The following is a 109,918-nucleotide window of genomic DNA, read 5'->3' as shown; positions in this document are numbered from 1 at the left end:
GAGCCGTCGTCGTTGGGCATCGAGAAGTGGTGGTTGCCGGGCTTGCGGAGTATCTGGGCCCGGACCGACTCGTCGGAAACGGCCGCGAGTTCCTCGCGGGACCGACCCCCGACCCGGCCGGCGAACGACGGGGCCGCGGGGTCGCTCACGTCGACGATCCACGTCCCGGCGTCCCACTGGGCGAGGTAGGCCCGTCCGTCGCCGACCCACACGTCGTGGACCGTCCGGAGGTTCGAGGGGGTCTCGGTCCACGCCGACTCGTGGCCGGGGATCGACCACCGTCCGATCTCGGTCGGGTCGTCGCCGCTCACGTCGACCATCACGAGGGGGTTGTCGGCGTTGTCGTTGCCGGTCAGGTAGGCGACCCCGTCCCGGAGAAAGCAGTTGTGGATCGGGTAGTCGGTCTCGAAGAAGGCGACTCGCTCGGGGTCGGTCGGCTCGCTCACGTCGTAGATCAGCACGCCCCGAAGCACGTCGCCGGGGATCGGATCGGCGGGCCCGGCGACGATCAGCCGGTCGCCCTCGACCTTCGCGTCTTGGAGCCCCCGGAGCGGGCCGGTCTCGCGGTCGGCGAGCAGTTCCCGGCGCTCCGCGACGACCTGCGGGTCGTCCGGGCGCGCCACGTCTACGACCGCGAACCCGTCCATCGCGGCGACGTAGACGTACTCGTCGTCCGGACCCGGGACCGCTTCGGCCGCGTTCGCTACCGAGACGCTCCCGTACGGCCGGTACGGGCCGGGGTGGCCCGAGGCGGTGCCGACCGCCGACAGACCGAGCGTCCCGACGATGCCCCCCAGAAATTCGCGCCGTCGCATGCGTCTACCGACGCGACACAGCGGGATAAAAGGGGCGGAGGCCGGCCGTCCTCACGCGACCCGCGAGCGGTCGCCCGTCCCGCCGGTCAGCGCGCTGGCGATGGCGCCTTTCAACACCACGTCGTCGCCGAGGTTCGTCAGTTGGACGTCCGGGACGTTGTTGAACACCGTCTCCCGGAGGCGCTCGCGGAGCGGGTCCACGACGAGTTCCTCGTTGTTGAGCGCGACCGCGCCCCCGACGTAGACGACCAGCGGAGCGTACGCCTGCACGATGTTCGTCACCCCGAGGGTGTTCCAGTGGGCGACCTGCTCGACGACGTGGTCGGCGAACGCGTCCTGACCCGCGTACTCGAACACGTCCGCCGCCGAGAAGTCGGCGGCGTCGATCGGGAGGGCGGTGTCCAGTCCCGGGTCGTCCTCGGCCAGCATCGTCGCGTACTCGGGGATGTTGTTGCCCGAGCAGTACGCCTCCCAGTGGCCGTCGTGGCCGCACCCGCAGGTCCGCCGTCCCCGGGGGTCGACGACCATGTGGCCGACCTCGCCCGCGTTGCCGTCCCACCCCGACAGCACCTCGCCGTCGACACAGACCCCGGCGCCGATGCCCGACGAGATGGTGAGATACACCATGTCGTCAGGATTGCGGTCGCTGTAGAAGCGCTCGCCGATGACCCCCGCCACGGTGTCGTTGTGGAGGTACACCCGGTCGGAGTCGACGAGCTGGCCGATCGGTCCGGAAAGCGGGATCCGGCCGACGGCGTCGGGGAGGTTCGCGGGGCCGTCGACGATCCCCTCCGCGAGGTCGAGCGGCCCGATGCTACCGATCCCGACGGCCTCGATCTCGTCGGGGTCGACGCCGACGGCCCCGCAGGCCTCCCGGAGACACGACAGCACCGCCTCGGTGACCGCGATGCCGGTCGGCCCCCTCGGCGTGTCCGCGCGGTGAACGCTCACCACCGCCCCGTCCCCGTCGGCGACTGCCGCCCTGACGTTCGTCGCACCGAGGTCAACGCCCGCGTAGTACGCCATTCACGCCGGGAAGACGTGACGGCCGCACTTAACAACAATCATTTACTCGGCATCGAGTATGCGATTCCCTCACACCGTCGGGTCGCCGGACGGGCGATTCGAGCAGACGCCAGACCTATGGCCTCGCGCATGTTAGTAAGTGTCATGGATCGCGACCCCGACAGACCCGGCGGCGACCTCTCGGAGTCGGAGATCGAGGCGCTCCACGAGGTCGAACTCGGCCTCGAGTGGCTCCACCGCGCCCACGGCAGTCTCGTCGAATTCCACCACGCGACGGGCCACGCGATGGACCACCTCGCCGACGCGGAGGCGACGTTGCGCGCGAGCGGCTACGACGAACTGGCCGACCGGCTCCGCGAGGAGTTGCTCCCGACCGGCGTGTTCAATCAGACGTGGTCGTACGACGTGGTCGAGACGTTTCAGGACGGCTGTCTCGCGGACGTGACCGCGTTCGAGTCCGACGTCCGCGAGACGGTCTCGGACGGCCGGCGCCACGTCGCCGAGCGCCGCCAGGAGCGCGAGTGGAAGGGCCGACGCGACTAATCCGACCGGACGAACGTGACCGGACACGGCGAGGACAGCATCACGGTCTGGGCGACCGAGCCGAAGACGGCCTTCCCCGTCGGCGATCTGGTGCGACCGCCCACGACCACGCGGTCGGCGTCGACCTCGCTGGCGAGGTCCGCGATGGTCTCGCCGTGAGAGCCGACCGCGCCCCGAACCCGATACGTGATGCCGGCGTCGGCGAGCCGGTCGGTTAGCTCGCGGATCGTGGCGTGGCGCGCGGCCACCTCGTCCGGGCTGATCTCGCCCATCGGATCGTAGTCGAGTCGCGCGACGACCTCGTCGTACTCCTCGTCGGTGAACACATGGGCAAGGATCACCGTCGCGCCCGTCGGTTCGGCCACCTCGGCGACGGCGTCCGCCAGCGTCTCGGTGCGGTCGGCGTCGCCGGGTCCGACCGCGAGCAGTATCGTTTCCAGCGTCATACGCCCTCCTCCGCGGCCCGACCAATTAAGGGTGTGGGACGGTTTACTCGCCGGCGAGTAGTACAGTCGGCCCTCGACCCTGAGCCGGTTCCCGCACACCGATATGGATCGAGCCCCAACCGACGGCCATGCTACGACCTGACCTGTCGGGACGGACCGCGCTGGTGACCGGGAGCGCGACGGGCGTCGGCCGCGAACTGGTGCTCGCGCTCGCCGGCCGGGGCGCCTCGACCGCGGTCCACTATCGGACGAGCGACGAGGCCGCGGCGGCGACCGCCGAGACGGCCCGCGAGCGGGGCGCGCCCGACGCGACCACCGTGCAGGCCGACGTGGCCGATCCCGACGATGTCGAGGCGATGTTCGAGGCGGTCGAGGCGGACCTCGGGACGGTCGACGTGCTCGTCAACAACGTTGGCCCGTTCGCGCCCGACCACTGGGAGGACCTCTCCTACGAGGAGTGGAACACCGTCCTGCAGGCGAACGTCAACGGCACGTATCTGTGCTGTAAACGCGCGCTCCCCGGGATGCGCGACCAGTCGTGGGGCCGGATCGTGAACGTCGGCTACGCGAGCGCCGAGAAGGGGCTGATGTCGCCGAAGAACGCGCCGTACTTCATCGCCAAGCAGGGCGTGTTGATGTTCACCCGGATGCTGGCGGCCGACACCCGGGACGACGGGATCACCGCGAACGCGGTGTCGCCGTACGTCGTCGAGAACTCCGACGAGTTCCCCGACGACCTCCCCCGCGGGCGACCCGCGAGCTTCGAGGACATCGCGCAGGCCGTCCTCTTTTTCCTCGACGAGGACAGCGGCTACATCAGCGGCGAGAACGTCGAGGTCGACGGCGGGTGGCTACCGGAATCGGTGTGAGTCGCGGTCGCTCGGGGCCGCTACCGGTCCGGCGTCCATCCCGATCGGCCCTGCTCCAGTCGGATCGCCTCGTCGATGAGCGTCTCCTGCTCGCGGACCACGTCGGTCATCGTGAGGACGCCGACCACGTCGAGACCTTCGACCGCCGGGAGCTTCTTCACGTCCTCGGCCCGCATCCGCCTGACCGCCGTCCGGACGGTCGCGTCCGGCGAGATCGTGACGACGCCGTCGCTCCCGGCCTTCGTTACCGAGATCTCGCCGAACGGCCGCTCGAAGCGATAGCCCGCCTTGAGCGCGTCGGTCTCGGTCACGATTCCGGCGGGATCGCCGTCCCGGGTGACGACGGCGCTCCCCACGCCCTCCCGAAGCATCACGCCCACCGCGCGCCGGAGCGGCGCGTCGGCCGGGACCGTCACCACGTCGGTCGTCATCGCGTCGCGAACGAGCATACTCCCCCGTGTCGGGGGCGCCGGATGTACGTTTGGGTCGCGGCGTGGGTCGGGACAGAGAGCCGGCGCCGCCGGACGCTTCCCGAACAACTAAGCCCCCGCGAGGACCCTCACCCGACAACGGATGAGCCACACGACGGACGAACTCGCCGGGGTGGTCGACCTCTTCGGCGCGCTGACCGCCGACGAACTCCGGGAGGCGCTCTCGGAACTCGCGTTCAAGCGGGGCGAGTCGGTCGACGACGAGGCGCTGACCGCCGAGATCGAGCGCGCGCTCGCCGACTACCACCTCGTCGAGATCGACCGCGACGGCGACCGCCTGCTGGTCGCCGGCCCGGCCGCCTTCCCCGCGGTGCCAGAACACGGTCCGGACCTGCCCCACATCATGGACGTGCCCGACCGCGACCTCGACCGCGAGGCGGTCGGCGAGGCGGTCGCCGACCGACTCCGCGAGGAGAGCCGGACGGTCGCCGCGGCGGGCGAGACCGACCGCGCCGAGCGACTCCTCGACGTGAGCTACGACCTCGAAGCGTGGGCGCCGGTCGGGGTCGCCGACGTGCGCGAGACGCTGGATCGGGCCTTCGAGTCGCCCGGCACCGACTGCGCCGAACGCACGAATTAAGGCCGGCGAGTCCGAGGTTCCGGATATGGAACTGGGCCGCGTGACCGAGTACGTCCCGCGAGCGGTCACCGACGAGGAGCGCAACGCGGCGGTGTTAGCGCCGGTCGCGGTCCGCGACGGCGAGCCCCACCTCGTGTTCACCAAGCGCGCGGACCACCTCGGCGAACACGCCGGCCAGATGAGCTTCCCCGGCGGCGGTCGCGAGCCCAGCGACGAGGATCTGCTGGCGACCGCGCTCCGGGAGGCCGACGAGGAGATCGGACTCGGGCCCGACGAGGCCGACGTCGTGGGGCGACTCGACGACATCCGGACGACCACCCGGTACGCGGTCTCGCCGTTCGTCGCGCGGGTGCCCGACCGACAGTACACCCCCGACGAGCGCGAGGTCGCCGAGATCGCGGTCCTGCCGGTCTCGGGGCTGGTCGATCCCGACAACTACGAGAACGAGCGCCGCGAGCACCCCCAGTACGGCGAGGCGATCGTCCACTTCTTCCGGGTCGACGGCTACACCGTCTGGGGCGCGACCGCCCGGATCCTCGTCCAGTTGCTGGAGCTTGCGACCGACTGGCGCGCGCCCGAGACGATCGACCGAGTGCTCGACCCCGACGCCGACGTCGGGCGGCGCTGACACCGCCGGGCCGGTAAGAACCGACAGTGCCGACACGCTTTTGAGTCCTCCCGGGGTACGGTGGGGTACATGGTCGCACAGACGATGGATCGCGTTCCGCACGAGTCGTAGAGTTCTCACTGTTACTGGCGGTGGTCGCGCGTGCTGACTACTGGCGAGTCCGTCGCGACGACCGGGCTCGACGCCGTCGCGCTCAAGCCCGCCGAGTGCGACGTCTCGCGCGCGCTCGACCTCCCGTTCGAGAGAGTGACGATAGATTACGAGGGCCGCGAGCACCGCCCGAGCGAGGAGACGCTCGCGGCCCTCGCCAGCGAAAAGACGGTCCGGCTCACCACGCCGGTCCGGGCCGCGGGGTACGATCCCCTCGGCGACGACGCCCTCTACGGAGCCATCCCCGAGGGCGTCAAACGGGTCGCGGTCGCGGGTCACGCCGCCTACCTCACCGACGAGGAGCGATCGAAGGCGGTCGCGCCCCGGCTCGGGGCGGCTGTCGAGCGCGCACCCGACGCGTGGGTCGGCACCGAGGGCGTCGAGCGCGTGGCGCTCGCGACCGGGGCGACGCAGTTCGAGCTCCTGTCGCGGTCGACCGAGCGCGACCTCCGGGCACTCCGGGCAGGGGGCTTCGACGGCGAGGTCGCGGTGTACGTCCCGACGGTCCTCACCGACGACGACGATGCGGTGCTCGACGCCGTCGGCGCGTACGCGGCCCGGCGCGGGCCGGTCGCGAGCGCGCTTCCCGAGGGCGCCGCGACCGACCACACGGCGTCGGGACGGGCCCGCGAGGTCCTCACGGCGGCGACCCGCGACTACGCGCTGGTCGGCACCCCGACGGCGGTCGGCGAGCAGGTCGCCGCGCTGAAGGAGGCCGGCGCCGACCTCGTGGTCGGCTACCCCGCCCGCGGCGTCGAGGCGTTGGTCTCCTGACGCTGGCGGGGGTTTCCGAACACGGATGGGGCCCGAGCCCGTACCCCGCCCTATGCCCACCTTCGTCGCGGAGATCCAGTCGGTCGGCGACCCCGCCGACTTCCGACGGCGCATCGCCGAACGCATCGAGACGGTCGGCGACGCGGTCGCGGTCCTCGAAGACTGGACCGAGTCCAGCCGCGAGACCAGGACCGAACTCGCCTCGAAGTACGACACCGCCAAGTCGCTCGCCAGAGACGAGGTCGCCGAGGACGGCGACGGGGAAGACGACGCCGCCGACCTCCCGGCCGAGGACCTTCTCACCCACCCTGCGGTCTCGGACGGAACCAAGCGGCGCCTCCGGGAGTACAGCACGAAGCTCTACGTGTTCCTCGACGAGGAGCGCTCTTACGAGGGTGCTCGCGAGGAGCTTTTGACCGCCCTCGACGCCGAACTCGGCCTCTATCGGCGCCTGCTGGAAGCGGTCGGCGCGGACGAGACGGTCCGGGACGGCCAGGCGGCGATCGCCCGGTTCGCCCGCGAGACGGCGCCGGGCTCGCCGACCCAGACCGCGACCGAACTCCTGCTCGAATCGGCGGTCGACGATCGGCCCGACTAGGGCCGAGCGCCGGCGCGGGTCGGTACCCCTTTGGCGGTCGGTTTCGAACGCGGTCGTATGCGACTCGCACGACTGCTGACGCCGGACGGACCGGTGAGTGGGACCTACGACGACGGCGTCGTCCGCGCCGACGACGGCACCTACGAGGTCGGAACTGACGGCCGGCTCCTGCCGCCCTGCGAGCCCTCTGCGGTGTACTGCGTCGGGCGCAACTACGCCGAGACGCTCGATCAGATGGAGTACGAGCGCCCCGAGGAGCCCGACTTCTTCGTGAAGCCGCCCGCCTCGCTGGTCGGGCACGGCAGACCGATCCCGTACCCCGAGTTCACCGACGAGCTGACCTACGCCGGCGAGCTCGCGGCGGTCATCGGCGAGCGGTGTCGGGCGGTCGCCCCCGAGTCGGTGCCCGAGGTGGTCCGGGGGTACACCGTGATGAACGACGTCGACGCCCTCGACCAGCAGGGCCGGACCGCCCGGAAGGCCTTCGACGCCTCGGGGCCGCTCGGCCCGTGGATCGAGACGGACATCGACCCGACGGACGTCGACATGCGGACCGACGTGGGCGGCGAGCGCCGACAGGAGGCCAACACAGAGCTGATGCTGTTCGACCCCTACGAGATCGTCTCGTACCTCTCACGGCGGTTCACCTTCCGGCCCGGCGACGTGGTCGCGTTCGGGAGCCCGGCCAACCCCGGGCTGGTCGAGCCCGGCGAGACCGTCGAGATCACCTACGAGGGCGTCGGGACGCTCCGGAACCGCGTGGTCGCCCCGGAGTGAGACCGGCCCCACTCACACTGACCGACGCCGTCCGATCGGGCGTTCGGCCTCGAGAGCCGATTTTCCGGCGGGCGTACGCCTAAGTGCCCGCACTTCGTCGGCTCGACCATGCGCCGAGTCCGAGACACAGACCGAGCACCGAGCGCGACCGCCGTCTCGCCCCGGAGGCGACCATGAGAGTCGCAGTCGTCGGCGGCGGCGCCGTCGGCACGACCGCCGCCTACGACCTCGCCGACCGCGGCGCGTCCGTGGTCCTCTACGAGAAGGGAGAGATCGGCGGCGCGTCGACCGGCCGGGCCGCGGGCGTCCTCTACGACGCGTTCGCCGCGCCCGAGGACGCCCGCGTCGGCGACCGTGCGATCGAGCGCTTTCGGGCGTTCTCCGGCGAGGGCGAGTTCGAGTTCCGCGAGACGCCGTACGTCTTGCTCGCCCGCGAGGGCGACCGGAAGCGCGCCGATGCGATCCGCGAGCAGGTGCCCCGGATGCGCGAGGCCGACCGCGAGGTGGCGTTCGCCGACCCCGACGAGCTCCGCGACCGGTTCCCGGCGGTCGAGTGGGACGACGTGGGCGTCGCGGCCGTCGCGGAGAACGCCGGCTGTACCCTGCCGGGAGCGTACGCCGACCTGCTGGCCGAGAAGGCCCGCGAGGCGGGCGCGGAGATCCGGACACACACCGCCGCCCGGCTCGACCCCGACGGCCCGAGCGTCGAGACCGACGCGGGGTCGGCGTCGTTCGACGCGGTGGTGGTCGCGGCGGGCGCCCACACCAAGCGACTGCTCGCGGCGGCCGGGATTTCGGTCCCGCTCAAGCCCTACCGGGTGCAGGCGCTCACCGCGGGCTTCGACGACGAAAAGGGCTCGCTCCCCATGGTCTACGACGCCACCGAGGGGTACTACCTCCGGCCCCATCCCGACGGACTGCTCTCCGGGGACGGCACCGAGGAGGTCGAGAGCGACCCCGACGAGTGGAAGCGAGACGCCGACGAGGCGTTCGTGGACGCGACCCGCGAGCGACTCGACCACCGCGTCGGCGACTTCGGGCCGGTCGAAGACGCGTGGGCCGGCCTCTGCGTGGCGACGCCCGACCGCGACCCGCTCGTCGGCGAACTCCGCGACGGGGTGTTCGTCGCGGCCGGCTGGCAGGGCCACGGGTTCATGCGAGCCCCGGCGCTCGGGGAGGCGGCCGCCGAGGCTGTCCTCGGCGACAGCCCGGTCCCGGAGTTCGATCCGACGCGGTTCGACGGCGACGAAGCGTTCGAGATCGTCGAGGGGATGGCGGTCGACTGACCCGCCCGGTCAGGCTTCGACCGACTCGGTGGGCGAATCGTCGGACGACGCCTCGCGCTTCGGGACTTGGACCTTGAGCGTCCCGCTCTCGGCCAGCGTCGCGGTCGCGGCCTCGGCGTCGACGACGGCGTCTGCGGGGAGTTCGGCCTCGCCGTCGAGCGAGAGCCCGCGACCCGGGAACACCATCTCGAACCCCTCGTGGAACTCCCGGAAGCGGTCGATGCGCACGAGGACCGAGCCGTCGGCGTACCGGACCTGCACGTCGCTACCGGTCGCGCCCGGCGCGTCGAACACGACGAGGTAGGCGTCGTCGCTCTCGAGCAGGTCGACCGGGAGGGGTTTGGACTCGTGGATCTTGCTCGCGCCGCGGCCGACCCGGCGGAGGACGGCGCCGCCGACCGACCGACCGAGTTCCCGGACGTTCATAGCTCGATTTCGTCGAGCGAGTCGGTCTGGGCGCAGTACGGACACTGGAAGTCGGAGACGCCGGTCTCCTCGGGCATGTCGTAGGTGTAGTGCAGTTCGAACATGTCGAGTTCGCAGTCCTCGTTCGTGCACTTCACTTCGAGGGTGGCAGGCATACGCTGAACCTAACGCCTGCGCGACTATAAACACGCGGGCTTCGGCGAGTCCACGCTGCTCTCGGCCGGCTCCGGCCCCGGGGCCGGTCCGCGGTCGGGACGCCCGTCGGGCCCGGCGCCCCGAGCGTGTAGTCACTGTTTTACCCGTCGGCGGGCAATGTGACTACATGACCGACCTCGCGGACCTCGACGTGACGCTCGTGGACGGGTACGTCGACGAACCCGCCCACTTCGGCGTCCCGCCGTACATCTCGACGTACCCCCGATACACCGCCGGGGCGATCGTGGACGCGGGCGTCCCCGAGGCCAACGTCACCTACCACACCATCGACGAACTCCGCGACGACAGCGCGCGGTGGCGCGACGTGGAGGACGCCGACCTGTTCGTCTACCTCGGGGGCATGACCGTCCCAGGCAAGTACGTCGGGGGCACGCCCGCCGAACCCGACGAGGTGCGAAAGCTGGCGTGGACCGCCGACGGGACCAGCCTGATGGGCGGTCCCGTCAAGTTCGGCGTCGGCGACGAGAACGCCGGCGGCACCGAGACCGAGCGCGACGACCTCGACTTCGACTTCGTGGCGAAAGGCGACGTGGAGGCCGCCGCCTACGACCTGCTCGACAGCGGGTTCGAGGGGTTCAACAACCGGATGCGCGACAACGAGGAGATCGACCGGTGGGCCGCGAAGGGGGCGTTCGTGATCGAACACCACCCCAACCACCCCGAGTACCTCATCGCCGAGATGGAGACCTCCCGGGGGTGTCCCTACCGGTGTTCGTTCTGCACCGAACCCCTGTACGGCAACCCCTCGTTCCGGCGGCCCGAGTCGGTCGTCGCGGAGGTCGAGACCCTCTACGACCGCGGGGCGCGCCACTTCCGGCTCGGCCGGCAGGCCGACATCCTCGCGTACGGCGGCGACGGCGAGAAGCCCAACCCCGACGCCCTCCGCGAGCTCTACGGCGGCATCCGGTCGGTCGCCCCCGACCTCGAAACCCTCCACCTCGACAACATGAACCCCATCACCGTGGTGGAGTGGCCCGAACTGGCCCGGGAGGGCATCAGGGTGATCGCCGAGCACAACACGCCGGGCGACACCGCGGCGTTCGGCCTCGAATCGGCCGACCCCCTCGTTCAGGAGGAGAACAACCTCAACGTCACCGCCGAGGAGTGTTTCCGGGCGGTGGAGATCGTCAACGAGGAAGCGGGGTGGCGGCCCGGAGAGGACCCCGAGAACGCTCCGACGCACGGCGAGGACGCCGCGAACCGCCTCCCGAAGCTCCTGCCCGGCATCAACCTCCTCCACGGGCTGAAAGGCGAGCGCCGCGAGACGTTCGAGCACAACAAGGCGTTTCTCGAACGGGTGTACGACGCCGGCCTGATGCTCCGGCGTGTCAACATCCGGCAGGTGATGGCGTTCGACGGCACCGAGATGAGCGACGTGGGCGCGGACATCGCCAAGGACCACAAGAAGCTGTTCAAGCAGTACAAGACCGAGGTCCGCGAGGAGATCGACAACCCGATGCTCCGTCGGCTCGCGCCGGCGGGGACCGTCCTGCCCGACGTCCACCTCGAATACCACCGCGACGGCCGGACGTTCGGTCGACAGCTCGGCACCTACCCCCTGCTCGTGGGCATCCCGGGCGAGCGCGAACTCGGCCGGACGATCGACGTGGCGGTCGTCGACCACGGCTACCGGTCGGTGACGGGCGTGCCGTATCCGCTCGATCTCAACAGCGCGACGATGGACGAACTCACCGCGATCCCCGGACTCGGCACTCAGCGGGCGGGCAACGTCATCGTGAACCGGCCGTACGAGTCGCCGACCGAGCTCTCGGCGGACGTGAGCGTGAATCTCGACTCGTTCGCGACCGCGGAGAACCCGGAAGGCGCGGACTGACTACCCGACTCGCGCGACGATCTTTCTGGCGACGATGCCTGTCGAGACCGAACAGCCGACGTACCACGCGAGCCACACCTGGAGCGGGCCGACGATCGTCGCGGTCCACGCGACGTGTCCCACGACGGGGAGCGCGAGCGCGGCGGGCGCGACGGCGGCGCTCGGCGCCAGAAACACCCACCGCAGGTAGAGGAACGCCGGCACCGAGACGAGCATGCTCCAGACCATCGGCCGGAACTGAGTCTTCATCTGGGCCAGCCAGTCGCCCATCAGCTCTTGCTGTTCGGCGCGCAGTTCCTCGACGGCGTCGTCGTCACCGCGGTCCCGGGCGTTCTCGACGCGGTCGCGGATCTCGGTCATCCGATCGCGAAGCTCCGCCATCCGCTCTTGGTTCCGGAGCTTCGCGTTGAGTAGCGCCGACGACAGCCCCGCGGTGCCCGCAAGCAGGAAGACGAGCACCGAGAAGGGGACGAACGACGCCGCCGGCGCGAGCGCCGCCTGCATCCCGGCGCCGACGGCGGTCCCGATCGGATCCACGAAGTACCCAGACAGCATGACGAGCGCGCCGACCCCGGCGAGCTTGTCGCGTGCGGTCCACCCCGTCGATTCGGTTGCCATACCAACAGGTTCCGGGCGAAGCGTTATCAATGCTTTCCCGCCACGGGGGCGTCGGCCCGTCGGGACCAGATCGGCCGCGACGGCGTCCCACGCGTCGTTTCGGTGTCGGCGACGAGTCCGACCGGGCCGACCGCGAGCGAAGGTCGGCGGTGGCTCTCCGACGGGCGTCCCAAAGAAAACCCCGGGACGCGCTCGCGGCTCCGATCGCGAGCGAGCCCTAGAACTCTTCTTCGATGATCTCGCCGACCGCGAAGTTCGACTTGACTTCGGTGATCTCGACTTTCACGCGCTCGCCGATCTCGGCGTCGGGGACGATGATGACGTACCCGCGCTCGACGCGGGCGATGCCGTCGCCCTGCTTGCCGATGTCTTCGACCTCGACGTAGCGAATTTCGCCCTCCTCGACGGGGGGTTGCGGTTCCGACGACGTGGAAGTGCCGGAGCTTTCGCTCTTCGAACTCGACTCGGCGCTCGACGACTCGGAGTCGTCCGCGATGAGTGCGACCCGATAGGTCTCGCCCGGCTCGACCGAGCCGGTTTCGATCTCGCGACGCGGCACCTCTACGACGTACTTGTCGTCCTCGATAGTGACATCAGCACTGAACAGACACAGGAGTTTGTCAGAGATCTCCAAGGTTATATGCCTCCGTTCGGACGCAAGGGAGTAGGCCATAAAGAACTTTACCACCGAACTTTCAAATCCCCGAGAGTATCTCGCCGAACGAGCGCCGCCGGGCGGCCCAGCCGCGGCCAGCGAGCGCCTGTCGGCAGTTCCGCGACCCGGCGCGACTCGCGGCCGGACTGTCAGATGCCGGAGTTGAACGGCGATCGGCGATCGCTCTCAGCCGTCGTAGGTCGAGCCGTCCGGTCGTTTGGCGCCCTCCGAGTCGTGGACGACCACGCCCCCGTCGGGGTCGATCGGCTCGTAGGCGTCCCGGACGCCGATCGCCTCCCGTAGCTCCCGGACCGCTCGGGCCTTGAGCGCCGCCGCGAGCTCCTCGGCGTCCTCGCGGGAGATCTCCCGGCCCAGCCCCTCACACTCGTGGGCCCGTACCGCTCCGGCCTCGTCGTCCCCGGTCGCGTCCGTCCGGTCGCCCAGCGCGACACTGTCGACCGGTTCGCCCATCGGTTGGCTCGTCCCCCCGAGCGCGACCGAGAAGGGGTAGGTCTCGCAGATGAGCGGGCGGTCGGCGTGGACCGAACACGCCCCGGTGCCGTCCTCGCTCTCCTCGTAGAACGTGCAGTCGCCGCAGGCGTCGGTCTGGAGCGCCCACTCGAACGTCTCGCCCGCGCCGTCCTCGACGCCGTACGGCATGGGACGGGCGACGTCTCGCCACTCGCGGGGAGCGTCCGGGAGATCGTTCGAGCCGTCGGGGTCCCGACTCGGGGCGTCCTGAAGCGCCCGCACCTCGTCGGGGAAGACGGTCGCGGTGTGGGGATCGTCGGCCTCGGACTTACAGCACGCGCCACACCGCGTACACTCGAACCCGATCGTCTCGATGGCGTCGGCCAGTTCGGCGACCTCGAGCCCGCGGGCGCGTTCGAGTTCGGCTTCGAGACTCTCCACGCCTCACACTTGGGCCCCGCGACCAAAAGCCGTGCTATCGCGGCGCCGCCCGCCGCCCGTCCCAGCGGACCGCTCGCTCGACGGCGAGCTTTTCGAGGTGGGCCGCGACGGTCCGGCGGGCGGCCTCCCGGACGTCCGAGACGTCTTTCTCGTAGGCGGCGTCGGTGACCGCATCGAGCGTGCACGCGCCGCCTCTGACCGCGGCCAGCACCTTCGACTCGCGGTCGAGGCGGTGGGCGAGCAGTCGCTCGATCCTCGCCCGCGGGTCGTCGATCGCGGGACCGTGGCCCGGGTGGAGTCGGCCGGGGTCCCGGGCGTAGAGTCGGCGGAGCGACGCGAGGTACGCCCGGAGGTCGCCCTCGTCGGCGCCGACCAGCACGCTCCCCTCGGCGACGACGAGATCGCCGGCGAGGACGGCCTCGCCCGCGACGAGCGCGACGTGGTCGGGCGCGTGGCCCGGCGTCTCCATCACCGTCGCGGGGCCGACCCCGGTCCCCTCACGGAACGTCCGGTCGGGCGCGACGCCCGTCGCACGCTCGAAGCGCGACTCGCGGCCCGCCCGCGCCCAGACGGTCGCCTCGCAGGTCTCGGCGTAGTGTGCGACCTCGTCGACGTGGTCGGGATGGGCGTGGGTGACGAGGACGTGGTCGACCTCCCGCCCGTCGACCGCGCGGTCGAGGGCGTCGGTCCTGCCGGCGGGGTCGACCAGCACCGCCGGCTCGCGGCCGACGAGGTAGGCGTTGGTGACACCGTGTGGCGACAGCGTCTCGGTCGGAACCGGAACGCGCTCGACGTTCACGTCCCGAGCGAGGGGCCGCACAGAGAAAAGCGTGGGCGTTACCGATCGAGGAAGTACACCTGCTTGCGCGCGTCCTGGAAGCTGTACCGCGAGTCGACGAGACTCTCTTCTTCGAGCCGATTCAGCGCGTACCGGACCGTCCGGTCGGGCAACAGCGATTCCTCGGCGAGCTGGCCCTGCGAGAGCGGCGAGTCCGTTTCGAGGACCTTCGCTACCAGTTTCGCGCTCGGGGGGAGGTCGCGGAGGCGCTCGCGGTACTCGTCTGCGGACTGTTCTGCGACCGGGGGCTCGTCCGTGGTCGTGCTCATACAGACACGACTCCCTGAACCCCTAGTAAATGTTGTCTATATGGCCGACTGTATTCTTTAAACACCTAATACACGCATCGGCGTCCGCGACGTTCGTTCCGGCGCTATCGGCGCCACCAAAAACTACGTGGCCGGAACCCCGAGAGCCGATATGGAGGAGATTCCCGACGCGTTCTCGGACCTGTTCGAGCGCGAGACGTTCGCGAGCTTCGCCACGCTGATGCCGGACGGGACGCCGCAGGTGACGCCGGTCTGGATCGACGAGGACGACGGCCACCTGCTCGTCAACACCGCGCGCGGCCGCCGGAAAGAGCGCAACGTCGAGCGCGACCCCGAGGTGGGCGTCTGCGTGCTGGACCCCGACGACCCGTATCGGTACGTCTCGGTCCGTGGCGAAGTCGTCGCGGTGACCGAGGACGGCGCAGGCGACCACATCGACGCCCTCGCCCGACGGTACATGGACGTCGAAGAGTACCCCCACCACGGCGAGGAGTCGGGGCCGCGAGTGATCGTCCGGATTCGCCCCGACCGCGTCGTCGCGAACGGGGAGTAATCGCCGACGGCCGCCGCGAGCGCCCCGTTCGGGACGTCTCCGATCGGGCCCCGGTGTCGGCGTCGGGAGTGGTCGGCGTCGAGACGTATCCCTACCGTTTTAGTCCCCCGGTGGACTACGGGAAGACGAGAAGCGTGAAAGGAGAGGAGTGGTACCAGGCCGACGAGGTCGCCGAGGAGTACGAGGAGAAGCGATTCTCTCGGGGTGGGCGACTCATCGACCGCCGTGAGAAGCAGGCCGTTCTGGACGCGATCGGGCCGGTCGACGACCAGAACGTCCTCGAGATCGCGTGCGGCACCGGACGATTTACCGTCATGCTCGCCGAGCGGGGCGCCGACATCGTCGGACTCGACATCTCGGCGGCGATGCTCCAGCAGGGCCGCCAGAAGGCCCGCGACGCCGGCGTCGCCGACCACCTCGAGTTCATGCGCGGGGACGCCGCGCGCCTCCCGTTCCCCGACGACCACTTCGATACGGTGTTCGCGATGCGGTTTTTCCACCTCGCGGACACCCCCGCCGCCTTCCTCTCGGAGATGTGCCGGGTCGCCGCCGACAGGGTGGTCTTCGACACGTTCAACGGGACGAGCACCCGAAGCATCTACAACTGGTTGCTCCCGATGGGGTCGCGGCTCTACGCCCGCTCGGAGGTCGAGAAGCTCCTCGAGGGCGCGAACCTCGAACTGGTGAACGCCGAGCACGACTGGATCCTCCCCTACGGATTCTACCGGAAGATTCCGGGGTCGATCGCCGACCCCATCCGCGACGCCGACACGACGATCGGCGACCTCCCGTTCGCGGACCGGTTCGCGTCGGTCTCCTATTGGACCGCTCGCGTTCGGTGACCCGCGATCCCGCGGTCCCGCGATCCCGCGATCCCGCGGTCCCGCGGTCGGTGTACCATTCTCTGGCCGGACGCGGTTCGGTCGGGACGACCCCGCGACGAAGGCCGAACCGTTTTTAAACTTCCGTCGGGACGTTGCGTGATATGAAGCTATCCGTGGTGGTTCCGACGCTCAACGGGCGCGAGCGCCTCGCGGTGTGCCTCGACGCGCTGGCGCTCCACGCCCCCGACGCCGAGGTCATCGTCGCCAACGGGCCCTCGGCCGACGGAACCACCGGGATGGTCCGGGAGCGCGAGGACGTCGACGTGCTCGTGGAGGTCGCAGACAGGAAGCTGAACGTCGCTCGGAACGCGGGCATCGCGGAGGCGACCGGCGACGCGATCGCGGTGATCGGGCAGGACACGATCGTCGAGGCGACGTGGGCCGACGCGGTCCGGGAGGCGCTGGCCGACGCCGCGGTCGTCACCGGCCCGGTCCACCGCGCGGTGCGGGCGGGGATGACGACCGAGTCCGTCGAGCGCCGCACGATCCGGGGCCGGGAGGTCACCTACTTCGACGGGGGCAACGTCGCGTTCACCCGGGAGGCGATCGAGGCCGTCGATGGGTTCGACGAGTATCTGGCGACCGGCGGCGCCCGCGACTGCGCCCACCGGCTGGCGGGCGCCGACTACGAAGTCGTCTGGTCGCCGACCGCCTGCGTGACCCGCGAGGACGAGGAAGACGACCGAGACGACCGCGACTGGGGCTGGAAGTACCGCGCGCTCGCCTACCGCCTGGTCAAGAACTACGGCCCCCGTCCGGGAATCTTCGGGCGGACCGGCCGCGACGCGGCCGCCGACGCGATCGAGAGCGCCGCCGACGTGGTCCGGGGCGACGGTGCGCCGTCGACGTGGTTCGGCAACGGCAAGCGCGTGCTCGTCAACGCGGCCATCGGCTCGAAGGACGGGTTCGTCGCCCGACTCCGGGACCGCACCGAGACCCACAACCCCTACGGGTTCTCCTCGCGGGCCGATCGGGCGGTCGAGCGCTACGACTGGCGCGAGTCGGATCGATCGGACGCCTCGACGGTCGCGTCCGACGCGTCCGGGCGGTGACGCGGTCGGGACCGACCCGACCGCGCAGTCGGCCTTTTGAGTGACGGTTCGGGCGGTCGAGACGCTCTCGGACGGCCTCGAACGCCGGTATTCGGCCCACACCCCGGCGGCGTTTCGGGGTCTCTCGAAGCGACTGCGCGGGGTGAAACGGTCGAAACGAACCGAAGATTTAAGTGACGAAACGAATGGGAACGAACCGCGAAGTTAAGTCCGCACTCGGGGAAAATACGATCGAATGGCGCTCGCAAATATAGATGCACACGAGCGAATCGACCGGTCCTATCGGCTTCTCGCCGACGTCCGCCGGCGACGCGTCCTCTACGCGCTGGAGGCGAACGACGAGATCACCGTCGACCGCCTCGCGGAGCGACTCGCCCGGTCGGGGGTCGCCGAGAGCACCGAACGGGCGGCCGCGTCGCTCGTACACACTCACCTCCCGAAACTCGCCGACGCCGGCGTGATCGAGTACGAACGCGAGGCGGGCCTCGTCGCGGCCGACGACGGCGTCGCCGTGCTCGAACCGTTTCTGGACCGACCCCGCGAGATCGAACCCGACGTAGAGCAGTGGTCGGTCGCCGACCACGCCTCCAGAGAAGTCTCGTAGTCACTCGCTCTCGGGCGAGAGGCCGTCGATGACTCGCGAGGGGTTCTTGTCGAACACTTTCCGCATCGCGTCTTCGGGCACGTCGAGGGTGAGTATCTCCATCACCGCCACGTTGGGGTGGGCCGACGGCGCACCGCTCCCGAACAGGACCCGATCGGGGTGTTCCATCACCGCCCGCTCCAGCAGGTCCCGGTAGCGGACGTAGCTGGTGTCGAGATACCACTCGTCGTGGTGTTCGAGCATGTCGATGGCCTCGGTCATGAGTTCGCGGTTCAGCGGGTGGCCGCCGAAGTGTGCGAGCACGAGCGGGAACGACCGCGAGAGGAGCGTGTCCGCGACCGCACCGGGCGTGAACCCCTCGCCGGCGTGGACGAGGACCGGAAGGTCGACCGCCTCGAGCCGGTCGAGGGTCTCCTCGTCCGGGAGGCCGTCGGCGACGGGGTCGAGCTTGAACCCGTGAAACCTGTCGTCGTAGGCGTACTGCTCGACGTCCTCCGGCGAGGTGTGGTGTTCTTTCCGGCGCGCGGTCAGGTTTCGAAGCCGCGAGGAGGCCGTCTCACCGGGGTCTCGCGGTCCGTTGATCCGGGCGAAGGTGAGAAACGGTCGCTCGACGCTCCGGCGAGCCACCGCGTTGTTCGCGCTCACGTACCCGCCGTCGGGGCGCTCGCCCGGGAACACGACCGACCGCACCACGCCGGCCTGGTGCATCTCTCGTTCGAGTCGGTCGGGGCTGATGGCCCGTCCGAGCGTCTGCACGCCGCCCGCGTCCGCGTTCAGGCGGGCGTGAACGTCCACCACCCGAAACCGGTGCTCCAGCTCCAGCATCGAGTGAGAGTTGGGAGCTACGCTATTTTTCAGTGTCGGTTGCGCCGGACACGGAGAGAACGGATCGGCGATCCGGACCCGGCGGGGGCCTCGTAGCCGAGAACGGAAAAATCGAGTCGTCGCCGTCCCGGGAGTCGCCGGGATCGGCGGTTACTCGAGGTCGAAGCGGTCGAGGTGCATCACTTTGCTCCACGCGTCGACGAAGTCGCGGACGAACTTCTCCTCGCCGTCCTCGCTACCGTAGACCTGCGAGATGGCTCGAAGCCGGGAGTTCGACCCGAAGATGAGGTCGACGCGACTGCCCTTCCACTTGAGCTCGCCCGTCTCGCGGTCGTAGCCCTCGTACACCTCTTTGGAGTCCGAGACCTGTTCCCACTCGGTGCTCATGTCGAGCAGGTTCTCGAAGAAGTCGTTGGTCAGCGTGCCCGGCCGGTCGGTGAAGACGCCGAGCTCGGACTGCTGGTAGTTCGCGTTCAGCGCGCGCATCCCGCCGACCAGCACCGTCATCTCGGTCGCCGTCAGGTCGAGGAGGTCGGCCTTGTCGACCAGCAGGTCCTCGGCGGGGCCGTCGTACTGGCCGCCGAAGTAGTTACGGAACCCGTCGACTTTCGGCTTGAGCGCCTCGAACGATTCGACGTCCGTCTGGTCCTCGGTGGCGTCGACGCGACCGGGCTCGAACGGGACCTCGACGTCGTAGCCGGCCTCGGCGGCCGCCTGCTCGACGGCCGCACAGCCGCCCAGCACGATGAGGTCGGCGAGCGAGACCCGCGTATCGTCGGTTCGCGAGTCGTTGAACGCCGCCTGAATCTCTTCGAGCGTCTCCAGTACGGTCGCGAGCTGTTCGGGCTCGTTGACTTCCCAGCTCTTCTGGGGTTCGAGCCGGATGCGCGCGCCGTTGGCGCCGCCGCGCTTGTCGCTCTCGCGGTACGTCGACGCCGCCGCCCACGCGGTCTTGACCAGCTGGGGGACCGACAGCTCGGAGTCGAGGAGGTCGGCTTTGAGCTCGTCGATCTCCTCGTCGCCGATCACGTCGTAGTCGGCGTCGGGGAGCGGGTCCTGCCACAGCATCTCCTCGTCGGGCACCTCGGGACCGAGGAACCGCTCGGGCGGGCCCATGTCGCGGTGGGTGAGCTTGTACCAGGCCTTCGCGAAGTTGATGCCGAACTCCATCGGGTTGTCCTGGAAGCGCTCGATGATCTCCCGGTAGTCCGGGTCGCGCTTCAGCGCGATGTCCGTCGTGAGCATCATCGGCGTCACCGTCTCGCCGTCCTCGTGGGCCGCGGGCACCGAGTCCTGAATCTCCTCGTCGACCGGCACCCACTGCCAGGCGCCGCCCGGCCCCTTCTGGGCCGCCCACTCGTAGTCGAGCAGGTTGTCGAGGTAGCCCGTGTCCCACTGGGTGGGCGCCTGCGTCCAGGGGCCCTCGATGCCGCTGGTGATGGTGTCTTGGCCCTTACCCGAGCCGTAGTCGCTCTCCCAGCCGAGGCCCTGGGCCTCGATCGGGGCGGCCTCGGGCTCCGGGCCGACGTGCTCGTCGGGGTCGGCGGCGCCGTGGACCTTTCCGAACGTGTGGCCGCCCGCGATGAGTGCGACCGTCTCCTCGTCGTTCATCGCCATCCGGCTGAACGACTCCCGGATGTTCTCCGCCGACGCCTCCGGGTCGGGGTTACCGTCCGGCCCCTCGGGGTTCACGTAGATGAGGCCCATCACGGTCGCGCCCAGCCCCTCGTGGAGCTTGCCCTCCTCGTCGAAGCGCTCGGAGGCCTCCCACTCGTCTTCGGGCCCCCAGTCGACCGCCTGATCGGACTTGAACGCGTCCTCGCGGCCGCCGGCGAAGCCGACCGTCCGGGCGCCCATCGACTCGATGGCGACGTTCCCGGCCAGAATGATCAGGTCGGCCCACGAGAGCTCGCGGCCGTACTTCTGTTTGACCGGCTCGAGGAGTCGCCGCGCCTTGTCGAGGTTCGCGTTGTCGGGCCAGCTGTTGAGCGGGGCGAGCCGCTGGGCGCCCTCGGAGGCGCCGCCGCGACCGTCGGAGGTCCGGTACGTACCGGCGCTGTGCCACGCCATCCGGATGAAAAGCGGTCCGTAGTGGCCGTAGTCGGCGGGCCACCAGTCCTGGGACGTCGTCATCACGTCCTCGATGTCCGCCTTCACCTCTTCGAGGTCGAGGTTCTGGAACGCCTCGGCGTAGTCGAAGTCCTCGTCGTGGGGGCCCAGATCGCGGTCGTTCTGGTCGAGGATGTCGAGGTCCAGCCGGTCTGGCCACCAGTCTTTGTTCCGCACCATTACAGATCGCCCTCCGCAGTCTCGTCGGTCGCCGTCAGGTCGTCCGAACGAGCCTCGCCGCGCTCGCGGTTCGCATTATCTGCTGACATTTGTAGGTTTCACTCGTTCCAAAAAGAGAACCGCGACTACAAAAAAGTAGGTGATTTCGGGTAGTCTCGGTTGCCTTAGGGAAAAATTTCTTTTGGATACCTGAAATGCGGGGCGACCGGCGGCGGTCCTCGGCCTCGGGGACGGCGACCGAAACGGGTCCTCCGAGCGATCGTGTCGGCATGTCACACACTGGTCCGTCGGATTATCGGTCACAGTGTACCCGCCGGTCCGACAGCGGCGTCGCTGGTGGCGCTTGATCCGCTCGCCGAAGAAGACCGCCGGTCGGGCGCTACGCCACGCGCTCGAACCGGTGGAGGACGACCTCGCTGTCGTCGTCCCACTCGAAGTTGTCGTGGGCGCGATCGAGTATCTCGCGGTACTGATCCAGATCCCGCATTCCCTCGGCGTGGGCGTCCTCGTCGGTCAGGTCGCCGAGTCGGCGCTCGCGGACCGCGACGACTTCGAACGCCTCGCCGTCGATCTCGAACCGGTCGCCCTCGTCGGCGTACTGGTCGCCCCGGTGTATTTGGGTCACCTCGCCGTCCAGCGCGCCCTGTCGCATCCGCTCGTTCGGCAGGATCGTGTCCGGATCTACCATACCGGGTTCGAGGGACGCCACCGGCAAAGCTGTTGGGTCGGACTACTTCGTCGCGATCCAGCCGCCGACTGCGCCGGCGAGCGCGCTCTCGACGCCCATCACGACCGCGACGAACAGCGCGAACAGGAAGACGCTCCCGCCGAGTATCGGCCCGAGCGGGCCGAGCCCCACCGCGCCGACCGCGCTGACGAGCGCGCCGAGGATCACCGCGAGGACGATTCCGCCGATCGAGCCGGCGAGCAGGCCGTGCCACGCGCCCCTCGCCCAGCCGCCGCCCGCGAGCACGCCCGCGACGAGGCCGCCGAACAGTCCCGCCGCGAGCTGGCCGACGCCCGGGAACAGCGCGCCGATCCCGCCGACTACCAGTTCGACGAGGAAACCGACCGCGACCGCGTACCAGTTTGTCATCTCGACCGTCGGTAGGTCCCGAAGCGAGATAAGGCTACTTGGGCTACTCGAAGGTCACGCCCACGTCGTGCATCCCCTCGTTCTCCATCGCGATGTTGATCAGAAGCGGCGTCAGGCTCTCGACCTCGGCGGCGTTGGCCGCCGGCCCGGCCGACAGCGCTCGGAGTCCTTCGATCTGGTCGGCGAGGGTCCCGACCGTCTCGACGGCGTCCTCGTCGTCGCCCACCACGAGCGTGTCCAGATCGAGTTCGACGTCGAGGTTCGCGAGCCGGTCGGCCGAGAGATTGTGGAACGCCCCCACCACGGGCACGCCTTCGGGCGCGGTCTCGGCGACCAGTTCGGTGACCGAGCCGACTCCGGGCGGCTTGTAGTGAAAGCCCGACTCGTCGCGGTCCATCCCGACCGCGGGGCTCACCAGCGCGTCGGCGTCCCCGATCCGGTCGGCGACCGCCTCGACCGTGTCCCGGACGTGATAGGCCGGCACCGCAAGCACCACCACGTCGGCGCGGTCGGCCGCCATCTCGTTGGCGAACCCCTTCACCTCGCGGTCGACGCCGCGGCTGTCGAGTTCCGTCACGTACTCGTCGGCCTTCTGGCGGGCCCGACCCGCGTCCCGAGACCCGATCAGGATCTCGTGGTCGGTGTCCTGAGCCCACCGCAACGCGAGGGCCTGTCCGATGTCGCCGGTCCCGCCGAGGAGTGCGATTCGCATACCGGCTGTTCGGGCCGGGGACGGATTAAGTATTCCTCACCGCGGCGAGCGTTCCGACGCCGGCTCGGTCGGTCCGCGGGGACGGATACCACCTGTGTTCTCCGGGAACGACTCGTCGCCGGGCGATCGCTATTCGAGCAGGTCGGGCAGGTCGTTGACCGAATCGACGACCGCCTCGGCGCCCGCCTCCTCGTACTTCCGGCGGCCCGCCTCGCCGGTGAGGCCGCCGGTCAGCACGCCCACGCCGTAGTAGTCCCGGTCGGGGTCGGCCTCGGCGGCGTTGCGCGCCGTCTTCACGTCGTCGAGGGTGTCGCCGACGAACACGACCGTCTCGACGCCGCCGGACTCTCCCCGGTCGCTCGAAGCGCTCGCGGCGTCGGCCTCGAAGCGCTCGGCCAGCGTCACGAGGGCGTGCGGGTGGGGTTTGCCCCGCTCCCAGTCGTCCATGGTGAACCGTCGGTCGTCGGGCACGTCGAGGTTCGCCCGGCGCTGGGCGATGTCGGCCTCGTCGGCGGGTCGGCCCGTGACGATCCCGAGCGGGTAGTCGGCCAGCGCGTCGAGGGTCGCCCGTTCGAGGATCACCGGCTCGTCGTGGATGAATCCCGGCGCGTCGATGTCGGGCTCCTCGCCCTCGATGTCGGCGTACAGCTCAGCGCCGAGGTAGAGCTGTTGGAACACCGCCCGGAGCGCGTCGGTGTCCCAGTCGGCGCGAGCGCGCTCGCGGGCCGCCGACGGGAGGGCGTCGTCGACGACCGCCTCGGCGGCCGCGAGTCCGCCGCCGCGCGCTTCGATCCGGTCGGTGTACGCCTCGACGTCCATCGCCAGCCCCTCCCGACTCGCGAGGACGTAGAGGGCCGCGGCGTAGGTGAGTTCCCAGTCGTTGTTGAACCCGCCCGCGTCCTTGAACGCCTGCACGTCGGCCTTCTCGACGGTGTCGCCGTGGACGCGCTCGATCGACTCCACGATCGCTCGCCGGTAGGAGTCGGCCACGTCTACGACCACGCCGTCGATGTCCAGTACGACCGCGTCTACCTGCATGCGTGGCGGTTGTGAGCCGTCGGTCAAGGTTCTTCCGACGCCGGACGGGGGCTACTGGTCCGCGACCCACTCGCGGGCTTCGTCTAGACTGTCCGTCAGAAACGGTTCGTACGGCGCGTCGGTCATATTCTCGTTGAGTCCTTCCATCTCCATCTTGGAGATGACGCTGTCGGAGTGGACCTGGGCGCTGTATTGAACGCCCGCGTCGACCATCTTTGGAATCCACTCCTCCTCTAACCACTCCTTGTCTTCTTCGTCGTGGGCCTGAACGTTGCTCGTGTCGACGACTAGCTTCGAAGCACCTTTCGCTTCGATCGCGTCGAGGAGCGCACTACAACCCTGACGGAACGCCTCGCCCGACGTGTACCCAGTCCATGTGTGAATTACGGCGCCGATGTCGCTGTCCCACTCGATCGTGAAGTCGGCCTCGTCTTCGTACACCTTTTGTGGCATAATTGGGTTTGTGAAAAGTTATCATAAAAATCTACGCACCCGGTGATCAATTCTAATAATCGGTCCCTCAATCATCGATTTTGTGCCGTATATTAATATCCGGGACTGTGATCGAAAGGCCTCGCCTCGGACGATCGGTAGCTGTCACGCAATTCGGCCCGCCGGACCGCGTGGGGCCTTGAACGCCGACCGGGGAACCGTCGGAGTCAGTAGTAAACCCGTGCACTCACTCGCCGGACTCGCGGGCGCCTTTCACCTGTGCGACGTGGCTAAACGTGACCAGTCCGAGCCCGCCGACGAGGTTCCCCGCCGTGACGACCGCGGTCGTCGCCGCCAGCGCCCCGAGTCCCACCTCCGCGCCCAGAAAGACGCCGAACAGGACGTGGAGCACGGTCACGATGACGTGGTCGAAGGGGCCGAGGGTCAACAGCACCCCGACGACGTACGCGAGCGCCATCCGACTCCCGACGGTGTCGACCGCCGAGAGCAGAAACGAGAGCAGGGCGACGAGCATCCCGCCGGTGAGCGCCTTCACGAACTCGGCGGCGGCCGTCCGGTGGACGATCTCGGCGCCCGTCGTTCGCAGGACCGCCGGCGCGCCCGACGGGAGCGCGCCCTCGACCGAGAGGAGATAGACGAACGGCGCGCCGCCGACGAGGTTGAACACGAAGGTGAGCGTCCACAGTCGGACGAGCGGGCCGGCCTGCCACGAGTCGGCCCGGTCGGCCACGTACGCGGTCGGGTCGAAGAAGTTCTCGCTGAACAGCTCGGTCCGGCCGACGACCAGAAACACGACGCCGACGCCGAACGCCAGCGCCCCCGCGACCTTCGCGGCCTCGCCGATCGCGGGCTCGACCGCGGCCTCTACGATCCCGAGCGCGACCATCCCGAACACGACGGTGAACCCCGCGATGAAGCTCGTCGAGATCAGTTCGAGCGCCGACTGGTCGAGTCGGCGCTCGCCCTCTTCGACCGCCCGGTCGAAAATCTCCGACGGGTCTGGTGGGACGGACACGACAGTACGGGCGTCGGACGGGCTGAAAAGCGTTGTAGCCGGGTGCGCCGCACCGGCGTCGGCGACTACCCGAAGTAGTCGGCCAGCCGGTCGGCGGCCTCCTCGACGCGCGGGCTCACCAGCGCGAACCGGAGCCAGTCGGACCGCGACTCGCCGAACGCCTCGCCGGGCATCCCGGCGACGCCGGCGCCGTCGATGAGCGCCTCGACGTTCTCGATCGTGCCGGGGAACTCGGGGAACCGCGCCATCACGTAGAACGCGCCGTCGGGACTGGAGTAGTCGGCGCCGGCCGCGTCGAGCGCGTCGGTGAACGTCTCGACGCGCTCTTTGAGGAGCTTGCGGTTGGCCTCGTAGTAGGCCGGGTCGGTGTTCCGGAGCGCCGCCAGGACCGCGTACTGGCCCGGCCGTGTCGTGGCGACGTTGGTCAGCATGTGACGGGTCTTGGCAACGTCGACGAGCGACTCGGGGAAGACGGCGTATCCGACCCGAAAGCCCGTGATGGCGAACGTCTTCGAGTAGGAGTTGGTGACAACGCGGTGGTCCGAATCGAACGCCAGCGCCGAGGTGAACTCCCCGGAGAAGTCGAAGTGGTCGTACACCTCGTCGCTGATCAGCAACGCGTCGTTGGCCTCGGCGATCGCCACCAGTTCGGCCATCGTGTCCTCGTCGTACACCGCGCCGGTCGGGTTGTTCGGCGTGTTGACGACGATGGCGGCCGTCTCCTCGCTGGCGGCCTCGCGCACGGCCGCGGGGTCGAGGGTGCCGTCCTCGGCGACCGGAACGTACCGGGCGCTCGCGCCCAGCATCGTCGTCTTGCCGGGGTAGTAGGGGTAGACGGGGTCGGTGAGCAGGAACTCCGAGCCCCGCTCGCGCTCCAGGGCGCGGGCCATCGCGAGGTAGTTGGCCTCGCCGCCGCCGTTGGTCACGACGATCTGGGACTGGTCGACGTTCCGGCGCTGGGCGATCTCCTCTCGAAGCTCGAACAGCCCCTCGCTCGGCGGGTACTGGAAGTCGGCGCCCCCGAGGTCGGCGTACTCGTGGAGGCCCTCGCTTATCGCGTCGGGCGACCCCCAGTCGGGGTTGCCGCTCACCATGTCCACGACGTCGCGATCGGCCTCGGCCGCGTACTGCATCACGCGGAAGAACAGCGGCGTGTCGTACTCCATACAGGCTCCTCGGACGCCGAGCAAGTCTTTCTTTCGCTCGGTCCGGCTTGCCACTTCCGTAAGCGACTCCCCGCCGCCGTCCGATCTCCCGGTATGGCAACTGCCGACCCGCAAGTCGTTCGGGACTACTACGACCACGTAGACGAGGAAGACTACGAGGCGGTGTTCGCGCTGTTCGCCGACGACGTGACCTACGAGCGGCCCGGTCAGGCGTCGCTCGACGGGATCGAGGCGTTCCGGGAGTTCTACCTCGAAGACCGGCCCCTCGACGACGGGAGCCACGAGGTCCACGACCTCGCGGTCGACGGCGACACGGTCGCCGTCCGGGGCAGTTTCACCGGCGAACAGGACGGCGAGGCGGTGTCGTTCGGGTTCGCGGACTTCCACCGGTTCGACGGGGAGGGCCGGATCGCCGAGCGGTGGACCTACACCGACCGCGACGCGGTTTGAACCGCGACGTTTTTGGCGGGGTTCGAGCGCGCGAAGCGAGCGAGGACCCCGCCAAAACGTCGACGAAAAAGCCGACGGCTCGGTCGAAGGCCTCGCCGTTGGGGAACCGCCTCGCTTCGCTCGGCGGAGACGGCCGGCCCGATCCAGCCGCCGGCGCCGGCGACTGCCCCTTCGCGGGGACTTACGTACCCGGCCCTCTCAGCACGACTATGGTCGGCAAACTCGACCCCGACGACCTGGCGGCCTTCGTCCTCTCGCGGACGGGCGCGCCCGATGACGACGTGGAGATGGGCCCGGCGTACGGCGAGGACGCCGCCGCGATCCGGTTCGGCGACCGACTGCTGGTCGCCAGCTCCGACCCCCTCTCGCTGGCCCGCGAGCGCCTCGGAACGCTGGCGGTCAACGTCGCGTGCAACGACGTGGCCGCCTGCGGCGCGGACCCCCGGTGGCTCACGAACGTCGTCTTCCTCCCCGACGACGACCCCGAGACTCTCGACGTGCTCACCGACCAGATCGACGCCGAAGCCCGGGAGCTCGGCGTCTCGATCGTCGGCGGCCACTCAGAGTACGTCCCCGCGCTCGACCGGCCGATGGTGTCGATGACCGCGCTCGGGGCCGCCGACGCGTACGTCCCGACCGGCGGCGTCGACCCGGGCGATCGCGTCCTGCTGACCAAGGGCGCGGGGATCGAGGGGACCGCGATTCTCGCGACCGACTTCCGCGAGGCGACCGGCGCCGACGCGACGACGCTCCGGCGGGCCGAGGGCTTCTTCGAGGAGATCAGCGTCGTCCCCGAGGCCGCCGCCCTCCGGGGGACCGCCACCGCGATGCACGACCCGACCGAAGGCGGCCTGCTCGCCGGGGCCGTCGAGATGGCGACCGCCTCGGGCGTCCGGATCGACGTCGACCGCGACGCGGTGCCGGTCCGCGAGGAGACCGCCGCGCTCTGCGCGACGATGGACGTCGATCCCCTCCGGATCTTCGGCTCCGGGGCGCTGTTGGCCGCGGTCCCCGAGGAAGCGGTTGACGACGCGCTCGCGGCGCTCGACGACGCGGGCGTCGCGGCCAGCGAGATCGGCGTCGCGCGCGAAACTGACGCTCCGGGCGTCGACCTCGACGGCGAACGCGTCGGGAGCGTCCGCGACGACCTCTACGACCTCTGGGAGTAGCCGAACGGCGAACGTTTACTCGTAATAGAATAAATCTTTTACCGGCCGGGTTCCAACTGCTATCCATGCACGCTGTCGTCATCCGCCGCGGCGAAAGCGCCCCCGCGGTCGTCGAGAAGCCCCGTCCGAGCCCCTCGGCGGGCGAGGCGCTCGTCCGGACCCTGCGGGTGGGCGTCGACGGGACCGACCACGAGGTCATCGAGGGCCGCCACGGCGGGGTCCCCGAGGGCGAGGACCACCTCGTCCTCGGCCACGAGGCGGTCGGCGTCGTCGCCGACCCGAACGACACCGACTTCGAGGAGGGCGATATCGTCGTCCCGACGGTCCGACGGCCCCCGCCCGAGGGGTCGAACGAGTACTTCGAGCGCGGCGAACCCGACATGGCCCCGCCCGAGGCCTGCGTCGAGCGCGGTATCGACGGCGCTCACGGCTTCATGGCCGAGTACTTCGCGAGCCCGGCCGAGTACCTCGTCCCGATGCCCGACTCGTACGCCGAGTGGGGCTTTCTGATCGAGCCCATCAGCATCTCCGAGAAGGCGATCGCACACGCCGCGGCCTCGCGGTCGGCGTTCGACTGGACCCCCGAGTCGGGGCTGGTGCTCGGCAACGGGAGCCTCGGACTGCTCACCCTCGCCATGCTCGACCAGCGCGGGTACGACCGCATCTACTGTCTCGGCCGGCGCGACCGCCCCGACCCGACGATCGACGTCATCGAAGCGCTCGGCGGGACGTACGTCGACTCCCGGGAGACGCCGGTCTCGGAGATCCCGGCGGCCCACGAGCCGATGGACTTCGTCTACGAGGCGACGGGGTACGCGAAACACGCCTTCGAGTGCGTCCAAGCGCTCGCGTCCGGCGGGGTCGCGGCCCTGCTCGGGGTCCCCGAGCCGTGGCACTTCGAGGTCGACGGCGGGCGCCTCCACAAGGAGCTTGTGATGCACAACAAGGCGGTCGTCGGGAGCGTCAACTCCAACCGCGAGCAGTTCGCCGCCGCGGTCGAAACGCTCGCGGAGTTGCCCGAGTGGTTCCTCGAAGACCTCGTTACCGGCGTCTACGACCTCGACGAGTACGAGACTGCGTTCGAGGACCACGACGAAACGACAATAAAGACCGCCGTCCAATTCGATCAGATATGAAGAACATCGACGACCTCATCGAGAGCGCGGCGGAGCTGGCCCAGCAGGGGCTGTCGAAGGGCGAGATCGCCGACGAGCTCAACGTCTCGCGAGAGACCGCGAGCTGGCTGGTCGAGCGAAGCGGGGGCGCGGACGGCGCCCGGTCGGTGTCCGAGCCCGGCCCCGCCGCGGGCGGCGGCCCGCACGACATCCACGTCGACTGGTCGGCGCTGGGTCGGGACAGCGCCCGGCTCCACCACGCCGCGGCCGCGATGGCCGATCTGCTCGCCAAGCAGGGCGAGGAGATCGATCTCACCATCGGCGTCGAGAAGGCGGGCGCGCCGCTCGCCACGTCGGTCGCGCGCGAACTCGACACGGACCTCGGGACCTACGCGCCCCGCAAACATCAGTGGGAGGAGGGCGACATAGACGACCTCGGAGGCACCTTCTCCCGGAACTTCGCCCAGATCCGCGATCGGGAGTGTTACGTGGTCGACGACACCATCACCAGCGGCACGACGATGACCGAGACCGTCGAGGCGATCCGCCAGGAGGGCGGCGAGCCGGTGGCGTGCTGTGTCCTCGTCGACAAGCAGGGCGTCGACGAGATCGAGGGCGTGCCGGTCCACTCGCTCATCAACGTCGTCCGGGTGGGCAACGACGACTGACGTCGCAACTTCTTTCCACGCCGGGCACCTATCGGAGCGTATGACGTTCCAACCCGAGAGCGACCTGACCGACGAAGAGGTCCACGAGCGCGTCGACTCGGCGATCGCCGACAACGACGTGGTGCTGTTCATGAAGGGCAACGAGCTGATGCCCCAGTGTGGCTACTCCCAGAAGGCCCTGGAGCTCATCTCCGCCCACCGCGACGACTACGAGACCGTCGACGTGCTCGAGGCGCTCGACGCCTACCGGGCGGCCCTCGAAGACCACAGTGGGTGGGAGACGATCCCCCAGACGTTCGTCGACGGGGAGTTCGTCGGCGGGAGCGACGTGCTGGCCGAACTCGACGAGCGCGGCGAACTCGCGGCGGAGCTGTCGGCGTAAGTGTTTTTACGTGATCCAGAAACGGGACCAAAAGAGTAGCTCATATATGTTCGGACCACCTACATACCCGCGTACCGCGTTGTCAGCCGGGAACCTTCAGTACTACAAATGACGGGGCAAGTATATCGACTTCACTCGACGCTCGAACTGCCGCTAGAAACCGTATACGACTACTTCGAGGAGGACCCGGACCTCCCGCCCGAGATCGCGAGCGTCGACATCACGCGGCGCAAGAACACGCTGATCATCAGCGCCGTCGCGGACGACGAGACCATCAGCAAGTACACGCCGACCGCACAGCTCAAGGCCAGCATCTCCGAGACCCGCGTCTACACCGAGGAAGAACAGGAGCTTCGAAACGGGCCCCGATGGAACGACGACCTCGACGAAGACGAGGAAGATCAGGAACCGCTCGGCGAACTCATCGAGGTCGCGGCGTTCAAGGGCGACCGCGAGACCGTCCTCCAGAACACCGCGGTCCAGTACCCGATGTTCCTCGTGCTCTGTGACCTCGCGCGCCAGGCCGAGAAGGGCACCCTCACCGCGATCACCGAGGTCGACGGCGAACTTCAGGCGACCCGGATCGTCGACGGCGAGGACCGTCCGGCCTCCATCGAGGTCGTCGAAGGCCCCAACGCGAACTCCTCGGGCGACAGCGGCGTCAACTGGCGGGACAACGAGTTCATCTAAGACGACCTTTTATTGGGGGCGGCGCATGAACGCGCCGCCCTTGCAAAAGCTCGATCAAAAACCGGCGCTTCTCCCGCCGTTCGCTGCGCTCACTCCGGTCGTCGCTTGGTCCGCTCGCTCACTGCGTTCGCTCGCGGTAGAGCGGCTTCCGACAACTGCACCGCTCAGCACCCCGACCGCATTTGCAGTATCGCGACCGCACCATCAGCGCCGCGACTGCACCAACAGCGCCGCGACCGCACCATCAGCGCCGCGACCGCACGCGACCACCGCCGCGTTCTCGGGTGCGAACGGCGCCGAAAGCGTGTTCCGACGTCCCAACAGAGAGACCCTGAGATGCGAGTATACGGGGCCTGACGGGTCGGAGGCTCGGCCTGTCGTCGCGGAGAGCCGAAAAGCACTTTAGGCGCGTAATTAGATGTAATTACGAACGATGCCCGAAGACTTCCCCGACTACGTCGACGTAGACTACACCGACGGCGAAGGCGAGAACCCCGAGGACTACGCCTCGATGGAGCACAAGATCGAGAAGGCGATCGAAGTCACCCGCCAGGGGCTCGAACAGTACGAGAACCCCGCGGTGATGTGGACCGGCGGGAAAGACTCGACGCTGACGCTGTACTTCATCAAGGAAGTCGCCGAGAAGTACGGCTACGACACCCCGACCGCGGTGTTCATCGACCACTACCAGCACTTCGACGAGATCCACGACTTCGTCGAGAAGTGGGGCGACCGGTGGGACCTCGACGTCGTCTACGCCCGCAACGAGGACGTCGGCGAGTACGTCGAGGCCAACGACCTGACGCCGGGCGACGACATCCCGATCGACGCGCTCAACGAGCACAACCAACACCACGTCCGGGAGATCCTCGAGTACGAGGAAGACACCTTCCCGTTCTTGCTCGACACCTACGTGGGCAACCACCTGCTGAAGACCGTCGCGCTCAACGACGCCATCGAGGCCGAGGACATCGACGGCATCATCTCGGGCGTCCGGTGGGACGAACAGGAGGCCCGCGCCGACGAGACGTTCTTCAGCCCGCGCCACGACCCCGACATCTACCCGCCCCACGACCGCGTCCAGCCGATCCTCCAGTTCGACGAGCGGGCGGTCTGGGACACCTTCTGGCACTACGTCGTGCCGGACACCGTCGAGGAGTTCCCCGACGAAGGCTACGTCCCGCAGACCGACGACGACCTCCCCAACGGACTCACTCAGGACGACATCCCGGTCAGTCCGAAGTACTTCGCCGGCTTCCGGTCGCTGGGGAGCGAAGTCAGCACCGAGAAATCCGACGAGGAGCCCGCGTGGCTTCAGGACCTCGAAGACACGACCGAGCGGGCGGGCCGCGCCCAGGACAAAGAAGACCTGATGGAGCGCCTGCGCGATCTGGGCTACATGTAGAACCTTTTGCAGTGGTCGGCGCACAAACGCGCCTCCCTTGCAAAACGTTCATGAAAAACGCGTCGTCGCCCCCTCAATCACGCGCCAAGGCGCGTGATTTTGAGGGCTCCTCGGTCCGCTCGCTCGGGCTACGCCCTCGCTCGCGGCGGTTGTGAGACCGCGTCGAACGTCCAGAGCGGCTCCGATTTCTTCGTCCCGATACACGACGCCCTCCTTCTCGAAATTCGCTCCCGAGGAACCGGCCGAATCCGGCCAGCGTCGGGCGCGGCCACAGAAGCTGAGCTCGGGTCCGCTCGTCAGTGGGTCGCCCGGTACTCGCCGTGCTTGACCCCGACGAACAGCGCCACGAGGCCGAACGCCAGCATCGAGGGGGTCACCATCATCAACACGGTGCTCGTCGCCATGAATCCCATCCCGATGAGCGCCGCGGTCCCGACGGCGACGATCGCGAGCAGTACCCCGACGGTCGCGCCAAGCGTGAACTCCATACCCGGACGTGGGGACGACACCGCCAAAAACGTTGCTCTACGCCGACTTCGGCCGGACCACGTCGGCCAGAGTCACCAGCAGGCCGACCAGCCACCCGACCGGCACCGAGATGCCGAACCACATCGCGACGTAGTTGGCGCCTTCGAGCGTGAACTGCTCGCGCAGGAGGGTGTTGAGACCCCAGAGGTCGAGCGGGTTGTCGAGGATCCAGATCGCCAGCGTGTAGCTGTTGTCGAGCACGACCGACGAGAGGGTCGGCGAGTACAGCGCCGCCACCACCGGCGGCAGGAACAGCGCGCTCATCGCGAACGGGTATGCGAGCAGGACGGTGCTCGCCCGGCCGCCTCGGGTGCCGGTGAGGTACGCCAGCGCGGCCGCGACGGTCGCGATCCCGCCGGCGGCCCCGACCGCCAGAAAGCCGGTCGTCGAGAACCGGAGTCGGGCCAGCGCGGTCAGCCCGCTCCAGACCAGGATCGAGACCAGAATCACGCCGAGCGCGCCGAGCCGGGTCGCGGTGCCGTCGATCCGCCGGGTGTAGTACCGGACGGCGAACCCGACGAGAGCGAGGGGGTAGAGCGCCGCGACCACCGGCGCGCCGAGCGCGCTCCACGCCCGATACGCGATCTTGCCCGAGGTCGACGAGGGCTCCCACTTGCCGAGGACGCCGGTCTCGGTCCCTCGCTGGCGCGGGAAGAAAAGCGCCATCCAGCTCTCGTGCAGTCGCTTCAGGTCGTACCGTATCGCCCCCGCGAAGCCCGTGGTGGTTCCGCCGTGCATCTCCACCATTTCATACGAGATGGCCGATATGAAGTTTCGGGATTGGAGGCGGCGCGCGCGGGTCGTGAACGCCGCGGCGGACGGTCGACGGTGCCGATGCGCGGGAGCCACACCGGCCGGCGAACCACGAGGTCGGACGCGAACGCCGACGGTTCCAGTAGTCGCGGGGCGCAGTCGACGAGGTCTCGCTGTTTGCTGAGCCTGCGCGGGCGGGTCGCTAACAGAACCCCACGTCCCTGTCGAAATCATCTTCTTCAGATGCGTTCTCGTCCGAAACAGCTGGTCGCTGAAACGTACGAACTTATCCGAGTTCACCGATAAGACGTGCCGATAGACTACGATCCTGCATCGACCGCAACCGGATCAGAATATGTCACTGCTGAATATTTTAACGGTCCCGGAAATACGGAACAACAATGGAGCTTACAGAGGGATTCGATGCTACAGAACCGACACATAGACTCGTCACTCGGAATCTATCCGGTGTTACGGACTGGGACGATCTCGGCAGTGTGACAGTCGAGAACCGGGCGATTAGCGTTCTGATGGACTACGGAACCGTCGTCCATCTGGGGCTTGATCCAAACCACGCTCAATTTGAGACTGTACAACGGGAGCTCATGCAGGTCCCCGACTCGAAACGTATCTTTGTCGGTTCGGGGCACGAATTTCGAGCGTCGCTTCCCGAGGACCGACCGTTGATCGAGTCATTACTCGAAATCCCGGACGGTGATACTGATGGGTGGACGGACCGTCTGTTCTCCGTCGTCGAACTTGCAGTTCTGACCAACCACTCGTGGCTGTATCGCTCAGTGCCCCACGAGGCCCATATCCGAGAAATCAACGCGGGGGGCCAGGAGGAAGTGATTGAGAAACTGAACGAGACACTTGCTCAGGTGCGAGGTTCGGCTGTCGTTCCGTTCGGTGGGGTCGCCTCTTGGACTGCTGGCGGTACCACGTACGATCTGAAATGGGACTCACTCTATTGCTCCGATACCGAGAAGAGCGCGTCATACGATTTAGAACGATTGAAGCAGGTGATTGGACTGTTTTCTGCGGGTGTCCTCCGTCTCGATTGGAAGCCGGTATCCGAGGGGTCGTTACTCGGTCGAATGGTTTGGCGAGTCGTAGATTCAGAGAGCGCTACTCCACCAGCACGAGTCGAGATACCTACTGGTGAAGCCGGAGAACGGATACTGGATGCGTTCCGTCAGCTACGTGCGGAACTCGGATATGAATACGCTGTCGAGACGGCTTCGGATCAGCACCCCTGATCAGCCTAGAGTCGCTAATTGGTTCGTCTGTACCGACCGATCGAGGATACAAACCGATCACCTACTAAGCGGTCCAACAGAGCCAGACGCACCTATTCGAGATACGAATGCTGATACGAAGCCCCGTAGACGACAACGAACAGGACGAACCCGAGACCCCCGAAGAAGATCCGGCCCGAGACGTTTGTTGGCGTGATCAGGTGTCGCAGACGCACGTCGAAAAGGAGGCCGGCGACGACGGAGAACACGACGGACGCGACGAGGAGGCCTTTCCAGACTCGCCACGCCAGATCCCACAATCGGGAAAGAGAGTACGACCGGCGGGTGTAGAGCAGACCGACGAGCACGCTACACCCGAGAGCGATCGCAAGCCACCACCGCGGCCTCAGTACTGCGATGGCGCCGAGAAAGTACCAGAACAGTGGAACGGACACGACGAAAAAAGCCGCGAGCGAAGAGAGGAATCGATAGTTCTGGCGGTAGTCTGCCATTTCACTACACCATCCTCGGTGGAATCACGTCAGTTTGTCGTACGATCTACGAGCAGGCGAGATTCGGACAGAAAGGGCGGCGACTGCGCTACCCCCGGCGACGAATTCCCAAAACGACCACAAACGGCGTTGATTTACTGAATCCGCGGAAACGCAACGCGGCGTGCGAAAGCCGTCACCGGTCCGACCCTCCGGCTCAGTTCCAGGGACCGAAGTCGGGGTCGACCTGTCGCTCACGGGTGTCGATCGACTCGATCTTTGCGACGTCTTCGTCGTCGAGGTCCAGATCTCGGGCGCCCCAGTTGTCGAGGATGTGCTCCTCGCTGGTCGCCTTCGGGATCGCGGCGACGCCGTCGCGCTGGAGGAGCCACGCGAGGCTGACCTGCGCGGGCGAGGCGTCGTGCTTCTCGGCGATGTCCTGAATCTCGGGCACGTCGAACACCTCGCCGCGGGCCAGCGGCGAGTACGCCACGAGGTTCACGTCGTGTTCGCGGCCGTACTCGACCAGTTCGTCCTGCGGGAGCAGGGGGTGCATCTCGACCTGATTCGCGAATACGGGCGCGTCGAGGATCTCGCGGGCCTCGTCGAGGTGGCGCGGCTCGAAGTTCGAGACCCCGACGTTCTCGATCAGTCCCTCCTCGTAGAGCTGATCGAACGCCGAGAGGGTGCCCTCGGGGTCGTACTCGTTGGCGGGCCAGTGGACGTACAGCAGGTCGACGTAGTCGACCCCGAGCTTGTCGAGGCTCTCCTCGGCCGTCGAGAGCACGTCGTCGTGGGCGAGGTTGCTCGTCCAGATTTTGGTGGCGAGGAACACGTCCTCGCGGTCGACGTCGGCGGCGGCGATCCCCTCGCCGACCGACTCCTCGTTGTCGTAGGCCTGCGCCGTGTCGATGTGTCGGTACCCCGCTTCGAGCGCGGTCCGGACGCTCTCTGCACACTGGTCGCCCTCGGTGTTCTGCCACGTTCCGAGACCGAGTCGCGGCATCTCGTCTAACATCTCGTCGTCGGTGAGTTCAGTCGAAGCCATAGCGTCCCGGTTTTGGATCAGCCGGGGGAAAGTGGTTTCGACAACGGAAATCCGCGCCGTGAGCCGTCGGCGCCCGCTCGCAGAACCTGCCGGAACCGAAGGAAATATTTTTAACCCGGCTACCGTATGTGGCTCAATAGCAAGGTCAGAGCGATGATAGACACCACGCTGGACATCGAGCAGTACGACTGTCCCTTCATCGCCACCACCGACGAGCACGGCGTCGGCTTCTCGGCCATCCAGTGGGACTTCGACCGGGTCGAAGACCGACTCGAGACTCGGATGGTCGTCGAGGCCGACGACCGCGAGGCGCTCACGGCCGGACTCTCGGCGCTCCGGGACCGGGAGAACGTCCGCGAGTACGGGCTGTTGACCCGCCGGGGGAACGTCGCGCACATCCGCACCGTCATCGGCGAGACCGACGCGATGGCCGCGATCAGGGACAACGGCGGCTACATCACGGGGCCGTTCTACATCGAGGACGGTAGCGAGATCTGGCACGTCGGCTTCGACGACGTCGAGGCCGCCGACACCACCCTCTCGGAGCTCGAACGCGACAACGAGTTCGACGTGCTCGACCGCGAGAACACCGAGCTCCCCGAGATGCAGGACTTCGTCCAGAACGCGGGCGCGGCGATGACGCTCATCGAGGGGTGTCGGGACCTCTCGGACGTCGAGCGCCAGACCCTCGAGACCGCGGTCTCGGACGGCTACTTCGAGAGCCCCCGCGGGGCGACGCTGGGCCACCTCGCCGACGAGTTCGACGTCTCGAAGCCCGCGGTCTCGAAGAACCTCCGGCGGGGCCAACAGAAGATGATCCAGCGAGTCATCGAGGCGATGGACGAACTGGAGTGAGCCTACTCGTAGGTCAGCGTCATCCCGCCGTCGAAGCGCAGGTCCCCGCCGTTGAGGTGACTCGCGTGCCGGGAGAAGCCGAACGCGAACAGGTTCGCGACCTCCGCGGGCGTCATCATCTCGCCGGTCCGCGACTGGCCGAGCATCACGTCCTCGACGACCTCCCGAACCGAGACGCCCCGCTGGTCGGCGGTCTCCGGTATCTGGTCGGTCACGAGCGGCGTCTTGACGTAGCCCGTACTGACCGAGAACGACCGCACGTCGCCGTCGCCCTCGGCCGCGATCGACTGGGTGAGCCCCCGGAGTCCGAACTTCGCGACGTTGTACGCGACCTTGTCGGCGGTCGTGTAGTGGCCGTGGACCGACGCCATGTTGCCGACACAGCCGAACCCGCGCTCGCGCATCCGGGGCAGGCAGTGCTTGGCGAGTTCGACCGGCGCGCGCACCATCACGTCCTGCATCGCGTCGTAGACGTCCATCGGAAACTCCTCGATGGGATCGACGTGTTGCATCCCGGCGACGTTCGCGAGGAAGGCGACGGTTCCGTGGTCGGCGGCCGCCTCGACGATCTCGGGAACGTCTTCTCGGAGGTCGCCCGCGACCGTCTCGACCCGGCCCTCGACGCCGAGTTCCGCGGCCGTCTCGACGGTTCCGTCGAGCCCGGCCTCGTCGATGTCCGTGGCCACGACGGTGAGCCCGTTCGCGGCCATCGTGAGCGCGGTCGCCCGCCCGATGCCGGAGGCCGCGCCCGTCACCAGACAGACGTTCTCCGGGGCGAATCGGTCGTCCTCGAGCACGAGAAAGTCCTCGAGCGAGAGTTCCGGCACGTCGATGTGGTCGGCGTCGGACATACCTCCCTACGCGAACCGAATCAGTGAATAACCGCGGGTTAATTGATGAATGCGAGACAGTGCTTCACATGTTAACCCCGCAAACTTTGCCGGATAGAACGCCTCTGTTCGACTCGTCATGGTGGACGACAGCGTTTCACGGCGGCGATGGCTCACTGCACTCGGCGGGGCCGGTGTGGCCGGACTCGCCGGCTGTACGGGCGGCGAGGGCGAACAGGAGACGACGACCGACGGGACGACTACGGAAGGCGACTCAGGCATGACGGAAACGACGGCGACGACGACCGAACAGGCGACCGCGTCGGGCGCGGTCAAGATCGGGGTGCTCCAGCCGACCTCCAGCGACCTCCAGTACTACGGGAAACAGGCGCTGTGGGGATTCTACTCCGGGCTGGCGTACAAGGGCGACACCGACCCGATCGACAGCGCGAGCACGGGGACCTACACCACGTCGGTCGGCGACGTTGACTACGAACTCGTGGTACGGGACACCCAGTTCGCGGCCGATCGGGCCCAGTCGCTCGCGACCGATCTCGTCCAGAGCGAGGACGTAGACATGCTGTTCGGCTGTGCGTCGTCGGGGGCGGCCAACCGCGTCATCAACACGGTCGCGAAGCAGGCCCAGGTGCCGTACATGGTCGGGCCCGCGGCGTCGGCCGACGTGACCGCGAGCGGCGAGACCTGCGGCGACCTCGTCTTCCGCGCGAGCGAGAACACCGCGATGGACGCCCGGTCGGGCGGCAAGTACGTCGCCGAGGAGACCGACGTGAGCTCGGTGTACCTGTTCGGCGCCGACTACTCGTTCGGCCGGGCGGTCGTGAACAACTACGAGCAGGTCCTCCGCGAGGAGGGCGTCGAGATCCTCGACAAGAAGTTCGTCCCGCAGGGGTACTCCGAGTGGGAGGGACTGCTCGACAACGCCCAGGACGCTGGGGCGGAGGGCATCGTCGGCGGGTTCACCGTCGCGACGCTCCCGAAACTGTTCACCGCGTTTCTCAACGGCGATTACGACTACCGGGTGTTCGGCGGCCTCGCGACCCGGATCACCAATCAGGTCGTGGGCCAGACCCTCCAGAAGGCGCTCGGGGACCTGACCGCCGAGAAGATCGCCGACGCCAAACTCGGTCCGTTCACGACGCGGTACCACTGGAACCAGTACGAGAACGACATCAACGCCGAGTTCGTCGAGACCTACACCGACACCTACGGCGTGGTGCCGGACCTGTTCACGTCGGGGTGTTTCACCGCGGCGTCGGCCATCTCGCAGGCGGTCACCGAGAGCGGCTCGACCGAGGGCGCCGACATCGCTCAGGCCCTGCGCGGGATGACCGTCCGAGACACCCCGAAGGGCGAGGGCGGCTACACGTTCCAGGAGTACAACAATCAGGCCCGGTCGGCGATGACCGTGGCCGATCTCGTGCCGACGAGCGACGAGTGGGCCGACAACTGGGACGCGGCCGTGATGCCGAGCGAGCCCCTCTCGACTATCGGGAAGGACAAGACCACGATCCCCGCCGAGGGGAACCAAATGGGCTGTTCGCTGTAGGCATGCTGCGGACTGCCGGACTGACGAAGGAGTTCGGCGGCCTCACGGCCGTCGACGACGTCGATTTCGAACTCGAAGACGGCGAACTCTGCTCGCTCATCGGGCCGAACGGCGCGGGCAAGACGACGTTCTTCGACCTGCTGACGGGCGTACTGACCCCCACGCGGGGAACCATCGAGCTCCGAGCCGACGAGGGGTGGCGCGACGTGACCGACGCGACGCCCTACGAGGCCGCGAACCTCGGACTCCACCGGTCGTACCAGATCACCAACGTCTTCCCGACGAGCACGGTGCTGGAGAACGTCCGGATCGCGGCTCAGGCCGCCAGCGCCGACGGCGCGAAGCTCTGGCGCAACGTCGGGGCGTTCGACGCCCACATCGAGGAGGCCCGCGCCATCCTCGACCGGGTCGGGCTCGCCGACGAGGCCGAGGCGACCGCCGACAGCCTGAGCCACGGCGCGAAACGCCAGCTCGAAGTCGCCATCGCGCTCGCGGGCGACCCCGACGTGCTCTTGCTCGACGAACCGAACGCCGGCGTCTCCTCCGAGAGCGTCGACCGCATCATCGAGCTCATCGAGGACGTCGCGACCGACCACGCGGTCCTGCTGGTCGAGCACAACATGGACATCGTGATGAACGTCTCGGACCGCATCGTGGTCCTGAATCAGGGCGCGGTCATCGCCGACGGTCCCCCGGAAGACGTGCGGGGCGATCCCGCGGTCCAAGAGGCGTACCTCGGCGGCTACGAGGCCGGGAGTCTGCGCCGCGAGGCCGAAAGCGAAACCGCCGGGACCGACCCGGAGGAGGGGACGGCGTGAGCGCAGACGGACCCACCGACTGCTCGAAGGAGCTGATCGAATGACACTGCTCGAAGTCGAAGACGCCCACACCTACTACGGCGAGAGCCACATCCTCGAAGGCGTCTCGCTCGAAGTCGAGGAGGGCGAGGTCGTCGCGCTCGTCGGCCGGAACGGGGTGGGCAAGACCACGACGCTCCGAACCGTCCTCCAGCTCACCCCGCCCCGGCGCGGGACCGTCCGGCTCCGCGGCGAGGACGTGACCGGCCGGGAGACCCACGAGATCGCCGACCGCGGCGTCGGCTGGATCCCCGAGGAGCGACGCATCTTCGCACAGCTGTCGGTCGAAGAGAACGTCCGGGTCGCGGTCCCCGACGGGCGGGCGGTCGGCGCGGCGCTCGACCGCGCGTTCGAGACGTTCCCCGACCTCCGGGACCACCGGAGCCGGGACGCCGGCACCCTCTCGGGGGGCCAACAGCAGATGCTCGCGCTGGCCCGCGGGCTGGTCGGAGACAACGACCTGCTTCTGGTCGACGAGCCAAGCGAGGGGCTCGCGCCGCTGATCGTCGAGCGCGTCGCCGAGGCGCTGGCCGACGCGGCCGAGGACACCACCCTCCTGCTGGTCGAGCAGAACCTCCCGCTGGCGCTCGATCTGGCCGACCGCTTTTACCTGATCGACAACGGCTCGGTCGTCGACGAGGGGGACGCCGCCGAGACGTCCGCCGACGACGAGCGGCTCAGGAGGTATCTCTCGGCATGACGGGGGTCGCCGTCGGCGCGGTCGGGCTCGACTCGGCGCTCGCCGACCCCGTCGTGCTCGCGGGCTTCGTCGACGCGCTCGCGGAGTTCCTCCGGCCGCGCAACCTCGCGTCGGTGTTCGTCGACGGCCTCGCGAAGGCCGCGCTGTACGTGATGATCGCCGGCGGGCTCACTCTCATCTTCGGCCTGATGGGCGTCCTGAACTTCGCCCACGGCTCGATGACGATGATCGGGGCGTATCTGGGCGGCCTGCTGATGGTGTTGGCGGTCGGGCAGGCCACCGGCGACGCGGCGCGGCTCGCGCTGTTTTTCGTCGCGCTCGCGGTTACGTTCGCGGCCCTCGCCGGGCTCGGGGGCGCGATCGAGATCGGGCTTGTCAGGCGGCTCTACGACCGGCCGCCGGTGTACCAGATCCTCCTGACCTTTGGGGTCACGCTCGTGCTCGACGAACTCGTCCGCATCGTGGTGCTGTTCTACGGGATGCAGCCCACCAGCGACTGGCAGGCCGCGCTCGCGACCAAGCCCGGCGTCCTCGACTCGTCGGTCGATCTCGGACTCGTCTCGGTGCCGGGCCTCGACCTGTTCGAGATCGCGATCGGCGCGCTCACGGTCGCGGGACTGTGGGCGTTCCTCACGAAGACCCGGTACGGGCTGATGATCCGGGCCGGTAGCGAGGACGCCGAGATGACCGAGGCGCTCGGGATCGACGTCCGCCGGGTGTTCACGGTGGTGTTCGCGCTCGGCGCGGGCGTCGCCGGCGTCGCCGGCACCCTGCTGATGTGGGACGGCTCGTGGGCCGCCAGCGTCCCGCTCGCGGCCGACACGCTCCTGCCGGCGTTCGTCGTGGTCATCATCGGCGGGCTCGGCACCTTCCGGGGCACCGTGGTCGCCGCCCTCATCGTCGGGATGGCCGACGCCGTCACGACGTGGTGGTTCGTCAACGAGATCGAGTTCTCGGGACTGCCCGAGATCACCATCTTCCTCATCCTCGTGGTGATGTTGATCCTCCGGCCCCAGGGGCTGTTCGGCGTCGAGGAGGTGGGCGGCCATTAGCGCCGAAACCGCGGACGCCCCGCCCGAGACCGACTCGGAGACGGCGGCGTCGTGGCCCGTCCGGTACCTCCGCGAGCACCTCGCGCACCTCGCGGTGATCGGCGTCTTCGCGGCGTATCCGGGGCTCTACTCGGTGCTGGTGAACTCCCCGGTCGGCGCGGAGATGGAGACGGTCCTGCCGCAGGTCGAGACCATGGTCGCGGTGCTTTACTTCGGCCTGTTCGCGATGTCGTTCGACTTCATCAGCGGCTACACGGGGTATCTCTCGTTCGGGCACGCCGCCTTCTACGGCACCGGGGCGTACTTCGTCGTGCTCGCGGCCAACGGCAAGATACCCCTGCTCGGGCCGGACACGTCGTTTGTCGCCTTGCTCGTGATCGGCGGGCTGATCGCGGTCGGGCTCGCGATCCTCATCGGCGCGGTGTCGTTCCGGCTCACCGGCGTCTACTTCGCGATGATCACGCTCGGGTTCTCGCAGGTGCTGTACGTGCTGGTCCGCGACTGGGGGTATCTGGCGTCGAACCCCCGGGACGGCCCCGCGGTGCTCGGACGCACCGAGCCGTTCTCGATCGGCGTGCCGGGCGTCGACTCGCTGGACCTCGCGATCGGCCAACTCGCCGGCGAGAGCGTCGAGGGGCTGTTCGGCGTGCTCGAGTTCACCGCGACCGAGGTGTCGTACTACATGATCGGGCTCGTCGTGCTGGCGTCGTACTTCGCGATGCAACGAATCATCCACTCGCCGTTCGGCAAGGTGCTGATCGCGATCCGGGAAAACGAGGAGCGCGCCGAGGCCATCGGCTACAACACCTTCTGGTACAAGCTCGGAGCGTTCGCGGTCAGCGCCTTCTTCGCCGCGGTGGCGGGCGGCCTGCTCGCGGGGTTCCGGCGGTCGGTCTCGCCCGACGGCACCTTCTACTTCCTGGTGACCGGCGACGCGCTGTTGGCCTCCATCATCGGCGGGTTCGGCACGCTCGCCGGCCCGCTGTACGGCTGGCTGTTCGACGAGGGGGTCACCGAGTTCCTCTCGAAGCGCGGGGAGGGCGGCGGCCTGCTCCCTTACCTCCGGGACAACCTCGGGGAGGGACTGCTCTCGACCGAGGTGTTCGACGGCCTCACGGTCGGGGAGGCGATCAACACCTTCCTCAACGGCCACGCCGAACTGTACATCGGCGTGCTGTTCGTGCTGTTCGTCCTCTTCGTGCCCAGCGGACTCCTCGGCACCGTCCGCGACCGGGTCGGCGGTCCGGTCGGCGAAGCGATCGCCAGCCGGCTACGGGGTGAGCGATGACCGACCCCGCGCCGACGGTCGGGCTCACCGGCTACGGTACCTACGTCCCGGACGGCGTCGTCACCGGCGAGGAGATCGCCGCCGAGAGCGGCGTCCCCGAGGACGTGGTGGTCGAGAAGATGGGCGTCCGCGAGAAGCGGGTCTGTCCGCCCGACGCCGACCACGCGACCGACATGTGCGTCTCGGCCGCCGAGGCGGCGCTCGCGGACGCCGGCCTCGCGCCCGCGGACGTCGATATGGTGCTGTATCACGGGAGCGAGTACAAGGACTTCTACGTCTGGAGCGCCGCCGCCGACGTCGCCGAGCGACTCGGCGCCGACGAGGCGTTCGCGGTCGAGAGCTACGCGCTGTGTGCGGGCGCGCCGCTCGCGCTCCGACAGGCGAGGGCCCAACTGCGCGCCGACGCCCCCGAGACGGCGTTACTCGTGGCCGCGAGCCGCGAGGAGGACCTCGTCGACTACGCCAACGAGGACGCCTCGTTCATGTTCAACTTCGGGAGCGGGGCGTGCGCGATGGTGCTGGAGTCCGAGCCGGGCGAGCGCGCTCGCGCTACGCTCGGGGAGAGCGCCGCGATCACGGACGGCAGTTTCTCCGAGGACGTGGTAATGCCCGCGGGCGGCTCGCGGAACCCGCCGAGCACGGCGACGGTCGAGCAGGGACTGCACACGCTCGACGTGCCCGATCCCGACGGGATGAAAGAGCGCCTCGGGGCGGTGAGCCTCCCGAACTTCCTTCGGGTGGCCGACGACGCCCTCTCGCGGTCGGGCTACGACCGCTCGGACCTGGACTTCGTGGCGCTCACCCACATGAAGCGGTCGTTCCACGAGTTGCTGGTCGAGGAACTCGACGCGGCTGACTACTACCTCGACGAGTACGGCCACGTCCAGAGCGTCGATCAGGTGCTCGCGCTCGACGCGGCGCTCGACCGCGGCCTCGTCGAACCCGGGGACCTCGTCTGCTTTCTCGCGGCCGGGACCGGCTATACGTGGGCCGCGACGATTCTGGAGTGGCGCGGCGACGGTGCGTGATCGCGTCGATCGCCGCGACCGCTCGAAGCTCGCGATCCGTCGTCGCGCCGACCGCCGGGCGACCGCTTCCGAAACTGCTTTTCGACCGGCACGCACCCTACCGGTGTGAACGAGGAGAAGTTTCAGTTCTACGCGCTGTATCTCACGCGGTTCGCCAGCGGCTTCGGGTTCATCACGCTGGTGACCCTGCTCCCGACGTACGTGAACCTCTTCGACGCCTCGAACCTCGTCGTCGGGCTGTTCACGACGGCGTTCACGCTCGCCCAGACCGCGGCTGTCGTCCCGCTGGCGTGGGCGGGCGACCGCGGGGACAAGCGGCTGGTGCTGGCGGGCTGTCTCGGACTCGCGGCCGTGACCTACGTCGCGTTCGCGCTCGTCGGGTCGAGCCTCCAGTTCGTGGCCGCCCGGGCGCTTCAGGGCGTCGCGGTCACCGGCACCGGGCTGATGTCGCTCGCGCTGATCGGCGAACTCGCGCCCGCCGACGCCCGGGCGACCCACATCGGACGGGCAAACGCCGCCCGGTTCGGCGCGAGCATCCTCGGCAGTCTCGGGGCGGGGAGCCTCCACGGGCTGTACGGCTTCGAGGCGGTGTACGCCGTCCTCGTCGGCCTGCTCTTGCCCGCGCTGGTCGGGGTCTGGTGGTTCGTCGACAGCGACGGGACGACGATCGCCGGCAACCCCTTCGCCGGCCTCGCGTTCAACCGACGACTGCTCACTCTCACGAGCTTTCGTGCCCAGTACGCGGTCGCGGTCACGCTGGTCCGGACGTGGGTCCCCCTCTACGCCGGGCTGGAGGTCGCCCGCGGCGGGCTCGGGTACACGGAGACGGCGCTCGCGGTGAGCCTGCTCATCACCGCCGAGAAGGCCACCAACATGCTGTGTCAGCCCTACACGGGCCGGCTCTCCGATTGGGCGGGCCGGTCGCTGTTCGTGTTCGTCGGCGGCGGCCTCTACGGGCTGGTCGCGCTCGCGGTGCCGTTCACCCCCGCGATCGGCTCGTTCGTCGGCGCGCCCGAGACGTTCCCGGTCGTCGGAACGCTGTCGGCGGCGTTCCTGCCGCTTTTGACCTGTAACGCCCTGCTCGGTGTGGCCGACAGCCTCCGCGAGCCCGCGAGCATGGCGCTGTTCGCCGACGAGGGCACCGAGGACGGCTCGGTCGCCTCCAGCTTCGGCATCCGGGAGCTGGTCTGGCGGCCCGGGAGCGTGCTCGCGCCGATGCTCGGCGGCGCGCTCATGGGCGTCGGGATGCAGTGGGTGTTCTTCGTCGGCGCGGGGGCGGCCTTTAGCGGGATCCTCACGTTCTTCGGCATCCTCGCGCGCGATCACGGCGCTCGGGCGCTCACGCAGTGGTAAAGGCCGACCAAACAGTATTATTGGCCTTATGTGGCATTAATACGTCCTTAGTCATTCAGGGGTAGGCTCTTGTACGGCGTCCCGAATAGCACGCCCGTGACCCACGAGCACTCTACGCACACAGACGACCGCCGAGGCCTCGGTTCGCCCGACGACGCGCGCGCGAACTGCGGGGTCGGCGTCGTCGCGGACCTCCGCGGACGCGACCCGGGCGACGGCGACCACGAGGTCCTCGCCGACGGCCTCGCGCTCCTCGAACGCCTCGAACACCGCGGAACCACCGGCGCCGAGGAGAACACCGGCGACGGCGCCGGCGTGATGCTGGAGACGCCCCACGACTTCTTCGCCGAGGTGGTCCCGGACCTCCCCGCCCGCGGCGAGTACGCCGTCGGTTCGCTGTTCTTACCGACCGACGACGCGGCTCGGCGCGATCTTCGGGAGCGCATCGAGTCGGTGCTCGCCGACGACGGCCTCGACGTGTTCCACTGGCGGGCGGTTCCGACCGACGGCGCCGACCTCGGGGCAACCGCGCTCGACGCCGAGCCCGCGATCTGGCAGTGTTTCGTCCGGCCCGGGGGCGATCTCTCGGCCGACGCGTTCGACCGGCGACTCTACGTCGCCCGCAGGGCCCTGGAGAAGGCCGTCGAGACGCCCGAGGACCTCTACGTCTGCTCGCTCGACCGCGAGACGGTCGTCTACAAGGGACTGCTGAAAGGCGACCAGTTGGCGGGCTACTTCCCGGACCTGACCGACGACCGCGTCGGGACGCGGTTCGTACTGGTCCACGCCAGATTCTCGACCAACACGCTCGGGGCGTGGCACCTCGCCCATCCGTACCGGAACGTCGTCCACAACGGGGAGTTCAACACGATCCGGGGGAACGTCAACTGGATGCGGGCCCGCGAGACCGACCTCGACACCGACCGGTTCGACCCCGACCGCGTGACGCCCGTCGTCACCGACCCCGAGGGAAGCGACACGTCGATGGTCGACGACACCCTCGAACTCCTGTTGCAGGCGGGCCGAGACCTCCCGCACGCGCTCAGACTGCTGGTCCCCGAGGCGTGGCGCAAGGACGACCGGATGGCCGACGACCGCCGGGCGTTCTACGACTACCACGCCTCGCTGGTCGAGCCGTGGGACGGCCCCGCGCTCGTGGCCGGGGCCGACGGCGGCCGGATCGGCGCGGTGCTCGACCGCAACGGGCTCCGGCCCTGCCGGTACGACGTGACCGACGACGACCGGCTCGTGATGGCGAGCGAGGCCGGCGCGCTCGACCTGCCCGAGTCCGAGATCGTCGAGCGCGGCCGGCTCGAACCCGGCCAGCTGTTTCTGGCCGACGTGACCGCGGGCCGGATCGTCCCCGACGAGGAGGTGTTCGACGACCTCACCGAGCAACCGTACGGCGAGTGGGTCGACCGCGAGCAAGTCGAACTCGACGCGCCCGCCGATCCGACGCCCCGCGCCGGAGGGTCGGCGGGCGACGATCCGGCGGCGGCCGACGTCTCGCTCCGGGCCGCGCAGGCGGCCTTCGGCTACACGCGCGACGAGCTCGATCAGTTGCTCGAACCGATGGCGACCACCGGGAAAGACCCCGTCGGGTCGATGGGCGACGACACGTCGCTGTCGGTGCTCTCGGCGTTCGATCGCCCGCTGTTCTCGTACTTCAAACAGCTGTTCGCGCAGGTGTCGAACCCGCCGATCGACTACCTCCGGGAGGACTGTGTCACCAGCCTCGACACCCGGCTCGGCCGCCAGCGAAACCTCCTCGGGGAGACGCCGGCCCACGCCCGCCAGCTCCGGCTCGACTCGCCGGTGTTGACCGACGCCGAGACGGCCGGCCTGCGCGAGTGTGACCTCCCGAGCGAGACCGTCGACATCACCTACGCGCCCGACGTCGACCTCGAAGCCGCGGTCGAGCGCGTCCGGACCGACGCCCGCGAGGCGATCGAGTCGGGCGCCGAACTCGTGGTGCTGTCGGACCGCCGGGTCGGCGAGGACCGGCTCGCGGTGCCGAGCCTCCTCGCGACGGGGGCAGTCCACCACCACCTCGTCCGGAACGGCCTGCGCAACCACGCCGGCCTCGTCGTGGAGTCGGGCGACCCCCGGACGGTCCACCACCTCGCCTGCCTCGTCGGCTACGGCGCTGGCGCGGTCAACCCCTACCTCGCCTACCGGTCGATCGGCGACGTGGTGGCCGGCCCCGAGGGGGCCGACGAGGCCGACGCGGCCGACGCCTACGTCGGGGCCTTAGAGGACGGCCTCCAGAAGACGATGGCGAAGATGGGCATCTCGACGGTCGAGAGCTACCGCGGCGCCCAGATATTCGAGGCGGTCGGGCTCGATTCGGGCTTCGTCGCCGAGTACTTCGAGGGCACCGAGAACCGGACCGAGGGGATCGGGATCCCGGAGATCGAGGCCGACCTCCGCGAGCGCCACGAGGTCGCGTTCGGCGACGATCCCGACGTCGAGCGCCAGGGCGAGTTCGAGCACCGCTCGGGCGGGCGCCACCACCAGTGGAACCCCGAGACGGTCGGGACCCTCCAGCGGGCGGTCCGAGAGGGCGACTACGACACCTACCGGGAGTTCGCGGCCCAGACCAACGACCGGAGCGAGCGACTCCAGACGCTCCGGGGACTGCTCGAGTTCGACGCGCCGGATCGGGAGTCGATCCCGATCGAGGACGTCGAACCGGTCGAAGACATCGTCGAGCGCTTTTCGACCGCCGCGATGAGCCTCGGGTCGCTCTCGCCGGAGGCCCACGAGAACAACGCCGTCGCGATGAACCGGCTCGGCGGAAAGGCAAACACCGGCGAGGGCGGCGAGCCCCCCGAGCGGTTCGGCACCGAGCGGGAGTGTTCGGTCAAGCAGGTCGCGTCGGGCCGGTTCGGCGTGACCAGCGCGTACCTGGAGAGCGCCGACGAGCTCCAGATCAAGATGGCTCAGGGCTCGAAGCCCGGCGAAGGCGGTCACCTGCCGGGCGGCAAGGTCGACGAGACGATCGCCGGCGTCCGGTACGCCACGCCCGGCGTCGGGCTCATCTCGCCGCCGCCCCAGCACGACATCTACTCGATCGAGGACCTGAAACAGCTCGTCCACGACCTGAAGGTCGCGAACGAGGACGCCGACATCAACGTCAAGCTGGTCTCTGAGGCCGGTATCGGCACCATCGCGGCCGGCGTCGCGAAGGCCAACGCCGACGTGGTCCACATCTCGGGCCACTCGGGCGGCACCGGCGCGAGCCCCCGCACCTCGATCAAGCACGCCGGCCTGCCGTGGGAACTCGGGCTCGCGGAGGCGAACCAACTGCTCCGGGAGACCGGCCTGCGCTCGCGCATCCGGGTGAGCGTCGACGGCGGGCTCAAGACCGGCCGGGACGTGGCGGTCGCGGCGCTTCTGGGCGCCGAGGAGTACGTCTTCGGCACCGCGAGCCTCGTCACGTCGGGGTGCGTGATGGCCCGCCAGTGCCACGAGAACACCTGTCCGGTCGGGGTGGCGACCCAGCGTGAGGACCTCCGGGCACGGTTCCCCGGCGAGCCGGACCACGTCATCAACTACATGACGTTCATCGCCCGGGAGCTCAGGGCGGTCATGGCCGACCTCGGCTTCGAGACCGTCGAGGAGATGGTCGGCCGGGTCGACTGTCTCGACCAGCGGTCGGTCGACCACCCGAAGGCCCGCGGCCTCGACCTCTCGGCGGTGCTCGCCGAGCCGGCCGACCCCGGGCCGACCGACCCTCGACGCACCAAGACCCGCCCGCAGACCCACGAAATCGACGACCACCTCGACCGGGACCTGCTCGCGGCCGCCGGGAACGCGATCGAGCGGGGCGACCCGGTCGAGGTCGAGGCCTCGGTCACCAACGAGGACCGGGCGGTCGGCGCGATGCTGTCGGGTCGGGTCTCCGAGCGCCACGGCGAGGGTGGGCTCCCGGACGGCACGATCGCGTGCTCGCTCCGGGGGACCGCCGGCCAGAGCTTCGGCGCGTTCCTCCAGTCCGGGGTCGATCTCAGCCTCGTCGGCGCGGCCAACGACTACCTCGGCAAGGGGCTGTCGGGCGGTCGGATCGCGGTCACCACGCCCGCCGACGCCGGCTACGACCCCGCCGAGAACGTCGTCGTCGGCAACGTCGCTCTCTACGGCGCGACCGGCGGCGAGGTGTACGTCAACGGCGTCGCCGGCGAGCGGTTCGGCGTGCGCAACTCCGGCGCGAAGGCGGTCGTCGAGGGCGTCGGCGACCACGGCTGTGAGTACATGACCGGCGGCGTCGTCGCGGTGCTCGGCGAGACCGGCAAGAACTTCGCGGCGGGGATGAGCGGCGGGGTCGCCTACGTGTACGACGACGACGGCGCGTTCGCCGAGAGGGCCAACACGGGGATGGTCTCGCTCGACGAGTCGCTGTCGGCCCGCGACGAGGCGGTGTTGGGCCGCCTCCTCGAAAACCACGTCGCCTACACGGACAGCGATCGGGCGGCGGCGGTGCTCGCCGACTGGGACCGGGCGGTCTCGCGGTTCGTGAAAGTGATGCCCGAAGCCTACGAGCGGGCCGTCTCCGAGGAGGGCCGCGAGGACGTTCGGAACGCGCTCCCGCCCCGGGCCGACGACCGGGAGGGCGCGAGCCTCGTCGCCGGCGGGGCGGACTGAGAGTCGCCGCAAGCGGCCCGTCCGGACGACCGCCCGGGAAACTGCACCGCGCCGTTCGAAGTCGGCGAGAAAGAGCGACCTACAGGTAGGCGGCGTCCCACCGCGCGGGCTTTTTCTGGTTGCCACAGTCGTTGCACTTCAGCCGCTCCATCGAGTCCATCGCGTTGTCGAAACTCTCGCAGTTCGAGCAGAACCACCCGAACAGGTCCTGGGCGTCCTCGTCGCTGTACGCCGCGTAGAAGGGAGCCTTCGACCCCCGGTCGCTCTCGGCCCAGTTGACGTAGAGGGTCCGCCCGTCGTACTCCCGGGACTCGAACTTGGCCCGGCCCTCGTGGCCGTAGACGTTCTCGACGTAGGTCTCGCCGCCGATCTCGGTCTCGCGGCTGTTCACCGTCTCGAAGCCGTTTGCCTCGTAGAACGAACACCCCTGCTCGTTGTCCGCGAGGACGGCCGCGGAGATCTGCTCGGCGCCCCGCTCGGAGAGGGCGGCCTGCGTCTGTTTCAGCAGAGTGGTCCCGACGCCTTTGTCGCGGTTTCCGGGGTCGACGTGGAGCCAGAGGATGGTCGCGGTACCGTCCTCGGGCAACACGAGGCTCTGGGAGAAGCCGACCACCTCGTCGCCGGCGACCGCGAGGAGGTAACACATCCCCTCCTCGTCGAGTTCGGCCCCTAGCGCGTCGTCGTCGTACCACCGTTCGACCGCCTGTTCGACCGTCTCCTCGCCGAGTACGTCGTCGTAGGAGGCGTGAAGCGACTGCAACGCGACCTCGCGGATGCCCGCGACGTCGCTCGACTCCGCCTCGCGGATCTCGATGCCGTCCGAGTCGGCCTCTCTCTGTCCCATACCACCAACGTACGACGGTGTTCACAATAAGTGTTGTACCCGTCCGAAACAAACGCATAATCGTTCGCGGACGCGACTCCGATCAGCGAAAAACTGCACGAACGTCATCGGCGCTCCCGGTCGTCCGGGGCGTCCGCGACGACGGCCGTTCGACGCGTCCGGTAGGATTTTTGGGCGGGCGGGTCATCGTGGCGTATGGACACCGCACTCGTCATCGGCGGCACGCGGTTCGTCGGCCGCCATCTGGTCGAGCAACTGCGCGAGCACGACTACGACGTGACCATCTTCAACCGCGGAAACCACGACAACCCCTTCGCCGACGCGGCCGACGTCGACCGCGTTGAGGGCGACCGGACCAACGACTCCGCGCTCGAACTCGCGGCCGAGCGGGTCGACCCCGACGCCGTCTTCGACTGCGTCGCCTACAAGCCCCGCGAGGTCCGGGCCGCGACCGAGATATTCGCCGACGTCGACGCCTACGTCTACGTCTCCAGCGGCGACGCCTACGCCAGCGAGGAGATCCCCAAGCGCGAGGGCGAGACGGCGCTCCGGCCCTGCACGGCCGAGCAGGCGACCGACGACTCGGGCGACACCTACGGCAACCGGAAGGCCGAGGGCGACCGCGCGATCGCGGCCGCCGCCGACCGCGGGGTGAACGCCTACAGCGTCCGGCCCTGCATCGTCTACGGCCCCTACGACTACACCGAGCGCCTCGACTACTGGATCGATCGGGTGGCGAACTACGACCGCGTGGTGGTGCCCGGCGACGGCGACAACGTCTGGCATCGTGCGTACGCCCCGGACGTGGCGAGCGCGCTCCGGATCGTCGCCGAGGAGGGGACGCCCGGCGAGGCGTACAACGTCGGCGACCGGCGCGCCGTGACGATCGACGAGATGGTCGAACTGATCGCCGACGCGCTCTCCACCGACGTGGAGGTCGTCCACGCCGGCGACCGCGAACTGGCGGCCGCCGATCTCTCGGCCGAGGACTTCGTGCTCTATCGGGAGTACCCCCACCTCCTCGACACCGCCAAGCTCGCCGATCTCGGGTGGGAGTCGACGCCGCTCGACGAGGCGATGGCTCGAACGGTCGAAGAACACCTCGACAGCGACCGCGACGGCGCCGAGTGGGATCCGGGCCGGGAGGCCGAACGGCGAGTCCTCGGCGTGCTCGATACGCTCTGAGCGATCGAGAAGACGTTAACCCCGCCGTTCGACCGTTCGAAGGCCCGTGCTACCCGTTTCAGGTGGCTGATAACAATCACCCCCGAGAGCGACTGGTAGCTCATGGCACGCACGCGTCGCAACCGAGCCGGGTCCGGGGGTCGGCGATGATCCGCCACGCGCTCCGGGCGACGGTCCGGGCGTTCGGCGTCGTCGCCACGACCGCCGTCGAGGTCACCGCGCTGTCGGTGTGGCTCGGGCTCGTCGCCGACGCGTCCCCGCTGTCGATTCCGGCGGCCGTCGGCGTCGCCGCGCTCGGCGCCGGCCTGCTCGTGGCGGGGCTGGGCGCCCACGTCACCGTCAAGGGGTGGCGCCGCGAGGTGCCGGCCCCGCCCGTGGTGGCGCTCGCGCTCGCCGAGACGGCCCTGTGGGTCGGGTGGTTCGGCGCCGTCCGGCGAGTCGGCGACCCCGTCGGGGTCGCGTTGGTCGGGGTCGCGCTCGCGGTCGGACTCGCGCCGCGTCACGCGATCGCGGACAACCTCCTCCGGAGTCGCCGGCCGCTCTCGACGCTGGTCGGGCGGGTGCCGGCGGGCCTCGCGCTGGTCGAGGCCGCGGGCGCGACCGTCTGGGTGCTCGTCGTCACCGGGTGGGTCGTCGTCCCGGAGTGGGTCGTCACCGTCCCGACGGCGGGGTTCTCGGCCGGCGCCGTCGTGGGCGGGGGCGTGCTCGCCGGCGCGCTGTTCGTCCGGCACGCGCTCGCGGTGCGGTACGCGCTCCGGGCGAACCGCGACGTCGGGACCGCGGGCTGGCAGTCGTCGTGGGGGACGCCGCCGGAGTGAGTCGGTCGGCGAGCCGACCGCGCCTCCGCGGGCGCCGGACCGACCCCGCCGGAGAGGGCAAACTGTTTCACCCGCCGCGAGAGAACCGTAGGTATGTTCGACAAGTCGACGTGGATTCGGCTCCCGCGCAACGTGGTAGTCGGCCACGGCGTGCTCGACCAGACGGTCGAGGCGGTCTCGGAGCTCCACCTCCGGGGCCGGCCGCTGGTCGTCACCAGCCCGACGCCCCGCCGGGTCGCGGCCGACCGGGTCGCCGAGGAGTTCGCGGCGGCCGGCGACGACCCCGAGACCGTCGTGGTCGAGGACGCCAGCTTCGACGCGGTCCAGCGAGTGATCGAGGTCGCTCGCGAGGCCGACGTCGGCTACCTCGTCGGCGTCGGCGGCGGCAAGGCCATCGACATCGCCAAGATGGCGAGCCACGACCTCGAAACCGGCTTCGTCTCGGTGCCGACCGCCGCGAGCCACGACGGCATCGTCTCGGGCCGGGGTTCGGTTCCGGAGGGCGACACCCGCCACAGCGTCGCGGCCGCGCCGCCGCTGGCGGTCGTGGCCGACACCGAGATCCTGGCCGACGCGCCGTGGCGGCTCACCACCGCCGGCTGTGCCGACATCATCAGCAACTACACCGCGGTCAAAGACTGGCGGCTCGCCAACCGGCTCCAGGGCGTCGAGTACTCTCACTACGCCGCCGCGCTCGCCGAGATGACCGCCGAGATGCTGGTGGGCAACGCCGACACCATCAAGGAGGGCTTAGAGGAGTCGGCGTGGGCCGTCGTGAAGGCGCTCGTCTCCTCGGGGGTCGCGATGTCGATCGCCGACTCCTCGCGACCCGCCAGCGGCGCCGAGCACCTCTTTTCCCACCAGCTCGATCGCATGGTGCCCGACGCCGCGCTCCACGGCCATCAGGTCGGGGTCGGCACCATCGTCGCCGAGTACCTCCACGGCGGCGACTGGCGCGGGGTCCGGGAGGCGCTCGCGACCATCGGCGCGCCCACCACCGCCGCGGAGTTGAGCATCGACGACGCGACCGTGGTGGCGGCGCTCACCTCGGCCCACGAGATCCGGGACCGCTACACCATCCTCGGCAACGGGATGAGCGAGGCCGCCGCGGTCGAGGCCGCCGAGACCACGGGCGTCATCTAACGCTCGTCGTCGGCGATCCCGAGGAACGCCAGCGCGCCGCCAAGCAACGCGAGGTTCTTGACGAAGTGGGCCTGCTGTTGGTCGCGCTCTGCCTCGTCGTCGATCGTCCAGAAGTCGTGCATCAGCGGCGTGGTCGCCGCGAGGAACGTCGCGACCGCGCCGGCCGCCAGCCGCGGGAGCTTCCAGACCGCGAGCCCGGCGCCGCCGAACACCAGCGCGCCGCTGATCGCGGGCACCGCGGCCTCGGGCCGGGGCGCCCCCTCGCTGTCGGCGTACGCGATCATCCCGTCGAGGTCCCGGAAGTTGTCGAGCGCGGTGAGCGCGAGCGCCCCGCCGAACAGCAGGCGGGCCAGCCTGAACGCCGTCGATTTCGTCGGTCGTTCGGTCGCCGCGTCGTCGCTGTCTCGCTCGGTGGTTTTCAGTGACATCGGCGACGATACGCCGGTGGTCGACTTACGTCTGTTCGCCGCCTTTCGGCGCCGACGGGGCCGGGTCGGGTCGGCGGTTCGGGGTGGCGGTCGCTTCCGGAGCGATCAGTCGGCCCGCCATCGGTCGGTTAGCCGAAGCATATCTCCGAGCCACCGGCGTGGCGTTTCGGGTCTCCGGACGTAGGTGCCGCCTACCTCCTCTCGCGAAGGCGATGATTTCGCGCCTCGGATAATTGTAAGAATTGAGAACATATATTAAGATTGCCACGAGTGCTACGTGTGCGACCGGCCCCGCCTCGCCCGCCCTCCGTGACCACGATGAACACGGAACTCCTCGAACGAACCCAGTCTCAGGACGCGACCGACGAAGACAGCGATCGCGACCGCGACCGCGAGCTCTCCCGGGAGGTGGTCTTCGAGATGCTGAGCAACCAACGCCGCAGGTACGTCGTCGATTATCTCCTCGCACGCGAGGGCCTCGCGGAGTTGCGCGACCTCTCCCGGACGGTGGCGGCGCGGGAGAACGACAAGCGACCCGAGGCGGTGACCGCCGAGGAGCGCCGGCGGGCCTACAACGCGCTCCAGCAGGTCCACCTCCCGAAGATGAACGACGCCGGACTCGTCGAGTACGACGCCGACCGGAGCACGCTCGCCGCGACCGACGACCTCGAAGAGCTACAGGTGTATCTCGAAGTCGTCCCCGGCAACGAGATCCCGTGGAGCCAGTACTACGTTCTGCTGGGACTGCTCTGTGGGTCCGTGACGATCGCGGCGTGGGCCGGGACCCCGCCGTTCGGGAACCTGCCCGGCCTCGCCATCGCGGCCGGGGCGTCGCTGCTGGTGACGGTGTCGGGAGTCGCCCACGTCTATCACAACCGCGAGATGCGCCTCGGCGGGGGCGATCGGCCCCCGAGCGCGTGACCGGCGCGACCGGGCGGTGTCGCTCGCCTCTCAGACGTGCTCGTCGAGGAACTCCGCGACGGTGGTGTAGGCCTCGATCCGGTTCTGGAGTTTCGTAAAGCCGTGGCCCTCGTCGTCGAAGATCAGCTTCTCGACCGGGACGCTCTGATCGGCGGCCTCGGCCGCGATCTGTTCGGCCTCCTCGACCGGGACTCGGGGGTCGTTCGCGCCGTGGAGGACAAGCAGGGGCGCCTCGATGCGTTCGATGTTGTTGATCGGGCTGATCGACTCCAGCAGGTCGCGGTCCTCGTCGAGCGAGCCGTACTCGGCCTCCCGGTGTTCGCGGCGCCAGTCGCCGGTGTTCTCGAGGAAGGTGACGAAGTTCGCGATGCCGACGATGTCGACGCCCGCGGCCCACAGCTCCGGATACTCCGTGAGCGCCGCCAGCACCATGAAGCCGCCGTACGACCCGCCCATGGCGACGATCCGATCGGCGTCGATCTCCGGGCGGTTCCGGAGCCACTCGACGCCGGCCTCGACGTCCGCCACCGAGTCCATCCGCTTTTCGACGTCGTCGAGGTGGGTGTAGGTCGCGCCGTAGCCCGACGACCCCCGGACGTTGGGCTCGAAGTACGCGTACCCGCGGTTCAGGAAGTACTGCTTGACGGGGTGGAAGCTCGGGCGGCGCTGGCTCTCGGGGCCGCCGTGGATGTCGACGACGACCGGGATCTCGCCCGCCTCGGCGTCGCGGTCCGCGCCGTCGGGCACCGAGAAGAACGCCGGGATCTCCCTGTCGTCGAACGTCTCGTAGCGCACGAGTCGGGGGTCGACGAACGACTCTTTCGGGAGTCCCGCCGCGGCGGCGTCGGTCCAGCGTTCGGTGTCGCCGGTCTCGACGTCGACGACGTGGACGTTCGCGTTCTCGGCGCTCCCCGTGACGGCGACCGCGAACCGGTCGGCGTCGCCGTCGAACGCCACGCCGTAGTGGATTCCGCCGGGGAGGTCTGGCGCGGGGAACTCTCGGAACGACGTCTCGGCGGTGAGTTCGCCGACGGTCAGGTCGGTGTAGCCGTCGACGTTGCGGCCGTAGACGAACCGGCCGGTGTCGTCGTCGAGCGCGAACCGCTCGACGTTCCAGTCCCCGCCGTCCGCGACGAGGTCGAGGGCGCCGGTCTCGACGTCGAGGCGCGCGAGGTAGGTCGTGTCGGCGTCCCGGTCGGTCACCAGATAGAGCGCGTCCCCGTCGGGGCCCCACTCGACCTGCTGGTACCGGACGTCGCCGTCGTGGGGCGTGAGGTGATCGAGGTCGCCGGTGTCCAGATCGAGGACGTACACGTCGTAGTCGAAACTTGAGTGCATCTCGACCACCGCGAGCGCGTCGTCGTCGGGCCTCCACCCCGCGACCGAGAGCCAGCCGTCGCCCTCGTGGACGCGCTCGGCGTCGTCGCCGACCTCGTCGCGGCCCTGAACGTAGATGTCGAACGCCGACTCGTCGCGGCGGTTCGACGCGAACGCGAACTCCGAGCCGTCGGCGTTCCACCCGCCCCAGTAGTGGATCGCCTCGGGGGTGTCGGTCAGCGGCGTCACCGTCTCCGCGTCGCCGTCGAGCCGGAACAGCTGGGTGCGTTCGTCCCCGCCCTCGTCCATCCCGAAGACCAGTTCGTCGCGCTCGGGCGACCACGACGCGAAGCTGACCCGCTCGTCCTCGAAGGTGAGCTGGCGGGGCCACCCGGTCGGCTCGTCGAGTCCCCACACCTGCGGGACGCCCGTGGTGTCCATCAGCACAGAGAGGCGCTCGCCGTCGGGCCCGAAGGAGGGGCCCGATGCGGTCCGCACGTTGAGATACCGCTCGAAATCGTAGGTCGGCATGAGACACCGTATCGAGCCGACGGACAAAGCGCTTTGGACTCCGGCATCGGCGCGTCCGTCCGGGCGGTCCCCCCGAGTAGACTCGGCTTATACTCGCCGCGAACGGGTAACTACGGATGGAACTCGGGTAAGCCGAGATTCCGGCCCGTGACACCCTTACGCACGCTCCCGGCACGGGTCGACCCGGTCCGGCCCCGGCCGACGCGACGCCGACCGGAAACCGGTGGAGAACGCCGAGTTTCTACCGACGCGAGCCGACGCAATTTGATGTTACGTTTTTGAACAGTCTCGGGGAGTCCTAAACGGTCGAATCGGTTTATGAGGTCTTCTAACTTCCGTTTCTGCCGAGATTCGTATGGACTCTGGAACTACGCGCCGCGCTCGAAGCGACGCTCGTCTGTCCGGCACGGACGCCGACGGGGCCTCTCCCTCCCGGGACGAGGTGTTCGACGCCGTCAAGAACCTCCGGCGGCGATACGTCGTCTACTACCTCCAGCGATACGGGAGCCCGGTCGAACTCGGCGAACTGGCCGAACAGGTCGCGGCGTGGGAGAACGACACCACCGTCGGCGACGTGTCGCCAAGCGAGCGCAAGTCGGTGTACAGCGCGCTCCACCAGACTCACCTCCCGAAGCTTCAGGCGGCCGGCGTGGTCCACTACGACGCCGACCGGAGTCTCGTGACCACCCCCGACCACGCGGCCCGCCTCGACCTCCAGCTCGCGAGCGACCCGCACACGTCGGTGCCGTGGCACCGGGTCTATCTCTCGCTCGCGGTGCTGAGCCTGCTGGTGTTGGCCTCCGTCTGGCAGGGGGTGGCGCCGTTCGCGATGGTGTCGGCCGTCGAGGTCGCGCTGTTCGTCACCGCCGGGTTCGGTGCGATCGCCATCGGCCACACCTACGACCTGCGGCGCTGGCGCCGACGCGCCGACGGCGCCGCGCCGGACTTCATCCTCGAACTCGACGACTGACTGTCCCGAAGGGTTGGGTTTTTAATCGGGCGCTTCGTGGCGCTTCGTATGCGCGTCGCGTTCGTCTCGGAGACGACGGCCCACCACCGGGAGACCGGGGCGACTCGGCGGACCCGACGCACCGCCGAGGCGCTGGTCGAGCGCGGCCACGACGCGGTCGTCTGCTGTGCGAAGTGGTGGGACGGCGACCACGAGACCTTCGAACAGCGCGGCGTGACCTATCGCGCTGTCACCGACCGCCCCGCCCGCGACGCCCGACGATTCGCCGTCTCGCTCCCGGCCGCGCTCCGGGCGGCCGACCCCGACGTGATTCAGGTGTCGCCCGCCAGCCCCGGCCACGTCCTCGCGGCGAAGGCCGCGGGCGTCGCCGTCCGCGCGCCAGTGGTGGTCGACTGGTACGACTCGCCCGACCCCGGCGACAGCGAGGACCCGCTGTGGCGGCTCGCGGCCCGGCTCCCCGAACTCGTGTTGGCGCCGTCCGAGACGGTCCGGACGCGGATCCGCGAGTTGGGCGCCGACGGCGAGGCCGTCCGGGTGGTTCCGAACGCGATCGACCTCGACGAGATCCGGGCGGCCGAGCCCCGCGAAGTCGCCGACGTGGTCTACTCCCGACGGCTCGACGAGGACGCCAACCTGGAGAGCCTCCTGCTCGCGCTCGCGGAGCTCCGGGACCGAGACTGGTCGGCGGTCGTGATCGGCGACGGGCCCGAACGGGACGTCTACGAGCGACAGGTCCGGGACCTCCGGATCGAAGACCGGGTGTCGTTCGCGGGCGACCAGCCGCTCGAAAACCGGCTCGCGGCGTTCAAGGGCGCCCACGTCTACGCACAGACCGCCCGCCGGGAGTCGTTCCCGACCGACCTGCTCCGGGCGCTGGCTTGCGGCTGTGCGGGCGTCGTCGAGTACCACGTCGATTCGAGCGCCCACGAGCTCGTCGAGCAGGAAGACCGGGCGTTCCGGACGACCAGCGAGCAAGAGCTCACCGACGCGCTGGTCGCGGCCGCCGAGATGGAGCCGATGACCTACAACGAGAACTTCACCGAGTTCGACGAGAGCGCGGTCCTCGACAAGTACCTCGCCGCCTACGACGAGGCCGGCGAGCGGCTGAGCTGGGTCGAGCCCGCCGCGGTGGCCGGCGGCGTGCTGGTGGTCCTCGCGCTGGTCGCGCTCCTGATCGTCGCGCTGTGAGCCGACTGTCGGCCCGTCAGCTTCGGATTCGCTCCCAGCCCCGAAACGTCAACAGGAGTCCCGCCAGTCGCGAGCCGAGCGTCACCGTCGAGTCGGTCCGTCGCTTCCAGTCGGCGTCGCTACAGAAATCGCCGCCCGACGCGACGCAGTGGGTTCTCTCGCCGCCGTACTCCTTGTGGCCCGTTCGGTGCACGAAGTAGTACCCGCCGTCGAACTGGAGTAACTGATTCGTCCGGGCCAACAGCCGATAGGTCACGATCCGTCCCGACTCGACGGCCCTCCGTTCGCGGGGCCGGAGATCGCTCGTCGCCACCATTCGAAGCGGATCGGAGTCGGTCACCGGTTCGAGCGCCAACTGCGCCTCGCCGGCGCGGTCGACGGTCGTCGGGCGGAAGAATCGGTCGCCGAGGGCGACGAGCCTGAACTCCGCGTGGAAGTCGACGCCCGCGCTGGCGCCTCCGGGGACGGGTCCGTTCCGCTGGACGGCGCCAAACACACCGCACGTCCACCGATTCCAGTGGGCCTCGCAGGCGATTTCGTCGTCCACCGGGAGCGGTTCCTTTTCGGCGCCGTCGTCCACGCCGCGGAGTTCCAGCCCCGTTCCGCTCTCGTACTCGACCGAGACCGCGCTGTACTCGTACACCGCATCCGAGCCGAGGTGGACGCCGGGGACCAGCGGATTGAGGAGGAGCGCGAGTCCGGCGGCGAGGACGGCCACCGACACCCATTCGGACTCCATGCGTCTCCGTCAGGAGACCACGACTACCCTCAAGAAAGTGTGGGACCGTTTACTCCTCGAACCGTTCGGGGTCGTCGGCCGCCGCGACCGCCCGCACCGCCGCGACGTTCTCCTCGACGTCGTGGACCCGGACGATGTCGGCGCCGCGCTCGGCCGCGATCGCGGTCCCGGCCACCGTCGCCGCGGTCTTGTCCTCGCCCGCGTCGACGAGGTCGAACATCGACTTGTGCGAGTGGCCGATCAGCACCGGACACTCCAGGGCGTGAAACTCGTCGGTCCGCCCGAGGAGTTCGAAGCTCTCGGCGGCGGCCTTCCCGAAGCCCAGTCCGGGGTCGACGACGATCTGCTCGCGGTCGAGCCCCGCCTTCTCGGCGAGCAGGACGCGCTCTTCGAGTTCGTCGATCACGTCTTCGACCACGTCGTCGTAGTCGACGTCACGGCCGGGAACCACCGGCGCGTCGATGCTGTGCATCACGATCAGCGCCGCGTCGTGGTCCGCCGCCACGAACCGCATCTCGGGGTCTTCGAGCCCGGAGACGTCGTTCAGGATGTCGGCGCCGGCCTCGAGGGCGGCCTCGGCGACCGCCGCCTTCCGGGTGTCGATCGAGATCGCGGCGTCGAGGTCGGCGATGCGCTCGATCACGGGCACCACGCGGTCGATCTCGGTCTCGACCGGGACCTCGTCGGCGCCCGGTCGAGTCGACTCTCCGCCCACGTCGACGATGTCGACGCCCGCCGCGACCATCTCCTCGGCGCGGGCGACCGCGTCCTCGACCCGGTCGTACTCGCCGCCGTCGTGGAAGCTGTCGGGCGTGACGTTCAGGACGCCCATCACGGCGGTGCCGTCCGCCCACGGGTAGTCCGGATCGTCGGACTCGGTCTGGATGTCGAGCGCCGCCCGGAGGTCGTCGGCGAACACCGACAGGCCGTACGGCTGGCCGTCGAGCTTCCCGGCGAGTCGCTTGAACTGCGCGAGCGTCCCCATCAACACGACGTCGACGTTCTGGTCGCTCTGTTCGTTGAGCCCCGAGATGGCACACTCCCCGCCGAGGCTCAGCATCTCCTCTTTGAGGTAGCGGGCCTGTCGCTCCTGCACCCGGGTCTTGAGCACGCGGTGGACCGCTTTCCCGCGCATCCGCCAGACGCCGGGGTCGGTGACGTGGGCGTCTTCGAGGGTCTCGCGGGCGTCGTCGATGTCCCGGACGTGCTTGGGGATCTCGGCGCGGGTCCACCGCGAGCGGGCCTCCGCGACCGCGAACAGCGAGCCGGCGACCAGCACCATGTCGTCGTCGCCGGCCGCCGACAGCGCGTTCTCCAGCGCGCCCTCGACCGCGCTCCGGGTCAGGACCTCGCCGGCGCCCGCCGCCTCGAACACCCGACCGACGACCGCCTCCTCTTCGGCCCGGTCGAGGTTGGGCCGGCACGCGACCGCCCGGTCGGGCGTCGGGAGCGCCTCGGCCATCGCCCGGAGGTCCTTGTCGTGCATCGCGCCGAACACGAGGTGCAGATCGTCGTACTCGCCGTCGAACTCCGCGACGGTGTCGGCCAGCGCCTCGCAGGCCCCGGGGTTGTGCGCGCCGTCGAGCACCACGATCGGGTCCCGACCCATCACCTCGAACCGGCCGGGCCAGTCGGCCTTCCGGAGCCCGCGGGCCAGCTCGGTCTCGGTCACGTCTCCGACCTGTCTGGCGAGCGCGGCGGCGACGCCCGCGTTCCGGGCCTGATACTCGCCCAACAGCGGGATCGGGGTCTCGACCGACCAGTCCGGGCCGGCGAGCGCGACCTCCGCCTCGGTGTGGTTGGTCCGGCCCTCGTAGCTTGCCCGCACGTCGGCCTCGGCGTCGGGCCCGACCCGGACCACGTCGCCGGCCTGCATCCGGACCGCGTCGAAGGCCTCGCCGTCGGTGGCGGTCACCAGCGGCGCGTCGGCGGGCGCGACGTGGGCCTTGTCGTGGGCGATCTCCTCGATAGTCTCGCCGATGATGCCCGTGTGTTCGAGGGTGACGCTCGTGACCGCGCTCGCGACGGGGTCGACGACGCTGGTGGCGTCGTATTTCCCGCCGATCCCGACCTCCAGCACCGCGACGTCGACGTCCTCGCGTCCGAAGTGCCACAGCGCCAGCCCGGTCAGCACCTCGAAGAACGTCGGCGCGTCGCCGTCGGCCGCCCGGTCCTCGACGTACTCTCTGATCGACTCGACGTACGTCTCGACCGCCGCCTTCCGGACCTTTCGGCCGTTCACCCGGACGCGCTCGCGCACGTCGTCGAAGTGCGGGGAGGTGTACAGCCCCACGTCGAGGCCCGCCTCCCGGAGGACGCGCTCGGTCATCCGGGCGGTCGAGCCCTTCCCGTTCGACCCCGCGACCTGCACGTAGTCGACGCCCTCGTGGGGGTCCCCGAGGTGCGAGAGGAGGTCGGCCGTCGACTCCGTCCCCGGCTTGGGACGGAAGCGACGCACGTCGAACAGGAAGTTCGCCGCCTCGTGGTAGTTCATACCTGCGTGGACTCACGCCGTTCGCTTAGGCGTGTCGGAACTCGACCTACGACCGTTTCCAGCGGGCGGCCCGCGAGCGCGCCGCCCGTGCAAAACGTCGATGAAAACCACCGGGAGAGCGAAGCTCTCCCGAGCCTGCGTTCGCTCCGCTCACGCAGACGCGGCGCTCGCTCCGACGTTCGCTTCGCTCACTCCGGTCGTCGCTTGGTCCGCTCGCTCCTCGTGGTCCGAGACAGCGACGCTCTCTTCTCATCGCGAAAGGCGATGGCGTTCGACGACTTCGCTCGTCGCTCGCGGGACGACGACTCGATGCGAACCCGGAACGGCGCTCGGGCTACCGCTCGAACTCCCGTTCGAGTTCGCGGAGCTCGCGGTCGATTCGATCCTCGCTCATCGTCTCGTCTTCCAGCAGTTCCCGGAGCCGGCGCTCGTATTCGAGTTCGGTGATCTCGCCGTCGACGTACTCGCGTTTGAGCGCCTCGATCCGGTCCTCGGTGGTGGGCTCGAACCGGTCGGCGAGCCCGTACTCGCGGGCGTCCCCGGAGACGCGCTCGACCCCGCGGGCCACCCGGGCGAGTCGCTCGTCACGGGGGAGCGACGCCCGTCGGACGGCCGCGACCGAAGTCCCGATCAACAACAGGAACGAGAGCACGCCGACGAACCCGGCCGCGAGGAGGTACGGCGCGGCGGCGTCGAGCGCGACGAACACCAGCGGCGCGGTGCCGGTCGCTCCCGCGAGCGCCGAGGCGACCGCCAGCAGGCCGAACGCCGCGAGGCCGGCGATCGCGAACAGCGAGAGGGCAAAGGCCCCGAGGAGGAGCGAGACCCGTCGATCCATAGCCATCACCGTCGTTTGGGGCGGCGCGTACTTGAGTCCGTTCGTGCGATCGCCGCCCGCCGCCCGGAAGCCGTCGAGACTCCGTCGGCCGCGAGTCGATCGATCCCGTTCGCGAGGCGTCGAGCGCCCCGACCGGGACCGTCGCGTGACCGGTCACAGCGGGGCGGTTCAGTCGTGTCTGAAACACCGCGTCCCGGTGAACACCATCGCCATGTCGCGTTCGTTCGCGGCCTCGATCACGTCGTCGTCGTTGACCGACCCGCCCGGCTGGATCACGGCCTCGATGCCCGCCTCGGCGGCGGCCTCGATGGCGTCCGGGAACGGGAAGAAGGCGTCGCTCGCCATCACCGCGCCCTCGGCGGACTTGCCCTCGGCGTCGCTGTCGGCCTTCATCTTCGCGATCTCGACGGCGTCGACGCGGCTGACCTGTCCCGCGCCCACGCCGACCGTCTCGGTGCCGTCGGCGAACACGATCGCGTTGGACTTGACGTGCTTGATGGTCTGCCACGCGAACAGCAGGCTCTCGTACTGGTCGTCGGTCGGCTCGCGGTCGGTGACGACGTCGAGGTCGTCCCGGGTCGGCGCCTGCAGGTCGCGCTCCTGGACGAGTCGACCCCCGACGAGGTCCTTCTCGGTGGTCGGCTCGGTGACGTCGCCCAGTTCGCCGTCGGTCCCGCCCGCGCCGCTCGCGGAGACGTCGAGCACTCGGAGGTTGTCCTTCTCGAAGAGGACCGCTCGGGCGTCGTCGTCGTACCCGGGCGCGACCACGACCTCCTTGAACGAGTCGACGACCAGCTCGGCGGTGGCCCGATCGCAGGTGCGGTTCAGCGCGACGATGCCGCCGAACGCGCTCTTGGGGTCGGTCGCGAGCGCGCAGTCGTAGGCGTCGGCGAGCGTCTCGGCGGTGGCACACCCCGCGGGGTTGGTGTGTTTGATGACCGCGGCGGCCGGCCGGTCGAACTCCTTGACGAGGTTCAGGGCGGCGTCGGCGTCGTTGTAGTTGTTGTACCCCATGCCCTTGGCGCCCTCGTTGCGCTGGGGGGCGTCGACGACGCTGGCCTCCTCGCAGGTCGCGTCGGCGTACAGCGCGGCGTCCTGATGGGGATTCTCGCCGTATCGCAACTCGGCCGCGCGGTCGGCGGTTTCGACTCGCCGGGCGGGGAACTGCCCGCCGGCGTCGCCCTCGACTCGGACCTCGCCCGCCGCCTCGTCGACGGTCGCGCGACCCTCGGCGAACCACTTCACGGCGCGCGGGTAGGCCTTGAACTCGCCCTCGGAGAGGACCCGGTCTTTGAGCGACTCGCGGTCGTCGCCGTCGTAGATCGGAACCGGCTCCTGGGTCACGATCGGACCGGCGTCGACCTCGGACTCGACGACGTTCCCCTCGTCGTCGGTCGCGTCGGTGACGACGTGGACGGTACACCCCGTCACGGAGACCCCGGCGTCGAGCGCGTCGCCCCACGCGTCGGTCCCGGGGAACGACGGGAGCAGCGAGGGGTGGACGTTCAGCGTCGTCGGCGCCGCATCGAGGAAGGTGTCCGAGAGGATGCGCATGTAGCCGTCGAGACAGATCAGGTCCGCGCCGTGGCCGTCGAGCGCGTCGAGGACGCGGCGCTCGTGGTCCCGGCGCGACTCGTCGTCGCGGGGTTCCACGACCTCGGTCGGGATGTCGCGCTCGTCGGCGTCGGCCAGCACGGGCGCGTCCGCGTCGGTGGTCACCACGACGCCGATCTCGGCCCCGCCGGGCGCGAGGTCGTCGAGTCGGAGGAGGTTGCGACCGCGATTCCCGGCCAGTCCCGCGATTCGTGTCATACCCGAACGAGCGCCCGCCGCGGCAAAAGAATTTGCGGTTGCGAACCGACTAATATACATTAACGTGTATATCAATGGCCCATTTGTCGCCTTCCATCCCGACTACTGTGCACGAGCGTGCGTTCTGCGACCGATACGCTTTTTGCCCGCGCACGGCCACTCACTGTCATGAACTCCCTGTACGCCGTTTCGCCGCTCGACGGCCGGTACGCCGGTCGAACCGAACCCCTCCGCGAGTACGCCAGCGAGGCCGCGCTGATGCGGGCCCGCGTCCGGGTCGAGGTCGAGTACCTCCTCGCGCTGGCGGACCTCGACGCGACCCCGCTCGAACTCGACGCCGCGGACCGATCGGACCTCCGGGCCCTCTACGAGGGGTTCGACGAGGCCGACGCCGGGCTGATCAAGCGGATCGAGACCGAGGGGTACGGCGACTACGCCGCGACCAACCACGACGTGAAGGCCGTCGAGTACTTCGTGCGCGAGCACCTCCCCGAGGGGTCCGAGGCCGCCTCGTGGATCCACTTCGGGCTCACGAGCGAGGACGTGAACAACCTCGCTCACCGCCTGCTCGTCCGGGGCGCGGCCGACGACGTGCTCGTGCCACAACTCCACGCGGTCCGGGACGCGCTCGCGGACTTCGCCCGCGAGCACCGCGACGTGCCGATGCTCGCCCGGACCCACGGCCAGCCCGCCACGCCGACGACGTTCGGCAAGGAGATGGCGGTGTTCGCCTCGCGGCTCGGGCGAGCGATCGGCCGCGTGAAGGCCGCCACCGAGGAGCTAGAGGGCAAGCTCGCGGGCGCGTCGGGCACCTACGCCGCCCACGTCGCCGCCTACCCCGACGTCGACTGGCCCGGCTTCGCCCGGGAGTTCGTCGCCGGACTGGGCTTCGAGCAGGCGCCGCTGACCACGCAGGTCAACCCCTGCGACGATCTGGCGACGCTGTTCGACGCCCTTCGGGGCGCGAACAACGTCCTGCTCGACCTCGATCGGGACGCGTGGCGCTACGTCAGCGACCGTTACCTCGGCCAGGAGGCCGCCGCGGGCGAGACCGGCTCGTCGACGATGCCCCACAAGGTCAACCCGATCGACTTCGAGAACAGCGAGGGCAACCTCTCGAAGGCCAACTCGGATCTGGTCTTTCTGGGCGACTACGTGACCGAGTCGCGCCTCCAGCGGGACCTCTCGGACTCGACGGTCAAGCGGAACGTCGGCGCGGCGTTCGCCTACTGCCTGCTGGGGTATCTCAAGCTCCGGGACGGCCTCTCGAAGGTGGTCCCCAACGAGCAGGTGATGGCCGAGGAGCTCGGAGCCACCCCCGAGGTCATCGGCGAGGCCGTCCAGACCATCCTCCGGCGCGAGGGCCACGACGACGCCTACGAGCGCGTCAAAGCGCTGACCCGCGGCCGGCGCGTGACGCTGGAGGACTTCCGCGAGCTGTTCGAGGAGTTAGCCGTCGACGAGGACACCCGCGAGCAACTGCTCGCGCTGACGCCCGCCGGTTACACGGGCGTCGCGAGCGACATGGTCGACGCGCTCGACGCCGCCGACCGGTAGCTCACCCGAGCCAGCGGTCGAGCGCGAACAGCGACCCGATGAGCACGGAGACCCCGAGCAGGTACGGGCCGACCGTCGCCAGCGTCCCGGTGGTCGCGGCGCCGGCGACCGCCACCCCGACGAGTAGCGCCGCGGCGCCGAACCCCTTCGAGAGCGTCGTCGAGTCGGCCGCCATGTCCGGATGGGAGTGTCGACGGCTAATAAGTCCCGCCGGTCCTCAGCCGACCAGCGACGAGAGCGCCGTCTCGACCGCCTCGGCCGCTCGCTCGACCTCGCTCGCGCGGACGTACTCGCGGGGCGCGTGGGCGACCGCGCCCTCGTCGTCGGCCAGCGCGCCCGGTCCGAACACCACGGTCGGCGCCCGGTCGGCGAAGTAGGCGGCCTCGGTCGCCGCGCCGAACGGCCGGACCGCCCCGCCGCTGGCCGCGGCGAGCGCGCGTACGATCTCGGCGTCGGCGGGCGTCTCGAACGCCTCCAGAAACGGCATCTTCCACTCCGGAAGCGACACGTCGACGCCCGCGCCGTCGGGCGCGCGCTCGCGGAGGTGTGCCTCCAGCGCCGCCCGGAACCCCTCGGGGGTCTCGGGCGGGACGCTCCGGCGGTCGACCACGACCGAACACGTCGCCGGGACCTGATTCGCGGCCGAGCCCCCCTCGACGGTCGTCGGCGTCAGCGTGGGCGCCCCGAGCAGTTCGGTGGGATCGGGCGTCCCCTCGCGGTCGCCGAAGTCGTCGAACGACGAGAGCAGGTCGCCGGCCACCCGCACGGCGTTGACCCCCGATTCGGGCTCGGCGGCGTGGGCGCTCGCGCCCGCGACCTCGACGGTCGCCTGAAATCGGCCCTTCGCGGCGGTGCAGACGTCGAGTTCGGTCGGTTCGCCGACCACGAACGCGTCCGGGTCGGGATCGAACGAGAGCGCGCGGGCGCCCGCGGTCTCGGTCTCCTCGTCTGGCGTGACCGCGAGGGTCACCCGACCGCGCTCGGGGTCGGTCCGGAGGAAGGCCGCGAGCAGGGCGGCAAGCGGGCCCTTCGCGTCGCAGGCGCCCCGGCCCCGGATCACGTCGCCCGAGTCCCGGGCGTACTCGACGTGGGGCGGGACGGTGTCGATGTGGGTATTGAGGACGACGTGCGGGCCGGACTCGCCCGACTCGCGGACCGCGAGGGTGTTGCCCGCCTGGTCGACCCGGGGGACGACCCCGCCGGCTTCGAGGGTCTCGACCAGCAGGTCGCGCATCTCGGTCACGTCGTCGTGTGAGGGCGTCCGGACGGCGTCTTCGAGGAACGCGACGGGGTCGAAGCTCACGCCTCGCCCACCCGGCGCGGCTCCGGGGTCGTGGTGACCTCGCCGTCGAACTCCCGCTCGGTCGGGCCGGTGAGGGTCGCCCGGCCGTCCCGGAAGGTCACGTCGAGGCGGCCGCCCGGCGGGTGGACCGCGACCGAGGGGTCGGTCGTCCGGCCGAGGCGTCGGGCCGCCACCGCGATGGCGACCGCGCCCGTCCCGCACGAGCGGGTCTCGCCCTCGACGCCGCGCTCGAAGGTCCGTTGGTCGAACCCGCCGTCGGGCCGGGGCGCGGCGAGGTTGACGTTCGCGCCCTCCGGGAAGACGTCGGCGTGTCGGACCGCGGGCGCGACCGCGTCGAGGTCGACCGCGTCCACGTCGTCGACGAACGCCACGGCGTGGGGGACCCCGGTGTTGACCGCGGTGAGTTCGAGGCCTTCGATCTTCTCGGCGACGAGCGGGTCGTCCCGGGCGGCCGGGACCGCCGCGGGGTCGAAGGTGGGCTCGCCCATCTCGATGGTGACCGCGCCGTCGCTGATCTCGGCCCGGCGAGTGCCGGCCTGCGTGTCGAGCATGATCCGGTCGGCACCGGTCCGCTCGGCCGCCCACTTGGCGGCACACCGCGCCCCGTTGCCACACATCGCGGCGGTCGAGCCGTCGGGCTGGACCAGCGTCATCACCGCCCGGGGCGGCGAGAACTGGGGTTCCAGCGCCAGAAAGAGGACGCCGTCGGCCCCGACGCCCTCCGTCGACGCGGGGTCACAGACCGCCCGCGCGAACGCCGCCCTGTCGGGGACGTACTCGTCTGCGTCTACAATTACGAAATCGTTGCCGGTGCCGTGGTACTTCTGGTACGCGATGCTCATCTGTTGGTCTCCATCCTCGTCACGTCCGCCATCGTTTCGCGTCGCCGCGCCACCCGGGCCGAGTCGCCGTCGAGGACGACCGAGGCGGGGCGGGGACGGGAGTTGTACTGGCTCGCCATCTCGTAGCCGTAGGCGCCGGCGTTACCGATCGCGAGCAGGTCGCCGCGCTCGGGGGCCGCGAGGTCGTGGTCGCCGAAGGTATCGGCGCTCTCACAGACCGGGCCGGCGACCGTGACCGCCCGGTCGGGGCGGTCGGCGCCCGCGGCCGAGAGGTTCCGTATCGCGTGGTGAGCGTCGTAGATCGCGGGCCGGGCGAGGGTCGTCATCCCCGCGCCGACGCCGACGACCGTCGCGGTCGGCGCCTCCTTGACCGTGTTGACCGCGGTGAGCAACACCCCGGCGTCGGCGACGAGATACCGGCCGGGCTCGACCGTGAGGGTCGCCTCGACCGCACCGAGCGCCTCGCGGGTCGCCGCCGCGACCGAGTCGAGGTCGAGCGGTTGCTCGTCGGGGCGGTAGGGCACGCCGAAGCCCCCGCCGACGTCCACGAACTCCAGTCCGCCGACCTCGCGGGCGAGGTCGCCCATCCGGGCCACCAGTTCGCGGTGGGCCGAGAGGTCCTCGCCCGAGATGCCGCTCCCGGCGTGGGCGTGGAGCCCCACGACGTCGAAATCCGCGCGCGCCGACGCGACGAGTTCGGGGACGTCGTCGTAGGGCACGCCGAACTTAGCGTCGGCGCCGGTCGCCACCTTCTCGTGGTGGCCCGCCCCGACGCCCGGGTTCACCCGAACGCAGAGCCGGCCGTCGTAGCCGCGCTCGGCGAGCCGTTCGACGGTGTCGGGCGCGCCCGCCGTGATCGTGACGCCCGGATTCTCGGCGGCGAGGTCGACCGCCCGGTCGAGGTCCGCGTCCGGGGGGTTCACCGCGGTGTACTGGACGCGCTCGCCCGGCACGCCGGCGTCGAGCGCGCGCCGGAGTTCGCCGGGCGAGGCGCACTCGACGCCCGCGCCCTCCTCGGCGAGCGCCCGGAGCGCCGGCCGGACGGTGTTGGCCTTCGCGGCGTAGTGGACCTCGGCGTCGGGGAACGCGGCCGCCATCCGGCGATAGTTCCGCCGGACGCGGTCCAGATCGAGCACGTAGAGCGGGGTCCCGTGCTCGTCGGCCAGTTCCGCGAGCCGGTCGGCCGACCAGTCGGCGAGCCGTCGTACCGGTGGATCGTCACGTTCCATGGTCACTCCCTGAGCGCCTCCTCGCGCTCGACGCCGTCGAGCGTGGTTTCCTGTACGTCCGTTGCGACGACCGCCGGCTTGAAAGCTCCGCCGTCGAACAGGTCGTGGTCCCCGACCGACGACTCCACGAACCGGGTGAACGCCCGGCGCTCGGGCGGGAGTCGGCCGTACAGCACCTCCTCCTCGACGAGGTCGTACACCGGGATTCGGGGGGTCAGTAAGGTGTTCTCCCCGACGACCGAGTCCTCGCCGACGACGAACCCGGAGGTGACCCGACAGCCCGCGCCGAGCGAGACGCCGTCCTCGATCACGACCGGCGCGCTCTCGACCGGTTCGAGCACGCCGCCGATCAGCGTGTTCGCGCCGAGTTTCACGTCCGCGCCGATCTGGGCGCAGGACCCGACCGTGTCACAGGAGTCGATCAGCGTACCGTCGCCGACGGACGCCCCGATGTTGACGAAACTCGGGCTCATCATGATGCAGTCGGCGCCCAGATAGGCGCCCCGCCGGATCACGGTGCCGTCGGGGGTGTTGCGGGTCCCCCGGTCGGCGAGATCGTCGGTCGCCCGGAGGGGCAACACGTCGTGGTGGGTCACGCCGCCGTACTCGCGGCCCTCGGTCTCTCGGAGCCCGAAGTTCAGCAGGATGCCACGCTTGACCCACTCGTTTGCCTCCCAGTCGCCGCCGCACTTCTCTGCGGCCCGGACCTCGCCGGTTTCGAGCGCGGTCAGAAACGCGTTGAGGGTCTCGCGCTCGCTCCGGCCCGCGCTCGCGGCCGAGAGCTCGCCCGCGTCGTAGCGCTCCCAGAGGTCGCCGATCTCGGCATCGAGGCTCATCGGTCCCCCTCCACGACCTCGGCGAAGTCGTACCGGCCGGGCTCGCGGCCCGCGACCCACGCCGCGGCGTCGAGCGCGCCCTCGGCGAACACGCCCCGGTCTCCAGCGCGGTGGGTCAGCCGGAGTTCCTCGCCGTCGCCCGCGAGCAGGACCTCGTGCTCGCCGTCGACCGACCCCGCACGCCGGGCGTGGACCCCGATCTCGCCGTCCTCGCGGGGGGCCTCGCCCTCCCGGCCGTGGACGCGCTCGGCGGGGGCGGCCGACTCGCGGGCGTCGTCGATGGCGTCCACGATCGCGTTCGCGGTCCCGCTCGGGGCGTCGCGCTTGGCGTTGTGGTGGGTCTCGGTCACTTCGGCGTCGTAGCCCGGCAGGCCGGCGACCGCCGCCTCGACCGCCGACAGTAGCACCTGCACGCCCCGCCCGAAGTTCGACGCTCGCAAGACCGGGGCACGCTCGGCCGCGACTCGGAGCGCTCGCTCGCCCTCGGCGTCGAAGCCGGTGGTTCCGACCACGCTCGCGACGCCGGCGTCGGCGGCCGAATCGACGTACTCCAGACTGCTCGCGGGGACCGTGAAATCGACGAGCGCGTCGGGCGAGCGATCGGCGAGCAACTCGCGGAGATCGTCGGCGGGGTCGAGCGCGGTCCCGGCGATCGGGCCGTCGCCGGGATCGCGGGAGACGGCGAACGCGACTGACACGTCCTCGCGGGCGCTCGCGGCGTCCAGCACCGCCCGGCCCATCCGACCGGTCGCGCCCGTGACTGCGACATCGACACTCATGGGTGTACCTCACTCGGTTCGCCCTCTAATTCCCCGAGGATACCCGCAAGTTCTGCCCGATTACGATCCGAGAGGCGGGTCAGCGGCGACCGCACCGCGGCCGGGCCGTACCCCCGAATCTCCATCGCCTCCTTCACCGGGATGGGGTTGGTCTCGGCGAACAGCGCGCGGAACAGCGGCGCGAGCGCCTCGTGGTGGTGGCGCGCCCGCTCGAACTCGTCGTCGCGGGCGGCCGCGACCATCGCCGAGACCCGTTCGGGCTCGACGTTGGCGGCGACGCTGATGGTCCCGGTCGCACCGAGCGACAGCGTCGGGAGCGTGAGGAAGTCGTCGCCAGACAGGACCGAGAACGCCCGATCCCGGGTGCGCTCGATCACCTCGCCGATCCGCCCGAGGTCGCCGCTCGCGGCCTTGTAGCCCGCGACGTTCTCGTGGTCGGCCAGCGACTCGACGGTCTCGATCGGGACGGGTCGGCCGGTCCGGGACGGGACGTTGTAGACGATCTGGGGGACGTCGACCTCGTCGGCGATCGTTCGGTAGTGGCGCTCGATCCCCGCCGGCTCGGGCTTGTTGTAGTACGGCGAGATGAGCAACAGCGCGTCGGCGCCGGCGTCGACCGACCGCCGGGCGAGCTCGAGCGCCTCGCGGGTGGCGTTGCTCCCCGCACCCGCGACGACGGGCACGTCGACGGTGTCGGCGACGGTCGCCACCACCTCGACGTGCTCGTCGTGGGTGAGGGTCGCGCTCTCGCCGGTCGAGCCGACCGGGACGAGGCCGTCGACGCCGGCGGATTCGAGGCGTCGAGCGTCGGCTCGGAGCTGTTCGAAGTCGATGCTGTCGTCGGGGCCGAAGGGCGTCGTCATCGCGGGGTACACCCCGCTGAACGGATCTGTGGGTCGTGTCATCGTGGTGAGTCGGGCCGGTGTGCGCGCGGTGCGAGAACGAGAGTGGCCCGGGACGGGTCGCCACGCCGCCGCGGACCTGCTAGTACCGGCGTTTTGTGCCTGTCAGCCCGACGAACTCGACCGCCCCACCGGCGGCTGGCGAGCCGAACGTGCCAGCCGCGGCGGCGACGGATTCCATATCCGGCACGGCGGTCGCGCCGAACTTAACTCTTTTGACCCGCGAACCGACGGCTCCGGAGAGTCGGGGTTTTATCAACTCTCCGGACCAACGAAACGTGATGCTCGTTCTCGGAGACGCTCACGCCGACGACCCCGACAATCGGCGCGGGCTCTTTGCGGCCTACCGGGCGGCCGACGCGGACGTCGCCCTCCAACTCGGCGACCTGCTCTACTACGACCTGCCGATTCCGACCTACTTCATCGCCGGCAACAACGAGGACTTCGACGTCATCGACGCGCTCCGGAACGGCCGGGTCGACAGCGAACGGGTCACCAACGCCACCCTGCTCGCGGGCTCGACCGCGGACGTCGAGGGAGTGACGGTCGGCGGGCTCTCGGGCAACTACGCCCCGACCCAGTACGAACGCCCGCGGCCGAACCTCCTCGGCGAGCGCCGGCGCCACTTCGTGAGCGACGACGTCGAACAGGCAAAACAGCTCGGCGACGTGGACGTGCTCTTGCTCCACGAGGCGCCCCACGGCCTGCCGGTCACCGAAGACTACGAGGTCGGCTGTAACCACATCGACGAACTGGTCGACGAACTCGACCCCGACCTCTGTCTCGTCGGCCACCACCACGAGCACGCCGAGGGGACCCGCGGAGACACCCGCCTCGTCAGCCTCGCGCCCGCGTGGGAGAGCTACTACACCCTCGATCCCGACACGCTCGAACTGACCCGCCACGAGACCCCCTCGGCGTGACCGGCCGCGACGGGCGACTCGCGGGGACACTCGCTTCGTCAGCCTCGCGCCGGCGTGGGAGAGCTACTACACCCTCGATCCCGACACGCTCGAACTGACTCGGTACGATACTGCGAGCGAAGCGACCGAGAGAGTGAGGCAGGCTTTTGATCGAGCCGTTGCAAGGGCGGCGCTCTCGTGGGCCGCCCCACCCCGGTCGAGGGCTTACCCTTTTTATTACGGGGCGTTCCAACTGTGTCTATGACCGAGATCCATCCGAATCAACGGGTCGCCGTCCTCGCGGACGCACAGAACCTCTATCACACGGCCCAGAGCGTCTACAGTCGGAACATCGACTACTCCGCGCTGCTCGAAAAGTCCGTGCAGGGCCGCGAGCTCACCCGGGCGATCGCCTACGTGATTCAGGCCGACAGTCCGGACGAAGAGCGGTTCTTCGAGGCGCTCGAGGACATCGGGTTCGAGACCAAGATCAAGGAACTCAAGACGTTCGGCGACGGGTCGAAGAAGGCCGACTGGGACGTGGGGATGAGCCTCGACGCGGTGACGCTGGCCAACCACGTCGATTCGGTGATCCTCTGTACGGGCGACGGCGACTTCTCGCGGCTCTGCTCGCACCTCCGCCACGAGGGCGTCCGGACCGAAGTGACCAGCTTCGCCGAGTCGACGTCCGAAGAACTGCTTTCGGCCGCCGACGCATTCATCGACATGTCCGAGCGGCCCGAGACGTTCCTGCTCTAAACCGGGCGGCCGTCCTCGTCAGCGGTGCCCGAGAGGAGCGCGCCGCCCGCCATCAGGAGGACGGCGACCGACGAGAGCAGGTACGTCGTGGTGGTCTGTGTGGTCGAGATCGCGAAGACGATCGCGCCGGCCGCGAGGACGAGCGCCAGGCCGAGGTTCGCTTTCATTGTAGCCGCGAGTAATCGCTCCACGATTATAAATCTCGCCGTAACCGCCGGGAGAGAGCGTGATTAATCATTATATTGGTCTGGCATGTCCCGGTGTGTGATAGCAAACGACACACAATCGGATCGGCCGAGAGCCAAGGCTTTTCGCGGCCCGCCCCGAACTCGCGGCCAATGAGTTCGACCGAGGATCTCCCCTCGCTCCGGACGACCGCGGACTACCAGTTCGGGGCGGGCGCAGGCGCCGCGCTGTTTCCCGCCGAGGCCGACCTCGAAGTGCGACGCTCCTCGTCGGGGCGGCCCCAGCAGGTCGTCGCGACCGACGGCCGGATCGTCACCTACGGCACCGACGGCCGATTCACGCTGGGTCTCGCCGGCGGCCGACGGCTCCTCGACGCCCTTGAGGCGCCCGCGGGTCGGGTCGTCGTCGGCGACGAGAGCGAACCGTTCGTCCGCGAGGGCAAGAACGTCTTCGCGAAGTTCGTCTCGGCGGTCGATCCCGACGTCCGGCCCGGCGACGAGGTCGCGATCGTCCACGAGGCCGACGGCGACCTCCTCGGCGTGGGCCGGGCGGAGCTGTCGGCCGACGCGATGGCCGACTTCGACACCGGGATGGCCGTGATGGTCCGCGAGGGCGCGGTCGACGCCGAGTGAACCCGGCATTCCGGTCGCCCGACGCCGGCGCGGTCCAACACGCTTATCCTCCCGGCTTCCGACGGTTCGAGTATGTTCGGAGGAGGCGGCGGTGGGCTCGACCCCCGCAAGATGCAGCAGATGATGAAGCAGATGGGCATCGACGTGGACGAACTGGACGCCGAGGAGGTAATCATCCGCAAGTCCGACGGCGAGGAGCTGGTGTTCGAGAACCCGGACATCACCGTGATGGACGCCCGCGGACAGGAGACCTACCAGGTCGTCGGCGAGCCCGAGTCCCGCGAGGCGAGCGCCGGCGCAGTCGAGTCCGGCGACGCCGAGGAGACGGACGCCGCGTCGGGCGACATTCCTGACTCGGACGTCGAGCTCGTCGCCCAACGGACGGGCGCGAGCCAGGACGACGCCCGCGAGGCGCTCGAGGCGACCGACGGCGACCTCGCGGCCGCGGTCGAGCGCCTAGAGTGACCGTCCTGCTCGTCCACGGCGACCGGGAGTACCTCCGGGACCCGGGCGAGGAGCTCCAGACCGACCTCGGGGTCCTCGACGTGCCCGAAGACGTCGAGTCGGGCGACACGCTCGAGACCCATCTCGGCGAACCCTTCGAGGTGCGCGAGCTCCGCGGCCCGGACCTGTTCAACCACTTCGAGCGCACCGGCGCGCCGATGATGCCCCGCGACGTGGGGCTTGTCGTCGGCCACACGGGCGTCGCACACGGGGACCGCGTGCTCGACGCCGGCACCGGGACCGGCGTGCTGTCGGCGTTCCTCGCCCGGGCGGGCGCCGACGTGACGACGTTCGAGCGCGACCCGGAGTTCGCCGAGGTCGCGCGCGAGAACATGGTGCTTGCGGACGTCGCCGACTCGGTCGACGTGCGTGCGGGCGACGTTCTCGACCGGCTCGACGACCTCGGGAGGTTCGACGTGCTCACCCTCGACACCGCCGACGCCGACGAGGTCGTGGCCCGGGCGCCCGACCTGCTCGTCCGTGGCGGCTTCGTCGCGGTGTACTCGCCGTTCGTCGAGCAGACCCGCGAGGTCGTCGAGGCCGCCCGCGAGGCGGGGCTCGGCGAGATCCGGACCTTCGAGACGATCCAGCGCGAGATGGACTTCGACGACCGGGGCTCGCGACCCTCGACCGCCGGCGTCGGCCACACCGGCTACCTGACGTTCGCGCGCCGATAGCCCACGGGCGTAGGCCGGGCGAACGCGCGGTAGGCCGCCTATAACAAAGTCCGTCGCGGCCCTCGTTTTCGACACCTATCGCTTTCATGACGGGCACACAGCTACGGGTCGGCCTGTTGGTTCGAGGCTTCGACGTTCCGGCGTGGCAGGCGCGCGCGATCGAGGCGATGCTCGCCCGGACGGACGCGACAGTCACGCACCTGATCGTCCAGCGCGACTCGACCGGCGCCGGCGAGCGCGGACTCGCCGACGCGCTCCGGCGGGTCCGCGAGAACCCGACGTGGGCGCCGGTCAGCATCGCGCTCAGGCTCGGGAGGCTCCCCGAGCACTTCCGGCCGCGCTCGCTCTCCTCGATCGCGGGGCTGGGCGATCCCGAGGTCGTCGAGTGCGACCCGGAGCCGGCGTCGGACTTCGGCAACGTGTTGCCGCCGGCCGGCGTCGACGCGCTCGATGCCACCGACGTGGCGGTCCGGTTCGCGTTCGGCATCCTCAAAGGCGACGCGCTCGACGCGCCCGACCGGGGCGTGTTGAGCTTCCACCACGGCGATCTCAGGGAATATCGCGGCCAACCCTGCGGGTTCTGGGAGTTCCTCAACGGCGAGGACGCGGCGGGCGTCACGCTCCAGCGGCTCACCGAGACCCTCGACGGGGGCGAGATGGTGGCCTACGAGCCGGTCGACATCCGCGACGCCCGGACGTGGCCGGAGGTCCGACGCCGACTGTTCGACGTCTCCGACGACGTGCTGGTCTCGGGCATCGAGCGCGTCGCGGCGGGCGCCGACCCCCACTCGCCCGAGGAGGTCGGCGATCTCTACACCATCCCCGAGGGCGAGGACGTGCTCAAGTACGTCCTGAAAGAGGGGCGAGGACGGGTCGCGAACGCGGTCGAGTGAGGCGTCGCTCGGCCCGCGAATTAAAGGTCGCGCGCTCGGCTGATCTTCGACCGTCGCACTCCGAAATCACCGCGAGCGACCGGAGGGAGCGAGCGGACCGAGGAACCCCCGAAGGGGGTGACGACGTGTTTTTGATCGAGCGTTTGCAAGCGAGCGCCGCTCGGGGCCCGAGCGCAGCAAAAGGTCGTCGCTAATTATCGTCCTCGCGCCACTTGTGCTCGCACTCGGTGCAGATGAAAAAGCGCGTCTCGCTCTCGTCGGCCGCCCGGATCTGTTGCATGTACCACCGGGCGCGATCGTGGCCACACTCCGGGCAGTGGGCCTCGGTGGTCGGCAGTGCGCTGTTCTCGCCGCCGGACTCGATGACCTCGCTGATCTCTTGGTCTTCGGTCACGACGTAGTTGGCCTCGGGGTCTTTCGGCGTCTTGTTGCCACAGCTCCCACAGACCCACAGTTCGTCCTCGGCTTTCATCATCGAACCGCACTCGTCACAGAACTCCATTCTTGGTCCGGCGTAGCGGGCGCGGTAAGTTAAGCGACCTGCTTTACCCCTCGCGCTCCGACTGGTAGGGCGCGCCGACCGTTTTCGGGGGTACGGTGTCGTCGCGTTCGTCGCGAACCCGGCGTTGAGTCCGGGGTCCGAGACGGTCGCGAACCAAACGGGTTTTAAGCCCCGCGACGTAAACTCGCGGTAAGGTAGATATCTATGCAGATGCCACGACGCTTCAATACGTACTGCCCCCACTGCAAAGCCCACGAAGAACACGAGGTCCAGAAGGTCCGGACGGGTCGCTCGACCGGCATGAAGTGGGACCAGCGCAAGCAACGCGAGGGGAGTAAGGGTATCGGCAACCGCGGTCGGTTCTCGAAGGTGCCCGGTGGCGACAAGCCCACCAAGAAGACCGACCTCAAGTATCTGTGCAGCGAGTGTGGCAAGGCCCACCTCCGCGAGGGATGGCGCGCCGGCCGACTGGAGCTTCAGGAGTAACAATGGCAGGCAACTTCTACACCGTCGAATGTCCCGACTGCGACAACGAACAGACCGTCTTCGACAAGGCCGCGACCGAGGTCGCCTGCGCGGTCTGTGGCGCGACGCTCGCCCGACCCACCGGCGGGAAGGCCGACATCGAAGGCGAAGTGACTGAGACCGTTCAGGCCCGATGAAATACAGCGGCTGGCCCGAACCCGGCGAACTCGTCGTCGGCAAGATCGACGAGATCGAGGACTTCGGCGTGTTCGTCGACCTCGACGAGTACGAGGACAAGCGCGGGCTCATCCACGTCAGCGAGGTCGCGAGCGGGTGGATCAAGAACATCCGCGACCACGTCAACGAGGGCCAGACGGTCGTCTGCAAGGTGCTGGAAGTCGACGAGAGCGCCCAGCAGATCGACCTCTCGCTGAAAGACGTCAACGACCACCAGCGCTCCGAGAAGATCCAGGAGTGGAAAAACGAGCAGAAGGCCGACAACTGGATGACGCTGGCGTTCGGCGAGGACGTCTCCGACGAAAAGTACGCGTCGGTCGCCAACGAACTCATCGCGGCGTTCGGGAGCCTCTACGACGGGTTCGAGCAGGCCGCGATCCACGGCCACGAGGAACTCGACGACGTCGACATCACCGACGAGGAGCGCGACCGGATCGTCGAGACCGCCCGCGAGAACGTCTCGGTGCCGTACGTCACGGTCACGGGGTACGTCGACCTCGAGAGCCCGGACGGCGACGGCGTCGACGACGTGAAAGAGGCGCTTCAGGCCGCCGAGGGGAACGGCGACATCCCCGGCGAGATCGACCTCGAAGTGACGTACGTCGGCGCGCCCGAGTACCGGATCCGGGTGCGGGCGCCCAACTACAAGACCGCCGAGTCCCAACTCGAAGAGAGCGCGGCCCGCGCGGAGTCGGCGATCGAGTCGCTGGGCGGTACCGCGTCGTTCCACCGCGAGCGACAGACCGACGACGAGTAGATGAAATCCGACATCCGCGTCTGTTCGGCGTGGCGCGAGGAACACGACCGACCGCGGTACACCCTTTCTCCGAGCTGTCCCGACTGCGGAGCCGACGCCGTCAACACCGCGCCCGCGCCGTTCAACCCCGAGGACCCCTACGGCGAGTACCGACGGGCACTTAAGGAGCGCGCCCGCGAGTAAGCCACATGGACGAGATCGACATCGAGGTCGTCGCGGACCCACAGCTCCGGGACCCCGTCTTCGTCGAGGGGCTCCCGGGCGTGGGCCACGTCGGAAAGCTCGCGGCCGAACACCTCCTCGAAGAGAAAGAAAGCGAGGTCGTCCGCCGGGTGTACTCCGAGCACTTCCCGCCGCAGGTCGGGATGAACGAGGACGGCACGACCGACCTCGTCTGCGCGACGGTCCACGCGGTCGAACTCGCGGATCGGGACCTGCTGGTGCTGACCGGCGACCAGCAGGCCGGGGACAACGCGGGCCACTACCGGGTCACCGACGCCTTTCTCGACGTGGCCGAGTCGTTCGACGCCGAGGCCGTCTACGCGCTCGGGGGCGTCCCGACCGGCGAGCTCGTCGAGGAGTACGCGGTTCTGGGCGCCGCCACCGACGCCGAGTTCGTCGAGGAGCTCCGCGAGGTCGGCGTCGAGTTCCGCGAGGACGAGCCCGCCGGCGGTATCGTCGGGACCAGCGGCCTGTTGCTCGGGCTCGGCGAACGCCGCGGGCTCCGGGCGGCCTGCCTGATGGGCGAGACGAGCGGCTACCTCGTCGACCCCAAGAGCGCACAGGCGGTCCTCGAAGTGCTCGAAGACGTGCTCGGCTTCGAGATCGCGTTCGACGCCCTGGAGGAGCGAGCCGACGAGATGGAGGACGTGGCGAACAAGATCCAGGAGATGGAGAGCCAGCAGAACGCGATGGCGACCGACGAGAACCTCCGGTACATCGGCTGATTTTCGCCGCCCCTACGAGTCGAAGACCCGTCGCTTTCGCTCGGTGTAGGCGTGGTAACTCGCAGACAGTCCTACCAGCACGAGGAAGTACCACGCCCAGAAGGTCGTGGTGAACGACGAGACGAACGCCAGGTCGAACTGGACCGCCGACAGCGTCGCGAGCCCGAGCGCGCTCACCCCGAGGTAGTAGGTCGCCCACGAGATGTCGCCCTCGGGGACGACCTCCATGTACACCTCCACCTCCTCGACCCGGTCGCGGAGCTCGAGCAGTTGCTCGCGTTGATCGTAGTCGACAATATCGAGTTCGTCTAGCTTCGGGAGGTGTGTCTGGTGAAGTGACACGTAGACGCTCTTGCGGACGTCTCTGGGGGGCGGCGACTCCCCGGTCTCGACCGCGGCGATGTGCTCGGCCAGCGCGTCGACCGACAGCGTCTCGTCGACGTCTCTGAGGTGCTGAATCGCGTGTCGTCGCCGGTCGTTACGGAGGACGTTGTGGATCTCGCTCGGGTCGAGGGTCCGCTCGTTGTCCGCGTCTGCATCTCGTAGTGTCATTGTTCGGTACGACAGTGCCGACCTGACATGTGCCGTTGAGTGCATCCAGTGCTACGACCATTAATGTTGCCATTATTTCTATACGTACCGGGTAGAAACTATTTGCGAGAGATTCTTTACGATACAGGACGTAGCGACGGCCGTGTTGCCCGAATGGCTGGTCGTCGGACTCTGGCTGTCCGGCGCTATCGGGGCGCTCATCGCCGGCATCTTCGTGGCCGGAGCGCGACTGTATCCGACCGAACCGACCCGCCCGACCGCGACCGGCGAGGGGCGGCGTCGGACCGAGATCCGCCAGTACCTCTCGACCATCGGCGAGGCGTTCGCCGAGGACCACTTCGTCGAGGGCCAACACGTCGCGTTCTACCTCCCGGAGCGCGACGTGGCGATCACCTTCGACGCCCGGGCGTACTTCCGGATAGAGCACTCGCCGACCCGCGCCGTCCTCGTCGAACACGAGATGCCCGGGATGCACCTCGGCGACCGACTCCCGTTCGAGACCCCGGAGGTGGCGGGCGAAGACGACGACCGACTCGACCCGCGTGAGGCGGCGTTCGCGGTGCTCGGCGTCTCGCCGGGCGCGAGCGCTCCCGAGGTGAAACGGGCCTACCGCGAGAAGGTAAAGGAGGTCCACCCGGACCACGGCGGCGACCGCGAGCGGTTCCAGCGGGTCCGGGAGGCGTACACGACCGCCCGGAAGCGAGTCAGCTGAGATCCGACACCTCGTAGGTGACGTTGCCGTCCCGGAGCGCGTCGGTGACCCGACCGACGACGTCGGCGGTGACGACCACCACCGCGTCGAGCCCGCGGTCGGCGGCCGCGGCCGCGACCTCCCCGGCGGCGAACGTCGTGGCGGGCTCACGGTCGGCGCGTCCGAGCGCCACGACGGCCTCGACGCCCGTGGCCGCCACCAGATCGGCCGACTCGCAGGCGGCCGCCAGCGCGTCGGCGTCGGTCGCCCCGGCTCCGCCCGACCGGACGGGCGGGACCTGATAGACGGTCACGGTGCCGGGCTCGAAGTCGATGATTCCTTCGAAGCCGGTGACCCCCACGTCCGCGCCGGCCTCGGCGTCGGTGGTCGCGGCGCCGGTCGCCGGCCCCGTCTCGCCCGGACTCGCGTGGAGCAGTCCCTCCGAAAGCGAGAGAGTCACCGTCTGGCCCTCCTCGATGTCGTCGGTCGCGATCGCGGCCTCCTCCCTGACGCTCCCGAGGATGTCTTCGGTGACCCGGTCGGCGTACCGGCGCACGTCGGTCGCCTCCTGGAGGAGCCAGTCGACGCCCTCCTTGGTGACGCTGTAGCGCGACCGACCCTCCTTCTCGACGAGTCCGTCCTCGACCAGCGCGCGGATGTACTCGCTGACCGCCTGACTCGTCACGCCGACCGCCTCGGCGATCTCGCCCTGACTCACCGCGGGCTGGCGCTCCGCGATCTCCGCGAGGATGCGAAACCGGGTGGCGGCGCGTTTGTTCTCCAGAACGTCGGACATGTCCGAAACTGGCGGGCGGGACGGTAAAAATCCCCGCGGTCGGTCAGCGGACGGTGGCGCCCGCGCCACCGCAACGGGCAAAGGGGGCCGGCCCGTTTCCCCGACCGATGAACGCCCGATACCGCGATCGCGCGGTCTACCTCCCCGACGCCGACGCGCTCGTCGTCGCGGACGTCCACGTCGGCCGAGCCGCCGCCTCCGCGGTCGAGATCCCGCTCGGGGAACGCGCGGACCTGACCGGCCGGCTCGCGGACCTGCTCGACGCGTTCGCCCCCGGCGACGTCGTCGTCGCGGGCGACCTGCTCCACGCCTTCGATCGGATCCCCGACGGCGTCGCGGAGACGGTCGACGGGCTGGCGGCGGCGGTCGCCGACGCCGGCGCGGACCTGACCGTCGTCCGGGGCAACCACGACCGGCTACTCGACTCGTTCGACGTGGCGGCCACCGACGCCTACCGCGTCGCCGACACCGTGATCTGTCACGGCCACGAGCGCCCCGACCCCCACGCCGACGCCGACCGGTACGTCGTCGGCCACGACCACCCGGCGATCGAGATCGAGGGCAAGCGCCGGCCCTGTCTGCTCTACGGCCCCGGCGCGTTCCGCGGGGCCGACGTGCTGGTGCTCCCGGCGTTCACCCGTCTGGCGCCCGGATCGACGGTCAACGGCATGCGGACCGGCGACTTCATGTCGCCGCTCGTGACCGACGCCGACGCGCTCCGGCCGGTGGTCAGAGACGACGACCGCGGGGAGACGCTCGAGTTCCCACCGCTCGGGGAGTTTCGCCGACTACTGTAAGTCGAGGTCCGCCCGCACCGCGCGGGCGGCCGTCCGCCCGCTCTGCATGGCGGCATTCAGCGACGAGGCCTCGGTGTACTCGCCGGCGAGGTACACCGACCCCTCCGGGGCTCGAACCGCCGGCAGGCCGTCGTAGACGCCCGGCGGTTGGGCGAACTGGCCGAACTCGATCCGGCTGGTGTGGAGCAGGTCGAGGTCGAGTCGGCGCTCGGGATACCACGATTCGAGGGTGCGGGCGGTCCGGGCCGCGAGCGTCTCGTCGGGGTCGTCGGGCGCGCCCAGATACGTCGCGCTCAGGAGGTTGCGATCCTCGGGGGCGTACTCGGGGGCGACCGACGAGAGCTGGGCGATCTGGTTGGGCGACGCGCTCTCGGCGTTGAGCAACAGCCGCCTGCCGGCGTCGAGTTCCTCGCCGTCGAACGCGTAGTACTGGGTGACACACCCCTTGGCGTCGGTCGGGATCGCGTCGACGCCGGTGAGCTCGCGGGCCCGCTTCGGGTCGGTCGCGACCACCACCGCGTCGGCGGCGTCGGTCTCGCGGCCGAGTTCGACCCGCCCGTCGGTCCCGACCTCGGTCACCGTCTCGTCGGTGCGGATTCGGGCCCCCGCGTCGCGGGCCGACGCCGCGAGCTGGTCGCTGATCGCGCCCATTCCCCGAGCCGGCACCGCGGTGTCGCCGGTCGCGAGCATCTTGAACGTGAACTCGAACGCCTTCCGGGAGGTCGAGAGGCTCCGATCGAGGGTGATGCCGCCGTAGAACGGCTCGGCGAAGTTCGCGAGGAACTTCCCGGAAAAGCCCCGCTCGCGGAGGTACTCGCGGGTCGAGGCGTCGGGACCGCCGAAGATCTCGGCGTCGGGTTTGTCCCGGAGCTCCCGGTAGAGCCCGAGCACCCGGAGCTTGTCGCCGACGGTCACGTCGCGGTTGAACAGGGTCTCGACCGCGCTGAACGGGTCCCGGAGCGGGTCCGACAGCGTCGCGCGGTGGCCGGGTCGGGCCACGACTGCGCCGGGGACGAACGTCCGGAGGTCGAGGGCGTCCAGATCGAGCTCTCGCCCGACCGCGGGGTAGGCGGTGAAAAGCACCTGAAAGCCGCGGTCGAAGACGAACCCGTCACGCCGGGTCGAGCGCACCCGGCCGCCGACCTCGCCGTGGCGTTCGTACAGTCGCACGTCCGCGCCCGCCTCGGCGAGGTGGCGGGCCGCGACCAGTCCGGCCAGTCCGCCGCCCGCGACGACGACTTCGGTCATTGACGGGCGTTGGGCCGCCCGGCACAAAATCTCTCCGTTCCGAGAGGAGGGCCGTCGGGCGTCCCGTCTCCGAGACACCACGCTTTTCCACCCGGCCCGCCAAGGGGTTCGCATGGCAGACGACGAATCCAGCGACCAGTCCGAATCCGAGACAGACAACGGCGAGGACGAGAAGTCCTTCCGCGAGCGCGTCGAGGAGATCCGCGAGAAGCGCGCCGAGGAAGGCGAAGGCGAGGGCGACGACCGACGCGAGAAGATGGAAGAGATGATGGGCGGTGGCGGCCCCGGCGGCATGGGCGGTGGCGGCGGCAACCCCTTCGCCCAGATGATGGGCGGCATGATGGGCGGTGGCGGCCCCGGCGGCATGGGCGGCGGGCCCGGCGGCCCCGGCGGCCGACCCGGCGAGAGCGAGAGCGCCGGCAACGAGGAGCTCACCCGCGAGGTCCGACAGCTCCGCGACGAGGTTCGGGACGCGACCCGCCAGCTCCAGCGCATCGCCGACGCGCTCGAAGACTGAGGCCGCGACGCGCGATTCTTTTCGGCTACTCGGTCGCGTAGTCGACCGTCGGCGCGGCGCGCTCACATCGCCCACCTCTGCGCGCCCCGCCCCGGCGACTACGCTTCGCTCCGATCGACGCCGCAGATAGCGTATCGGCCGATACCGGCGGCTTCGTCGCGGCTATCGCTCTTTTCGCCTTCAATCACGAGCGCGGATTTCGTCGCCGAACCGGGGACGAGACCCCTCGCGAGGACTTCCGGGACGAACGGATTTAAGAGCGTCAGTGGGTTCATTTCGAATCGTAACAGTGGCCGAGTCGACCGGCGGGACGCTCAGGCTGTTCGGGAACCGGGAGTTCGTGGCGCTGGCGAGCACCGCGTTCGCCCGGAGTCAGGCCTACTCGACCATCCTGATCGCGCTGGCGCTGTACGCGGACATGTTCGGCACCTCCAGCACCGTCGAGGGGCTGTTTGGCACCGCGTTCGCCGCGGTCCAGTTGGTCATCGTGCTCCCGCTGGGCCGGTACATCGACCTCAAGGACGCGAAGAAGTTCCTGCTGGCCGGACTCGTGCTCAACGTCGCCGTCTTCGTCGGGTTCGCGTTCGTCTCGGCGGTCGAACACGTCATCCTGCTCCGGGCGGTTCAGGGGCTGGGCGCGAGCATCCTCTGGCTGACCGGGACGACCGTCGTCGGCGAGATCAGCCCCGACGAGTCGCGGGGGCTGTGGATCGGCTCGTACAATCAGGTCGGCGCCATCTCCAGCCTGTTCGGCGACATCTTCGGCGGCCTGTTGCTGTTTCTCTACGGCTTCGAACTGACGTACGCCGCGCTCAGCCTGTTCACGATCGGGGCGTTCGTCTCGGTGTACCTGTTCCTCCGGGACAACCCCGGCGGGACCGCCGACCCCGAGGAAGCCTCCGGGATGGAGACCATCCGGGACCTCCTCGGCCGGCGGGCGATCAAGGCGCTCGTGTTCTTCCGGGGGTCGTTCAGCGTCGGCAAGATGGCGGTCATCACGTTCCTCCCGATCTACGCCCGGACCGGGTTCGGCATCAACGCCTTCCTCATCGGCGGGATCATGGCCGGCGGCAAGCTCACCAAGGCGCTCACGCAGGGGTGGGTCGGCGACCTCACCGACCGGTTCGGCCGGAAGTACCGGTTCATACTCGTGGGCGCGCTCGTCTACGCTGTCGGCACCGCGCTCATCCCGCTGGCGGGGTTCGCGGAGGGGTACGTCCCCGGCGTGACCCTCGCGGCGTTCGGCGAGCAGATGGCGCTTCCGGGCGCCTTCTTCGTGCTGTTCGCCGCCTACGCCGTCCTCGGCGTCGGCGACAGCCTCCGGCTTCCCGCGAGCATGGCGCTGTTCGTCGAGGAGGGCGAGTACTTCGACGCGGTCGGATCGAGCCTCTCGTTGCGCTCGATCGCGTGGAAGGTCGGACAGGTCGGCGGCCCGGTGTTCGTCGGCGCGATCTGGGACGCCACGACGGTGCTGGTGGCGTTCTGGACCGCCGCCGGGTTCATCGTCGTCTCGTCGATCGCGTTCGCGTACCTCTTCGCGTCGGAGGCCGCCCCGGAGGGCGCCGATGCGGTGGCCGGGGACTGAGACTCGGCCGGCGATTGTCCGGGGCGACTCCACGATCTCTCTGGCGGCGCGATCGTACCGCCGGCCCGAGAGCAGATCTCACGGGCGCTGGACTACCGACCGCGGGACGAGGCCGCGGCCGTCGTAGAAAGAAAGCTTAAACCGCGAGCTCGTCGGCGGCCTTGACGACGTCGACCGCCTCGGCGTCGATCGATTCGGTTTCGAGCCAGTGGGGGACGAAGTTGCGCTTCGCGAAGTCCTCGCGCTCGTCTTCGGTGCCGATGATACACCACAGCTGTGGTTCGTCGGGACCGTGCCAGTCGCCCTGTCGGCTGATGGAGAAGCAGACCCGCTCGCCGCCGTCGTACTCGATGATGGCGTTTCGCCGGATGCCCGGGTTCCCGTGGATGATGAGTCGCTTCATGCGAGGGGATTCGGAAGGACCGGGTAAAAGCGCTTCGGGACCGCCCGTTCGGCGTCTGGGCGGGGCGGGCCCGGTCAGGTCCACTCCCCGAGGCCGGTCTGGACCACCGACTCCTCGATGCGCTCGAAGCCGCGCTCGACCTCCTCGGCGCTGACCTCCCACTCGTCGACGACGTACTCGCGGGCGGCGTCGAGGTCGGGGTCCATCTCGGCGTCGAACGCGTAGTCGTCGGTGACCGACGGGTTCAGGAACAGCTCTCGGATCACGTCGACGTCCTTGTCGATGTGGGCGCCCTCGGCTTCGAGCACGCCCCAGATGTCGCCGTGCTCTTTGACCGTCTCGAGCGCGGTCTTCGGGCCGATGCCCGAGACGCCCTCGTTGAAGTCGGTGCCACAGAGGATGCCGATGTCGACCAACTGCTCCCACGTCACCTCGAGATCGTCGAGGGTGGCTTCGAAGTCCATCAGCTCGGGGTCGCCCTTGCTGGTGAGCTGGCGGAGCGTCAGCGGCGCCCCGAGCAACAGCGCGTCGTAGTCCTCGGTCCCGCAGTAGTCGACCGCGCCGACCCGGTTCATGTAGGCGGCCTGTGCCTCGCCCTCGGCCGGGGCCTCGATGTAGGGGACGTCGAGGCGGTCGAACAGCTCCCGGGTCGTGCGCTGGATGGTGTCGGTGAGCCGCTGAGTGTGGGCGTCGAGCCGGGCGACCTCGATCGCGTCGCCCGCCTCGCGCGCTTTCTCCAGCCGCTCCTCGCGGGCCTCGCGGGCCTCCCGGCGCTGTTCGATCTCCGCGGACTTGTGGTCGGTGACTGACCCGTCGAAGACGAACACGGGCGTCAGGTCGTTCTCGAAGAACTTCGGGAGCCCCTGGACGACGCCGATCAGGTTCGCGACCTCGGTGTCGTCGGCGGTGGTGTAGGCGTCGTCGGTGGTCCACTTGACGGTCGTCGTGAGGTACTTGTAGAGCCAGTTGTGGGCGTCGACGGCGACCGTCTCGCCGTCGAGGTCCTCGAAGGGGACCTCCGAGAGCACCGCGAGCTGCCGCAGATCGGTGTTTCCCATCGCCCGCCAGTAGGGCGCCCGCGGATTTGAAGGTCCGGGTTCGGCGTCGTCGGTCGCGGCCCGAATCCGACGCTTTTGTATCCACACCGCCGAAACCGAGCCCAATGCCCGCGTTCTTCGACCGCCTCGCCGACCGCATCGCCGAGATCGACAGCGTCGTGTCGGTGGGTCTGGACCCCGACGAGAATCGCCTCCCCGACGCGGTCCGGGGCGCCGACCTGCCCCGGTGGGAGTTCAACCGACGGATCATCGACGCGACCCGCGAGTCCGCCGCCGCGTTCAAGCCCAACGCCGCCTTCTACGAGGACCCCGACGGCTGGCGCGCCCTCGAAAAGACCGTCGACTACGCTCGCGAACGAGGCGTGCCGGTGTTGCTCGACGCCAAGCGCGCCGACATCGGCAACACCTCCCGGCAGTACGCGAAGATTCTCGACTCGGTCGACGCCATCACCCTCAACCCCTACCTCGGACGGGACGCGCTGGCGCCGTTTCTCGACCGCGAGACGGCGGGCTGTTTTCTGCTCTGTCGGACCTCTAACCCCGGCGGCGCGGACGTCCAGGACCTCGAACTCGCGGGGGGCGAACGCGTCTACGAGCGCGTGGCCGACCTCGCCGCCGAGTGGAACGACGCGGGCAACGTCGGGCTCGTCGTGGGCGCGACCTCCCCCGACGAGCTCCGGGCGGTCCGCGAACGCGTCCCCGAACTGCCGTTTCTCGTCCCCGGCGTCGGCGCGCAGGGCGGCGACGCCGCGGCGGCCGCCGAGTGCGCGACCGCGACGAACGGCGCCGGCCTCGTCAACTCGACGCGGGGCATCATCTTCGCGGGCGAGGACTCCGAGCGACCGTTCGACGAGGCGGCGGGCGAGGCGGCCGCCGACCTCGCCGAGCGGCTCAACGCCCACCGGTAGCCGGCCCGCGGGCTCGGGAGCCGGAGTCGGCGCCCTACCCGCCCCGGACCGATAGCCATAATCGGCGCCCACACGAACGTCCGGGTATGACACGGGAAGTCTCCGCGCGGCCCTACCTCGCGGGCGCCGCGGTCGTGGTGGTCGCGCTGGCCGGACTCCTCGGCGCGGTCGTCGGAACCACCGGCCAGCAGGAGGGGATGGCGATGGATCTCCTCGGAGTCGTCTCCTTCCAGATGACGCCGATTTCGATGGCGGCGTTCGGGATGACCGCGACCGCGGCGGTCCTCGCGCTCCTGTTCGGGCTCGTCAGCGTCGCCGCCGCGTACGACGAGGCCGAGACGACGGGGTGAGCGGTCTCACACCCTCGGCCGACCCACCGGCGGTCGCCCGGCGAGCGGGGCCTGCGGTCAGCGCTCGACCCGGACGCGTTCGCCCGCCGAGAGCCCGAACGCCTCCTCGCCCCGGCCCCGATTGACCGCGAGCTCGACGTTGCCGTGGCTCCCGACCGTGACGAGGCGCTCGCCGGCCGCCCGCTCGGCGTACGCGCGAGCCACGGGCGCCGGTTCGCCGTTCACGATCACCGACTCGCGGTCGGCGAGAAACTCCCCGGGGACGTTGGTGACGACGTTGCCGAAGCCGTCGACGACGAGGACCTCTCCCACCGCCACGGCGCCGTCGCGGTCGGGGTCTGGAAATCGGAGGTCGACGAACTCGTCGGCCGGCGAGATCCGATCGAGTCGCTCGAACGAGTCGACGCCGGCCTCGTGGACGTCGGCCGCCGCGGGCGCGAACACGTCCCGGCCGTGAAAGGTGGTGCTCTCGGTGTCTCGGTCGGCGTACGCGACGTCGAAGACCTCGACGCCCGCCTCCTCGCCCGCCAGCGCGCGGGCCGCCGGGAGCGCGAGCCCGTTGTCCGGCGCGACCAGCGCGTGATCGCCGGCCCGGATCGCGAGCGCCGCCCGCTCGGTGCCGACGCCGGGGTCGACGACCGCGAGGTGGACCGCCGCCGGGAAGTACGTCAGGACCTCCCGAAGCCAGAACGCCGCGGCACGCACGTTCTGGCGGGGGAAGTCGTGGGCCACGTCGACTAGCCGGGCGTCGGTTCGGCCGAGCAACACGCCCTTCATCGCCGCGGGGTACGGCGATCCGAAGTCCGAAGCGAGCGTTATCATAGCCGATCGTTGGGGCGCCCCGGCCGTAAAAATCCCGACCCGGCGGTTCACTCGCCGTTGCTGTCCGAGTCGCTCACCTGCTGGATCCGGTCGAGTCCGCCACACTCCTCGACGACCTCGACCACGGCCTCGGGGACCAGCGACTCCCAGTCGTCGCCGAGGATCATGCGCTCGCGGACCTCCGTGCCCTCGAGGACGTCACGGTTGAACATCGGCGACTGGCGCACCTCGACGCCTGCCTCCTCGAAGAGTCGGATGACGAGGGGGTTGTTCGAGTAGGCGACGTCGAAGTCCGGACACATGCTCTGGACGTGGCTGACCCACACCGAGTTGCGCTCTAAGTCCTCGATCGGGACCGCGTAGGTCACCAGATCCGAGTCCACCAGCGACTTGGTGATCATCATGATGCGTTCGCCCGCCGTGAAGGGGTCGTGGCGGCTGTGGGAGTCGCCCGCGCTCCCGATGCCGAGGACCAGTTCGTCGACCTCCTCGGCGATGGTCTCGACCACGTTCCGGTGGCCGTCGTGGAACGGCTGGAACCGCCCGATGTAGAACCCGCGGGTCATACGCCACGTTGCGCTCGGGAGTTTTATAAGGGTGGCGAGTCGCCCGAGACGCCCGAAACGATCGACTCGGGCGCCATCGCGCCGGATTCGCTGGCGGGCCGTCTCGGTCCGAGAGGGAGAAAGTATATCAGTTCGCCACCCCACCGTTTAGATACGTACAGGACCGTTCTATGAGTAAGGATACCGACAACGACGCTCCGCCGCCGGAGCAGACCCGCGAGCAGGGGGGCTCGGAGTTCGAGGACCTCGGTAGCGACGTCGATCCCGATATCGACGAAGCAGAGGTCGAGGACACCGATCTGCTCGGCGGCTTGGATATCGAGACGACCGACGAGATAGACATTCCCGACCGACTGGTCGATCAGGTCATCGGTCAGGATCACGCACGCGACGTCGTGCAGAAAGCGGCCAAGCAGCGCCGCCACGTCATGATGATCGGCACCCCGGGGACGGGGAAGTCGATGCTGGCGAAAGCGATGAGCGAACTCCTCCCGAAAGAGGAGTTACAGGACGTGCTCGTCTACCACAATCCCGACGACGGCAACGAGCCGAAGGTCCGGACGGTTCCGGCGGGGAAAGGCGAGCAGATCATCGAGGCCCACAAGGAGGAGGCCCGCAAGCGCAACCAGATGCGGTCGTTCCTGATGTGGGTCATCATCGCCATCGTGGTGGGGTACGCCCTGCTCATCGCGGGCCGGCCGCTGTTGGGCATCCTCGCGGCCGGGGTCATCTACCTCGCGTTCCGGTACGGTTCGCGGGGCAGCGACGCGATGATCCCGAACCTGCTGGTCAACGCCGCCGACCAGACCACCGCGCCGTTCGAGGACGCCACCGGCGCCCACGCCGGCGCGCTGCTCGGCGACGTCCGCCACGACCCGTTCCAGTCCGGCGGGATGGAGACCCCGAGCCACGACCGCGTCGAGGCCGGGGCCATCCACAAGGCCAACAAGGGCGTGCTGTTCGTCGACGAGATCAACACCCTCGACATCCGGTCCCAGCAGAAGCTGATGACCGCGATCCAGGAGGGCGAGTTCTCCATCACGGGCCAGTCCGAGCGCTCCTCGGGCGCGATGGTCCAGACCGAGCCGGTCCCCTGTGACTTCATCATGATCGCGGCGGGGAACATGGACGCGATGGAGAACATGCACCCGGCGCTCCGGTCGCGGATCAAGGGGTACGGGTACGAGGTCTATATGGACGACACCATCGAGGACACCCCGGAGATGCGCCGGAAGTACGCCCGGTTCATCGCCCAGGAGGTCACCAAGGACGGTCGGCTCCCCCACTTCACCGAGGAGGCGGTCGAGGAGGTCATCCTCGAGGCCCAGCGTCGGTCGGGCCGGAAGGACCACCTCACGCTCAAGCTCCGGGACCTCGGCGGGCTGGTTCGGGTCGCGGGCGACATCGCCCGCGCCGCCGACAAGAGCCAGACCGAGCGCGAGGACGTGCTTCAGGCCAAGCGCCGGAGCCGCTCGATCGAACAGCAGGTCGCCGACGAGTACATCGAACGGCGGAAGGACTACGAGCTCACGGTCAACGCCGGCGACGTGGTCGGTCGCGTCAACGGACTCGCCGTGATGGGCGAGGACAGCGGGATCGTCCTCCCCGTGATGGCGGAGGTCACGCCGTCTCAGGGACCGGGCGAGGTCATCGCCACCGGTCAGCTCAAGGAGATGGCCATGGAGGCTGTCCAGAACGTCTCGGCGATCATCAAGAAGTTCTCCGACGAGGACATCACCGAACGCGACGTCCACATCCAGTTCGTGCAGGCGGGTCAACAGGGCGTCGACGGCGACTCGGCGTCGATCACGGTGGCCACCGCGGTCATCTCGGCGCTCGAGGACATGCCGGTCGCACAGGACCTCGCGATGACCGGCTCGCTGTCGGTCCGGGGCGACGTGCTCCCGGTCGGCGGCGTGACCCACAAGATCGAGGCCGCCGCGAAGGCGGGCCTCGACCGGGTCATCATCCCGAAGGCCAACGAGGACGACGTGATGATCGAAGCGGAGTACGAAGAGCAGATCGAGATCATCCCGGTCACCCACATCAGCGAAGTGCTCGACGTGGCGCTGGCGGGCGAGGCCGAGAAGGACAGCCTCGTCGATCGGCTCAAGAACATCACCGGCTCCGCGCTCGAACGGCAGGTCGGCCGGTCGGGCACCGGCGGTAGCCCGAGCCCGCAGTAACGCGGCCCCGTTTCTCTCGTTTTCGATCGGCCGGCGGCCGCCACCTCGACCGCGAACACGAACATCTATTAGCTGACGTGTCCTATAGGGAGACATGGGACTCAAAAAGAGCCTCCTGAGTGGACTCGTCGCGTTCGCAGTCGCAACCCTCGCGGTCCGGACGCTCGCCTCCTCCCGGAGCGGGACGAAGATCGGCCTGCTGGCAGGCGGCGCTGTCGCGGTCCGGACGCTCCTGTCCGGTGGCGACGACGACGCCGTCGAGGAGTTGTCCATCGAGGACCCCGCCGCGGAGTAACGACGCCTCACTTTTTGCCGTCAGGAAGGGGGCGACGGTGTAGTGGTATCGGGATACGAGCCCGGTCCAGCACGGTCTCCCGTGCCGTCAGTTACCGCCTACCGCGGAGACGGCATAAGCGCGCCTATCGAACAGACGTCGCTGTCAGCGCCTCTTTGCCCGGCGGCGCGTTCCGAACCGACGCGACTTTTTCCCGACTCCCCGAAGGTGAGCGCATGGACGCACTCGGCGACCTCGTAACTCGCGACCGTCGAAGCGACGACCCGGCGCTCTTGGCGCCCCGCGAGCGCCGCGCCTACGACTACCGGCGGTTCTGCACCACCGCGTGGAAGACGGGCAATTTCTGGCGGCGCAGAGGTCTCCACGCCGACGCGACCGTCGCTGTCGCCGACGACCCCGAGCCAGAGGCCGTCTTCGCCTTCCTCGGAGCGGCCCTGCTCGGCGCCCGGACCCGGTTCGGCGCGCCCGGCGAGGTCGACGCCCGGATCGGGGTCGCGCCCCGCGGGGCCGTCGACGGCTACGACCTCCCGCCGGGCGGCCAGCGGGTCGCCTACGCCGGCCCGCCCGACGATCCGTCGGTCGCGCACTTCGAGCGCGACATCTGGAGCGAGAACCCGGCGTTCCCCGAGACGCCCGTCGACCCCGAGTCGGTCGCGCTCGTCGCCGCCGATGGAGACGACGCCCCCGACCGCGAGTACTCCCACGCCGACCTCCTGTCTGCGGCCCGGACGGTCGCCGGCGACTGGGGGATCGGGCCCGGCGACGAGGTGGCGGTCCGCGCGCCGCTGGCCGACCCCGGAGCGATCGCCGCGGGCGTGGTCGCGCCGCTGGTCGCGGGCGCGGCGATACTGTTGCCCGACGACGAAGCCGTCGGCGACTACGCGGTCGTCGAGGACGGGGGCGACCCGCCCGAGTCTCGGACGGTCGCGGCGTCGACTGTGACGTAACCCCGACCGACGTGGCCGATCGCGGGTCCGGAGCCGATGGGACGGTAGAAGCGGTAACCGCTCACCGCGCGTCTTCGAGTCGGTCGAGCGCCTCGGGGTTCTCGATGCTGGACATGTCGCCCAGATCCTCGCCGGTGTAGGTCGCCTCGATCGCCCGCCGGATGATCTTCCCCGACTGGGTCTTGGGGAACTCCGAGACGAAAAGCACCTCGCGGGGCCGGAACGGCTTGCCGAGTTCCGTGCCGACCTGCGCGCGGAGTTCCTCGCGGAGGTCGTCGCCAGCCTCGTAGCCGTCTTCGAGGATGACGTAGGTCACCACCGCCTGCCCCGTGGTGTCGTCGGGGACGCCGACGGCGGCGGCCTGATTCACCGCGTCGTGGTCGATGAGCGCGCCCTCGACCTCTGCGGGCCCGACCTTCCGGCCCGCGACGTTGATGGCGTCGTCGGCCCGGCCGTGGAGGAACCAGAAGCCGTCCTCGTCCTTCTGGGCCCAGTCGCCGTGGTCCCACATGTCCTCGAACGTCGACCAGTACTCCTCGAGGTAACGCTCGTCGTCCTGCCAGAGTCCCTTGGTCATCGACGGCGCGGAGTCCCGGGCGACGAGGAACCCCCGCTCGTGGGTGTCGGCGATCGACTCGCCCTGCGAGTCGACGATGTCGACGTCCATCCCGAGCCCGGGTCCGCCAAGCGTGCAGGGCTTGAGCGGCTGGATCGGCATCGGCATCAGGAAACAGCCACAGATCTCGGTCCCGCCCGAGATGTTGATGATCGGCGCCTCCCCGCCCCCGACGTGCTCGTAGAACCACTGCCAGCTCTCGGGGTCCCACGGCTCGCCGGTCGAGCCCAGCAGGCGGAGGCTGGAGAGGTCGTGGCCCTCCAGCCACTCGTCGCCGTACTTGCGGAGCGCGCGGATCGCGGTCGGCGAGATGCCGAACGTCGAGATCGAGTGGCGGTCGATCATCTCCCAGAAGCGGTCGGGCTCGGGGTGGTCTGGCGCCCCCTCGTACATGAAGACCGTGCCGGCGTGGGCGTGGTTGCCGATGAGCGTCCACGGCCCCATCATCCACCCGATGTCGCTGACCCAGAAAAAGCGGTCGCTTGGCTTGTGGTCGAAGCCGAAGTAGATCTCCTTGGCACACTGGACGAGCTGGCCGGCGTGAGTCTGGACGGTGCCCTTCGGCTTGCCCGTCGTGCCTGAAGTGTAGAGGATCATCGACTCGTCGCGGGCGTCCATCGGGACGGTGTCGTACTCGTCGCTCCGGGTCTCGACCGCCTCGTCCCACCACTCGTCGCGGTCGTCGTGCCACGGGACGGCCGAGTCGGCGGCCCCTCGGGAGCCGAACCGATCGTAGACGATGGTGTGCTCGACGTGACCCGCCGCCTCGATGGCCTCGTCTGCGGTTCCCTTCAGCCTGACCTCGCTCCCCCGCCGATAGAAGCCGTCGGCGGTGAACAACACCGAACACTCGGGGTCCTCGATGCGGGTCGCGGTCGCCTCGACGCCGAACCCCGAGAAGATGGGGACGACGATGGCGCCGACCTTGAACGCGCCGTAGAGGATCGAGATGACCTCCGGGACCATCGGCATGTAGAGACCCACCGCATCGCCTTTCTCGACGCCGCGGGCTTCGAGCGCGTTGGCGACCTTGTTCGACTGGCGGGCCAGCTCGTGGAACGTGACCTCGCGGACCTCGCCGTCCTCGCCCTCCCAGATGCAGGCGACCTTGTTTCGGGTCTCGGCGTCGGGGGCGGCGTGGCGGTCGACCGCGTTGTGGGCGATGTTGATCTCCCCGCCCTCGTACCACTCCGAGAACTGAGGCCCGTCGGCGTCGCCCCGGACCGCCTCGTAGGGCTCGTAGAAGTCGATGTCGAGGTAGTCGACCATCTCGTCCCAGAACCACTCCACGTCCCCCGTGGTCCGCTCGACGAGTTCGTCGTAGTCGTCGATGTCGTACTCCTGCATGAACTGGTAGACGTTGGTCGACTCCACGAACTCCTCGGACGGTTCGTGGACGACCTCGTCGACGTCTTCGAGCGTATCCATAGATGCCACCGTACGCGACACGTTGTCGGGGTCTGCCAAGTAAGTTGCGCGACCGCTCGTCCGGGCGCTATCGCCGCGGGAGATGGGCGTCGAGCACCGCCCTCACGGCCGCCACGTCGTCGATCTCCTCGGGGTCGAGCCGCAGGTCACGCAGGCCCCACGGCGACCACCCGGCACGCCTGACCCGGAGCTCGTCGTCGGTCAGCGAGTAGCTCTCGAACCTCGACCACGGCCGGACGCGCTTGTGGACCGGCGTGCCGACCCGGACGCCGGCGTCGGCGACCACGTACGTTCGCTCGGCGACCGCGCCCGACAGTCCGGCGCCGCCGGCGATCATGAGGTGAAAGAGCCACCGGAGCGATTCGAAGCCGGCGACGATCGAGGCGGCGAACCCGACCGTGCCGCCGAGCATGAGCGCCCCGACGGCCCACTTTGCGAGCCGACGGTCCCGCTCGGGGCCCGTGGTGCTGAAGCGGACCCGACGCTCCGAGCCCGCGAGCACGGCCTTCGCGTGGCGATTGTGCGCGGCGAGCACGAGACCGGTCCCGCCGACCAGTCCGCCGACCGCCCCGAGTAGCGCGAGCCCGACCGCGATCCCCGAGGCCGGCCCCTCGACCCCGGTCGCGGCGAGCACGCCGCCGCCGTACGCGAGGCCGGCGACCGGCGCGAGCCACGCCCACCGGGTCGAACCGAGCCGGACCGCGACGGCCTCGCGGCCGGCCGCCCGCCACCCGACCGCGACCCCGGCGGTGCCGACCCCGAGGAAGGTGAAAAAGAGGACGCCGGCCTCCGTGGTCGCGGTGACCGCGACGCCGACGGTCGCGACTGGCGCGAGGAGGGCGGCGACGTACAGCCCGACGACGAAGCCGAAAAACGAGTCGGGCTCGTCGGCCGGGACGTCTCGGTGTGCGTCGACGGTCGCCATTCAGTTGACGTTTTGATGCCTCGGTCCAAAAGGGTTCGGCTCACGCCCACTCGACGCCCAGCCCCTCGTGGATCACGAACTCCAGCGCGTTGATGAGGTAGTGGGCGACCACCACCACGAGGAGGCTCCCCGTGAGGACGAACGCCGCCGCCAGCGCGAACCCGAGCACGCCGGTCACTGCCACGCCGCCGGGGCCCTGAGCGCCGTGGCCGACCGCGAACGCGACCGAGGAGGCGATCGCCAGTGCCCACGGCGAGACGCCGAAACCGGCGGCGAACGCGCCCACGAGCGCCGCCCGGAACAACAGCTCCTCGAACCCCGCGATGATGGGCAAGACGACCCCGAGCAACACCGCCCACCCCCGGAGGGTCTCGGGCGCGAGGTGGGCCCGGAGGCTCTCGGAGTAATCGACCCCGGTCGAGTCGAGCACCGACGCGCTCAGTTCGTTGGCGACGTAGAGCGCGACGCCGACCGCCGCCCCGGCCGCGAGCGCCGGCGGGCCGACGCTCCACGGATCGTCGACCGCCACGCCGAGGTCTGCGGGCGGGATCGACGCGAACCACGCCGCCCCGATCACGACGACGCCGAAAAAGCCCTGACTCACGGCGACGTTCGCCAACAGCGCGCCGGTCGACAGCGCGTCGGCGGCCGGCGACCGCCGGGCGTCGACCTCGGCGTCGTTCGGCCCCCACGGGCCGTCGCCGGGGGTGTCCTCGTCGCGTGCGCGCGCCGATTTCGCCGGGTCGTCCTCGACGGTCACGCCCGGCGGGTCGTTCCACCCGTCGCTCGCGCCCGCCCGTCGCTCGATCCGGGCCGCGCCGGTCGCGGGCGTCTCCGGGCGGGGCTCGCCGTCGCGGTCCGGGGACCGGTCGCGGTCGTCCCCGCCATCGGGGTCGTCGAACATCGCGGCCGAGGCCCGCGCGAGGAGGACGAGTAGCCCGAGAACGAGCATGGTGACCGCGGCGAACGACTCGTACTGGGGCGGTGTCGCCATCGAGCGTATCTACGCACCCCGCCGGCAAAAATCGGTGCCCTCCGGACGCGTCGGTTCGGGCGGCGTCGAGGGCAGACGACGGATTGCTCCCCGCTTTCCAATCTACAGCGTTACGCGACGAGCGCCGAGAGGCGGAAATCAGCGACAGCGCGCCGAAGACCCGCACACGAGCGAGTGGACCAAGCGGCGACCGAAGCGGAGGGAAGAGCCCAGCGTTTTTGTCGACGTTTTGCGAGCGGGCGCCGTTTAGGGCGCGAGCGTAGCAAAAGGCCGTCTAGAAGGTGTTTTTGATCTTCTCGAAGAAGCCCTGCTCGACGTCGACCTCCTCGCCGCCGGCCTCGGCGAACTGTTCGAGCGCCTCGCGCTGTTCGTCGTTGAGGCTCTCGGGGGTGACGACTTGCACCTGCACGTAGAGGTCGCCGTGACCGCGCCGCCGGAGTCGGGGCATTCCCTTGCCCTGCAGGCGGAACGTCTCGCCGCTCTGGGTGCCCGCGGGCACGTCCATCTCGACTGTGCCGTCGAGAGTCGGCACCGCGACGGTGTCGCCGAACGTGGCCTGCGGGAACGAGATGGCGTGTTGGTGGTGGAGGTCGTCGTCCTCGCGCTCGAAATCGGGGTGGTCCTCGACGTCGATTTCGATCAGGAGGTCGCCTTTCGGCCCGCGGTTCTCGCCGGGCGCGCCCTCGCCTTCCATCTGGAGGGTCTGGCCGGTCTGGATGCCGGCGGGCACCTCGACCGAGAGGGTGGCCTCGCGGTCGACCACGCCGTCGCCGGCGCAGTCCGAACACGTCTCGTCGTAGATTTCGCCCTCGCCGCCACAGTGCCGACAGGTCTGGGTCTGCTGGACCCGCCCGAGCGGGGTCTGCTGGACCTGCGTGACCTGCCCGCGGCCGTTGCACTCCGGACAGGTCCGGGAGTCGGTCCCCGGCGGGTGGCCGTCCCCGTCGCAGGTGTCACACCGCTCGGGTCGCCGGACGGTGACCTGCTTTTGGACGCCCTCGTAGGCCTCTTCGAGCGTGATCGAGAGCCGGGTCCGGAGGTCCTGGCCCTTCTGCGGGCGGTTCGACCGCTGACCGCGGCCGCCGCCCCCGAAGAACTGCTCGAAGATGTCGCCCATGCCGCCCTGTCCGCCCATCCCGCCGAAGGGACCCTGTCCGCCCATCCCGCCGGCGCCCGCCCCGCCGGGGCCGCCGTCGAAGCCGCCGCGCTTCTGGGCCTGCTCGAAGCGCTCGTGGCCCATCTGGTCGTACGCTTGGCGCTTCTCCTCGTCGGTCAGCACCTCCTTTGCCTTCTGAAGCTTCTTGAACTTCTCCTCGGCGTTCGGGTCGTCGCTCACGTCGGGGTGGTAGTCGGTCGCCTTCTCGCGGTAGGCCGATTTGATCTCGTCCTGGTCGGCGTCCCTACTCACGCCGAGTATGTCGTAGAAGTCCTCGCTCATTGGTTGTCAGTCGGTAAAAGTCGGAGTCACTTCAAGGGTCCGTTGGCGCGACGCCCGCGCGGTCGGATTCGCACTCGCCCGGAGACGGCTTACTCTTCGTCGTCCTCTCCGGGAGGCTCGCTACCGCTCGCTTCCCGAGATGCCGAAAGACTCGCTACGCTCGTCTTTCGAGTCGACGAAAGCGACTCACTCCTCGTCGTCCTCTTCGACGTCCTCGAAGTCGGCGTCGACGTACTCGTCGTCGCCCGGTTCCGCGCCGCCCGCGCCGCCGGGTCCGGCCTGTCCGCCCATGCCGCCCGGTCCGGCGCCAGCGCCCGCGCCCGGACCGGCGCCTGCTCCGGCACCGCCCGCGCCGGCCTGGGCCTGCTGTTGGTACATCTGCTTGCCGATCTCCTGAAGCTCCTCGGAGAGAGACTCGGTGGCGTCTTCGAGTTCCTCCTTGGAGGCGTCCTCGTCGGCCAGCACTTCCTGGACCGCCTCGATCTCGGCCTCGATGGTCTCGCGGAGGTCGTCGTCGACGTTCTCCTCGTTCTCCTCGAGGAGCGTCTCGGCGCGCTGGACCGCGCTCTCGGCCTCGTTGCGGGCCTCGATGCGCTCGCGGCGCTGCTGGTCTTCCTCGGCGTGCTGTTCGGCCTCCTGTTGCATCTCCTCGATCTCATCGTCCGAGAGGCCGGCGCCGCCCTCGATGGTGATCTCCTCGGAGTTCCCCGAGCCCTGATCCTCGGCGGAGACGTTGACGATGCCGTTCTCGTCGATGTTGAACCCGACCTCGATCTGCGGGGTGCCGGCGGGCGCGGGCGGGATGCCCGTCAGCTGGAACTCCCCGAGCAGTTCGTTCTCCTCGGCGATCTCGCGCTCGCCCTGGAACACCCGGACCTGCACCGACGTCTGGTTGTCCGCGGCCGTGGTGAACACCTTCGACTCCTCGGTCGGGATCGTGGTGTTTTTGTCGATGAGCCGCTCGAACAGGCCGCCCTTGACCTCGATGCCGAGGCTGAGCGGCGTCACGTCGAGCAACACGATGTCGTCGACGTCGCCCGACAGGACCCCGCCCTGGATCGCCGCGCCGAGCGCGACGGCCTCGTCGGGGTTGACGTTCTTCTTTGGCTCCTGGCCGGTCATCTCCTCGACCTTCTCTTGGACCTGGGGCATCCGGGTCGAGCCGCCGACGAGGATGACCTCGTCGATGTCGCCCTTGTCGTAGCCCGCGTCGTCGAGCGCCTGCTCGGTCGGGTCGACGGTGCGGTCGATGAGGTCGCTGGTGAGGCTCTCGAACTTCGCGCGGGTCAGGCTGTCCTCGAGGTGGACCGGGCCGTCGTCGGTCGCCGTGATGAACGGGAGGTTGACGTCGGCCTCCTTCCGGGAGGAGAGTTCGATCTTGGCTTCCTCGGCGGCGTCCTTGAGCCGCTGGAGGGCTTGGCGGTCCTCCCGGAGGTCGATGCCGTGGTCGTTCTCGAACTCGTCGGCGAGGTGGTCGATGATCGCTTCGTCCCAGTCGTCGCCCCCGAGGTCGTTGTCACCGTTGGTGGCGACGACCTCGTAGACGCCCCCGCCGAGATCGAGGATCGAGACGTCGAAGGTGCCCCCGCCGAGGTCGTAGACTAAGACCGTCTGGTCGGACTCGTCGTCGAGGCCGTAGGCCATCGAGGCCGCGGTCGGCTCGTTGACGATGCGCTCGACCTCGAAGCCGGCGATCTCGCCGGCGTCTTTGGTCGCCTGGCGTTGCTTGTCGTTGAAGTACGCGGGAACGGTGATGACCGCTTTCTCGACGTCGTCGCCGAGGTACTCCTCGGCGTCGCGCTTGATCTTCTGGAGGATCATCGCCGAGATCTGCTCGGGGGTGTACTCCTCGCCGTCGATCTCGACGGTGTAGTCGTCCTCGCCCATGTGGCGCTTGATCGACTGGATCGTGCGCTCGGGGTTCTGGACGGCCTGATTCTTCGCCGGCTTGCCGACGAGGCGCTCGCCGTCGTCGAACGCGACGACCGAGGGCGTGGTGCGGTCGCCCTCGCCGTTGACGATGATCTCCGGGTCGGCGCCCTCCATGACCGCGAACGCGCTGTTCGTGGTACCGAGGTCGATGCCCAGAATTTTGTTGCTCGCCATCTTGTTCGATACGTTGCGGATTCTTCCGTTTAAGCCTTGCTAGTCCGGGCGTTCGAGGGCGCAGAACGATCCGGACGCTGTCTTGCGGTTTCGCCGCTCACCGTGGTCGAGAATCGCATACTTATATATCCGACCGCAATTGTACTGGTCGTCCGGCGGGCCGCCCCGACTCACTCCTCGGCGTCGCCGGCCTCGCTGACCGTGACCTGCGCCGGCCGCAACACCTTCTCGCCCATCTCGTAGCCGGGCTGGTAGACGTCCGCGACGGTGCCCGGGGGTCGGTCGCTCTCGACTCTCATCATCACCTCGTGGCGCTGGGGGTCGGTCTCGGCGCCGGGCTCGGGGTCGATCGGGGTCACGTCCTCGTGCTCGAACGCCCGGTCGAGCTCTTTGAGCGTCATCTCGACGCCCTCGCGGAGGCTCTCGACGTCCTCGTGTTCGGAGTCGAGCGCGCGAACGAGGTTGTCCCGGACGTCGAGGAGGTCGGTCACGAGGTCCTCGGTCGCGGTCGCCTCGATCTGTTCTTGGCGCTTTTTGGCGCGCTTTTTGTAGTTCTGGAAGTCGGCCTGCTTGCGCTTGAGTCGGCTCTCGAGGTCCTCGGCGCGGTCTTCGGCCTCCTCGCGGGCGGTTTCTAGCTCCGCGAGGTGGGCCTCCAGATCGGTCGCGAGGTCGGCGTCCTCGACTGCGACCTCGGCCACGAGTCGAGTGCTCTCGGGGGCGAGGGTCCCGTCGCCGTCGGCGCCGTCGGTCGCGCCCGGTTCGGTCGCCGGCTCCTCGGCGTCCGTCTGCTCGGCGTCCGCGCGCACCTGCTCGGTGGCTTCCTCGTCGGTCATACGCGATACAAACGGCCGGGCGCGTTTAAGGGTTCAGAAACAGGTCACTCGCCGGGTCGGCGCCGCTCGAACGCCTCGACCACCTCGTCGCTGGCGTCGAGTTCCGCCAGTTCCGCCTCGACGTCGACGTTCTCGAACTTCTGGGCTCCCGCGGGCGTCCTCTTCAGCGTGTTTACGTGGTAGAGATACGACAGCCGGAGCAGCCAGACCGCGTGGTCGACGTCGCCCTCGTCTCGGATATAGCGCGTCGTCCACCCCGACTCGGGGACGACGTGGTGCTCGCCCGTCTTCCCCGTCTCGATGAGTCGGTCGCGCAGGCGCTCGGTGAACGGCACGTCGACGATACCCCAGCGGTGGACGTGGCCGACCTCCCGGGGCCCGACGGTGAACTCCCGACCCTCGAAGCGGTGTTCGTTGGTGGTGACGTGGGGCCACGCGGCGACCGTCTCGATGATTCGGTCCACGAGCCGCGCCGCCTCCCGTTGGTCTATGTCCCCCATGATCTCTGGTCGGAGACACGGCGTCGGGAAACTTAACCGCCGTGCCCGTCTGGGGGCCGCCGGGCGAACTCGGCCGACCGCCGGCCGATCACAGCCCCGACAGCGTCTCGGCGACGTCGACCCAGTGGCTCCCCTTCCAGAAGCACTGGCCACAGGAGGGACACCGCCACACCCGACGCGCCCCGGTCTCGGGCGCGTACGACGGCGTCCGGGCGTCGGCGTCGACCTCGACGAGAGCTCCGTTGCACTTCGAACACCGCGCCGGCTCCGAGAGGGCCAGTTCGAACCCCGCCTTCGATAGCTCGCGGAGCTGGTCGATCACCTCACGCGACTCGACGAGCAGTCCGTCGGCGCTCGCCGCCAGCTCGGCGTCCCGGGTCACGAGCAGTCGACCCTCGGCGTCGGCGAGGTCGGCAAGCGCGTCGTCGGCCTCTACCCCCCGGTCGAGGGCGTAGGCCGCGTCGTAGCCCGCCATCCGGAGGTAGGTCGCGAGCGTCCCCAGCATCGCATCGAGCACCACCGCGGTGTCGGCGGGGGTCCGTTCGGGCGGGTCGGCGTCTCCGGACACGGTCAGTGGAGGAATTCCCGGACCCCGTCGGCGTCGCGGGCGTTGAGCACGTCGGCGGTCTCGGCCCACCCGCGACGGGCTGTGTGGACGCCGTACCGGACGTTTCGGTACTCGGCGGGCGTGTGGGCGTCGGTGTCGATCGCGATCGTCGCGCCCGCCTCGACGGCCCGCTTGACCGCGCTCCCCCACAGGTCGAGGCGGTGAGGGTTGCTGTTGATCTCCAGCGCGGTCTCGGCGTCGGCGGCGGCGCTCGCCACGGCCTCGACGTCGAACTCCAGTCCGGCGCGGCTGTTGAGCATGCGGCCGCTCGGATGGCCGAGCACGTCGACGTGAGGGTGTTCGACCGCCGCGGTCAGCCGGTCGGTGGCGTCGCCCTCCAGCCCGCTGTGGGGCGAGGCGACGACGCAGTCGAGGTCCGCGAGCAGGTCGTCGGCGACGCTGATCGCGCCGTCGGCCTCGACGGTCGCCTCGACGCCGACGAACACCTCGACCGGGAGGTCGGCGGCCTGCTCGCGGACCTCGGCGGCCTGTTCGCGGATCGCCGCGTCGTCGAGGCCCACGCCGCCGACCATTCCGGGGCCGGTGGCGTGGTCCGAGATACAGACGTACTCGTGGCCGAACTCGGCGGCCGCCTCGGCCATCTCCGCCACCGAGAGGTCGCCGTCGGACCACTCGGTGTGGACGTGGAGGTCCCCGCGAATCTCGTCTTCGGCGAGGAGTTCGGGGAGTTGGCCGGCCGCCGCCGCGTCGATCTCGCCGCGGTCCTCGCGGAGTTCCGGCGGGACGTACGGGAGATCGAGCACCTCGTACATCCCGGCCTCGGTGTCGCCGGCGACGCGCTCGCCGACCCGCTGGCCGGAGTCGGGGGCCGCCGGCTCGTCGGCGTCGGCCCCCTCGAGGTCAGAGACGTCGAACGCGCCGTACTCGTTGAGCTTGTATCCCCGCTCGATGGCGTAGTTGCGAAGCCGGATGTTGTGCTCCTTGCTACCGGTGAAGTACTGGAGCGCCGAGCCGAACTCCTCGGGCACCACGACCCGGAGATCGACGCGCTGGCCGTTCGAGCGAACGCTGGCCTTGTCGGTACCGGCCTCGATGACCTCGTCGGCCCGCTCCCACTCGACGAACGCGTCGATGACCGCCGCGCGGTCCTCGCTCCCGGCCAGCACGTCGACGTCGCCGATCGTCGGCTTCCAGCGCCGGAGCGATCCCGCGAGCTCACACCGACCCGCCTCGGGGATCGACTCGACGAAGCCGAGCACTGCGTCGCCGACCGGCCGGGCGTCCCCGAGCAGTTCGCGGCGCTGGGTCTGTCGTGCGAACGGAATCCCGTCGAGGATGTTCTGCTCGCTGGTCTCGCCGTAGCCCGACACCGTCCGGATCTCGCCTTCCCGGGCGGCGGCTTCGAGGTCGTCCAGATTCCTGACGTCGAGCGCCTCGAAGAGGTCTCCGACCGTCCGGGGGCCGACCCCTTCGACGCTGGTGAGTTCGGCCATCTCGACCGGCAACTCGGCTCGCGTCTCGTCTAACTGCTCGAAGCTCCCCGTCTCGACGGCTTCGACGACTTTCGCCGCGATCGAGCTTCCGACGTCGGGTATCTCCTCGACCGCCTCCGGCCCGTCGGCGGCCAGCTCCTCGATCGCGGCCGGGTAGTCGCGGATGCTCTCGGCGGCCCGCCGGTAGGACTTGGGCTTGTAGCTGACGTCCTGGGCCGCGAGCAGATCGGCGTACTCCTCCAGGAGCCCCGCGACCTCGGCGTTGCGTCTCATGGGCGGTCTGTCGTGTCCGGGACGTAAAGAACTGGCTCAGAGCCGGCCGCGCCCGCCCGCGTCCTCGCGGCCGAGCGCCTGCTTGAGAAACGACATCCACCGCTTCTGGTCGGCGGCCTCCTGTGCGGCGGCCTCGCGTTCGAGGTCGGTCGGCCCGAGGCTCTCGAGGGCGTTTAGCGCCCGATCGATACCGACGATCGACTCGACCAGCCGCTCGCCCTCCGCGAACGTGATGTCGCCGTCCTCGATGCGCTGTTTGCGCTCGATGCGCTCGCGCCGGAGGTTTCGCTTCGCGCGCTCGACGCGGTCGCGCTCGCCGCTCGGCACCGTGTCGCGGCGCTTGATCTCGAAGACGAACTCCTGGAGTTCGACCGGCTCGCCCTGCACTTCGATGGTCTCGGGGATGTCGGCGCCGACGGTCGCGCCCTCCCGCTCGACCCGCTCGAGTAGCTGTTTGCGCTCGAACTCTTGCACGACTCTCACTCGGGGTGCCAGCGACAAAAATTCGCCGGGCGCGGCTCGGGCGCGGTCACTCCCCGTCGGACGATCCGTCCCCGCCGAGGTCGATCCGGTCGTGGATGTGGCCCTCGCGCTCGCGCAAGTGGCCGGGCGTGCGGCCGTTCGCGACGGCGAGCGCCTCCGCGACGATGCTGTGGGCGATCTGGTACGGCGACCCGCCGCCGAGATCGAGCCCGATCGGCGTGTAGAGTGCGTCGAGGTCCGACTCGTCGACCGACGCCGGGAACTCCTCGGCCATCCGCTCGAACCGTTCGTGAGGGCCCATGAGACCAATGTACGGCGCCGGCGAGTCAAGCAGCGCCTCGACGGTCAGCTGGTCGTCGACGAAGTTGTGGGTCATCACGACCGCGTGGGTGCGCTCGTCGAGGTCGAGCGCCTCGTCGATGCTTCCCGGCGAGGTGGTCACCGTCCGGTCGGCCGCCGGGAATCGCGACTCGACGTCGACGCCCCCGCGGAAGCCGACGACCGTGACCCGGAAGTCGTTTTTCGCCGCCAGCTCGGTCACCGGCCCCACGTCGTGGCCCGTCCCGAAGATCACGAGGTCCGACGGCGCCGCGAGCCCGTCGACGAACAGTTCGAGCGCGCCCTCACGGACCCCGAATGTGTCCGACCGGCCGCGCTCGGCGAGTTCGGCTCCCGGGGTCGCGAGCTCTCCGGTCGGCCACTCGTCGGCCGCCGAGCCGTCCGGTAGGACGAGTCGGTCCTCGTCGGGATAGTAGTACGCCCGGTCGCCGCGCCGGAAGCGGTCGCTCTCGTCGGACAGGACGGTCACGACCGCGACGTCCCGTCCGGCGGCGAACGCCTCGACCGCCGGCCGGTAGGTCTCGTCAAGCGGTTCGAGCAACACGTCGATGACGCCGTTGCAGCCGACGCCGAGCCCCCAGACGTCCTCCTCGTCGTCTTCCATCAGGTCGTAGGTGACGAGTTCGGGTCGCCCGGACTCACGGATGCGGTCGGCGGCCGCGAGGAGGTCGTTTTCGAGACAGCCCGCGGTGATCGAGCCGACGCCGGTTCCGTCGTCGTCGAGGAGCATCTTCGCCCCCGGGCGCCGGTAGGCGTTGCCCTCGACGTCGACGACGGTCGCGAGGACGTCGAGGCCGTCGGCGTCGAGTCTGTCGGCGACCTGCTGTACGACTTCGGTCTCGGGAACGCTCCAGTTGCTCTCGGACATGTTATGGGGTGGATCGCAGTCGAATCGTCGATGGCGGTTCGCGGGCGGCGTACACCTTCCGGACGCCGCGGTCGTGGAGGGCCGTGCCGCAGTCGCCGTCCGCGACCGCGGCCCGGACGCGGTCGGGCGCCGCGACGTGCGCGCCCGCGATCACGTCGGCGCCGGCGTCGAACAGCGGCCCCGGGAGCCCGGACGCGGTCGCGCCGACCACCACCACCGCGGCGTCGTCGGGCGCGGCCGCGAGGTACCTCTCGAGGCCGCCGTACACGAGCGTCGAGCCGGTGATAAAGACCACCTCGGCGCCCGCCATCGCCGCCGACGTCTCCTCGGGATCGAAGGTCCGGAGGCTGACGCCCTCGGGCGTCGAGACGTCGCCGACCGGCGTCCGCTCGACGACCCGGACCGCCACGTCGTCGAACTTCCGGAACGCGGGGCGAAACAGCCCGACCGTGACGACCGTCTCGACCGACTCGTCGAGCAACGCCATCGGATCGCCGGTCCGCCAGTCGACGTGCGGGGCCGAGAGGGCGTTCAGCGTCGCGACGCCCGCGGCCAGCGCGATCCGGTCGGCGCTCCTCTCGGTCGATTCGTCGCCGGCCCCGGCCGACCGGACCGGTGCGAGAAGCGACTCGACGGTCTCGCCGAGTTCGGGGACCTCGCCCGGCGGGCGGTGAGCGAGCCCGGCCGACGGCTCCGCGCCCGATCCGGTCTCGTCGGTGACCTCGACGAGCACCGCCGACTCGCCGACGGTGACCCCGTCGAGGCGACTGCCCGCGAGGTGTCCCCGCCGATCGAGTTCGTCAGATATCGCCGACAGCAGGCGGTGGGTCACGCCGAGTCACCCCCGTCGGCGGCGCTCGCGGTCCGTCGCGGATCGTGCTGGTACCCGACCGACCCCCCGAGCCCGCGGGTCTCGATCTGGCGGGCGGCCTCGACGAGGTCGTCGGCCTCCGCGAAGCCGAACAGGCCCTCGACGTACGGCGCGACCGTCGACATTCCCCGGGAGGACGGCTCGAACGCCGGCGAGACCGCGAGGGGGTTGAGCCAGACCACGGCGCTCGCCCGGTCGGCGAGCCAGGTGATCCCCGCTTCGAGGGTTTCGGGGTCGCCGACGTCGAGCCCGTCGCTCACCACCACGACGACCGTCCGGCGGTCGACCGCGTTCGGGGCCGACCGCCGGAGCGTCTCGAAGGCGTGGCCGATCCGGGTCCCGCCGCCCCACTCGACGCTCGCGGCCCGCAACGCGCCGGCGGGGTCGCCGTCCGCGCGTTCGACGGCGTCGGTCGCCTCCACGAGGTCGGTGTCGAACAGGAAGACCCGGGCGTCGAGCGCGCGACTCGCCGTCCGCTCGGCGAGCGCGAGCAGTGCGCTCCGGTCGATCGTGTCCAGCACCGAGCCGCTGACGTCGACGAGCAGACAGCACCGGAGCTCGCTCGGCGTCGGCTCGGTCCGGGGGAGCTCGACCGGGACGCCGCCGGTCTCCAGACTCGCCCGGAGCGCGCCCCGGGCATCGACCGCCGGCCCCGCGGGGGCACGACGACGACGGCGCCCGGGCAGGGTCGCGAGCGCGTCGACGAACCTCTCGACGGCCGCGCGGCCGGCCTCGGACGCCGCGGGCGTCGCGGCGTCGACGAGTTCGCTCCCGCCGACCGCGCTGTACCGTCTGGCGTCGGCGTCCCCGGAGGCGGCCGCCCGGTCGCCCGAGGCCCGCCGACGCTCGGTCGGGATTCGGACCTCGACCCGTCCGTCGCCGTCGCCGTCCATCTCGGGCGGGTCGGCGTCGGGGAGCAGGTCGGGATCGTCGGCCCCGCCGTCGGGCGACTCGCGGTCGCCGTCGGCGTCGTCGCCGCCCGCGGCCGTCGGGCCGCGCTCGACGGTCCCGATCCGGTCGAGACCCGTCCGGAGCCGGTGCCAGAACTCGGGGAACGCCTCGTCGAACGCCGCCGCGTCGGCCGCCGCCGAGAGGAGCGTCGCGCGGAGCGCGGCCTCGACCCGACGCTCGTCGCCGAGCCCGACCCGCGCGAGCGCTCGCGCGGCGTCTTGGGACGCCGACGCTGGCACGTCGACGTTCTCGCGGCGCAGGTCCCGAATCAGCCGGAACAGCTCGGTCAGGACGTGCGTGCGTGCCGCCCGGAAGTCCGGGACGCTCTCCTCGCCCGCACGTCGCTCGATGCCCGAGTCGGGATCGCCGGCCATGGCTCACTCGATCCCGTCTGCGGCGTTCGCCGCGGCGTCGTGCAGTCGGTCGAGCAGTTCGGCGTCGACCCGGCTCACGTCCTCGGCTTCCTTCAGCAGACAGCCGATGGTGCGTTCGATCTCGTCGGTCGACAGCGGCTCGTCGGACTCCTCGTGGCGGAGTCGGGCGACCGCCCGCGCCCAGTCGAGCGTCTCGGCGACGCCCGGTTGCTTGAGAAACGACTCCTCGCGGAGCGCCGCGACCACGCCACACACCTCGGCGGCGACGGCCGCGTCGAGTTCGGGCACCTTCCGGCGGACGATCTCGTGTTCGGTCTCGAACGACGGCGGTTCGACGTGGAGATAGAGACACCGCCGCTTGAGCGCGTCGCTCAGCCCGCGCGTCCGGTTCGACGTGAGCACCACGATCGGCGGCCGGTCGGCGCTCACCGTGCCGTACTCGGGGATCGAC

119 protein-coding genes (2 of these 119 running past the window's edge) are annotated in these 109,918 nt (G+C 69.6%); 57 read left to right on the top strand and 62 right to left on the bottom strand.

Translation table 11 applies throughout. From position 1 onward, the window contains the following. Both EPL04_RS08180 and EPL04_RS08175 read right to left on the bottom strand, forming a co-directional pair. On the bottom strand, positions 1–815 hold the 5' portion of the coding sequence (locus tag EPL04_RS08180) for a hypothetical protein (RefSeq protein WP_134670840.1). Its footprint begins 598 nt before the window's first position; the window shows 815 of its 1,413 coding nt (coding positions 1–815); the start codon lies at positions 813–815; its stop codon lies beyond the left edge, outside the window. A 51-nt stretch (positions 816–866) separates the two neighbouring features. Beyond that, the gene (locus tag EPL04_RS08175) at positions 867–1,841 is read right to left on the bottom strand and encodes an ROK family protein (RefSeq protein WP_134670839.1); all 975 of its coding nucleotides are present in this window, start codon (positions 1,839–1,841) and stop codon (positions 867–869) included. A 144-nt stretch (positions 1,842–1,985) separates the two neighbouring features. On the opposite strand from EPL04_RS08175, the gene EPL04_RS08170 reads away from it, so the two are divergent. Continuing rightward, positions 1,986–2,384: a hypothetical protein gene (locus EPL04_RS08170; protein WP_209019596.1), complete on the top strand. Its 399-nt coding sequence runs from the start codon at positions 1,986–1,988 to the stop codon at positions 2,382–2,384. Here the strand turns inward: EPL04_RS08170 and EPL04_RS08165 are convergent. Further along, the gene (locus EPL04_RS08165; protein WP_134670837.1) at positions 2,381–2,830 is read right to left on the bottom strand and encodes a universal stress protein; all 450 of its coding nucleotides are present in this window, start codon (positions 2,828–2,830) and stop codon (positions 2,381–2,383) included. The genes EPL04_RS08170 and EPL04_RS08165 overlap by 4 nt on opposite strands. A 128-nt stretch (positions 2,831–2,958) precedes the next feature. Between EPL04_RS08165 and EPL04_RS08160 the strand changes: the two genes are divergently transcribed. Beyond that, positions 2,959–3,699, top strand: coding sequence for an SDR family oxidoreductase (locus tag EPL04_RS08160; protein ID WP_134670836.1), 741 nt, complete (start codon positions 2,959–2,961; stop codon positions 3,697–3,699). A gap of 20 nt (positions 3,700–3,719) precedes the next feature. Here EPL04_RS08160 and EPL04_RS08155 read toward each other — a convergent pair whose 3' ends face one another. Next, positions 3,720–4,148: a CBS domain-containing protein gene (locus tag EPL04_RS08155; protein WP_134670835.1), complete on the bottom strand. Its 429-nt coding sequence runs from the start codon at positions 4,146–4,148 to the stop codon at positions 3,720–3,722. A 124-nt stretch (positions 4,149–4,272) separates the two neighbouring features. Here EPL04_RS08155 and EPL04_RS08150 point away from each other — a divergent pair, with 124 nt between their 5' ends. The 6 genes from EPL04_RS08150 (at position 4,273) to EPL04_RS08125 (ending at position 8,983) form a co-directional block, all read left to right on the top strand. Beyond that, positions 4,273–4,770 carry a DUF7109 family protein gene (locus EPL04_RS08150; RefSeq protein ID WP_134670834.1) on the top strand — a complete coding sequence of 166 codons (498 nt, stop codon included), beginning with the start codon at positions 4,273–4,275 and terminating at the stop codon, positions 4,768–4,770. Positions 4,771–4,795: 25 nt separating this feature from the next. Continuing rightward, complete coding sequence (locus EPL04_RS08145; RefSeq protein ID WP_134670833.1) at positions 4,796–5,398, top strand: NUDIX hydrolase; 603 nt, start codon at positions 4,796–4,798, stop codon at positions 5,396–5,398. A gap of 141 nt (positions 5,399–5,539) precedes the next feature. Next, positions 5,540–6,322 carry a DUF7388 family protein gene (locus EPL04_RS08140; RefSeq protein ID WP_134670832.1) on the top strand — a complete coding sequence of 261 codons (783 nt, stop codon included), beginning with the start codon at positions 5,540–5,542 and terminating at the stop codon, positions 6,320–6,322. Positions 6,323–6,374: 52 nt separating this feature from the next. After that, the gene (locus EPL04_RS08135) at positions 6,375–6,920 is read left to right on the top strand and encodes a hypothetical protein (RefSeq protein WP_134670831.1); all 546 of its coding nucleotides are present in this window, start codon (positions 6,375–6,377) and stop codon (positions 6,918–6,920) included. Between the two features lie 57 nt (positions 6,921–6,977). Next, on the top strand, positions 6,978–7,697 hold the full coding sequence (locus EPL04_RS08130; protein ID WP_134670830.1) for a fumarylacetoacetate hydrolase family protein: 720 nt from the start codon (positions 6,978–6,980) through the stop codon (positions 7,695–7,697). A 173-nt stretch (positions 7,698–7,870) separates the two neighbouring features. Then, positions 7,871–8,983, top strand: a complete 1,113-nt coding sequence (locus EPL04_RS08125) for an NAD(P)/FAD-dependent oxidoreductase (RefSeq protein ID WP_134670829.1) — start codon at positions 7,871–7,873, stop codon at positions 8,981–8,983. A gap of 9 nt (positions 8,984–8,992) precedes the next feature. On the opposite strand, the gene EPL04_RS08120 is transcribed toward EPL04_RS08125, so the two are convergent. Continuing rightward, entirely contained in the window at positions 8,993–9,409 is a 417-nt protein-coding gene (locus EPL04_RS08120) for an Hsp20 family protein (protein WP_134670828.1), read from the bottom strand. Beyond that, entirely contained in the window at positions 9,406–9,564 is a 159-nt protein-coding gene (locus tag EPL04_RS18715) for a DUF7559 family protein (RefSeq protein ID WP_167599440.1), read from the bottom strand. The genes EPL04_RS08120 and EPL04_RS18715 overlap by 4 nt, the downstream gene beginning before the upstream one ends. 167 nt (positions 9,565–9,731) lie before the next feature. Here EPL04_RS18715 and EPL04_RS08115 point away from each other — a divergent pair, with 167 nt between their 5' ends. Continuing rightward, a complete protein-coding gene (locus EPL04_RS08115) occupies positions 9,732–11,459 on the top strand; it encodes a radical SAM protein (RefSeq protein WP_134670827.1) in 1,728 nt (575 codons plus the stop codon). On the opposite strand, the gene EPL04_RS08110 is transcribed toward EPL04_RS08115, so the two are convergent. The 5 genes from EPL04_RS08110 to EPL04_RS08090 all read right to left on the bottom strand — a co-directional run bounded on the left by EPL04_RS08110 (position 11,460) and on the right by EPL04_RS08090 (position 14,751). Further along, positions 11,460–12,077, bottom strand: a complete 618-nt coding sequence (locus tag EPL04_RS08110; RefSeq protein WP_134670826.1) for a DUF106 domain-containing protein — start codon at positions 12,075–12,077, stop codon at positions 11,460–11,462. It abuts the gene before it with no gap. A 217-nt stretch (positions 12,078–12,294) separates the two neighbouring features. Further along, positions 12,295–12,711, bottom strand: coding sequence for a TRAM domain-containing protein (locus EPL04_RS08105; protein ID WP_134670825.1), 417 nt, complete (start codon positions 12,709–12,711; stop codon positions 12,295–12,297). Positions 12,712–12,918: 207 nt separating this feature from the next. Continuing rightward, positions 12,919–13,644 (bottom strand): YkgJ family cysteine cluster protein, encoded by a 726-nt coding sequence (locus tag EPL04_RS08100; protein WP_134670824.1) that lies wholly within the window; start codon positions 13,642–13,644, stop codon positions 12,919–12,921. 34 nt (positions 13,645–13,678) lie between these two features. Continuing rightward, positions 13,679–14,443: an MBL fold metallo-hydrolase gene (locus EPL04_RS08095; protein WP_134670823.1), complete on the bottom strand. Its 765-nt coding sequence runs from the start codon at positions 14,441–14,443 to the stop codon at positions 13,679–13,681. 38 nt (positions 14,444–14,481) lie between these two features. Then, entirely contained in the window at positions 14,482–14,751 is a 270-nt protein-coding gene (locus EPL04_RS08090; protein WP_134670822.1) for a MarR family transcriptional regulator, read from the bottom strand. A 151-nt stretch (positions 14,752–14,902) separates the two neighbouring features. Between EPL04_RS08090 and EPL04_RS08085 the strand changes: the two genes are divergently transcribed. From EPL04_RS08085 to EPL04_RS08070, 4 genes are all read left to right on the top strand, one after another. Next, the gene (locus EPL04_RS08085; RefSeq protein WP_134670821.1) at positions 14,903–15,304 is read left to right on the top strand and encodes a PPOX class F420-dependent oxidoreductase; all 402 of its coding nucleotides are present in this window, start codon (positions 14,903–14,905) and stop codon (positions 15,302–15,304) included. A 134-nt stretch (positions 15,305–15,438) separates the two neighbouring features. Next, positions 15,439–16,146 (top strand): class I SAM-dependent methyltransferase, encoded by a 708-nt coding sequence (locus EPL04_RS08080; protein ID WP_134670820.1) that lies wholly within the window; start codon positions 15,439–15,441, stop codon positions 16,144–16,146. Positions 16,147–16,289: 143 nt separating this feature from the next. Further along, the gene (locus EPL04_RS08075; RefSeq protein WP_134670819.1) at positions 16,290–17,240 is read left to right on the top strand and encodes a glycosyltransferase family 2 protein; all 951 of its coding nucleotides are present in this window, start codon (positions 16,290–16,292) and stop codon (positions 17,238–17,240) included. Between the two features lie 235 nt (positions 17,241–17,475). Then, a complete protein-coding gene (locus tag EPL04_RS08070) occupies positions 17,476–17,844 on the top strand; it encodes a DUF7344 domain-containing protein (protein ID WP_209019595.1) in 369 nt (122 codons plus the stop codon). Here EPL04_RS08070 and EPL04_RS08065 read toward each other — a convergent pair whose 3' ends face one another. From EPL04_RS08065 to EPL04_RS08025, 9 genes are all read right to left on the bottom strand, one after another. Then, positions 17,845–18,669, bottom strand: coding sequence for an amidohydrolase family protein (locus EPL04_RS08065; protein ID WP_134670818.1), 825 nt, complete (start codon positions 18,667–18,669; stop codon positions 17,845–17,847). A gap of 150 nt (positions 18,670–18,819) precedes the next feature. After that, positions 18,820–20,958, bottom strand: a complete 2,139-nt coding sequence (gene katG, locus EPL04_RS08060; RefSeq protein ID WP_134670817.1) for a catalase/peroxidase HPI — start codon at positions 20,956–20,958, stop codon at positions 18,820–18,822. A 379-nt stretch (positions 20,959–21,337) separates the two neighbouring features. Next, positions 21,338–21,646, bottom strand: coding sequence for an ASCH domain-containing protein (locus EPL04_RS08055; protein ID WP_134670816.1), 309 nt, complete (start codon positions 21,644–21,646; stop codon positions 21,338–21,340). Positions 21,647–21,688: 42 nt separating this feature from the next. Beyond that, positions 21,689–22,054, bottom strand: coding sequence for a DUF5518 domain-containing protein (locus EPL04_RS08050; protein ID WP_134670815.1), 366 nt, complete (start codon positions 22,052–22,054; stop codon positions 21,689–21,691). 43 nt (positions 22,055–22,097) lie between these two features. After that, positions 22,098–22,766: an NADPH-dependent F420 reductase gene (gene npdG / locus EPL04_RS08045; RefSeq protein WP_134670814.1), complete on the bottom strand. Its 669-nt coding sequence runs from the start codon at positions 22,764–22,766 to the stop codon at positions 22,098–22,100. A 129-nt stretch (positions 22,767–22,895) separates the two neighbouring features. Continuing rightward, positions 22,896–23,804 carry a TIGR01548 family HAD-type hydrolase gene (locus EPL04_RS08040; RefSeq protein WP_134670813.1) on the bottom strand — a complete coding sequence of 303 codons (909 nt, stop codon included), beginning with the start codon at positions 23,802–23,804 and terminating at the stop codon, positions 22,896–22,898. A gap of 51 nt (positions 23,805–23,855) precedes the next feature. Then, the gene (locus EPL04_RS08035; protein ID WP_134670812.1) at positions 23,856–24,257 is read right to left on the bottom strand and encodes a hypothetical protein; all 402 of its coding nucleotides are present in this window, start codon (positions 24,255–24,257) and stop codon (positions 23,856–23,858) included. Positions 24,258–24,483: 226 nt separating this feature from the next. Beyond that, positions 24,484–25,272 carry a formate/nitrite transporter family protein gene (locus tag EPL04_RS08030; RefSeq protein WP_134670811.1) on the bottom strand — a complete coding sequence of 263 codons (789 nt, stop codon included), beginning with the start codon at positions 25,270–25,272 and terminating at the stop codon, positions 24,484–24,486. A gap of 65 nt (positions 25,273–25,337) precedes the next feature. Continuing rightward, entirely contained in the window at positions 25,338–26,438 is a 1,101-nt protein-coding gene (locus EPL04_RS08025) for a pyridoxal phosphate-dependent aminotransferase (protein WP_134670810.1), read from the bottom strand. Between the two features lie 93 nt (positions 26,439–26,531). Between EPL04_RS08025 and EPL04_RS08020 the strand changes: the two genes are divergently transcribed. From EPL04_RS08020 to EPL04_RS07990, 7 genes are all read left to right on the top strand, one after another. After that, positions 26,532–26,888: an ester cyclase gene (locus EPL04_RS08020; RefSeq protein ID WP_134670809.1), complete on the top strand. Its 357-nt coding sequence runs from the start codon at positions 26,532–26,534 to the stop codon at positions 26,886–26,888. A 209-nt stretch (positions 26,889–27,097) separates the two neighbouring features. Then, positions 27,098–28,057 (top strand): AIR synthase family protein, encoded by a 960-nt coding sequence (locus EPL04_RS08015; RefSeq protein WP_134670808.1) that lies wholly within the window; start codon positions 27,098–27,100, stop codon positions 28,055–28,057. 65 nt (positions 28,058–28,122) lie between these two features. Beyond that, on the top strand, positions 28,123–29,193 hold the full coding sequence (locus tag EPL04_RS08010; protein WP_134670807.1) for a glucose 1-dehydrogenase: 1,071 nt from the start codon (positions 28,123–28,125) through the stop codon (positions 29,191–29,193). Next, positions 29,190–29,840, top strand: a complete 651-nt coding sequence (gene gfcR / locus EPL04_RS08005) for a transcriptional regulator GfcR (RefSeq protein ID WP_134670806.1) — start codon at positions 29,190–29,192, stop codon at positions 29,838–29,840. The genes EPL04_RS08010 and gfcR overlap by 4 nt, the downstream gene beginning before the upstream one ends. Positions 29,841–29,880: 40 nt before the next feature. Next, positions 29,881–30,222, top strand: a complete 342-nt coding sequence (locus tag EPL04_RS08000) for a glutaredoxin family protein (RefSeq protein ID WP_134670805.1) — start codon at positions 29,881–29,883, stop codon at positions 30,220–30,222. Positions 30,223–30,330: 108 nt separating this feature from the next. Beyond that, on the top strand, positions 30,331–30,912 hold the full coding sequence (locus tag EPL04_RS07995) for a DUF7110 family protein (protein WP_134670804.1): 582 nt from the start codon (positions 30,331–30,333) through the stop codon (positions 30,910–30,912). Positions 30,913–31,345: 433 nt separating this feature from the next. Continuing rightward, positions 31,346–32,317 (top strand): phosphoadenosine phosphosulfate reductase family protein, encoded by a 972-nt coding sequence (locus EPL04_RS07990; protein ID WP_134670803.1) that lies wholly within the window; start codon positions 31,346–31,348, stop codon positions 32,315–32,317. A gap of 296 nt (positions 32,318–32,613) precedes the next feature. Here the strand turns inward: EPL04_RS07990 and EPL04_RS07985 are convergent, their stop codons facing one another. Together EPL04_RS07985 and EPL04_RS07980 are read right to left on the bottom strand one after the other, a co-directional pair. Then, on the bottom strand, positions 32,614–32,805 hold the full coding sequence (locus EPL04_RS07985) for a DUF7333 family protein (RefSeq protein WP_134670802.1): 192 nt from the start codon (positions 32,803–32,805) through the stop codon (positions 32,614–32,616). A 37-nt stretch (positions 32,806–32,842) separates the two neighbouring features. Continuing rightward, complete coding sequence (locus EPL04_RS07980; RefSeq protein WP_134670801.1) at positions 32,843–33,583, bottom strand: hypothetical protein; 741 nt, start codon at positions 33,581–33,583, stop codon at positions 32,843–32,845. A 416-nt stretch (positions 33,584–33,999) separates the two neighbouring features. Here EPL04_RS07980 and EPL04_RS07975 point away from each other — a divergent pair, with 416 nt between their 5' ends. Beyond that, on the top strand, positions 34,000–34,857 hold the full coding sequence (locus tag EPL04_RS07975; protein WP_134670800.1) for a hypothetical protein: 858 nt from the start codon (positions 34,000–34,002) through the stop codon (positions 34,855–34,857). Positions 34,858–34,949: 92 nt separating this feature from the next. On the opposite strand, the gene EPL04_RS07970 is transcribed toward EPL04_RS07975, so the two are convergent. Both EPL04_RS07970 and EPL04_RS07965 read right to left on the bottom strand, forming a co-directional pair. Beyond that, on the bottom strand, positions 34,950–35,348 hold the full coding sequence (locus EPL04_RS07970) for a hypothetical protein (RefSeq protein WP_134670799.1): 399 nt from the start codon (positions 35,346–35,348) through the stop codon (positions 34,950–34,952). A 196-nt stretch (positions 35,349–35,544) separates the two neighbouring features. Next, positions 35,545–36,375, bottom strand: a complete 831-nt coding sequence (locus EPL04_RS07965) for an aldo/keto reductase (RefSeq protein ID WP_368276167.1) — start codon at positions 36,373–36,375, stop codon at positions 35,545–35,547. Positions 36,376–36,528: 153 nt separating this feature from the next. Between EPL04_RS07965 and EPL04_RS07960 the strand changes: the two genes are divergently transcribed. Continuing rightward, the gene (locus tag EPL04_RS07960; RefSeq protein WP_134670962.1) at positions 36,529–37,230 is read left to right on the top strand and encodes a helix-turn-helix domain-containing protein; all 702 of its coding nucleotides are present in this window, start codon (positions 36,529–36,531) and stop codon (positions 37,228–37,230) included. 2 nt (positions 37,231–37,232) lie between these two features. Here EPL04_RS07960 and EPL04_RS07955 read toward each other — a convergent pair whose 3' ends face one another. After that, complete coding sequence (locus tag EPL04_RS07955) at positions 37,233–38,081, bottom strand: SDR family oxidoreductase (RefSeq protein WP_134670798.1); 849 nt, start codon at positions 38,079–38,081, stop codon at positions 37,233–37,235. 121 nt (positions 38,082–38,202) lie between these two features. Between EPL04_RS07955 and EPL04_RS07950 the strand changes: the two genes are divergently transcribed. The 8 genes from EPL04_RS07950 to gltB all read left to right on the top strand — a co-directional run bounded on the left by EPL04_RS07950 (position 38,203) and on the right by gltB (position 50,549). Beyond that, the gene (locus tag EPL04_RS07950; RefSeq protein ID WP_209019601.1) at positions 38,203–39,627 is read left to right on the top strand and encodes an ABC transporter substrate-binding protein; all 1,425 of its coding nucleotides are present in this window, start codon (positions 38,203–38,205) and stop codon (positions 39,625–39,627) included. Positions 39,628–39,629: 2 nt separating this feature from the next. Next, positions 39,630–40,445, top strand: a complete 816-nt coding sequence (locus tag EPL04_RS07945) for an ABC transporter ATP-binding protein (protein WP_134670796.1) — start codon at positions 39,630–39,632, stop codon at positions 40,443–40,445. Between the two features lie 40 nt (positions 40,446–40,485). Beyond that, positions 40,486–41,184 (top strand): ABC transporter ATP-binding protein, encoded by a 699-nt coding sequence (locus EPL04_RS07940; RefSeq protein ID WP_134670795.1) that lies wholly within the window; start codon positions 40,486–40,488, stop codon positions 41,182–41,184. Next, positions 41,181–42,236: a branched-chain amino acid ABC transporter permease gene (locus EPL04_RS07935; protein ID WP_134670794.1), complete on the top strand. Its 1,056-nt coding sequence runs from the start codon at positions 41,181–41,183 to the stop codon at positions 42,234–42,236. Before EPL04_RS07940 ends, EPL04_RS07935 begins: the two co-directional genes overlap by 4 nt. Before the next feature lie 163 nt (positions 42,237–42,399). Then, positions 42,400–43,524 carry a branched-chain amino acid ABC transporter permease gene (locus EPL04_RS07930; protein WP_209019600.1) on the top strand — a complete coding sequence of 375 codons (1,125 nt, stop codon included), beginning with the start codon at positions 42,400–42,402 and terminating at the stop codon, positions 43,522–43,524. After that, positions 43,521–44,552, top strand: a complete 1,032-nt coding sequence (locus tag EPL04_RS07925) for a 3-oxoacyl-ACP synthase (RefSeq protein ID WP_134670793.1) — start codon at positions 43,521–43,523, stop codon at positions 44,550–44,552. The genes EPL04_RS07930 and EPL04_RS07925 overlap by 4 nt, the downstream gene beginning before the upstream one ends. A 105-nt stretch (positions 44,553–44,657) precedes the next feature. Beyond that, complete coding sequence (locus tag EPL04_RS07920) at positions 44,658–45,905, top strand: MFS transporter (RefSeq protein ID WP_134670792.1); 1,248 nt, start codon at positions 44,658–44,660, stop codon at positions 45,903–45,905. Between the two features lie 96 nt (positions 45,906–46,001). Next, a complete protein-coding gene (gene gltB / locus EPL04_RS07915; protein ID WP_134670791.1) occupies positions 46,002–50,549 on the top strand; it encodes a glutamate synthase large subunit in 4,548 nt (1,515 codons plus the stop codon). A gap of 79 nt (positions 50,550–50,628) precedes the next feature. Here the strand turns inward: gltB and EPL04_RS07910 are convergent, their stop codons facing one another. Continuing rightward, positions 50,629–51,393 carry a GNAT family N-acetyltransferase gene (locus EPL04_RS07910; RefSeq protein WP_244605500.1) on the bottom strand — a complete coding sequence of 255 codons (765 nt, stop codon included), beginning with the start codon at positions 51,391–51,393 and terminating at the stop codon, positions 50,629–50,631. Between the two features lie 195 nt (positions 51,394–51,588). Here EPL04_RS07910 and EPL04_RS07905 point away from each other — a divergent pair, with 195 nt between their 5' ends. The 3 genes from EPL04_RS07905 (at position 51,589) to EPL04_RS07895 (ending at position 54,539) form a co-directional block, all read left to right on the top strand. Continuing rightward, on the top strand, positions 51,589–52,578 hold the full coding sequence (locus EPL04_RS07905) for an NAD-dependent epimerase/dehydratase family protein (RefSeq protein WP_134670790.1): 990 nt from the start codon (positions 51,589–51,591) through the stop codon (positions 52,576–52,578). 146 nt (positions 52,579–52,724) lie between these two features. Then, positions 52,725–53,396 (top strand): hypothetical protein, encoded by a 672-nt coding sequence (locus EPL04_RS07900; protein ID WP_134670789.1) that lies wholly within the window; start codon positions 52,725–52,727, stop codon positions 53,394–53,396. Positions 53,397–53,489: 93 nt separating this feature from the next. Beyond that, complete coding sequence (locus tag EPL04_RS07895) at positions 53,490–54,539, top strand: NAD(P)-dependent glycerol-1-phosphate dehydrogenase (protein WP_134670788.1); 1,050 nt, start codon at positions 53,490–53,492, stop codon at positions 54,537–54,539. Here the strand turns inward: EPL04_RS07895 and EPL04_RS07890 are convergent. Beyond that, entirely contained in the window at positions 54,536–54,967 is a 432-nt protein-coding gene (locus tag EPL04_RS07890; protein WP_134670787.1) for a DoxX family protein, read from the bottom strand. The genes EPL04_RS07895 and EPL04_RS07890 overlap by 4 nt on opposite strands. A 318-nt stretch (positions 54,968–55,285) precedes the next feature. Here EPL04_RS07890 and EPL04_RS07885 point away from each other — a divergent pair, with 318 nt between their 5' ends. After that, positions 55,286–55,888, top strand: coding sequence for a DUF7344 domain-containing protein (locus tag EPL04_RS07885; protein WP_134670786.1), 603 nt, complete (start codon positions 55,286–55,288; stop codon positions 55,886–55,888). Positions 55,889–55,918: 30 nt separating this feature from the next. Here the strand turns inward: EPL04_RS07885 and EPL04_RS07880 are convergent, their stop codons facing one another. After that, positions 55,919–57,736 (bottom strand): S9 family peptidase, encoded by a 1,818-nt coding sequence (locus tag EPL04_RS07880; protein ID WP_134670785.1) that lies wholly within the window; start codon positions 57,734–57,736, stop codon positions 55,919–55,921. A gap of 355 nt (positions 57,737–58,091) precedes the next feature. On the opposite strand from EPL04_RS07880, the gene EPL04_RS07875 reads away from it, so the two are divergent. Continuing rightward, complete coding sequence (locus EPL04_RS07875; RefSeq protein WP_134670784.1) at positions 58,092–58,706, top strand: DUF7344 domain-containing protein; 615 nt, start codon at positions 58,092–58,094, stop codon at positions 58,704–58,706. A gap of 48 nt (positions 58,707–58,754) precedes the next feature. Continuing rightward, positions 58,755–59,894: a glycosyltransferase gene (locus tag EPL04_RS07870; RefSeq protein ID WP_134670783.1), complete on the top strand. Its 1,140-nt coding sequence runs from the start codon at positions 58,755–58,757 to the stop codon at positions 59,892–59,894. 16 nt (positions 59,895–59,910) lie between these two features. On the opposite strand, the gene EPL04_RS07865 is transcribed toward EPL04_RS07870, so the two are convergent. From EPL04_RS07865 to EPL04_RS07850, 4 genes are all read right to left on the bottom strand, one after another. Continuing rightward, a complete protein-coding gene (locus tag EPL04_RS07865) occupies positions 59,911–60,633 on the bottom strand; it encodes a hypothetical protein (protein WP_134670782.1) in 723 nt (240 codons plus the stop codon). Positions 60,634–60,682: 49 nt separating this feature from the next. Then, on the bottom strand, positions 60,683–63,127 hold the full coding sequence (gene folP, locus EPL04_RS07860) for a dihydropteroate synthase (RefSeq protein WP_134670781.1): 2,445 nt from the start codon (positions 63,125–63,127) through the stop codon (positions 60,683–60,685). Between the two features lie 334 nt (positions 63,128–63,461). Further along, complete coding sequence (locus EPL04_RS07855) at positions 63,462–63,971, bottom strand: SHOCT domain-containing protein (protein ID WP_167599439.1); 510 nt, start codon at positions 63,969–63,971, stop codon at positions 63,462–63,464. 162 nt (positions 63,972–64,133) lie between these two features. Next, positions 64,134–65,777 carry a formyltransferase family protein gene (locus tag EPL04_RS07850; protein ID WP_134670779.1) on the bottom strand — a complete coding sequence of 548 codons (1,644 nt, stop codon included), beginning with the start codon at positions 65,775–65,777 and terminating at the stop codon, positions 64,134–64,136. 168 nt (positions 65,778–65,945) lie between these two features. Between EPL04_RS07850 and purB the strand changes: the two genes are divergently transcribed. Further along, complete coding sequence (gene purB / locus EPL04_RS07845) at positions 65,946–67,334, top strand: adenylosuccinate lyase (RefSeq protein ID WP_134670778.1); 1,389 nt, start codon at positions 65,946–65,948, stop codon at positions 67,332–67,334. Position 67,335: 1 nt separating this feature from the next. On the opposite strand, the gene EPL04_RS18710 is transcribed toward purB, so the two are convergent. The 7 genes from EPL04_RS18710 to dapA are packed head-to-tail and all read right to left on the bottom strand — an operon-like array spanning position 67,336 to position 73,228. Next, on the bottom strand, positions 67,336–67,509 hold the full coding sequence (locus tag EPL04_RS18710; protein ID WP_167599438.1) for a hypothetical protein: 174 nt from the start codon (positions 67,507–67,509) through the stop codon (positions 67,336–67,338). Between the two features lie 42 nt (positions 67,510–67,551). Next, complete coding sequence (locus tag EPL04_RS07840) at positions 67,552–68,637, bottom strand: M20/M25/M40 family metallo-hydrolase (RefSeq protein WP_134670777.1); 1,086 nt, start codon at positions 68,635–68,637, stop codon at positions 67,552–67,554. Next, entirely contained in the window at positions 68,634–69,479 is an 846-nt protein-coding gene (dapF, locus tag EPL04_RS07835) for a diaminopimelate epimerase (RefSeq protein WP_134670776.1), read from the bottom strand. The genes EPL04_RS07840 and dapF overlap by 4 nt, the downstream gene beginning before the upstream one ends. Next, positions 69,476–70,708 carry a diaminopimelate decarboxylase gene (gene lysA, locus EPL04_RS07830; protein ID WP_134670775.1) on the bottom strand — a complete coding sequence of 411 codons (1,233 nt, stop codon included), beginning with the start codon at positions 70,706–70,708 and terminating at the stop codon, positions 69,476–69,478. The genes dapF and lysA overlap by 4 nt, the downstream gene beginning before the upstream one ends. A 2-nt stretch (positions 70,709–70,710) precedes the next feature. Beyond that, positions 70,711–71,544, bottom strand: a complete 834-nt coding sequence (locus EPL04_RS07825; protein ID WP_134670774.1) for a 2,3,4,5-tetrahydropyridine-2,6-dicarboxylate N-succinyltransferase — start codon at positions 71,542–71,544, stop codon at positions 70,711–70,713. Next, positions 71,541–72,323, bottom strand: a complete 783-nt coding sequence (dapB, locus tag EPL04_RS07820; protein ID WP_134670773.1) for a 4-hydroxy-tetrahydrodipicolinate reductase — start codon at positions 72,321–72,323, stop codon at positions 71,541–71,543. Before dapB ends, EPL04_RS07825 begins: the two co-directional genes overlap by 4 nt. Continuing rightward, positions 72,320–73,228, bottom strand: a complete 909-nt coding sequence (dapA, locus tag EPL04_RS07815; protein WP_134670772.1) for a 4-hydroxy-tetrahydrodipicolinate synthase — start codon at positions 73,226–73,228, stop codon at positions 72,320–72,322. Before dapA ends, dapB begins: the two co-directional genes overlap by 4 nt. 251 nt (positions 73,229–73,479) lie before the next feature. On the opposite strand from dapA, the gene EPL04_RS07810 reads away from it, so the two are divergent. Together EPL04_RS07810 and EPL04_RS07800 are read left to right on the top strand one after the other, a co-directional pair. Beyond that, positions 73,480–74,148: a metallophosphoesterase family protein gene (locus EPL04_RS07810; RefSeq protein WP_368276174.1), complete on the top strand. Its 669-nt coding sequence runs from the start codon at positions 73,480–73,482 to the stop codon at positions 74,146–74,148. Between the two features lie 240 nt (positions 74,149–74,388). Beyond that, entirely contained in the window at positions 74,389–74,886 is a 498-nt protein-coding gene (locus EPL04_RS07800) for a LabA-like NYN domain-containing protein (protein WP_134670770.1), read from the top strand. Here the strand turns inward: EPL04_RS07800 and EPL04_RS18705 are convergent. Further along, positions 74,883–75,053, bottom strand: coding sequence for a hypothetical protein (locus EPL04_RS18705; RefSeq protein WP_167599437.1), 171 nt, complete (start codon positions 75,051–75,053; stop codon positions 74,883–74,885). The genes EPL04_RS07800 and EPL04_RS18705 overlap by 4 nt on opposite strands. A 171-nt stretch (positions 75,054–75,224) precedes the next feature. On the opposite strand from EPL04_RS18705, the gene EPL04_RS07795 reads away from it, so the two are divergent. The 4 genes from EPL04_RS07795 to EPL04_RS07780 all read left to right on the top strand — a co-directional run bounded on the left by EPL04_RS07795 (position 75,225) and on the right by EPL04_RS07780 (position 77,778). Next, a complete protein-coding gene (locus EPL04_RS07795; RefSeq protein WP_134670769.1) occupies positions 75,225–75,704 on the top strand; it encodes a PUA domain-containing protein in 480 nt (159 codons plus the stop codon). A gap of 72 nt (positions 75,705–75,776) precedes the next feature. Next, complete coding sequence (locus EPL04_RS07790; RefSeq protein ID WP_134670768.1) at positions 75,777–76,169, top strand: nascent polypeptide-associated complex protein; 393 nt, start codon at positions 75,777–75,779, stop codon at positions 76,167–76,169. Continuing rightward, positions 76,166–76,885 (top strand): tRNA (adenine-N1)-methyltransferase, encoded by a 720-nt coding sequence (locus EPL04_RS07785; RefSeq protein ID WP_134670767.1) that lies wholly within the window; start codon positions 76,166–76,168, stop codon positions 76,883–76,885. The genes EPL04_RS07790 and EPL04_RS07785 overlap by 4 nt, the downstream gene beginning before the upstream one ends. 86 nt (positions 76,886–76,971) lie before the next feature. After that, on the top strand, positions 76,972–77,778 hold the full coding sequence (locus EPL04_RS07780; protein WP_134670766.1) for a formyltransferase family protein: 807 nt from the start codon (positions 76,972–76,974) through the stop codon (positions 77,776–77,778). A gap of 190 nt (positions 77,779–77,968) precedes the next feature. On the opposite strand, the gene EPL04_RS07775 is transcribed toward EPL04_RS07780, so the two are convergent. Further along, positions 77,969–78,280, bottom strand: a complete 312-nt coding sequence (locus EPL04_RS07775) for a transcription factor S (RefSeq protein ID WP_134670765.1) — start codon at positions 78,278–78,280, stop codon at positions 77,969–77,971. A 204-nt stretch (positions 78,281–78,484) separates the two neighbouring features. Between EPL04_RS07775 and EPL04_RS07770 the strand changes: the two genes are divergently transcribed. The 5 genes from EPL04_RS07770 to EPL04_RS07750 are packed head-to-tail and all read left to right on the top strand — an operon-like array spanning position 78,485 to position 80,686. Further along, on the top strand, positions 78,485–78,766 hold the full coding sequence (locus tag EPL04_RS07770; RefSeq protein WP_134670764.1) for a 50S ribosomal protein L44e: 282 nt from the start codon (positions 78,485–78,487) through the stop codon (positions 78,764–78,766). A 2-nt stretch (positions 78,767–78,768) separates the two neighbouring features. Then, positions 78,769–78,942, top strand: coding sequence for a 30S ribosomal protein S27e (locus EPL04_RS07765; protein WP_134670763.1), 174 nt, complete (start codon positions 78,769–78,771; stop codon positions 78,940–78,942). Then, complete coding sequence (locus tag EPL04_RS07760; protein WP_134670762.1) at positions 78,939–79,739, top strand: translation initiation factor IF-2 subunit alpha; 801 nt, start codon at positions 78,939–78,941, stop codon at positions 79,737–79,739. Before EPL04_RS07765 ends, EPL04_RS07760 begins: the two co-directional genes overlap by 4 nt. Next, the gene (locus EPL04_RS07755; protein WP_134670761.1) at positions 79,740–79,922 is read left to right on the top strand and encodes an RNA-protein complex protein Nop10; all 183 of its coding nucleotides are present in this window, start codon (positions 79,740–79,742) and stop codon (positions 79,920–79,922) included. Positions 79,923–79,927: 5 nt separating this feature from the next. Next, positions 79,928–80,686 carry a proteasome assembly chaperone family protein gene (locus tag EPL04_RS07750; RefSeq protein WP_134670760.1) on the top strand — a complete coding sequence of 253 codons (759 nt, stop codon included), beginning with the start codon at positions 79,928–79,930 and terminating at the stop codon, positions 80,684–80,686. A gap of 12 nt (positions 80,687–80,698) precedes the next feature. On the opposite strand, the gene EPL04_RS07745 is transcribed toward EPL04_RS07750, so the two are convergent. Then, positions 80,699–81,238, bottom strand: coding sequence for a DUF7344 domain-containing protein (locus EPL04_RS07745; protein ID WP_134670759.1), 540 nt, complete (start codon positions 81,236–81,238; stop codon positions 80,699–80,701). A gap of 145 nt (positions 81,239–81,383) precedes the next feature. Here EPL04_RS07745 and EPL04_RS07740 point away from each other — a divergent pair, with 145 nt between their 5' ends. Beyond that, entirely contained in the window at positions 81,384–81,950 is a 567-nt protein-coding gene (locus tag EPL04_RS07740) for a J domain-containing protein (protein WP_134670959.1), read from the top strand. Here the strand turns inward: EPL04_RS07740 and EPL04_RS07735 are convergent. Next, positions 81,943–82,725 carry a DUF7839 domain-containing protein gene (locus EPL04_RS07735; RefSeq protein WP_134670758.1) on the bottom strand — a complete coding sequence of 261 codons (783 nt, stop codon included), beginning with the start codon at positions 82,723–82,725 and terminating at the stop codon, positions 81,943–81,945. The two genes, EPL04_RS07740 and EPL04_RS07735, sit on opposite strands and share 8 nt — an antisense overlap. Before the next feature lie 107 nt (positions 82,726–82,832). On the opposite strand from EPL04_RS07735, the gene EPL04_RS07730 reads away from it, so the two are divergent. Continuing rightward, on the top strand, positions 82,833–83,522 hold the full coding sequence (locus EPL04_RS07730) for a metallophosphoesterase (protein ID WP_134670757.1): 690 nt from the start codon (positions 82,833–82,835) through the stop codon (positions 83,520–83,522). Here the strand turns inward: EPL04_RS07730 and EPL04_RS07725 are convergent. Next, positions 83,514–84,770: an NAD(P)/FAD-dependent oxidoreductase gene (locus EPL04_RS07725; RefSeq protein WP_134670756.1), complete on the bottom strand. Its 1,257-nt coding sequence runs from the start codon at positions 84,768–84,770 to the stop codon at positions 83,514–83,516. The two genes, EPL04_RS07730 and EPL04_RS07725, sit on opposite strands and share 9 nt — an antisense overlap. A gap of 112 nt (positions 84,771–84,882) precedes the next feature. Here EPL04_RS07725 and EPL04_RS07720 point away from each other — a divergent pair, with 112 nt between their 5' ends. Both EPL04_RS07720 and EPL04_RS07715 read left to right on the top strand, forming a co-directional pair. Further along, positions 84,883–85,287, top strand: coding sequence for a hypothetical protein (locus EPL04_RS07720; RefSeq protein ID WP_134670755.1), 405 nt, complete (start codon positions 84,883–84,885; stop codon positions 85,285–85,287). A gap of 289 nt (positions 85,288–85,576) precedes the next feature. Then, entirely contained in the window at positions 85,577–86,872 is a 1,296-nt protein-coding gene (locus EPL04_RS07715) for an MFS transporter (protein ID WP_134670754.1), read from the top strand. 136 nt (positions 86,873–87,008) lie between these two features. Here the strand turns inward: EPL04_RS07715 and EPL04_RS07710 are convergent, their stop codons facing one another. After that, entirely contained in the window at positions 87,009–87,275 is a 267-nt protein-coding gene (locus EPL04_RS07710) for an HAH_0734 family protein (RefSeq protein WP_134670753.1), read from the bottom strand. A gap of 74 nt (positions 87,276–87,349) precedes the next feature. Beyond that, a complete protein-coding gene (fen, locus tag EPL04_RS07705; protein ID WP_134670752.1) occupies positions 87,350–88,333 on the bottom strand; it encodes a flap endonuclease-1 in 984 nt (327 codons plus the stop codon). 104 nt (positions 88,334–88,437) lie between these two features. Between fen and pyrF the strand changes: the two genes are divergently transcribed. Both pyrF and EPL04_RS07695 read left to right on the top strand, forming a co-directional pair. After that, the gene (gene pyrF, locus EPL04_RS07700) at positions 88,438–89,241 is read left to right on the top strand and encodes an orotidine-5'-phosphate decarboxylase (RefSeq protein WP_134670751.1); all 804 of its coding nucleotides are present in this window, start codon (positions 88,438–88,440) and stop codon (positions 89,239–89,241) included. An 86-nt stretch (positions 89,242–89,327) separates the two neighbouring features. Continuing rightward, positions 89,328–89,591: a DUF7520 family protein gene (locus EPL04_RS07695; RefSeq protein WP_134670750.1), complete on the top strand. Its 264-nt coding sequence runs from the start codon at positions 89,328–89,330 to the stop codon at positions 89,589–89,591. Between the two features lie 57 nt (positions 89,592–89,648). Here the strand turns inward: EPL04_RS07695 and EPL04_RS07690 are convergent, their stop codons facing one another. Together EPL04_RS07690 and EPL04_RS07685 are read right to left on the bottom strand one after the other, a co-directional pair. Further along, on the bottom strand, positions 89,649–90,413 hold the full coding sequence (locus tag EPL04_RS07690) for an SAM hydrolase/SAM-dependent halogenase family protein (protein WP_134670749.1): 765 nt from the start codon (positions 90,411–90,413) through the stop codon (positions 89,649–89,651). A 47-nt stretch (positions 90,414–90,460) separates the two neighbouring features. Beyond that, positions 90,461–90,979 carry a nicotinamide-nucleotide adenylyltransferase gene (locus EPL04_RS07685; RefSeq protein ID WP_134670748.1) on the bottom strand — a complete coding sequence of 173 codons (519 nt, stop codon included), beginning with the start codon at positions 90,977–90,979 and terminating at the stop codon, positions 90,461–90,463. Between the two features lie 170 nt (positions 90,980–91,149). On the opposite strand from EPL04_RS07685, the gene lonB reads away from it, so the two are divergent. The 3 genes from lonB (at position 91,150) to EPL04_RS07670 (ending at position 94,407) form a co-directional block, all read left to right on the top strand. Then, positions 91,150–93,165, top strand: a complete 2,016-nt coding sequence (gene lonB, locus EPL04_RS07680) for an ATP-dependent protease LonB (protein ID WP_134670747.1) — start codon at positions 91,150–91,152, stop codon at positions 93,163–93,165. Between the two features lie 94 nt (positions 93,166–93,259). After that, a complete protein-coding gene (locus EPL04_RS07675) occupies positions 93,260–93,460 on the top strand; it encodes a hypothetical protein (RefSeq protein WP_134670746.1) in 201 nt (66 codons plus the stop codon). 215 nt (positions 93,461–93,675) lie between these two features. Next, on the top strand, positions 93,676–94,407 hold the full coding sequence (locus EPL04_RS07670; protein WP_134670745.1) for a hypothetical protein: 732 nt from the start codon (positions 93,676–93,678) through the stop codon (positions 94,405–94,407). A 61-nt stretch (positions 94,408–94,468) separates the two neighbouring features. On the opposite strand, the gene EPL04_RS07665 is transcribed toward EPL04_RS07670, so the two are convergent. The 14 genes from EPL04_RS07665 to EPL04_RS07600 form a co-directional block, all read right to left on the bottom strand. Further along, entirely contained in the window at positions 94,469–96,451 is a 1,983-nt protein-coding gene (locus tag EPL04_RS07665) for an AMP-binding protein (RefSeq protein ID WP_134670744.1), read from the bottom strand. A gap of 67 nt (positions 96,452–96,518) precedes the next feature. Beyond that, positions 96,519–97,376, bottom strand: a complete 858-nt coding sequence (locus EPL04_RS07660) for a hypothetical protein (protein WP_134670743.1) — start codon at positions 97,374–97,376, stop codon at positions 96,519–96,521. 40 nt (positions 97,377–97,416) lie between these two features. Then, a complete protein-coding gene (locus EPL04_RS07655; protein ID WP_134670742.1) occupies positions 97,417–98,370 on the bottom strand; it encodes a CPBP family intramembrane glutamic endopeptidase in 954 nt (317 codons plus the stop codon). Between the two features lie 274 nt (positions 98,371–98,644). Further along, positions 98,645–99,808, bottom strand: coding sequence for a molecular chaperone DnaJ (gene dnaJ / locus EPL04_RS07650; RefSeq protein ID WP_134670741.1), 1,164 nt, complete (start codon positions 99,806–99,808; stop codon positions 98,645–98,647). Positions 99,809–99,994: 186 nt separating this feature from the next. Next, a complete protein-coding gene (dnaK, locus tag EPL04_RS07645; protein ID WP_134670740.1) occupies positions 99,995–101,914 on the bottom strand; it encodes a molecular chaperone DnaK in 1,920 nt (639 codons plus the stop codon). Between the two features lie 170 nt (positions 101,915–102,084). Continuing rightward, positions 102,085–102,747, bottom strand: a complete 663-nt coding sequence (locus tag EPL04_RS07640) for a nucleotide exchange factor GrpE (protein WP_134670739.1) — start codon at positions 102,745–102,747, stop codon at positions 102,085–102,087. A 44-nt stretch (positions 102,748–102,791) separates the two neighbouring features. Further along, complete coding sequence (locus EPL04_RS07635; RefSeq protein WP_134670738.1) at positions 102,792–103,247, bottom strand: luciferase domain-containing protein; 456 nt, start codon at positions 103,245–103,247, stop codon at positions 102,792–102,794. Positions 103,248–103,335: 88 nt separating this feature from the next. Further along, the gene (locus tag EPL04_RS07630; protein ID WP_280177944.1) at positions 103,336–103,815 is read right to left on the bottom strand and encodes a Mut7-C RNAse domain-containing protein; all 480 of its coding nucleotides are present in this window, start codon (positions 103,813–103,815) and stop codon (positions 103,336–103,338) included. 2 nt (positions 103,816–103,817) lie between these two features. Continuing rightward, complete coding sequence (locus EPL04_RS07625; protein WP_134670737.1) at positions 103,818–105,581, bottom strand: PHP domain-containing protein; 1,764 nt, start codon at positions 105,579–105,581, stop codon at positions 103,818–103,820. 36 nt (positions 105,582–105,617) lie between these two features. Continuing rightward, positions 105,618–106,055 carry a DUF5788 family protein gene (locus tag EPL04_RS07620; protein WP_134670736.1) on the bottom strand — a complete coding sequence of 146 codons (438 nt, stop codon included), beginning with the start codon at positions 106,053–106,055 and terminating at the stop codon, positions 105,618–105,620. A 55-nt stretch (positions 106,056–106,110) separates the two neighbouring features. After that, a complete protein-coding gene (locus tag EPL04_RS07615; RefSeq protein ID WP_134670735.1) occupies positions 106,111–107,271 on the bottom strand; it encodes an XdhC family protein in 1,161 nt (386 codons plus the stop codon). A 1-nt stretch (position 107,272) separates the two neighbouring features. Then, positions 107,273–108,103, bottom strand: a complete 831-nt coding sequence (locus EPL04_RS07610) for a Rossmann-like domain-containing protein (protein ID WP_134670734.1) — start codon at positions 108,101–108,103, stop codon at positions 107,273–107,275. Further along, positions 108,100–109,467 (bottom strand): VWA domain-containing protein, encoded by a 1,368-nt coding sequence (locus tag EPL04_RS07605; protein WP_134670733.1) that lies wholly within the window; start codon positions 109,465–109,467, stop codon positions 108,100–108,102. The genes EPL04_RS07610 and EPL04_RS07605 overlap by 4 nt, the downstream gene beginning before the upstream one ends. 3 nt (positions 109,468–109,470) lie before the next feature. Next, positions 109,471–109,918 carry the 3' portion of an AAA family ATPase gene (locus EPL04_RS07600; protein WP_134670732.1) on the bottom strand. The gene runs 515 nt beyond the window's last position, so 448 of the gene's 963 nt are visible here — the last part of the coding sequence; the start codon falls outside the window, past its right edge — the gene reads right to left on this strand; it ends in the stop codon at positions 109,471–109,473.

The organism is Halorussus marinus (assembly GCF_004521895.1).
In the GTDB taxonomy this organism is placed as follows: domain Archaea; phylum Halobacteriota; class Halobacteria; order Halobacteriales; family Haladaptataceae; genus Halorussus; species Halorussus marinus.
Note: the sequence above shows the minus strand (reverse complement) of the source record. Positions and strands in the feature narration are given on the sequence as shown.

Excerpts from the sequence above, each read along its gene's own strand:
- EPL04_RS08175 (WP_134670839.1), bottom strand. The coding sequence starts at position 1,841 with ATGGCGTACTACGCGGGCGTTGACCTCGGTGCGACGAACGTCAGGGCG.
- EPL04_RS08170 (WP_209019596.1), top strand. The coding sequence starts at position 1,986 with ATGGATCGCGACCCCGACAGACCCGGCGGCGACCTCTCGGAGTCGGAG.
- EPL04_RS08165 (WP_134670837.1), bottom strand. The coding sequence starts at position 2,830 with ATGACGCTGGAAACGATACTGCTCGCGGTCGGACCCGGCGACGCCGAC.
- EPL04_RS08160 (WP_134670836.1), top strand. The coding sequence starts at position 2,959 with ATGCTACGACCTGACCTGTCGGGACGGACCGCGCTGGTGACCGGGAGC.
- EPL04_RS08155 (WP_134670835.1), bottom strand. The coding sequence starts at position 4,148 with ATGCTCGTTCGCGACGCGATGACGACCGACGTGGTGACGGTCCCGGCC.
- EPL04_RS08150 (WP_134670834.1), top strand. The coding sequence starts at position 4,273 with ATGAGCCACACGACGGACGAACTCGCCGGGGTGGTCGACCTCTTCGGC.
- EPL04_RS08145 (WP_134670833.1), top strand. The coding sequence starts at position 4,796 with ATGGAACTGGGCCGCGTGACCGAGTACGTCCCGCGAGCGGTCACCGAC.
- EPL04_RS08135 (WP_134670831.1), top strand. The coding sequence starts at position 6,375 with ATGCCCACCTTCGTCGCGGAGATCCAGTCGGTCGGCGACCCCGCCGAC.
- EPL04_RS08130 (WP_134670830.1), top strand. The coding sequence starts at position 6,978 with ATGCGACTCGCACGACTGCTGACGCCGGACGGACCGGTGAGTGGGACC.
- EPL04_RS08125 (WP_134670829.1), top strand. The coding sequence starts at position 7,871 with ATGAGAGTCGCAGTCGTCGGCGGCGGCGCCGTCGGCACGACCGCCGCC.
- EPL04_RS08120 (WP_134670828.1), bottom strand. The coding sequence starts at position 9,409 with ATGAACGTCCGGGAACTCGGTCGGTCGGTCGGCGGCGCCGTCCTCCGC.
- EPL04_RS18715 (WP_167599440.1), bottom strand. The coding sequence starts at position 9,564 with ATGCCTGCCACCCTCGAAGTGAAGTGCACGAACGAGGACTGCGAACTC.
- EPL04_RS08115 (WP_134670827.1), top strand. The coding sequence starts at position 9,732 with ATGACCGACCTCGCGGACCTCGACGTGACGCTCGTGGACGGGTACGTC.
- EPL04_RS08110 (WP_134670826.1), bottom strand. The coding sequence starts at position 12,077 with ATGGCAACCGAATCGACGGGGTGGACCGCACGCGACAAGCTCGCCGGG.
- EPL04_RS08090 (WP_134670822.1), bottom strand. The coding sequence starts at position 14,751 with ATGAGCACGACCACGGACGAGCCCCCGGTCGCAGAACAGTCCGCAGAC.
- EPL04_RS08085 (WP_134670821.1), top strand. The coding sequence starts at position 14,903 with ATGGAGGAGATTCCCGACGCGTTCTCGGACCTGTTCGAGCGCGAGACG.
- EPL04_RS08075 (WP_134670819.1), top strand. The coding sequence starts at position 16,290 with ATGAAGCTATCCGTGGTGGTTCCGACGCTCAACGGGCGCGAGCGCCTC.
- EPL04_RS08070 (WP_209019595.1), top strand. The coding sequence starts at position 17,476 with ATGGCGCTCGCAAATATAGATGCACACGAGCGAATCGACCGGTCCTAT.
- EPL04_RS08065 (WP_134670818.1), bottom strand. The coding sequence starts at position 18,669 with ATGCTGGAGCTGGAGCACCGGTTTCGGGTGGTGGACGTTCACGCCCGC.
- katG (WP_134670817.1), bottom strand. The coding sequence starts at position 20,958 with ATGGTGCGGAACAAAGACTGGTGGCCAGACCGGCTGGACCTCGACATC.
- EPL04_RS08055 (WP_134670816.1), bottom strand. The coding sequence starts at position 21,646 with ATGGTAGATCCGGACACGATCCTGCCGAACGAGCGGATGCGACAGGGC.
- EPL04_RS08050 (WP_134670815.1), bottom strand. The coding sequence starts at position 22,054 with ATGACAAACTGGTACGCGGTCGCGGTCGGTTTCCTCGTCGAACTGGTA.
- npdG (WP_134670814.1), bottom strand. The coding sequence starts at position 22,766 with ATGCGAATCGCACTCCTCGGCGGGACCGGCGACATCGGACAGGCCCTC.
- EPL04_RS08040 (WP_134670813.1), bottom strand. The coding sequence starts at position 23,804 with ATGCAGGTAGACGCGGTCGTACTGGACATCGACGGCGTGGTCGTAGAC.
- EPL04_RS08035 (WP_134670812.1), bottom strand. The coding sequence starts at position 24,257 with ATGCCACAAAAGGTGTACGAAGACGAGGCCGACTTCACGATCGAGTGG.
- EPL04_RS08025 (WP_134670810.1), bottom strand. The coding sequence starts at position 26,438 with ATGGAGTACGACACGCCGCTGTTCTTCCGCGTGATGCAGTACGCGGCC.
- EPL04_RS08020 (WP_134670809.1), top strand. The coding sequence starts at position 26,532 with ATGGCAACTGCCGACCCGCAAGTCGTTCGGGACTACTACGACCACGTA.
- EPL04_RS08015 (WP_134670808.1), top strand. The coding sequence starts at position 27,098 with ATGGTCGGCAAACTCGACCCCGACGACCTGGCGGCCTTCGTCCTCTCG.
- EPL04_RS08010 (WP_134670807.1), top strand. The coding sequence starts at position 28,123 with ATGCACGCTGTCGTCATCCGCCGCGGCGAAAGCGCCCCCGCGGTCGTC.
- gfcR (WP_134670806.1), top strand. The coding sequence starts at position 29,190 with ATGAAGAACATCGACGACCTCATCGAGAGCGCGGCGGAGCTGGCCCAG.
- EPL04_RS08000 (WP_134670805.1), top strand. The coding sequence starts at position 29,881 with ATGACGTTCCAACCCGAGAGCGACCTGACCGACGAAGAGGTCCACGAG.
- EPL04_RS07995 (WP_134670804.1), top strand. The coding sequence starts at position 30,331 with ATGACGGGGCAAGTATATCGACTTCACTCGACGCTCGAACTGCCGCTA.
- EPL04_RS07990 (WP_134670803.1), top strand. The coding sequence starts at position 31,346 with ATGCCCGAAGACTTCCCCGACTACGTCGACGTAGACTACACCGACGGC.
- EPL04_RS07985 (WP_134670802.1), bottom strand. The coding sequence starts at position 32,805 with ATGGAGTTCACGCTTGGCGCGACCGTCGGGGTACTGCTCGCGATCGTC.
- EPL04_RS07980 (WP_134670801.1), bottom strand. The coding sequence starts at position 33,583 with ATGCACGGCGGAACCACCACGGGCTTCGCGGGGGCGATACGGTACGAC.
- EPL04_RS07975 (WP_134670800.1), top strand. The coding sequence starts at position 34,000 with ATGGAGCTTACAGAGGGATTCGATGCTACAGAACCGACACATAGACTC.
- EPL04_RS07970 (WP_134670799.1), bottom strand. The coding sequence starts at position 35,348 with ATGGCAGACTACCGCCAGAACTATCGATTCCTCTCTTCGCTCGCGGCT.
- EPL04_RS07965 (WP_368276167.1), bottom strand. The coding sequence starts at position 36,375 with ATGGCTTCGACTGAACTCACCGACGACGAGATGTTAGACGAGATGCCG.
- EPL04_RS07960 (WP_134670962.1), top strand. The coding sequence starts at position 36,529 with ATGATAGACACCACGCTGGACATCGAGCAGTACGACTGTCCCTTCATC.
- EPL04_RS07955 (WP_134670798.1), bottom strand. The coding sequence starts at position 38,081 with ATGTCCGACGCCGACCACATCGACGTGCCGGAACTCTCGCTCGAGGAC.
- EPL04_RS07945 (WP_134670796.1), top strand. The coding sequence starts at position 39,630 with ATGCTGCGGACTGCCGGACTGACGAAGGAGTTCGGCGGCCTCACGGCC.
- EPL04_RS07940 (WP_134670795.1), top strand. The coding sequence starts at position 40,486 with ATGACACTGCTCGAAGTCGAAGACGCCCACACCTACTACGGCGAGAGC.
- EPL04_RS07935 (WP_134670794.1), top strand. The coding sequence starts at position 41,181 with ATGACGGGGGTCGCCGTCGGCGCGGTCGGGCTCGACTCGGCGCTCGCC.
- EPL04_RS07930 (WP_209019600.1), top strand. The coding sequence starts at position 42,400 with ATGGAGACGGTCCTGCCGCAGGTCGAGACCATGGTCGCGGTGCTTTAC.
- EPL04_RS07925 (WP_134670793.1), top strand. The coding sequence starts at position 43,521 with ATGACCGACCCCGCGCCGACGGTCGGGCTCACCGGCTACGGTACCTAC.
- EPL04_RS07910 (WP_244605500.1), bottom strand. The coding sequence starts at position 51,393 with ATGGGACAGAGAGAGGCCGACTCGGACGGCATCGAGATCCGCGAGGCG.
- EPL04_RS07905 (WP_134670790.1), top strand. The coding sequence starts at position 51,589 with ATGGACACCGCACTCGTCATCGGCGGCACGCGGTTCGTCGGCCGCCAT.
- EPL04_RS07900 (WP_134670789.1), top strand. The coding sequence starts at position 52,725 with ATGATCCGCCACGCGCTCCGGGCGACGGTCCGGGCGTTCGGCGTCGTC.
- EPL04_RS07895 (WP_134670788.1), top strand. The coding sequence starts at position 53,490 with ATGTTCGACAAGTCGACGTGGATTCGGCTCCCGCGCAACGTGGTAGTC.
- EPL04_RS07890 (WP_134670787.1), bottom strand. The coding sequence starts at position 54,967 with ATGTCACTGAAAACCACCGAGCGAGACAGCGACGACGCGGCGACCGAA.
- EPL04_RS07885 (WP_134670786.1), top strand. The coding sequence starts at position 55,286 with ATGAACACGGAACTCCTCGAACGAACCCAGTCTCAGGACGCGACCGAC.
- EPL04_RS07880 (WP_134670785.1), bottom strand. The coding sequence starts at position 57,736 with ATGCCGACCTACGATTTCGAGCGGTATCTCAACGTGCGGACCGCATCG.
- EPL04_RS07875 (WP_134670784.1), top strand. The coding sequence starts at position 58,092 with ATGGACTCTGGAACTACGCGCCGCGCTCGAAGCGACGCTCGTCTGTCC.
- EPL04_RS07870 (WP_134670783.1), top strand. The coding sequence starts at position 58,755 with ATGCGCGTCGCGTTCGTCTCGGAGACGACGGCCCACCACCGGGAGACC.
- EPL04_RS07865 (WP_134670782.1), bottom strand. The coding sequence starts at position 60,633 with ATGGAGTCCGAATGGGTGTCGGTGGCCGTCCTCGCCGCCGGACTCGCG.
- folP (WP_134670781.1), bottom strand. The coding sequence starts at position 63,127 with ATGAACTACCACGAGGCGGCGAACTTCCTGTTCGACGTGCGTCGCTTC.
- EPL04_RS07855 (WP_167599439.1), bottom strand. The coding sequence starts at position 63,971 with ATGGCTATGGATCGACGGGTCTCGCTCCTCCTCGGGGCCTTTGCCCTC.
- EPL04_RS07850 (WP_134670779.1), bottom strand. The coding sequence starts at position 65,777 with ATGACACGAATCGCGGGACTGGCCGGGAATCGCGGTCGCAACCTCCTC.
- purB (WP_134670778.1), top strand. The coding sequence starts at position 65,946 with ATGAACTCCCTGTACGCCGTTTCGCCGCTCGACGGCCGGTACGCCGGT.
- EPL04_RS18710 (WP_167599438.1), bottom strand. The coding sequence starts at position 67,509 with ATGGCGGCCGACTCGACGACGCTCTCGAAGGGGTTCGGCGCCGCGGCG.
- dapF (WP_134670776.1), bottom strand. The coding sequence starts at position 69,479 with ATGAGCATCGCGTACCAGAAGTACCACGGCACCGGCAACGATTTCGTA.
- lysA (WP_134670775.1), bottom strand. The coding sequence starts at position 70,708 with ATGGAACGTGACGATCCACCGGTACGACGGCTCGCCGACTGGTCGGCC.
- EPL04_RS07825 (WP_134670774.1), bottom strand. The coding sequence starts at position 71,544 with ATGAGCCTCGATGCCGAGATCGGCGACCTCTGGGAGCGCTACGACGCG.
- dapB (WP_134670773.1), bottom strand. The coding sequence starts at position 72,323 with ATGAGTGTCGATGTCGCAGTCACGGGCGCGACCGGTCGGATGGGCCGG.
- dapA (WP_134670772.1), bottom strand. The coding sequence starts at position 73,228 with ATGACACGACCCACAGATCCGTTCAGCGGGGTGTACCCCGCGATGACG.
- EPL04_RS07800 (WP_134670770.1), top strand. The coding sequence starts at position 74,389 with ATGACCGAGATCCATCCGAATCAACGGGTCGCCGTCCTCGCGGACGCA.
- EPL04_RS18705 (WP_167599437.1), bottom strand. The coding sequence starts at position 75,053 with ATGAAAGCGAACCTCGGCCTGGCGCTCGTCCTCGCGGCCGGCGCGATC.
- EPL04_RS07795 (WP_134670769.1), top strand. The coding sequence starts at position 75,225 with ATGAGTTCGACCGAGGATCTCCCCTCGCTCCGGACGACCGCGGACTAC.
- EPL04_RS07790 (WP_134670768.1), top strand. The coding sequence starts at position 75,777 with ATGTTCGGAGGAGGCGGCGGTGGGCTCGACCCCCGCAAGATGCAGCAG.
- EPL04_RS07780 (WP_134670766.1), top strand. The coding sequence starts at position 76,972 with ATGACGGGCACACAGCTACGGGTCGGCCTGTTGGTTCGAGGCTTCGAC.
- EPL04_RS07775 (WP_134670765.1), bottom strand. The coding sequence starts at position 78,280 with ATGGAGTTCTGTGACGAGTGCGGTTCGATGATGAAAGCCGAGGACGAA.
- EPL04_RS07770 (WP_134670764.1), top strand. The coding sequence starts at position 78,485 with ATGCAGATGCCACGACGCTTCAATACGTACTGCCCCCACTGCAAAGCC.
- EPL04_RS07765 (WP_134670763.1), top strand. The coding sequence starts at position 78,769 with ATGGCAGGCAACTTCTACACCGTCGAATGTCCCGACTGCGACAACGAA.
- EPL04_RS07760 (WP_134670762.1), top strand. The coding sequence starts at position 78,939 with ATGAAATACAGCGGCTGGCCCGAACCCGGCGAACTCGTCGTCGGCAAG.
- EPL04_RS07755 (WP_134670761.1), top strand. The coding sequence starts at position 79,740 with ATGAAATCCGACATCCGCGTCTGTTCGGCGTGGCGCGAGGAACACGAC.
- EPL04_RS07750 (WP_134670760.1), top strand. The coding sequence starts at position 79,928 with ATGGACGAGATCGACATCGAGGTCGTCGCGGACCCACAGCTCCGGGAC.
- EPL04_RS07745 (WP_134670759.1), bottom strand. The coding sequence starts at position 81,238 with ATGACACTACGAGATGCAGACGCGGACAACGAGCGGACCCTCGACCCG.
- EPL04_RS07735 (WP_134670758.1), bottom strand. The coding sequence starts at position 82,725 with ATGTCCGACGTTCTGGAGAACAAACGCGCCGCCACCCGGTTTCGCATC.
- EPL04_RS07730 (WP_134670757.1), top strand. The coding sequence starts at position 82,833 with ATGAACGCCCGATACCGCGATCGCGCGGTCTACCTCCCCGACGCCGAC.
- EPL04_RS07725 (WP_134670756.1), bottom strand. The coding sequence starts at position 84,770 with ATGACCGAAGTCGTCGTCGCGGGCGGCGGACTGGCCGGACTGGTCGCG.
- EPL04_RS07720 (WP_134670755.1), top strand. The coding sequence starts at position 84,883 with ATGGCAGACGACGAATCCAGCGACCAGTCCGAATCCGAGACAGACAAC.
- EPL04_RS07710 (WP_134670753.1), bottom strand. The coding sequence starts at position 87,275 with ATGAAGCGACTCATCATCCACGGGAACCCGGGCATCCGGCGAAACGCC.
- fen (WP_134670752.1), bottom strand. The coding sequence starts at position 88,333 with ATGGGAAACACCGATCTGCGGCAGCTCGCGGTGCTCTCGGAGGTCCCC.
- pyrF (WP_134670751.1), top strand. The coding sequence starts at position 88,438 with ATGCCCGCGTTCTTCGACCGCCTCGCCGACCGCATCGCCGAGATCGAC.
- EPL04_RS07695 (WP_134670750.1), top strand. The coding sequence starts at position 89,328 with ATGACACGGGAAGTCTCCGCGCGGCCCTACCTCGCGGGCGCCGCGGTC.
- EPL04_RS07690 (WP_134670749.1), bottom strand. The coding sequence starts at position 90,413 with ATGATAACGCTCGCTTCGGACTTCGGATCGCCGTACCCCGCGGCGATG.
- EPL04_RS07685 (WP_134670748.1), bottom strand. The coding sequence starts at position 90,979 with ATGACCCGCGGGTTCTACATCGGGCGGTTCCAGCCGTTCCACGACGGC.
- lonB (WP_134670747.1), top strand. The coding sequence starts at position 91,150 with ATGAGTAAGGATACCGACAACGACGCTCCGCCGCCGGAGCAGACCCGC.
- EPL04_RS07675 (WP_134670746.1), top strand. The coding sequence starts at position 93,260 with ATGGGACTCAAAAAGAGCCTCCTGAGTGGACTCGTCGCGTTCGCAGTC.
- EPL04_RS07670 (WP_134670745.1), top strand. The coding sequence starts at position 93,676 with ATGGACGCACTCGGCGACCTCGTAACTCGCGACCGTCGAAGCGACGAC.
- EPL04_RS07665 (WP_134670744.1), bottom strand. The coding sequence starts at position 96,451 with ATGGATACGCTCGAAGACGTCGACGAGGTCGTCCACGAACCGTCCGAG.
- EPL04_RS07660 (WP_134670743.1), bottom strand. The coding sequence starts at position 97,376 with ATGGCGACCGTCGACGCACACCGAGACGTCCCGGCCGACGAGCCCGAC.
- EPL04_RS07655 (WP_134670742.1), bottom strand. The coding sequence starts at position 98,370 with ATGGCGACACCGCCCCAGTACGAGTCGTTCGCCGCGGTCACCATGCTC.
- dnaJ (WP_134670741.1), bottom strand. The coding sequence starts at position 99,808 with ATGAGCGAGGACTTCTACGACATACTCGGCGTGAGTAGGGACGCCGAC.
- dnaK (WP_134670740.1), bottom strand. The coding sequence starts at position 101,914 with ATGGCGAGCAACAAAATTCTGGGCATCGACCTCGGTACCACGAACAGC.
- EPL04_RS07640 (WP_134670739.1), bottom strand. The coding sequence starts at position 102,747 with ATGACCGACGAGGAAGCCACCGAGCAGGTGCGCGCGGACGCCGAGCAG.
- EPL04_RS07635 (WP_134670738.1), bottom strand. The coding sequence starts at position 103,247 with ATGGGGGACATAGACCAACGGGAGGCGGCGCGGCTCGTGGACCGAATC.
- EPL04_RS07625 (WP_134670737.1), bottom strand. The coding sequence starts at position 105,581 with ATGAGACGCAACGCCGAGGTCGCGGGGCTCCTGGAGGAGTACGCCGAT.
- EPL04_RS07615 (WP_134670735.1), bottom strand. The coding sequence starts at position 107,271 with ATGTCCGAGAGCAACTGGAGCGTTCCCGAGACCGAAGTCGTACAGCAG.
- EPL04_RS07605 (WP_134670733.1), bottom strand. The coding sequence starts at position 109,467 with ATGGCCGGCGATCCCGACTCGGGCATCGAGCGACGTGCGGGCGAGGAG.